The organism is Sideroxyarcus sp. TK5 (genome assembly GCF_054601595.1).
Genome location: NZ_BAAHSJ010000003.1, coordinates 1 through 114,686, shown reverse-complemented (window position 1 = coordinate 114,686; position 114,686 = coordinate 1). Strand labels below are relative to the sequence as shown.

Annotated in this window: 103 protein-coding genes, 3 pseudogenes and 2 riboswitches (1 of these 108 running past the window's edge); of the genes and pseudogenes, 38 read left to right on the top strand and 68 right to left on the bottom strand. The window is 60.3% G+C overall.

Going from position 1 to position 114,686, the window contains the following annotated elements:
* The 4 genes in view from ACYPYQ_RS06395 to ACYPYQ_RS06380 are tightly spaced (at most 3 nt apart) and all read right to left on the bottom strand, a layout consistent with a single transcriptional unit that may run on beyond the window.
* Positions 1-271, bottom strand: partial view of a pilus assembly protein PilP gene (locus ACYPYQ_RS06395; RefSeq protein ID WP_459721520.1) — the 5' portion only. The gene continues 242 nt to the left of window position 1, outside the view; 271 of the gene's 513 nt are visible here — the first part of the coding sequence; the start codon lies at positions 269-271; its stop codon lies off the left edge, out of view.
* A complete protein-coding gene (locus ACYPYQ_RS06390; RefSeq protein ID WP_459721516.1) occupies positions 271-906 on the bottom strand; it encodes a type IV pilus inner membrane component PilO in 636 nt (211 codons plus the stop codon). Before ACYPYQ_RS06390 ends, ACYPYQ_RS06395 begins: the two co-directional genes overlap by 1 nt.
* 3 nt (positions 907-909) lie before the next feature.
* Positions 910-1,491 (bottom strand): PilN domain-containing protein, encoded by a 582-nt coding sequence (locus ACYPYQ_RS06385; protein ID WP_459721512.1) that lies wholly within the window; start codon positions 1,489-1,491, stop codon positions 910-912.
* Positions 1,488-2,588: a pilus assembly protein PilM gene (locus tag ACYPYQ_RS06380; RefSeq protein WP_459721509.1), complete on the bottom strand. Its 1,101-nt coding sequence runs from the start codon at positions 2,586-2,588 to the stop codon at positions 1,488-1,490. The genes ACYPYQ_RS06385 and ACYPYQ_RS06380 overlap by 4 nt, the downstream gene beginning before the upstream one ends.
* Positions 2,589-2,726: 138 nt before the next feature.
* On the opposite strand from ACYPYQ_RS06380, the gene ACYPYQ_RS06375 reads away from it, so the two are divergent.
* Complete coding sequence (locus ACYPYQ_RS06375; RefSeq protein ID WP_459721506.1) at positions 2,727-5,039, top strand: penicillin-binding protein 1A; 2,313 nt, start codon at positions 2,727-2,729, stop codon at positions 5,037-5,039.
* Positions 5,039-5,632 carry a nucleotidyltransferase family protein gene (locus tag ACYPYQ_RS06370; RefSeq protein WP_459721503.1) on the top strand — a complete coding sequence of 198 codons (594 nt, stop codon included), beginning with the start codon at positions 5,039-5,041 and terminating at the stop codon, positions 5,630-5,632. The genes ACYPYQ_RS06375 and ACYPYQ_RS06370 overlap by 1 nt, the downstream gene beginning before the upstream one ends.
* Here the strand turns inward: ACYPYQ_RS06370 and hemB are convergent.
* The 9 genes from hemB to ACYPYQ_RS06325 form a co-directional block, all read right to left on the bottom strand.
* The gene (gene hemB, locus ACYPYQ_RS06365; RefSeq protein ID WP_459721500.1) at positions 5,621-6,628 is read right to left on the bottom strand and encodes a porphobilinogen synthase; all 1,008 of its coding nucleotides are present in this window, start codon (positions 6,626-6,628) and stop codon (positions 5,621-5,623) included. The two genes, ACYPYQ_RS06370 and hemB, sit on opposite strands and share 12 nt — an antisense overlap.
* A 175-nt stretch (positions 6,629-6,803) precedes the next feature.
* Positions 6,804-7,397, bottom strand: a complete 594-nt coding sequence (gene yihA, locus ACYPYQ_RS06360) for a ribosome biogenesis GTP-binding protein YihA/YsxC (protein ID WP_459721497.1) — start codon at positions 7,395-7,397, stop codon at positions 6,804-6,806.
* Positions 7,397-8,680, bottom strand: coding sequence for a glutamate-1-semialdehyde 2,1-aminomutase (gene hemL, locus ACYPYQ_RS06355; RefSeq protein WP_459721495.1), 1,284 nt, complete (start codon positions 8,678-8,680; stop codon positions 7,397-7,399). The genes yihA and hemL overlap by 1 nt, the downstream gene beginning before the upstream one ends.
* Entirely contained in the window at positions 8,677-9,291 is a 615-nt protein-coding gene (gene thiE, locus ACYPYQ_RS06350) for a thiamine phosphate synthase (RefSeq protein ID WP_459721492.1), read from the bottom strand. Before thiE ends, hemL begins: the two co-directional genes overlap by 4 nt.
* A gap of 22 nt (positions 9,292-9,313) precedes the next feature.
* Entirely contained in the window at positions 9,314-10,150 is an 837-nt protein-coding gene (thiD, locus tag ACYPYQ_RS06345) for a bifunctional hydroxymethylpyrimidine kinase/phosphomethylpyrimidine kinase (protein ID WP_459721489.1), read from the bottom strand.
* 66 nt (positions 10,151-10,216) lie between these two features.
* The gene (gene rsmA / locus ACYPYQ_RS06340; protein WP_459721486.1) at positions 10,217-11,002 is read right to left on the bottom strand and encodes a 16S rRNA (adenine(1518)-N(6)/adenine(1519)-N(6))-dimethyltransferase RsmA; all 786 of its coding nucleotides are present in this window, start codon (positions 11,000-11,002) and stop codon (positions 10,217-10,219) included.
* Between the two features lie 77 nt (positions 11,003-11,079).
* Positions 11,080-12,051: a 4-hydroxythreonine-4-phosphate dehydrogenase PdxA gene (pdxA, locus tag ACYPYQ_RS06335; protein WP_459721483.1), complete on the bottom strand. Its 972-nt coding sequence runs from the start codon at positions 12,049-12,051 to the stop codon at positions 11,080-11,082.
* Positions 12,052-12,122: 71 nt separating this feature from the next.
* Entirely contained in the window at positions 12,123-13,415 is a 1,293-nt protein-coding gene (locus ACYPYQ_RS06330) for a peptidylprolyl isomerase (RefSeq protein WP_459721480.1), read from the bottom strand.
* Positions 13,416-13,437: 22 nt separating this feature from the next.
* Positions 13,438-15,648, bottom strand: a complete 2,211-nt coding sequence (locus tag ACYPYQ_RS06325; protein WP_459721478.1) for an LPS-assembly protein LptD — start codon at positions 15,646-15,648, stop codon at positions 13,438-13,440.
* Positions 15,649-15,707: 59 nt separating this feature from the next.
* Between ACYPYQ_RS06325 and ACYPYQ_RS06320 the strand changes: the two genes are divergently transcribed.
* From ACYPYQ_RS06320 to ACYPYQ_RS06300, 5 genes are read left to right on the top strand one after another with little or no spacing between them, the layout of a single operon-like run.
* Positions 15,708-16,694, top strand: a complete 987-nt coding sequence (locus ACYPYQ_RS06320; protein ID WP_459721475.1) for an aminoglycoside phosphotransferase family protein — start codon at positions 15,708-15,710, stop codon at positions 16,692-16,694.
* A gap of 3 nt (positions 16,695-16,697) precedes the next feature.
* Entirely contained in the window at positions 16,698-17,417 is a 720-nt protein-coding gene (gene murU / locus ACYPYQ_RS06315; protein WP_459721472.1) for an N-acetylmuramate alpha-1-phosphate uridylyltransferase MurU, read from the top strand.
* Positions 17,410-18,714, top strand: a complete 1,305-nt coding sequence (locus ACYPYQ_RS06310) for an aminopeptidase P N-terminal domain-containing protein (RefSeq protein WP_459721469.1) — start codon at positions 17,410-17,412, stop codon at positions 18,712-18,714. Before murU ends, ACYPYQ_RS06310 begins: the two co-directional genes overlap by 8 nt.
* Positions 18,707-19,864 carry an FAD-dependent monooxygenase gene (locus tag ACYPYQ_RS06305; RefSeq protein WP_459721466.1) on the top strand — a complete coding sequence of 386 codons (1,158 nt, stop codon included), beginning with the start codon at positions 18,707-18,709 and terminating at the stop codon, positions 19,862-19,864. The genes ACYPYQ_RS06310 and ACYPYQ_RS06305 overlap by 8 nt, the downstream gene beginning before the upstream one ends.
* Positions 19,864-20,760 carry an adenylate/guanylate cyclase domain-containing protein gene (locus tag ACYPYQ_RS06300; protein WP_459721463.1) on the top strand — a complete coding sequence of 299 codons (897 nt, stop codon included), beginning with the start codon at positions 19,864-19,866 and terminating at the stop codon, positions 20,758-20,760. The genes ACYPYQ_RS06305 and ACYPYQ_RS06300 overlap by 1 nt, the downstream gene beginning before the upstream one ends.
* A gap of 4 nt (positions 20,761-20,764) precedes the next feature.
* Here ACYPYQ_RS06300 and mpl read toward each other — a convergent pair whose 3' ends face one another.
* From mpl to metH, 12 genes are read right to left on the bottom strand one after another with little or no spacing between them, the layout of a single operon-like run.
* Positions 20,765-22,102, bottom strand: coding sequence for a UDP-N-acetylmuramate:L-alanyl-gamma-D-glutamyl-meso-diaminopimelate ligase (mpl, locus tag ACYPYQ_RS06295; protein WP_459721461.1), 1,338 nt, complete (start codon positions 22,100-22,102; stop codon positions 20,765-20,767).
* 2 nt (positions 22,103-22,104) lie between these two features.
* Complete coding sequence (locus ACYPYQ_RS06290) at positions 22,105-22,458, bottom strand: DMT family protein (RefSeq protein WP_459721458.1); 354 nt, start codon at positions 22,456-22,458, stop codon at positions 22,105-22,107.
* Positions 22,459-22,465: 7 nt separating this feature from the next.
* Entirely contained in the window at positions 22,466-24,091 is a 1,626-nt protein-coding gene (locus tag ACYPYQ_RS06285; RefSeq protein ID WP_459721455.1) for an NAD(P)-binding protein, read from the bottom strand.
* The gene (locus ACYPYQ_RS06280) at positions 24,081-25,091 is read right to left on the bottom strand and encodes a thiamine pyrophosphate-dependent enzyme (protein ID WP_459721452.1); all 1,011 of its coding nucleotides are present in this window, start codon (positions 25,089-25,091) and stop codon (positions 24,081-24,083) included. Before ACYPYQ_RS06280 ends, ACYPYQ_RS06285 begins: the two co-directional genes overlap by 11 nt.
* A gap of 9 nt (positions 25,092-25,100) precedes the next feature.
* Positions 25,101-26,357 (bottom strand): transketolase C-terminal domain-containing protein, encoded by a 1,257-nt coding sequence (locus tag ACYPYQ_RS06275; protein WP_459721448.1) that lies wholly within the window; start codon positions 26,355-26,357, stop codon positions 25,101-25,103.
* Positions 26,350-26,931 (bottom strand): 2-oxoacid:acceptor oxidoreductase family protein, encoded by a 582-nt coding sequence (locus tag ACYPYQ_RS06270; protein WP_459721445.1) that lies wholly within the window; start codon positions 26,929-26,931, stop codon positions 26,350-26,352. Before ACYPYQ_RS06270 ends, ACYPYQ_RS06275 begins: the two co-directional genes overlap by 8 nt.
* A gap of 42 nt (positions 26,932-26,973) precedes the next feature.
* On the bottom strand, positions 26,974-27,189 hold the full coding sequence (locus ACYPYQ_RS06265) for a hypothetical protein (RefSeq protein WP_459721442.1): 216 nt from the start codon (positions 27,187-27,189) through the stop codon (positions 26,974-26,976).
* A 21-nt stretch (positions 27,190-27,210) separates the two neighbouring features.
* Positions 27,211-27,663: an FKBP-type peptidyl-prolyl cis-trans isomerase gene (locus tag ACYPYQ_RS06260; protein WP_459721440.1), complete on the bottom strand. Its 453-nt coding sequence runs from the start codon at positions 27,661-27,663 to the stop codon at positions 27,211-27,213.
* Entirely contained in the window at positions 27,664-28,350 is a 687-nt protein-coding gene (locus tag ACYPYQ_RS06255) for an FKBP-type peptidyl-prolyl cis-trans isomerase (RefSeq protein WP_459721437.1), read from the bottom strand.
* A 57-nt stretch (positions 28,351-28,407) separates the two neighbouring features.
* A complete protein-coding gene (locus ACYPYQ_RS06250) occupies positions 28,408-28,986 on the bottom strand; it encodes a hypothetical protein (RefSeq protein ID WP_459721434.1) in 579 nt (192 codons plus the stop codon).
* A gap of 16 nt (positions 28,987-29,002) precedes the next feature.
* Complete coding sequence (locus ACYPYQ_RS06245) at positions 29,003-29,467, bottom strand: hypothetical protein (RefSeq protein ID WP_459721431.1); 465 nt, start codon at positions 29,465-29,467, stop codon at positions 29,003-29,005.
* A 12-nt stretch (positions 29,468-29,479) separates the two neighbouring features.
* On the bottom strand, positions 29,480-33,163 hold the full coding sequence (metH, locus tag ACYPYQ_RS06240; protein ID WP_459721428.1) for a methionine synthase: 3,684 nt from the start codon (positions 33,161-33,163) through the stop codon (positions 29,480-29,482).
* A gap of 185 nt (positions 33,164-33,348) precedes the next feature.
* Between metH and ACYPYQ_RS06235 the strand changes: the two genes are divergently transcribed.
* The gene (locus tag ACYPYQ_RS06235) at positions 33,349-33,804 is read left to right on the top strand and encodes a bacteriohemerythrin (protein ID WP_459721425.1); all 456 of its coding nucleotides are present in this window, start codon (positions 33,349-33,351) and stop codon (positions 33,802-33,804) included.
* A gap of 25 nt (positions 33,805-33,829) precedes the next feature.
* On the opposite strand, the gene ACYPYQ_RS06230 is transcribed toward ACYPYQ_RS06235, so the two are convergent.
* Positions 33,830-35,326 (bottom strand): YifB family Mg chelatase-like AAA ATPase, encoded by a 1,497-nt coding sequence (locus ACYPYQ_RS06230; RefSeq protein ID WP_459721422.1) that lies wholly within the window; start codon positions 35,324-35,326, stop codon positions 33,830-33,832.
* Between the two features lie 6 nt (positions 35,327-35,332).
* On the bottom strand, positions 35,333-35,545 hold the full coding sequence (locus ACYPYQ_RS06225; RefSeq protein WP_459721419.1) for an accessory factor UbiK family protein: 213 nt from the start codon (positions 35,543-35,545) through the stop codon (positions 35,333-35,335).
* 232 nt (positions 35,546-35,777) lie between these two features.
* Between ACYPYQ_RS06225 and ACYPYQ_RS06220 the strand changes: the two genes are divergently transcribed.
* From ACYPYQ_RS06220 to ACYPYQ_RS06205, 4 genes are all read left to right on the top strand, one after another.
* A complete protein-coding gene (locus ACYPYQ_RS06220) occupies positions 35,778-36,524 on the top strand; it encodes a TorF family putative porin (protein ID WP_459721416.1) in 747 nt (248 codons plus the stop codon).
* Between the two features lie 44 nt (positions 36,525-36,568).
* Positions 36,569-36,907 carry a P-II family nitrogen regulator gene (glnK, locus tag ACYPYQ_RS06215; protein WP_459722455.1) on the top strand — a complete coding sequence of 113 codons (339 nt, stop codon included), beginning with the start codon at positions 36,569-36,571 and terminating at the stop codon, positions 36,905-36,907.
* 10 nt (positions 36,908-36,917) lie between these two features.
* Complete coding sequence (locus ACYPYQ_RS06210; RefSeq protein ID WP_459721413.1) at positions 36,918-38,312, top strand: ammonium transporter; 1,395 nt, start codon at positions 36,918-36,920, stop codon at positions 38,310-38,312.
* Between the two features lie 92 nt (positions 38,313-38,404).
* On the top strand, positions 38,405-38,680 hold the full coding sequence (locus ACYPYQ_RS06205; RefSeq protein WP_459721410.1) for a hypothetical protein: 276 nt from the start codon (positions 38,405-38,407) through the stop codon (positions 38,678-38,680).
* A gap of 76 nt (positions 38,681-38,756) precedes the next feature.
* On the opposite strand, the gene ACYPYQ_RS06200 is transcribed toward ACYPYQ_RS06205, so the two are convergent.
* From ACYPYQ_RS06200 to ACYPYQ_RS06150, 11 genes are all read right to left on the bottom strand, one after another.
* Complete coding sequence (locus ACYPYQ_RS06200) at positions 38,757-39,539, bottom strand: N-acyl homoserine lactonase family protein (protein ID WP_459721407.1); 783 nt, start codon at positions 39,537-39,539, stop codon at positions 38,757-38,759.
* The gene (locus ACYPYQ_RS06195; RefSeq protein ID WP_459721404.1) at positions 39,536-40,471 is read right to left on the bottom strand and encodes a DMT family transporter; all 936 of its coding nucleotides are present in this window, start codon (positions 40,469-40,471) and stop codon (positions 39,536-39,538) included. Before ACYPYQ_RS06195 ends, ACYPYQ_RS06200 begins: the two co-directional genes overlap by 4 nt.
* Positions 40,472-40,487: 16 nt before the next feature.
* Entirely contained in the window at positions 40,488-41,498 is a 1,011-nt protein-coding gene (locus ACYPYQ_RS06190) for a fatty acid desaturase family protein (RefSeq protein WP_459721401.1), read from the bottom strand.
* Positions 41,499-41,554: 56 nt separating this feature from the next.
* Positions 41,555-42,535: an ABC transporter substrate-binding protein gene (locus ACYPYQ_RS06185; protein WP_459721398.1), complete on the bottom strand. Its 981-nt coding sequence runs from the start codon at positions 42,533-42,535 to the stop codon at positions 41,555-41,557.
* A gap of 207 nt (positions 42,536-42,742) precedes the next feature.
* Positions 42,743-43,591, bottom strand: a complete 849-nt coding sequence (locus ACYPYQ_RS06180; protein ID WP_459721394.1) for a sugar phosphate isomerase/epimerase family protein — start codon at positions 43,589-43,591, stop codon at positions 42,743-42,745.
* Positions 43,592-43,593: 2 nt separating this feature from the next.
* The gene (gene atzF, locus ACYPYQ_RS06175) at positions 43,594-45,357 is read right to left on the bottom strand and encodes an allophanate hydrolase (protein ID WP_459721391.1); all 1,764 of its coding nucleotides are present in this window, start codon (positions 45,355-45,357) and stop codon (positions 43,594-43,596) included.
* A 7-nt stretch (positions 45,358-45,364) separates the two neighbouring features.
* On the bottom strand, positions 45,365-48,985 hold the full coding sequence (gene uca, locus ACYPYQ_RS06170; protein WP_459721388.1) for an urea carboxylase: 3,621 nt from the start codon (positions 48,983-48,985) through the stop codon (positions 45,365-45,367).
* Between the two features lie 68 nt (positions 48,986-49,053).
* Entirely contained in the window at positions 49,054-49,713 is a 660-nt protein-coding gene (locus ACYPYQ_RS06165; protein WP_459721384.1) for an urea amidolyase associated protein UAAP2, read from the bottom strand.
* Positions 49,714-49,727: 14 nt separating this feature from the next.
* Positions 49,728-50,456 (bottom strand): urea amidolyase associated protein UAAP1, encoded by a 729-nt coding sequence (locus ACYPYQ_RS06160; RefSeq protein ID WP_459721380.1) that lies wholly within the window; start codon positions 50,454-50,456, stop codon positions 49,728-49,730.
* 11 nt (positions 50,457-50,467) lie between these two features.
* On the bottom strand, positions 50,468-51,319 hold the full coding sequence (locus ACYPYQ_RS06155; protein ID WP_459721377.1) for an ABC transporter ATP-binding protein: 852 nt from the start codon (positions 51,317-51,319) through the stop codon (positions 50,468-50,470).
* An 8-nt stretch (positions 51,320-51,327) separates the two neighbouring features.
* Positions 51,328-52,146, bottom strand: coding sequence for an ABC transporter permease (locus ACYPYQ_RS06150; protein ID WP_459721373.1), 819 nt, complete (start codon positions 52,144-52,146; stop codon positions 51,328-51,330).
* 56 nt (positions 52,147-52,202) lie between these two features.
* Positions 52,203-52,315: riboswitch (guanidine-I (ykkC/yxkD leader) on the bottom strand.
* Positions 52,316-52,573: 258 nt separating this feature from the next.
* On the opposite strand from ACYPYQ_RS06150, the gene ACYPYQ_RS06145 reads away from it, so the two are divergent.
* Together ACYPYQ_RS06145 and ACYPYQ_RS06140 are read left to right on the top strand one after the other, a co-directional pair.
* Positions 52,574-52,762 (top strand): type II toxin-antitoxin system HicA family toxin, encoded by a 189-nt coding sequence (locus tag ACYPYQ_RS06145; RefSeq protein ID WP_459721370.1) that lies wholly within the window; start codon positions 52,574-52,576, stop codon positions 52,760-52,762.
* A gap of 3 nt (positions 52,763-52,765) precedes the next feature.
* Complete coding sequence (locus tag ACYPYQ_RS06140; protein ID WP_459721367.1) at positions 52,766-52,978, top strand: type II toxin-antitoxin system HicB family antitoxin; 213 nt, start codon at positions 52,766-52,768, stop codon at positions 52,976-52,978.
* A gap of 426 nt (positions 52,979-53,404) precedes the next feature.
* Here the strand turns inward: ACYPYQ_RS06140 and ACYPYQ_RS06135 are convergent, their stop codons facing one another.
* From ACYPYQ_RS06135 to ACYPYQ_RS06100, 8 genes and pseudogenes are all read right to left on the bottom strand, one after another.
* Positions 53,405-53,716, bottom strand: coding sequence for a helix-turn-helix domain-containing protein (locus ACYPYQ_RS06135; protein ID WP_459721364.1), 312 nt, complete (start codon positions 53,714-53,716; stop codon positions 53,405-53,407).
* Positions 53,717-54,602: 886 nt separating this feature from the next.
* Complete coding sequence (locus tag ACYPYQ_RS06130; RefSeq protein ID WP_459721362.1) at positions 54,603-55,580, bottom strand: serine/threonine protein kinase; 978 nt, start codon at positions 55,578-55,580, stop codon at positions 54,603-54,605.
* Between the two features lie 97 nt (positions 55,581-55,677).
* Complete coding sequence (locus ACYPYQ_RS06125) at positions 55,678-56,631, bottom strand: GGDEF domain-containing protein (RefSeq protein ID WP_459721359.1); 954 nt, start codon at positions 56,629-56,631, stop codon at positions 55,678-55,680.
* A gap of 20 nt (positions 56,632-56,651) precedes the next feature.
* On the bottom strand, positions 56,652-57,509 hold the full coding sequence (gene purU, locus ACYPYQ_RS06120) for a formyltetrahydrofolate deformylase (protein WP_459721355.1): 858 nt from the start codon (positions 57,507-57,509) through the stop codon (positions 56,652-56,654).
* 64 nt (positions 57,510-57,573) lie between these two features.
* Positions 57,574-57,762 (bottom strand): hypothetical protein, encoded by a 189-nt coding sequence (locus ACYPYQ_RS06115; protein WP_459721352.1) that lies wholly within the window; start codon positions 57,760-57,762, stop codon positions 57,574-57,576.
* Positions 57,755-59,593: pseudogene (locus ACYPYQ_RS06110) on the bottom strand (sensor domain-containing diguanylate cyclase). The gene ACYPYQ_RS06115 and the pseudogene ACYPYQ_RS06110 overlap by 8 nt, the downstream one beginning before the upstream one ends.
* 124 nt (positions 59,594-59,717) lie before the next feature.
* Entirely contained in the window at positions 59,718-60,521 is an 804-nt protein-coding gene (gene murI / locus ACYPYQ_RS06105; protein ID WP_459721350.1) for a glutamate racemase, read from the bottom strand.
* Positions 60,522-60,533: 12 nt separating this feature from the next.
* The gene (locus ACYPYQ_RS06100; protein ID WP_459721347.1) at positions 60,534-62,132 is read right to left on the bottom strand and encodes an ABC-F family ATPase; all 1,599 of its coding nucleotides are present in this window, start codon (positions 62,130-62,132) and stop codon (positions 60,534-60,536) included.
* A 169-nt stretch (positions 62,133-62,301) separates the two neighbouring features.
* Between ACYPYQ_RS06100 and ACYPYQ_RS06095 the strand changes: the two genes are divergently transcribed.
* The 13 genes from ACYPYQ_RS06095 to ptsP all read left to right on the top strand — a co-directional run bounded on the left by ACYPYQ_RS06095 (position 62,302) and on the right by ptsP (position 77,563).
* Positions 62,302-64,122, top strand: coding sequence for a sensor histidine kinase (locus ACYPYQ_RS06095; RefSeq protein WP_459721344.1), 1,821 nt, complete (start codon positions 62,302-62,304; stop codon positions 64,120-64,122).
* The gene (locus ACYPYQ_RS06090; RefSeq protein ID WP_459721341.1) at positions 64,106-66,253 is read left to right on the top strand and encodes a sensor histidine kinase; all 2,148 of its coding nucleotides are present in this window, start codon (positions 64,106-64,108) and stop codon (positions 66,251-66,253) included. Before ACYPYQ_RS06095 ends, ACYPYQ_RS06090 begins: the two co-directional genes overlap by 17 nt.
* A 45-nt stretch (positions 66,254-66,298) precedes the next feature.
* Positions 66,299-66,928, top strand: a complete 630-nt coding sequence (locus tag ACYPYQ_RS06085; protein WP_459721339.1) for a LuxR C-terminal-related transcriptional regulator — start codon at positions 66,299-66,301, stop codon at positions 66,926-66,928.
* Between the two features lie 165 nt (positions 66,929-67,093).
* A complete protein-coding gene (locus ACYPYQ_RS06080; RefSeq protein WP_459721336.1) occupies positions 67,094-68,188 on the top strand; it encodes a hypothetical protein in 1,095 nt (364 codons plus the stop codon).
* Between the two features lie 76 nt (positions 68,189-68,264).
* Entirely contained in the window at positions 68,265-69,959 is a 1,695-nt protein-coding gene (locus ACYPYQ_RS06075; RefSeq protein ID WP_459721333.1) for a WG repeat-containing protein, read from the top strand.
* A gap of 7 nt (positions 69,960-69,966) precedes the next feature.
* Complete coding sequence (locus ACYPYQ_RS06070) at positions 69,967-71,709, top strand: SEL1-like repeat protein (RefSeq protein ID WP_459721330.1); 1,743 nt, start codon at positions 69,967-69,969, stop codon at positions 71,707-71,709.
* Positions 71,710-71,877: 168 nt separating this feature from the next.
* Entirely contained in the window at positions 71,878-72,582 is a 705-nt protein-coding gene (locus ACYPYQ_RS06065; protein ID WP_459721327.1) for a hypothetical protein, read from the top strand.
* Positions 72,583-72,653: 71 nt separating this feature from the next.
* On the top strand, positions 72,654-73,925 hold the full coding sequence (gene gshA, locus ACYPYQ_RS06060; protein WP_459721325.1) for a glutamate--cysteine ligase: 1,272 nt from the start codon (positions 72,654-72,656) through the stop codon (positions 73,923-73,925).
* Entirely contained in the window at positions 73,922-74,974 is a 1,053-nt protein-coding gene (locus tag ACYPYQ_RS06055) for an FAD:protein FMN transferase (RefSeq protein WP_459721322.1), read from the top strand. Before gshA ends, ACYPYQ_RS06055 begins: the two co-directional genes overlap by 4 nt.
* A complete protein-coding gene (locus ACYPYQ_RS06050; RefSeq protein ID WP_459721319.1) occupies positions 74,971-75,171 on the top strand; it encodes a hypothetical protein in 201 nt (66 codons plus the stop codon). Before ACYPYQ_RS06055 ends, ACYPYQ_RS06050 begins: the two co-directional genes overlap by 4 nt.
* Positions 75,171-75,560: a PTS sugar transporter subunit IIA gene (locus ACYPYQ_RS06045; protein WP_459721316.1), complete on the top strand. Its 390-nt coding sequence runs from the start codon at positions 75,171-75,173 to the stop codon at positions 75,558-75,560. The genes ACYPYQ_RS06050 and ACYPYQ_RS06045 overlap by 1 nt, the downstream gene beginning before the upstream one ends.
* A 9-nt stretch (positions 75,561-75,569) precedes the next feature.
* Positions 75,570-75,839 (top strand): HPr family phosphocarrier protein, encoded by a 270-nt coding sequence (locus ACYPYQ_RS06040; RefSeq protein WP_459721314.1) that lies wholly within the window; start codon positions 75,570-75,572, stop codon positions 75,837-75,839.
* Positions 75,836-77,563: a phosphoenolpyruvate--protein phosphotransferase gene (ptsP, locus tag ACYPYQ_RS06035; RefSeq protein ID WP_459721311.1), complete on the top strand. Its 1,728-nt coding sequence runs from the start codon at positions 75,836-75,838 to the stop codon at positions 77,561-77,563. Before ACYPYQ_RS06040 ends, ptsP begins: the two co-directional genes overlap by 4 nt.
* Positions 77,564-77,642: 79 nt before the next feature.
* Here ptsP and ACYPYQ_RS06030 read toward each other — a convergent pair whose 3' ends face one another.
* The gene (locus ACYPYQ_RS06030; protein WP_459721308.1) at positions 77,643-78,635 is read right to left on the bottom strand and encodes a porin; all 993 of its coding nucleotides are present in this window, start codon (positions 78,633-78,635) and stop codon (positions 77,643-77,645) included.
* A gap of 185 nt (positions 78,636-78,820) precedes the next feature.
* Positions 78,821-78,899: riboswitch (SAM riboswitch) on the top strand.
* Positions 78,900-78,935: 36 nt separating this feature from the next.
* Here ACYPYQ_RS06030 and metX point away from each other — a divergent pair.
* The 3 genes from metX to ACYPYQ_RS06015 all read left to right on the top strand — a co-directional run bounded on the left by metX (position 78,936) and on the right by ACYPYQ_RS06015 (position 82,088).
* Positions 78,936-80,069: a homoserine O-succinyltransferase MetX gene (metX, locus tag ACYPYQ_RS06025; RefSeq protein WP_459721305.1), complete on the top strand. Its 1,134-nt coding sequence runs from the start codon at positions 78,936-78,938 to the stop codon at positions 80,067-80,069.
* A 169-nt stretch (positions 80,070-80,238) separates the two neighbouring features.
* Positions 80,239-80,841: a methionine biosynthesis protein MetW gene (gene metW / locus ACYPYQ_RS06020; protein WP_459721303.1), complete on the top strand. Its 603-nt coding sequence runs from the start codon at positions 80,239-80,241 to the stop codon at positions 80,839-80,841.
* Positions 80,838-82,088 (top strand): AmpG family muropeptide MFS transporter, encoded by a 1,251-nt coding sequence (locus tag ACYPYQ_RS06015; protein WP_459721300.1) that lies wholly within the window; start codon positions 80,838-80,840, stop codon positions 82,086-82,088. Before metW ends, ACYPYQ_RS06015 begins: the two co-directional genes overlap by 4 nt.
* A 1,109-nt stretch (positions 82,089-83,197) precedes the next feature.
* Here the strand turns inward: ACYPYQ_RS06015 and ACYPYQ_RS06010 are convergent.
* Complete coding sequence (locus ACYPYQ_RS06010; protein ID WP_459721297.1) at positions 83,198-83,965, bottom strand: exodeoxyribonuclease III; 768 nt, start codon at positions 83,963-83,965, stop codon at positions 83,198-83,200.
* A gap of 79 nt (positions 83,966-84,044) precedes the next feature.
* On the opposite strand from ACYPYQ_RS06010, the gene pyrE reads away from it, so the two are divergent.
* Both pyrE and ACYPYQ_RS06000 read left to right on the top strand, forming a co-directional pair.
* A complete protein-coding gene (pyrE, locus tag ACYPYQ_RS06005) occupies positions 84,045-84,686 on the top strand; it encodes an orotate phosphoribosyltransferase (protein WP_459721295.1) in 642 nt (213 codons plus the stop codon).
* Positions 84,687-84,688: 2 nt separating this feature from the next.
* The gene (locus ACYPYQ_RS06000; RefSeq protein ID WP_459721292.1) at positions 84,689-85,282 is read left to right on the top strand and encodes a DUF4124 domain-containing protein; all 594 of its coding nucleotides are present in this window, start codon (positions 84,689-84,691) and stop codon (positions 85,280-85,282) included.
* 5 nt (positions 85,283-85,287) lie between these two features.
* Here ACYPYQ_RS06000 and ACYPYQ_RS05995 read toward each other — a convergent pair whose 3' ends face one another.
* The 8 genes from ACYPYQ_RS05995 to ACYPYQ_RS05960 all read right to left on the bottom strand — a co-directional run bounded on the left by ACYPYQ_RS05995 (position 85,288) and on the right by ACYPYQ_RS05960 (position 94,173).
* Positions 85,288-85,926 (bottom strand): carbonic anhydrase, encoded by a 639-nt coding sequence (locus ACYPYQ_RS05995; protein WP_459721289.1) that lies wholly within the window; start codon positions 85,924-85,926, stop codon positions 85,288-85,290.
* A complete protein-coding gene (locus tag ACYPYQ_RS05990; protein ID WP_459721287.1) occupies positions 85,923-86,810 on the bottom strand; it encodes a phosphoribosylaminoimidazolesuccinocarboxamide synthase in 888 nt (295 codons plus the stop codon). Before ACYPYQ_RS05990 ends, ACYPYQ_RS05995 begins: the two co-directional genes overlap by 4 nt.
* Positions 86,811-86,878: 68 nt before the next feature.
* On the bottom strand, positions 86,879-87,880 hold the full coding sequence (locus tag ACYPYQ_RS05985) for a class 1 fructose-bisphosphatase (protein WP_459721284.1): 1,002 nt from the start codon (positions 87,878-87,880) through the stop codon (positions 86,879-86,881).
* Positions 87,881-87,948: 68 nt separating this feature from the next.
* Positions 87,949-88,908 (bottom strand): TerC family protein, encoded by a 960-nt coding sequence (locus ACYPYQ_RS05980; RefSeq protein ID WP_459721281.1) that lies wholly within the window; start codon positions 88,906-88,908, stop codon positions 87,949-87,951.
* 63 nt (positions 88,909-88,971) lie between these two features.
* Positions 88,972-89,490: a 5-(carboxyamino)imidazole ribonucleotide mutase gene (purE, locus tag ACYPYQ_RS05975; protein ID WP_459721278.1), complete on the bottom strand. Its 519-nt coding sequence runs from the start codon at positions 89,488-89,490 to the stop codon at positions 88,972-88,974.
* 24 nt (positions 89,491-89,514) lie between these two features.
* Positions 89,515-91,785 carry a VWA domain-containing protein gene (locus ACYPYQ_RS05970; protein WP_459721276.1) on the bottom strand — a complete coding sequence of 757 codons (2,271 nt, stop codon included), beginning with the start codon at positions 91,783-91,785 and terminating at the stop codon, positions 89,515-89,517.
* A gap of 57 nt (positions 91,786-91,842) precedes the next feature.
* Entirely contained in the window at positions 91,843-92,646 is an 804-nt protein-coding gene (locus ACYPYQ_RS05965; protein WP_459721273.1) for a CbbQ/NirQ/NorQ domain-containing protein, read from the bottom strand.
* A 114-nt stretch (positions 92,647-92,760) separates the two neighbouring features.
* Complete coding sequence (locus tag ACYPYQ_RS05960) at positions 92,761-94,173, bottom strand: ribulose-bisphosphate carboxylase (protein WP_459721270.1); 1,413 nt, start codon at positions 94,171-94,173, stop codon at positions 92,761-92,763.
* Positions 94,174-94,301: 128 nt separating this feature from the next.
* Between ACYPYQ_RS05960 and ACYPYQ_RS05955 the strand changes: the two genes are divergently transcribed.
* Positions 94,302-95,210: a LysR family transcriptional regulator gene (locus tag ACYPYQ_RS05955; protein ID WP_459721267.1), complete on the top strand. Its 909-nt coding sequence runs from the start codon at positions 94,302-94,304 to the stop codon at positions 95,208-95,210.
* A gap of 46 nt (positions 95,211-95,256) precedes the next feature.
* Here the strand turns inward: ACYPYQ_RS05955 and fba are convergent, their stop codons facing one another.
* The 12 genes and pseudogenes from fba to def all read right to left on the bottom strand — a co-directional run bounded on the left by fba (position 95,257) and on the right by def (position 108,382).
* The gene (gene fba, locus ACYPYQ_RS05950) at positions 95,257-96,321 is read right to left on the bottom strand and encodes a class II fructose-bisphosphate aldolase (RefSeq protein WP_459721265.1); all 1,065 of its coding nucleotides are present in this window, start codon (positions 96,319-96,321) and stop codon (positions 95,257-95,259) included.
* Between the two features lie 29 nt (positions 96,322-96,350).
* Complete coding sequence (gene pyk / locus ACYPYQ_RS05945; RefSeq protein WP_459721262.1) at positions 96,351-97,790, bottom strand: pyruvate kinase; 1,440 nt, start codon at positions 97,788-97,790, stop codon at positions 96,351-96,353.
* Positions 97,791-97,864: 74 nt separating this feature from the next.
* Positions 97,865-99,046, bottom strand: a complete 1,182-nt coding sequence (locus ACYPYQ_RS05940; RefSeq protein WP_459721259.1) for a phosphoglycerate kinase — start codon at positions 99,044-99,046, stop codon at positions 97,865-97,867.
* Between the two features lie 68 nt (positions 99,047-99,114).
* Positions 99,115-100,116 carry a type I glyceraldehyde-3-phosphate dehydrogenase gene (gene gap / locus ACYPYQ_RS05935; RefSeq protein WP_459721256.1) on the bottom strand — a complete coding sequence of 334 codons (1,002 nt, stop codon included), beginning with the start codon at positions 100,114-100,116 and terminating at the stop codon, positions 99,115-99,117.
* 36 nt (positions 100,117-100,152) lie between these two features.
* Positions 100,153-102,165 (bottom strand): transketolase, encoded by a 2,013-nt coding sequence (gene tkt, locus ACYPYQ_RS05930; protein ID WP_459721253.1) that lies wholly within the window; start codon positions 102,163-102,165, stop codon positions 100,153-100,155.
* A 136-nt stretch (positions 102,166-102,301) separates the two neighbouring features.
* Positions 102,302-102,556 carry a helix-turn-helix domain-containing protein gene (locus tag ACYPYQ_RS05925; protein ID WP_459722452.1) on the bottom strand — a complete coding sequence of 85 codons (255 nt, stop codon included), beginning with the start codon at positions 102,554-102,556 and terminating at the stop codon, positions 102,302-102,304.
* Between the two features lie 3 nt (positions 102,557-102,559).
* Positions 102,560-102,928, bottom strand: a pseudogene (locus ACYPYQ_RS05920) (response regulator); the annotation flags it as partial.
* A complete protein-coding gene (locus ACYPYQ_RS05915; RefSeq protein ID WP_459721250.1) occupies positions 102,925-105,057 on the bottom strand; it encodes a sensor histidine kinase in 2,133 nt (710 codons plus the stop codon). The gene ACYPYQ_RS05915 and the pseudogene ACYPYQ_RS05920, both read right to left, overlap by 4 nt.
* Positions 105,054-105,650, bottom strand: coding sequence for a DUF4390 domain-containing protein (locus ACYPYQ_RS05910; RefSeq protein WP_459721248.1), 597 nt, complete (start codon positions 105,648-105,650; stop codon positions 105,054-105,056). The genes ACYPYQ_RS05915 and ACYPYQ_RS05910 overlap by 4 nt, the downstream gene beginning before the upstream one ends.
* Positions 105,651-105,657: 7 nt before the next feature.
* Positions 105,658-106,935, bottom strand: a complete 1,278-nt coding sequence (gene rsmB / locus ACYPYQ_RS05905; RefSeq protein ID WP_459721245.1) for a 16S rRNA (cytosine(967)-C(5))-methyltransferase RsmB — start codon at positions 106,933-106,935, stop codon at positions 105,658-105,660.
* Complete coding sequence (gene fmt, locus ACYPYQ_RS05900) at positions 106,932-107,870, bottom strand: methionyl-tRNA formyltransferase (protein ID WP_459721242.1); 939 nt, start codon at positions 107,868-107,870, stop codon at positions 106,932-106,934. The genes rsmB and fmt overlap by 4 nt, the downstream gene beginning before the upstream one ends.
* Before the next feature lie 8 nt (positions 107,871-107,878).
* The gene (def, locus tag ACYPYQ_RS05895) at positions 107,879-108,382 is read right to left on the bottom strand and encodes a peptide deformylase (protein WP_459721239.1); all 504 of its coding nucleotides are present in this window, start codon (positions 108,380-108,382) and stop codon (positions 107,879-107,881) included.
* 89 nt (positions 108,383-108,471) lie between these two features.
* On the opposite strand from def, the gene ACYPYQ_RS05890 reads away from it, so the two are divergent.
* The 5 genes and pseudogenes from ACYPYQ_RS05890 to ACYPYQ_RS05870 form a co-directional block, all read left to right on the top strand.
* A complete protein-coding gene (locus ACYPYQ_RS05890) occupies positions 108,472-109,515 on the top strand; it encodes a LysM peptidoglycan-binding domain-containing protein (RefSeq protein WP_459721236.1) in 1,044 nt (347 codons plus the stop codon).
* The gene (gene dprA / locus ACYPYQ_RS05885; RefSeq protein WP_459721233.1) at positions 109,516-110,586 is read left to right on the top strand and encodes a DNA-processing protein DprA; all 1,071 of its coding nucleotides are present in this window, start codon (positions 109,516-109,518) and stop codon (positions 110,584-110,586) included.
* Between the two features lie 12 nt (positions 110,587-110,598).
* Positions 110,599-111,054, top strand: a complete 456-nt coding sequence (locus ACYPYQ_RS05880) for a Smg family protein (RefSeq protein ID WP_459721230.1) — start codon at positions 110,599-110,601, stop codon at positions 111,052-111,054.
* A gap of 9 nt (positions 111,055-111,063) precedes the next feature.
* Entirely contained in the window at positions 111,064-113,742 is a 2,679-nt protein-coding gene (gene topA, locus ACYPYQ_RS05875) for a type I DNA topoisomerase (RefSeq protein WP_459721227.1), read from the top strand.
* 148 nt (positions 113,743-113,890) lie between these two features.
* Positions 113,891-114,686: pseudogene (locus ACYPYQ_RS05870) on the top strand (IS3 family transposase); the annotation flags it as partial.

Here is a 114,686-nt window from a genome sequence, read left to right as displayed (position 1 = left end):
ATTCTTCCTTGGGACGGTCGAAATCCGGCTGGTTAAGCCCTCCACGCCCCGCCCCGCCAGTTTTTGTCTTCCGCGGCTTGAATGGATCCGGCAGTGAAGTCGCGTTGTCATAAGCGAACGGCTCGTAGGGCTTGATGTCTGGCGGAGGGTCCACCTTGCCGCGCATATCAGCACCGGCGTTATTCACAAAATCCCTTAGATCCTGGAACTCTTCACCGCCACAACCGGCCAGCATCATGGCCATAAGCACTGATAGTAGTCGCGCATTCATTATTTTTTCCTCTTGGCGGCCAGCGCTGCCCTTTTCTGCGCCTCCAACTCCGCTTCATCCAGATAGCGATAGGTTTTAGCAGTGGACTCCATGCTCAGCATGCCACCCGCAATAGGCGCAATACGGATGTCGTTCAGCGTCACGATGCGTGGCAACTGGGATATGTCACTCGCGAAATTCCCCAAGTCATCGTAACTGCCGGTCACCTTCAAGGAAATCGGCTGCTCAGTGAATACGCCCGTCGCAACTTCTGGCCCAGGACGGAACAGTTCAAACTGCAAACCGCGCCCCAGACCCGCCTGGTTGATATCGGTCAGCAGGGCGTCCATCTCCGATTTGCTTGGCAATTGCTTCAGCAACGCCCCAAACGATTGCTGCGTATCGATCAACTGCTTCTTGATGATATCCAGATTGATCGCCTCCCTCTTCTTCGCGAGGAACGTTTCCTTAAGGCTTGCTTCTTCACCTTCTATACGCTTCAGGTTCTCGTACTGGTCTTGCCAGTCGAAGAAACCACCCGCGGCCACTACCAATAAGAACATGGCAGCGAAGGACGCGAGCTTGACCAGCCAAGGCCAGTTGCCGGGCTTCTTGGGATCTATGTTTTTAAACTCTTCAATGAAATTCATCGCCATCTTTTATCTTCCCTTGCCCGTACTGTCAGCGCCCGTGGAGTCCATCTGCTTGGTAAGATTGAAGTTCAGGGAGAATTCATTCAGGCGCGATCCGCCCACATTGGCCGCGTGTATCTCTACCAGTGCGGGCGAATCCAGCCATGGAGAGTCGTCTATCGCCCTCATCAGGGTAGAGACGCGGGCATTGGATTGCGCATAACCCACAAGACTGATTCTATAGCCAGATTGCTGGAGCGATTTCAGATGGACTCCTTCTGGCAGGATCCTCAGCATCTGATCCAGCAGATGAACCACGTCCGAACGCGTGGACTGCAAATTCTCGACCACATTCTTTCTGGCGAGAAGCGATTGCGTCTGCTGACGCAACTTCTTGATCTCGGCGATCTGCCTGTCCAATACGGCAGTTTCCTGTTGCAGGTATTCGTTCCTTCTTTCCTGGTAGGAGATCTGGGTCCCGATAGCCACATGCACCAGCCCGACCAGGAAAGCACCCAGCGCGACGGATATGACACTGAGTACGATGAATTGCAGTTGTTTTGCCCGCCGCTTTTCCGCTCGGTGGGGCAACAGATTGATTCTTATCATGATGGATCGAACCTCCGCATCGCCAAGCCGCACGCGATCATCAATGCCGGCGCATCAGTTTGCAGTTGTCGCGGCTTGATCCGAGAAGAAAGCGTCATCAGTTCGAACGGGTTTGCCACAAGCGCACTGACCTGTGTGCGGGTGGCTACCGCCTCATCCAGCCCCAACAATGCGGCACAACCGCCAGACAGCACTACATAGCTCACTTCATTGTACTGGGTCGAGGTAAAGAAGAACTGTAGTGCACGCGCCACTTCCATCGCCACATTCTCGCGGAACGGTGCCAGAACGTCGCTTTCATAGTTTTCCGGCAATCCGCCATTCCGTTTTGCCGCCTCCGCCTCCTCCGCCGTCAGACCGAACGCCGCCTGTATCTGCTGTGTAAGCTGATTGCCTCCAACCTGCTGGTCGCGCGTATAGACAGATTGCCCATTCCGCAGAACGTTCACGTTCATTACGCTGGCACCGATATCGACAACGGCGATGCACTGGTCTTCTGCACCACCCGGCAGCTGGGACCTGATCTGATTGAAAGCGGCCTCAGCTGCATAAGGCTCCACGTCCATAACGACCGCCTTCAATCCCGCAGTCTGTGCGGCAGCGACCCGGTCTTCGACGTTCGCTTTGCGCGAAGCCGCCAACAGGACTTCGATCTCTTCGGGGTTGTTAGGTGAAGGGCCGAGCACCTGGAAGTCCAGGTTCACTTCATCCAGCGCAAAGGGGATATATTGGTTCGCCTCGGATTCAACCTGATATTCCAGATCGTCCTCGCGCAATCCCGCCGGCAGCATGATCTTCTTGCTGATGACTGCGGCCGCCGGTAATGCAAGACTCACATTCCTGATACGTGTTCCCATGCGCTTCCATGCGCGCTGCAACGCCTCGGATACTGCTTCCAGATTATTTATGTTGCCATCACTCACAGCGTCCGAAGGCAACGGTTCTATCGCATACCTTTCCACGACGAATCCGTTCTTTTTGGGCGCCTCGCTCAGTTCCAGCATCTTGACTGCAGACGAACTGATGTCCACGCCTATCATCGGTGGCGTGGAGGTTTGCAGAAAATCTAACGGGATGTCGAAATTTCCTTTAATCATAGGATAGTTAGCGCACTTCCGTATAAACTGGTTTAAATCCTAGCAATAACTCCCAAGAGTGTAAAGTTTTTTCTATGTGCGTCCATCGCGCTCCCTGAACGATATAATCGGGGTCTAACTTAAATATTGATGGTAGTCATGACTTCACGCTGGTGGTTCTATCCTGCGGTAGGCATCCTGATGCTCCCGCTATTGCCTTTACTGCTCCTTCTGTTCGCAGCGATCCTCACCTATCCGACACTCCCGTCGCTTGAGGCACTCACTGACTACCGCCCGAAGATGCCATTGCGCATCTACAGCGCAGAGGGCGTTCTGATCGGTGAATTCGGCGAGGAACGACGCGAGCTTGTAAAGATCGATGAAGTTCCCGAGCGCATGAAGCTGGCCATTCTTGCCGCCGAAGATGATCGCTTCTATGAACACGGGGGCGTCGATTATGTCGGCGTCCTGCGCGCCGCATATTCCAATTTTGCTTCTGGTGGCGTCAAACAGGGGGCAAGCACCATCACCATGCAGGTGGCCCGCAACTTCTTTCTTTCCAAGGAGAAGACCCTCAGCCGCAAATTCAACGAGATGTTGCTTGCCTTCAAGATCGAACACAACCTCAGCAAAAGCGAGATCCTGGAGCTTTACATCAACCACATCTATCTGGGGCAACGGGCCTACGGTTTCGGTGCCGCAGCGCAGGCGTATTATTCAAAACCCATCGCAGAATTGAACACGGCCGAGATGGCCATGTTGGCTGGCTTGCCCAAAGCCCCGGGCGCCTATAATCCTGTCGTCAACCCCTCGCGCGCAAAGCTCCGGCAGGAATACATACTGCGGCGCATGCGTGACCTGGGCTACATCAGCGAAGAAGAATACACCGTAGCTTTGGCCGAGCCGATCCAAACCAAACAATCCGCCTATCATCAGGAATTCGCTGTCAACGCGAATTTCGTTTCCGAGCTGGTTCGCCAGGAGATGTATGAACGCTTCCAGGAGGATATCTACACCCAGGGTTACAGCGTCTATACCACCATACGAGCCAGGGATCAGGCTGCCGCTTATGCTTCTTTGCGGAAAGGCGTACTGGATTACGATCATCGACATGAATATCGCGGCCCGGAAGGCTTTGTCGACTTAAAGAAGAACAACACGGATGCGCTGCTTGATATAGCGCTACAGGATGTCTCCAGCAGCGACGAACTCATTCCGGCTGTTGTACTTTCCGTGAGCCGAAAAGGGCTTTCTGTGCGAGTGAAGGGCGGACTGACAGTCGAGATCCAGGGGGCCGGACTCCGTTTCGCCCAGCAACTGGTAAATGGGCGCTGGGTATTGCATCGCCGTATCAAACAAGGCGCGCTGATACGCATCAACAGGACGAGTGGCGATTCTTGGGAAATCACCCAGATTCCAGAAGCCGAGGCTGCCTTTGTTTCTGCCGATCCGCGCACCGGTGCCGTCTATGCGCTGGTCGGAGGATTCGACTTCAACCGCAAGCAATTCAATCATGTCACCCAAGCATGGCGGCAACCCGGCTCCAGTTTCAAGCCTTTCATCTATTCTGCCGCCCTTGAGAAGGGCTTTACTCCTGCCTCCGTCATCAATGACGCCCCACTCGTTGTCAATTTGTCGGATACGGGAGGTGAGCTGTGGGAGCCCAAGAATTATGAGGGCCGTTTTGAAGGCCCGATGCGCTTGCGGCAGGGGCTCATCAAATCCAAGAACCTGGTATCGATCCGCATCCTGCAGTCCATTGGACTCGATTATGCACAGGACTATGTCACCAAATTCGGTTTCGATCGTGAGAAGGTCGGCCCATATCTGACGATGGCGCTGGGGGCGGTGTCTGCCACCCCTTGGCAAATGCTGGGTGGCTATGCAGTCTTTGCCAACGGCGGCTACCGCGTCACACCCTATCTGATCCAGCGCATCGAGGACGGTCAAGGGAACCTCATCAGCCAGACCGTCCCGGTCGAGGCCGGCAAGGATGCCGAGCAGATCCTCGATATCCGCAACACCTTCACCATGGTCAATATGATGCAGGATGTCGTCAAGCACGGCACCGCGATACGCGCCATGGAACTTGGCCGGCATGATCTGGCCGGCAAGACCGGCACGACCAGCGAATCGATGGATGCCTGGTTCTGCGGATTCCATCCCACTCTGGTTGCCGTCACCTGGCTGGGTTATGACAACCCTCACAGCCTTGGTGAGAAAGAAACCGGCGGCGGTGCCGCCCTGCCGATCTGGATGGACTACATGGGAGAGATCCTGAAGGACACCCCGGAGATCGAATACACCGTCCCTCCCCACATGGTGGCGGCCCGCATCAATGATGAAGGCTTGCGCGATCCGGACGGTGCGCATGTAGAGTATTTCTATGAGGAGAACGTGCCGGCCGAGCGCGGAGTCAGCCTGCTGGAGATATTCAAACCAGCCGAATCTGGCACTGACCAGTTGTTCTGATGCGCAAGTCGCCGATACAGCATCGTGACCTGATGCGCATCCAGCTTGCGCATGAAGCAGCCAAACTGATGGCGGATGGCAGCATCACAGACCACGCTTTCGCCAAACGCAAAGCTGCCCGCCAACTCGGTGTCGCAGATTCACACCATCTTCCAAGCAATCTGGAAGTCGACCTGGCGTTGCAACAATATCGCGCGCTCTACCAGCATGCAGACCATCCGGACATCCTGCGCAATCTGCGCGAGGAAGCGCTGCACAACATGCAACGATTGTCGCAGTTCAAGCCTTACTTGACGGGGTCGGTGCTGAGCGGCACCGCAGGCGTGAATTCAGACATCAACCTGATGCTCTTTTCGGATGATGCCAAAGCCGTGCTGCTGTTTTTACTCAAGAACAAGATCGAATTCGAGAGCGGGGAATGGCGGGTACGGTTCAGTGGACACGAGGAGGCCGTCCCCAGTTACACATTGACTGCGGAGTCCGGGGTGCAGACCCACATCGTGGTGTTACCGGAAAGCGCACGCTTCAGTGGCAGCCGCCACCCCAAGACCCATGCAGACATCGCGGCAGTCGAAGCGTTGCTAACCGCCTGATTTCAGCCAGCGCGCCGCATCCAGGGCGAAGTAGGTCAGGATACCGTCTGCACCTGCGCGCTTGAAGGACAGCAAGGCTTCCAGCACACAAGCCTCCTCATTCAGCCAACCGTTCTGTGCCGCCGCTTTCAGCATCGCATATTCGCCGCTCACCTGATAGACAAAGGTCGGGGTCTTGTATTCGTCTTTCACACGACGCACGATGTCTAGATAGGGCATGCCGGGTTTGACCATCACCATGTCCGCCCCTTCCTGCAGATCGAGGCCGACTTCCCACAGCGCCTCGTCGGAATTCGCCGGATCCATCTGATAGGTATATTTATTGCCCTTGCCCAGATTGCCACTGGAACCCACCGCATCGCGGAACGGGCCGTAGAAACTGGAGGCATATTTGGCCGAGTAGGCCATGATGCGCGTGTAGATGTGCTTGTCCGCATCCAGCGCCGCACGTACTGCACCGATACGGCCGTCCATCATGTCGGATGGCGCGACGATGTCGGCACCCGCCGCTGCATGAGACTGCGCCTGCCGCGTCAACACCGCGATCGTCTCGTCGTTGAGCACATAGCCGCCATCGTCGATCAGACCATCCTGACCGTGACTGGTGTAGGGATCCAAGGCAATGTCGGTCATCACCCCCAAATCCGGGAAATTCTTCTTCAGCTCTGCCACTACACGCGGCACCAACCCGTCCGGGTTAAAGGCCTCTTCCGCACCCAGACTTTTCTTCGCGGCCTCGATCACCGGGAAGATAGCCATCACCGGTACGCCCAGCTTCACACATTGCTCTGCATCTTTAAGCAGCAAGTCCAAAGTCTTGCGCTGCACGCCCGGCATGGACTTCACATCCTCGGTTTTATTGCTGCCTTCCAGCACGAACACGGGATAGATGAAATCGGCCGGTGTAAGCACATGCTCTCGCATCATGTTCCGTGAAAATTGATCTCTGCGCATCCTGCGCATTCTGGATTGCGGGTACTGTCCGAGTATCTGCATAGCTATTCCCAAATTTTTTAGTCATGTAATGGAACTATTTTCGCATAGCCCCGTCTGAGCAAACGAGTAGCGAGAGCTGCTTCCCGTTTCTCCTCCCTGAGCGGGCGTCTTTACCCTGTAAAGACCTTCTGCCCCTGAATCTTTCCCCTTTGGTTCAGGGGCATTTTTTTGCCTGTCAGTCTTTCAGCCATCCGGCAATCACTGCTTCCGCTTCATCTGTACCGGTTTTCTTCAGGCTGGAGAAAAGCTGCACCGTACATTGCGGAAAGTGTTCAGCCAGGAATTCCTTCACTTCGCGCAGCGTCTTGGTCGCTTCCTGACGGCTCAGTTTATCCGACTTGGTCAGCAGGATATGGATCGGCTTCCCCGTCGGTGCGAACCAGTCCAGCATCCCTTGGTCACGTTCCGTCAGCGGATGACGCGAGTCCATGATCACTACCAGCCCGGCCAGTTCCGAGCGTGTTTGCAAGTACTGACCCAGCAGGTGTTCCCAATGCGCCTGGATATCCGGCGGTACTTTGGCATAGCCGTATCCGGGCAGGTCGACCAGGAACCGGTTGTCCCCAAGGTCGAAATAATTGAGGTGCTGGGTACGCCCGGGCGTCTTGCTGGTAAAGGCCAGACGTACATGGTTGGCCAGCGTGTTGATTGCGCTGGACTTGCCCGCATTGGAACGCCCGACGAACGCGACTTCCTTGCCGCCATGCAGCGGCAGATCTTTCATGTGATTGACGGTGGTGTAAAACACCGCACGGGAGAAGAGTCCCATTATTTCCAGGCCGCAAAGACTCTGTCAGCGGCAGCGATGGTGGCCGCGATATCGGCATCGCTATGCGCTGCCGAGACGAAGCCCGCCTCGAACGCGGACGGCGCAAGGTACACGCCCTCGTCCAGCATCGCGTGGAAGAATCGGTTGAACGCCGCCTTGTCGCTGGCCATCACCTCAGCATACGAGGTCGGCGCCTTGGCGCTGAAATACAGGCCGAACATGCTGCCGATGGATTGCGCGCTGAACGGGATGCCGTGCTTCTTCGCACTCGCCGCGATGCCTTCGGTCATGTCCTTCGCGATTTTCGTCAGTCGCTCGTAGAAGCCGGGCGCCTGCACCAGCTTGAGCGTGGTCAGGCCCGCGGCCACCGCCACCGGATTGCCGGACAGTGTGCCGGCCTGGTACACCGCGCCCAGCGGAGCGAGGCATTGCATGATGTCGCGGCGACCGCCGAACGCGGCAGCGGGCAGACCGCCGCCCATCACCTTGCCCAGCGTGATCAGATCGGGCTTGATGCCGTAGTGGCCGTGCGCGCCCTGCAGGCCGACGCGGAAGCCGGACATCACCTCGTCCAGGATCAGCACCGCGCCGTGCTTGGTGCAGAGGTTGCGCATCGCGTCGAGGAACTCGCGCTTCGGCAGGATCAGGTTCATGTTGCCCGCGACCGGCTCGACGATCACGCAGGCGATCTCCTTGCCGATCTCGGCGAAGGTCTTCTCCAGACCCGCCACGTCGTTGTAATCCAGCACCGTGGTCAGGCCCGCGATCTCGGCCGGCACGCCGGAAGAGCTCGGCTGGCCGAAGGTCAGCGCGCCGGAACCGGCCTTGACCAGCAGACCGTCGGAATGACCGTGATAGCAGCCTTCGAACTTGATGATGCGCGAACGACCGGTGAAACCGCGCGCCAAGCGGATGGCGGTCATGGTCGCTTCGGTGCCGGAGCTGACCAGACGCACCATCTCCAGCGACGGCAGGATCCTGCACAGCGTCTCGGCGATCTCCAGCTCCGCCGCGGTCGGCGCGCCGAAGCCCAGCCCCTCTGCGGCTGCGGCCTGCACAGCCTTCACCACTTCGGGATGACAATGGCCGACGATCATCGGGCCCCAGGAATTCACATAGTCGATGTAGCGCTTGTCGTCCGCATCCCACACATAAGCGCCCTGGCCACGCTTGAAGAACAGCGGTGTGCCGCCGACCGACTTGAATGCGCGCACCGGCGAGTTCACGCCGCCGGGGATGAGTTTCTGAGATTGGTCGAAGAGTTCCTGATTGTGCGATGTCATGCTGTTCTGCCTTGCCTGAATAGATTGGAAAATTCTCTTGCCGCCAGTTCGATGTCCGGCGCATTCCATAACGCCGAGATCACTGCCAGCGCGTCCGCGCCTGCAGCGACCAGCTGCCTGCCGTTCACTATCGTGATGCCGCCGATCGCGACTATCGGCACTTGCAATTCGCGCCGCGCGCTCTCCAGCAGTGATAACTCGGCGACGACCGCCCCCGGTTTCACACTCGATGGAAAGAACGCACCGAACGCCACATAGTCCGCACCTTGCCGCACCGCGTCGACCGCCAACGGCGCGCGATTATAGCAAGAGGCACCGATTAGTCCGTCGCTCCCGAGGACCGCCCGTGCAGCAGCGATATCGCCATCCTCGGCCCCGAGATGCACGCCGTCGGCGGTTACCCGGGAAGCCAGCTGCACATCGTCGTTGACGATGAAGATCGCTCCGAATCCACGCGTCATATCGCGCAAAGCTGCTGCCTGTTCCCGCCGCAGAACTCCATCAGCCAGCTTGTTTCGGTATTGCAGGATGCTCGCACCACCACGTAAAGCCCGTTCCACCTGCTGCAACAACCTGGCAGTATCAGGTTCATCCGGCGTGATGGCATACAAGCCCTGGAATGCGTCCCGCCTCTTAATGTCGCGTCTCCTCGCCTGCCTCATCCTCGTCGCGCGCCCAGAACAGACGGTCCGGGATGTGCTGCCCCATGCCGGGACGGAAGCCGTATTTCAGTGCCTCCCATGTGTATTCCTGCGCCTCGCGCACGGCATCTTCCATGCTCAAACCATTGGCGAGCAAGGCGGCGATCGCCGAGGCGAGCGTGCAACCTGAACCATGGTAGATGCCTGGCAGGCGCGGCCAGTCATCGCTGCGCAATTGTCCTCGCTCGCCGTACAGGGTGTTCACCACCTTGGGCGTATGCTCGTGCGTACCGGTGATCAGCACATATTCGCAGCCCATGCCCAAGATGCGTTTTGCGCATTCGGACAGACTTGGATCATCGGATTCATTCTCCTCGTCCATCACCAGGCGGCGTGCTTCCATGCTGTTGGGCGTGAGGATGGTCGTCTGCGGCAACAGAAGTTCGCGCAGCGCATCCAGCATGTCCTCATTGGCCAGCTCGTCGCCGCGTCCTGAGGCCAGCACCGGATCGAACACCAGCGGGATGTCGGGATAATCGGAGATGACTTCGGCGATGGCCGCGATGTTGTCGACACTGCCCAGCAGACCTATCTTGAACGCCGCGACCGGCATGTCCTCCAGCAGCGTGCGTGCCTGGTCGACCACCAGATCGGCGTCCACTGGCTGGATATCCTCCACACCGCTGGTGTCCTGCACCGTGATGCCGGTGATTACCGACAAAGGATGGCAGCCCATGCTGGCGATGGTCAGGATATCGGCCTGCATCCCCGCGCCGGAGCTGGGATCGCTGGCCGCGAAGGTCAATACGATAGGTGGAATGTCGGACATGATGAAGCGACGTCTGCCGGTGATGAATGAGGTGCGATTCTACCCGAAAGCCAGCCGTTCAGCGGCTCAAGGGCAATGGACGGCGCGAGCGCTGATGGAATTGGCGATGCGCGTATATTCCGCCACCCCCAGGTTCTCGGCACGCAACTGCGGGTTGATATCCAGACGGGCGAAATCGCTTTCGGCAAGATAGTCGCGGAGCGTGTTGCGCAGCGTCTTGCGGCGCTGCCCGAAGGCGGCAGTCACGATCTTGCCATACAGCTTCTCATCCGCCACCTCTAGCTTGCCCTTCGGCAGAGGGATCATGCGCACGATGGCAGAATCGACCTTGGGCGCGGGCCGGAAGGATTGCGGCGGGACGTCGAGCAGTTTCTCCATGTAGAAGCGGTATTGCAGCATCACCGACAGGCGCCCATAGGCAGCGGTGGAGGGTTCGGCCACCATGCGCTCGACCACTTCGTTCTGCAGCATGAAGTGCATGTCGGTGATGCGCTCGGCATATTCCGCGAAGTGGAACAGCAGCGGCGAGGAGATGTTGTAGGGCAGGTTGCCGACGATGCGCAGCGGCGTGCCAAGCGTGGCGAAATCGAACTTCAGCGCGTCACCTTCGTGGATGACGATCCTGTCCTGCGGATAGTCAGTCTTGAGGCGGGCGATGATGTCGCGGTCGATCTCGACCACATGCAACTTGTCGAGCGTCTTGAGCAGCGGGCGCGTGAGTGCACCCAGGCCTGGACCGATCTCCACCATGTTGTCGTCCGGCATCGGGCGGATGCAACGGACGATGTCGGCGATGATGTTCTGGTCGACGAGGAAGTTCTGGCCGAAACGCTTTTTCGCTTCATGACTCATTTCAATAAATCCAAAAAGCGTTTCTGAGAAGACTCATACGCGCAGCGTGTGATGTCGGAACCAAAGCTTCATCAATGTTATGTCCGTTCATGCTGCACCATCTCCTCTGCCACCTTGATGGCTTCCAGCAAGCTACCGACATTGGCCTTGCCCGTGCCCGCCAGTTCCAGCGCCGTGCCGTGGTCGACCGAGGTGCGGATGATGGGCATCCCCAAAGTGACGTTCACGCCCTCGCCAAAACTGGCGTGCTTGAGCACGGGTAACCCTTGGTCGTGATACATCGCGAGCACGGCGTCACATTCCTTCAGGCGGTGCTCCGCAAACAGTGTATCGGCGGGCAGTGGCGGTGAGACGTCGAAGCCTTCCGCGCGCAGCTTGTCCAACACCGGGATCATCACCTCGATCTCCTCGCGCCCGAGATGACCGCCCTCACCCGCATGCGGGTTGAGTCCGGCGACGAGGATGCGCGGGCGGGGCAAGCCGAAGCGGCGTTGCAGGTCGCGCTGCAGGATGCGCAGTATGTCTTCCAGCAGCGGCCGCGTGATGGCGTCAGCGACTTGGCGCAACGGCAGGTGTGTGGTCGCCAGTGCGACGCGCATGCCGCCGCCCGCCAGCATCATCACCACCAGAGGGGTGTGGGTAACCTCGGCGAGGAATTCGGTGTGGCCGGTGAAGGGGATACCGGCGTCGTTGATGACGCCCTTGTGCACCGGGGCGGTCACCATGCCCGCGAATTCTCCGGACAGGCAACCCTGTGCCGCACGGCGCAACATCTCCAGCACATAGCCTGCATTGGCGACATCGAGCCGACCTGCATGCACCGGGCTGTGCAACGGCACATGCAGGATGTTCAGCCCATCCTGCCGCAAGGGCTGGCCCGGCCGATAGTCATGCAAGTGCACGGAAAGACCGAGTTGTGCAGCGCGCTGCCGTAGCAACTCCCGGTCGGCGATCACCACCAGCGACTGGGCTCCCTGTGTGAGTTGCAGACACAGGTCCGGCCCGATCCCCGCCGGCTCGCCACTGGTGACGATAAGGGGTGCGCCCACCTACCCTCTCCTCAATCCTCTCCCGCTTGCGGGAGAGGAAGCAAAAGATAGCGCTATGCGCTGAATACGCATCACTCGCGATATTCGATGAAGGCGCGGTCGCGCAACTGGCGCAGCCAATCCTGATAGGCGTCTTCGGATTTGTATGTGCGGATAGCCTGACGTGCCTGCTGTTTCTTCTGCTCGGCACTGATGTCAGTGTCCCTGCGCGCCAGCACCTGGATCAGGTGCCAGCCGAAACCGGACTGCACCAGACCGCTGACCTGCCCGATTTTGAGCGCATCCATCGCCTGTTCGAATTGCGGCACGGTCTCGCCGGGCGATATCCAGCTCAGGTCGCCGCCCTGCGCGGCGCTGCCATCCTCGGAATACAGGCGCGCCTGCTCGGCGAAATCCGCCCCCTTGTCGATGCGGCGCTTGATCTCCTGCAAGCGCGCCTTGGCTTCGCTCTCCGGCACCAGTTCGCTGGTCTTGATCAGGATATGGCGCGCATGTGTCTGGGTGATGAACACCGGCGTATCCGAACTGCGACGCTCCAGTAGCTTGATGATGTGGAAACCGGAGGGGCTGCGCAACAAGGGGCTCAGCTCGCCTGCCTTCATGTCCGCCAAAGGCTCGCTGAACAATGCCGGCAACTGGTTGGCCGGGCGCCAGCCTAGCTCGCCCCCTTGCAAGGCATCCCTGGCATCCGAATAGCCCGCAGCCACTTGCGAGAAGGGCGCACCGCCCTGAAGTTTGGCGAGCGCTTCCTCTGCCTTGCGCTGGTAGTTGCGGATGCTCGCAGCGGTCGCCTGTTCCGGCACCACGACCAGTATGTGAGCCAGCTTCAGCTCTTCCCCTTTGTTGCCCTGCGTCGCTTGCGTGGCGAGGAACGCCTCGATGTCGGCTTCACTGATCACCAGTTTGCTGTCCACCTCGCGCTCGCGCAGACGGCCGGTGAGCATCTCGCCGCGTATCTCTTCGCGGAACTTGGCGAAATCCACCCCGTCCTTTTCCAGCTTGGCGCGGAAAGCAGGTAGTGAAGGGAATTTGTTCTGCATGGCGATGCGCTGCAGCGCGCCTTCAAGCTGGACATCGTCCACCTGCACGCCCGTCTCCCTGGCGAACTGCATCTGCAACTTCTCCATGATCATGCGCTCCAGGACCTGCTTCTCGAGGATGGCCGTGTCCGGCAGTCGTGTGCCTTGTCGCTGTAACTGGCTGATGACTAACCGCATGCGCTCATCGAGCTCCAGACGCGTGATCACTTCTTCATTCACGACGACTCGAATGTCATCGATGGGTCTGGCGCTCTTGGCCACATCAGCTGCGGCTGCGGGGCCCGCAAGCAGCAGCAGTGCAAGCGCGATTCGTATCTTCAGCATATGTTTCTTTCGCAATAGGGGATCAATGCAAGCCTTGTTCCGGCTTGTCGGCGGGTAGTTCGTTCAGCTTGATGTAGCCGGGAACGCTGATGCGCAGCGCCTCCAGCGGGTCAGCACCGACGCGTATCAAGTCACTCAATTCGAGCTGCGTGAATATGCCTGTCGCACGCTCATTGGTGGCTGTCGCAAAACTCTGCACCACCACTCTTACCGACCAGCACGCAGCATTATACTCAAGCCCGCCCAGCGCCTCCAGAAGACGGTCATCGCGCAAAGAATAGTTGATTCGTCCAACGCCATGCCAGCGGCCGAACAAGGGCCACTGGCCAGAAAGGTCCATCTGGCGCAATGAATCACGGGCATAGCGATAGCCAAGGTTCAACAGTTTTCCCGTCTCGGGATTGTAGCGAGCAGCAGCACTATAGTTTTGTGTATAGCTCTGGTTCGGATTGAACTGCAACTGGCTGTCCAGATACCAGGCTCGTGTCATCGTGCCTCCGAGCATCAGCAGGATATCGGAGCGGCTATTGGTATCAGCACTGGCACCAAGATTCACTTGCGGCGTCTGAAATGTGAAGCGCTCCGCTATCGCCACGCGCAAGCGTTCAGTCCCGTCATCCCCGTCGATCACGCGCGAGGTCAGCGCCAGTGTCATCATGTCCGCGTCGCCCACACGGTCGCTGCCGAGGAAGCGGTTCTCGGTGAATATCTGACTGAAGCTGAAAGGCGCCAGCGCCGAATCGAAATTGGGCAGGAAGGACTGGTCGCGATAGGGGATGCGGACATAGTAGGCGCGCGGCTCCAGCGTCTGCATGTAATCATTGCCCAGGAACGAGTCGTTGCGCTCGAAGATCAGCCCGCCATCCACACTGAACATCGGCACAGTGCGCTGAGTGTTCGGGATACCGGATAGGTTGTTGGCATCCAGCGCATAGCTGGTGTAATGCAGCGCCAGCTTCGGTGTCAGAAAATATCCGGGTTCGTTCAATAACGGGTAGCTGATTGACGGATTTATCACCAAGCGCTGCCCACTCACCCAGGAAGGATGGCGATAGTCCACGTATTCACTGCTGAGACTCACGGTACTGTCCGCAAACTGTCGGCTCGTGCTCAGTGTCAATTGCGGCTGGCGGCGATAAGGGATCGCCACCGGCGCCAGCGGGTCCTGCAAAGTCTGGTAGCGCTGCACTCTGGCCGATGCGTTCCAGCCGTATCCTGCATATGACACGACGCCCTCGCGCAGCAGGTTGGCTTGTGACGTTCCGCTGAGGGCCCCTGCCAGATCGCGGTAATAGGCATCGTCCGAAACCACGTTCGCATCCACCGCAGCAGAGAAACCGCTGCCGAGATCGTGCCGATGTTTGATCCCGAAGTGGGATCGGTCAAGCCCACTCACACGGTCCCCGGCCAACACATCGGCATTGATCTCACCGCTGTATCGCGGCTGAAGATAGCGCATTTCATTGTTGAACTGCGTCCCGCGCTTGCTGATGTGGCGCGGCGAGAACGTCACGTCCAGATTGGGCGCGATGTCCCAAAAATAGGGCAGCGTGATCTCGCTGCCGCCGGAGTTGGTACTACCGAAGACAGGCCCCAGGAAGCCCGACCGCTTGTCGTCGTTCAGCGCGAAATCCATCCACGGCGTGTAAAGGAAGGGCACGCTCTTGAACTCGACCCTGGCGTTGTAGGCGACGCCAACCTGTCTGTCGCGGTCGAGTTCCAGCGTGCTCATGCGAATCAGCCAGTCATCATTCCCGGCCGGACAGGTCGTATAGACAGCGGAACGGAAGGTTTGACGCTGACGTCCTTCCAGATTCATCACTGCCGCAGTACCACGCGCATTATTCTCGCCGATGATGAACTCCGGCTGCGCCATCTCGCCGACATCGAGGTCCAGGTTCATCTTCAGCCGGGGGCCGTTCACCACAGTCTCGCCCTGCATGATGCTCACGTTCCCGTCCGCGTACACATCCTGCTTTTCCTGTTCGTAGAGCAAGTGGTCGGCTTTTACCACACGGCCATCCTGGCGTAGTTCCACCTTGCCGCTGGCCTCCAGCTGGTCTCCCTGTCGCGCCTCCAGACTGTCCGCGCTGATGAAAGCCACCCCCGGCTCCGACTGGGCGGGCAGACGCTTGAAAGTACGGTCCAGCTTGAGCGGCAAGGTCTCGGCGACCGCCAGACAGGGCAAGGCGAACAACAGGGAAAGTGCGTACAGGCGCGAACGGAAAAGCATGGGCGGGTCGGTCAAATTAAGGTGCTAAAATCGCACAAAACCCTCATTAAGGCAATCAAATGCAGCGTCAACAACAGCTTACCGACTGGCTTTCATCCCTTTTCCCCGACCAACCGTTCACCCTCGCGCCCGCTTCCGCCGACGCCAGCTTCCGCCGCTACTTCCGCGCCACCTTTGGCGACGGCTCGACCCGGGTGGTGATGGATGCCCCGCCGCAACACGAGAACTGCGAACCCTTCCTGCATATCGGCAAACTGTTCGAACAGGCCGGCACCCATGTCCCGCATGTGTATGCGCACGATCTGACGCAGGGTTTCCTGTTGTTGTCTGACCTCGGCAACACCACCTACCTGCAAGCTTTGCAGACTGAAAGCCCCAAGCAGCTTTACGCGGCGGCCACCGATGCGCTGATCAAGATCCAACTCGCCTCCAAACCAGACGAACTACCGCCTTATAACGAAGCCTTGCTGCGCCGCGAGCTCGACCTGTTCCCCGAGTGGTACATCGGCAAACATCTGGGCGTGACACTCAACGACAAACAGAAGGTAAAACTGGAGGAGGTGTTCCAGCGCATCCTCGCCAACAACCTCACCCAGCCCTGCGTGTATGTGCACCGCGACTACCATTCGCGCAATCTGATGTTCGTGCCGGACAACAATCCCGGCATCCTCGATTTTCAGGACGCCGTGTATGGCCCCATCACCTACGACCTCGCCTCGCTGTTCAAGGATGCCTATATCCAGTGGGAAGAGGCCGATGTCATGGACTGGCTGATCCCGTACTGGGAGAAGGCGCGCAAAGCCGGCCTGCCGGTACGCGAAGACTTCGGCGAGTTCTACCGCGATTACGAGATGATGGGCGTGCAACGTCACATCAAGGTACTGGGTATCTTCGCCCGCCTGTACCACCGCGACGGCAAGGACGGCTACCTGAAGGACATGCCGCTGGTGATGGAATACCTGCACAAGGCCTGCGAGCGCTACATCGACCTCAAGCCGCTGCTGAACATCCTGCTCGAACTCAATATGCAGATGGAAAAGGCCTGAACCATGCGCGCCATGATCCTGGCCGCCGGTCGCGGCGAGCGCATGCGCCCGCTCACCGACCACACACCCAAGCCGCTGCTGCAGGCGGGCGGCAAGCCGCTCATCGTGTGGCACATCGAGCGGCTGGTGCGCGCAGGCATTACCGACCTCGTCATCAACCACGCCCACCTCGGCAGGCAGATCGAACAGGCGCTGGGCGACGGATCGCGCTACGGCGCACGCATCAATTATTCGGATGAAGGCACGGCACTGGAGACAGCGGGGGGTATCGCCTTCGCGCTGCACTTGTTGGGCGATGCACCCTTCGCGGTGGTGAATGGCGATGTGTATTGCGATTACGATTTCGACCATCTGTCGCAGCGTGCTGCCGCACTCGCTGCAAGCAATGATGTGGCGCATCTGGTGCTGGTGGATAACCCCGAACACAACCTCAAGGGCGATTTCTGTCTCGCAGGCGACCGTATCGTGCCCACCCCCTCGATCCTCGGTCCTCGATCCTCGATCCTGACTTTCAGCGGCATCGGCCTCTATCAACCCGCCCTGTTCGCCAACATTGCGCGCGGCAGCGCCGCCCCGCTGGCACCACTGCTGCGCGAACAGATCGCGCAGGGCCGCATTAGCGGCGAGCACCATCACGGACTGTGGAGGGACATCGGCACCCCGCAACGGCTGGATGAACTCGACAAGCAACTGCGTGCGTCGCAGAATGCGGGTCATGCCTGATCTCGCACATTTCCACCAACGCCGCCGCCAGCTTTTCGAAAAGATGGGGCAGGGCATCGCCGTCATCCCCACCGCGCCCGAAGTGGCGCGCAACGCCGATGCGCACTACGACTACCGTCACGACAGTCACTTCTATTACCTGAGCGGATTCGCCGAACCGGAAGCGGTGCTGGTACTGATCGCAGGGAAGGCGCGGCAGTCCATCCTGTTCTGCCGCGAGAAAAACCCCGAGCGCGAGATCTGGGACGGCTTCCGTTACGGCCCTGATGCCGCCGCGCAGCACTTCGGCTTCGATGCCGCCTATCCCATCGCGCAACTGGATGAGAAGCTGGCCGAGCTGATGGCCGATCAGCCTACTTTGTATTATCCGATGGGTGCGAGCAGCGAGTGGGATGCGCGTCTGCTCAAAGTTCGCGAAGCGGTGAAGGCCAGATCACGTAGCGGCATCCAGGCACCGTCCCATCTGCGCGACGTGCAGGAGTTGCTGAACGAGATGCGCCTGATCAAGGATTTCCTCGAACAGGACATCATGCGCCGCGCCGCCGCCATCTCCTGCGAAGCCCATCGCCGCGCCATGCGCTTCACCCGCCCCGGCCAGCATGAATACGAGGTGGAAGCGGAGTTGCTGCACGAGTTCTGCTCTCACGGTGCACGTCATCCGGCCTACACCAGCATCGTCGCGGGCGGTGCCAATGCCTGCACCCTGCATTACGTGGGCAACGATGCGCGCTTGAACGATGGCGAACTGCTGCTAATCGACGCGGGTTGCGAGCTGGACGGTTATGCTGCCGACATCACGCGCACTTTCCCCATCAACGGCAAGTTCTCCCCCGCGCAGAAGGATGTGTACCAGATCGTACTCGCCGCGCAGGAAGCCGCCATCGCCGCCGCCCATCCCGGCAATCTGTGGGATGCGCCGCATCAGGCCGCGCTGCGCGTGCTGGCACAGGGCTTCATCGACCTCAAACTCTGTCAGGGTTCGCTGGAATCCGTGCTCGAAACCGAAAGCTACAAGCAGTTCTACATGCACCGCACCGGCCACTGGTTGGGCATGGACGTGCATGATGTCGGCGAATACAAACTCGACGGCAGTTGGCGTCCGCTGCAAAGCGGCATGACGCTGACGGTGGAGCCCGGCTGCTACATCCGCCCCGCTGACAACGTGCCGCAGGAACTGTGGAACATCGGCATCCGCATCGAGGACGATGTGTTGATCACCGCGCACGGCAACGAGGTACTGACTCGGGATGCACCCAAGACCGTCGAACAGATCGAGGAGGAGATGCGCCATGAATGAACACTATGACGTCGCCATCATCGGCGGCGGCCCGGTCGGTATCGCGCTGGCGCTGGCGCTGCGCGACAACGACCTCAAGGTGGCCTTGCTGGAAGCGCGCGAATCCGCGATCAACACCACCGACCCGCGCGCGCTGGCGTTGTCTTACGGCTCGCGCCTGCTCTTGCAGCGTCTCGGCGCATGGCAGTCATTGCAGGATGTCAGCGGCATCAAGGTGATCGAAGTCACACAGAAAGAGTCTTCCGGTCACACCACTTTGCGCGCCGATGATCTGGACGTGCCGGACATGGGTTACGTGTTGCCCTACACCGCGCTGCACGCAGCCTTGAAAAGGGCTTTACATCAGACCGATGTCGATCGCCTGTACGGCGCTACCGTCAGCGATCTGTCCAGCGACAACGAACAGTCAACCATCGTCTATCAGCAACAAGGTGCACAGCGCACCCTCACAGCCAGGCTCGCCGTGGTCGCCGACGGCGGCCAGTTACTTGAGGCCAAGCGCCCGCCGCAGATCACCGACTACGGCCAGAGCGGCATCATCGCGCACGTCAACACCGACCGGCCGGACAACGGCGTCGCCTTCGAGCGTTTCACCGCGCAGGGCCCGATGGCACTGCTGCCGTATATGGACGGCTACGAGCTGGTGCTGACCGCCGCGCACGAACAGGTGCAGACCATGCTGGGCTGGGACGACGAGACTTTCCTGCGCTTTCTGCAAGGCCACTTCGGCGACCGCGTTGGAAACTTCACTGCCATCGGCAAGCGCAGCAGCTACCCCTTGCGCCTGAAACGCGCGCCCGACATCACCTTCCCGCATACCGTGCTGATCGGCAACGCCGCGCAGACCCTGCATCCGGTCGCGGGTCAGGGTTTCAACATGGGCATCCGCGACGCCTGGGAACTGGCGCAGACCATCCTCGACCACGCGCCAGACGGCATCGGCTCCGCCGCCATGTGCAAGGCCTACCGCGACTCGCGCCGCATCGACCGCAACGCGGGCATCCGCTTCACCGACGGGCTGGTGCGTCTGTTCTCGAACGATTTGCCGCTGCTTGGCCCGTTGCGCTCGGCAGCGCTCAATCTGCTCGACCACCTCCCGCCCGCCAAGAAGTTCGTGGCCAGGCGCATGATGTTCGGTGCCAACGGCTGATGAGCAGCCAGCAGCTGCCGCTCGCCATCCTGTTCGCCGACATCAGCGGCAGTACCGCGCTGTACGACAAGCTCGGCAACGAGGTCGCGCTGCACATGGTCACCCGCACACTGTCCATCCTCACCCGCGTGGCACTCGAACATCACGGCAAACTGATCAAGACCATAGGCGACGAGGTCATGTGTTCCTTCCCGGATGCCGTGAACGCCGTCAGTGCCGCCCGCGCCATGCAACTGGAGATCGAACACCAGCGCCCCGGCGGCGACCAGCCGATCTATGTCCGCATCGGCCTGCACTACGGCGATGTGCTGCTGGACCGCAACGACGCCTTCGGCGACACGGTGAATCTGGCGGCACGCATCACCGCCATCACGCGCGCGCGGCAGATCCTCACCTCACAAGCCGTGATCGGCGAACTGCCGGACAAGCTGCTCAAATACACGCGCCCCCTGCAGCGCACGGCGTTCCGCGGCAAGCAGGAATCATTCGATGTGTTCCAGGTTTTCTGGGAACAGGAAGACACGACCAGCACGCGCATCGGCACGCAGTCGTTCCGCAAACCCGCGCTGTCCCGCAACGAATTGATGCTACGTTACGAGACCCATGTGTGCACCCTGAGCGAGCAGAACCGCAGCGCCCTGCTGGGCCGCGCGGAGGACTCGGATCTGGTGATACTCGACAACCTCGCCTCGCGCCAGCACGCCCGTATCGAGTTCAATTTCGGCAAGTTCCTGCTCACCGACCACAGTGCGAACGGCACTTTCGTGCGCTTCAGCGACGGTCAGGTGATCGAGCTGAACCACCAGCAGATCGTGTTGCACGGTGCCGGTGCCATCAGCCTGGGGCGTAATTTCGAGGAAGCAGGCGGGGATGTGATCGAGTATCTGGTGCAGTAGGCGGTCAGCCCTGCAGCCGAAGCAACAGCTTCTCGTGTATCCCGCCGAAACCGCCGTTGCTCATCACCAAAATCTGGTCGCCTGACTTCGCCGCACTAGCGATGGCTTCGATGAGTTCATTCAGGTCGTCCTTCACCACCGCCTTGTCGCCCAGCGGTGCCAGCGCGCCGCGCGCATCCCAGCCGAGATTACCCGCATAGCAGAAGGTCAGGTCGGCATCCTTCAAACTGCCGGGCAGCGCATCCTTCATCACGCCCAGCTTCATGGTGTTGGAGCGCGGTTCGAGCACGGCCAGGATGCGCGCCGATCCCACCTTGCGGCGCAGACCGGCCACAGTGGTATCGATAGCGGTCGGATGATGCGCGAAGTCATCGTAAACGGTGATGCCGTTGACCGTACCGCGCACTTCCATGCGGCGCTTCACGTTCTTGAACTCGGCCAGCGCGGCCAGGCCTTGCGCCACCGGCACCCCGGCATGGCGCGCAGCGGCCAGGGCAGCCAGCGCGTTCATGCGGTTGTGCTCGCCGAGCAAGTCCCATTGCAACTTGCCCTGTAGCTTGCCGTTGAGCGACACCACGTCATTCGCATCGATGTTCCAGCCATCATCGCAGCCGAACTTCTCGACCGGGGACCAACTGCCGCGCTTGATCACGCGGGCGAGCGATTCCTCGCGGCCGTTGCAGACGACCAGACCGTTGCCCGGCACGGTGCGCACCAGATGGTGGAACTGCGTCTCGATCGCGTTCAGGTCGGGGAAGATGTCGGCGTGGTCAAACTCAAGGTTGTTCAGGATGGCCGTGCGCGGATGGTAGTGCACGAACTTGGAGCGTTTGTCGAAGAAGGCGGTGTCGTACTCGTCCGCCTCGATCACGAAAAACGGCGCTTCGGTGATACGTGCCGAGATGCCGAAGTTCTGCGGCACGCCGCCGATGAGGAAACCGGGATTCAGCCCCGCATGTTCCAGTATCCAGGCCAGCATCGAAGTGGTGGTGGTCTTGCCGTGCGTGCCTGCCACACCCAGCACCCATTTATCCCGCAGCAGCTCATCGGCCAGCCATTGCGGGCCGGAGACATACGGCAGGTTGCGGTTGAGGATCTCTTCCATCAGCGGGTTGCCGCGCGACACCACGTTGCCGATGACGAACACATCCGGTTTCAGGTCGAGCTGCTCCACACCCCAGCCTTCGATCAGCTCGATGCCTTGTGCTTCGAGCTGCGTGCTCATCGGCGGATAGACGTTGGCGTCGCAGCCGGTGACGCGATAGCCGGATTGCTTGGCGATGGCGGCGATGCCGCCCATGAAGGTCCCGCAGATTCCGAGGATATGGATGTGTTTGCTCATGTTCAGGTTCTAAAGATGAAATATACCGCGCCCATCAGGCACAGTCCCGCCCACAGATAGTCCAGCTTCAGCGGCTGGTTCATGTAGAGCACGGCGAACGGCACGAAGATGGAAAGGGTGATGACTTCCTGCAGTATCTTCAATTGCCCCAGGCTGAGTTCGGTGTAGCCGATGCGGTTGGCCGGCACCTGGATCAGGTATTCGAACAGCGCAATTCCCCAGCTCACCAGCGCCGCCACGTACCACGGCGAAGTAGCAAGGTTCTTCAGGTGACCGTACCAGGCGAAGGTCATGAACAGGTTGGACACGGCGAGCATGAGCACCGTGACCAGCAGCGGATTGGAAAGCAGGTTCATGAACGGTTCAGATGTCTTCCGGCACCATCTTGATCGCGCCACACGGGCATTCTTCGACGCACAACCCGCAGCCCTTGCAATAGTCGTACTTGAACTCGAAGCGTTTGCCGGGGCCGAGCTTGATCACCGCATTGTCCGGACACACGCCGTAGCAGTTGTCGCACTCGAAGCAGTTGCCGCAAGACAGGCAGCGGCGCGCCTCGAACAGCGCGTTGCTCTCATCCAGCCCGCCCTGCACCTCGTCGAAGCTGGTCTGGCGACGGATGATGTCCAGCATGGGGCGCACGGTCTTGTGCGCATCCGAGTAATACCAGGTGTTCAGGTTCTTGAACTCGGCCAACTCGTGCTTGGGCGCGGGCGCGTAGGTCGTACCGCGCAGCCAGGCATCGATATGGCGCGCCGCCTTCTTGCCGTGGCCGACCGCCACCGTGACGGTGCGCTCGGAAGGCACCATGTCGCCGCCGGCGAAGATGCCCGTTGCACCGGTCATCATGTTGGGGCCGACCTGCACCACGCCGTCCTTCACCTCCAGTCCGGGTACGCCTTCCAGCAGCGACAGGTCCACATCCTGGCCCAGCGCCAGCACCACCGAATCCGCTTCCAGCTTCTCGAATTCGCCGGTCGGCTGCGGGAATCCCTTGTCGTCCAGTTCCATCCGCTCGATGGTGATCTCGCCCGCGCCCGCCTGCTTGATGGTAGACAGCCACTTCACCATCACACCTTCCTGCAAGGCTTCCTCGATCTCGAAATCGTGCGCCGGCGCCTTGTCGCGCGTGCGGCGGTAGACGATGATCGGCTCGCCGCCCATGCGCTTCACCGTGCGCGCCACGTCGATGGCCGTATTGCCGCCGCCGTAAACCACCACGCGGCGACCCAGCATGGGCTTGTCCTCGCCCTCCATCGAACGCAGCACCGACACCGCATCCACGATGTGCGCCGCATCGCCCGCCGGGATCATGGTGCGCTTGCCGATGTGTGCGCCGACCGCGAGGAAGGCCGCATCAAAGCCGCCCGCTTTCATGCTCTGGGCGATGTGCTCCACTTTGGTGTTCAGCTTCAGCGTCACACCCAGATCGACGATGCGTTGCACCTCGGCATCCAGCACCTCGCGCGGCAAACGGTATTTAGGGATACCGAAGCGGGTCATACCGCCCGCCAGCGGACCGGCTTCGTGGATCTCCACTTTGTGACCCATGCGCGCCAGATGATAGGCGGCTGACAGCCCCGACGGCCCGGCGCCCACCACCAGCACTTTCTTGCCGGTGGATGCGGCAGGCGCGTCGAACTTCCAGCCGCGCTTGATCGCCTCATCGCCGAGGAAGCGCTCCACCGAATTGATGCCCACCGCCTGATCGAGCTGCGCGCGGTTGCACGCCGTCTCGCACGGGTGATAGCACACGCGACCCATCACCGCCGGCAACGGATTGTCCTGCACCAGCACGCGCCAGGCCTGCTCGTAATCGCCGCTCTCAGCATGGAACAGCCAGCCCTGGATGTTCTCGCCCGCCGGGCAGGCGTTGTTGCACGGCGGCAGGCGGTCCAGATAGACCGGGCGCGCACTGCGCCAAGAACCGGTCAGGTTGGACAGCGAAGTACCGGGCTTCAGCGTAATAGCGAAAGGTTTATTGGGCATTTACCTTCTCCTCGTCCAGCAGCCCGTACTTGCGGATGTTGCGGTCGGCGATGGCCTGCAGGTGCGCCACCATCTCGGGGTGCGCATGCTTGCCGAACAGGTGCGCGAAACGCTTCTGCGGCTTGAGGTATTCCTCGATCGGCTGCTTGTTGCGGATCTTCAGCACGCCGGTCACTTCGCCATGCTCGGCCTCGAACACCGGGAACATGCCGGTCTCCTTGGCCAGGCGCGCCAGCTTGATGGTGTCGTGCGAAGCGGCACCCCAGCCCAGCGGGCAGGGCACGAAGATCTGGATGTAGCGCGCGCCGCGCATCTTCATCGCTTTGCGTACCTTGTATTCGAGGTCACGCAGGTCGGCCACGGTCGCGGTCGCCACGTAGGGGATGCCGTGCGCCATGGCGATCTCCGGCACGTTCTTGCCCTGGCCGAACACGTTGCCCGGCTCCTTGCCCACCGGCATGGTGGTCGCGGTGCGTGCCGTGGGTGGTGTCGCCGACGAACGCTGCACGCCGGTGTTCATATACGCTTCGTTGTCATAGCAGATGTAGAGCACATCATCGTTGCGCTCGAACATGCCGGACAGGCAGCCGAAACCGATGTCGGTGGTGCCGCCGTCGCCGCCCTGCGCCACCACGCGCACCTCGCTGCGCCCCTTCACCTTCATCGCCGCCGCCACGCCGGTCGCCACGGCCGGCGCGTTGCCGAACAGCGAATGGATCCACGGCACCTGCCAGGACGATTCGGGATAAGGCGTGGAAAACACTTCCAGACAACCGGTCGCGTTCACCGCGATCAACTGGTTGTTGCTCTCCGCCATCGCGGCGTCGATGGCATAACGCGCGCCCAGCGCCTCGCCACAGCCTTGGCAGGCGCGGTGGCCGGAGTTGATCGAATTGCTGCGCCGTTCGCCGGCCTGCACGCTGCGCTCGTCCGGCGCGAGCAGGCGGTTGCCCACGGTGTAGGTGCCGGTCTGGTAGAACTTGACGGTCTGGTATCCCATGATCGCTCCTCAACCGAATTTGGCCGACGAAGACATCCCCTTGGCATGCAGGATGTTCTCGGCGATGGGGCCGGAGTGGCGGTTCTGCTTCTCGCGCTCCAGCTGTCTGTTGACCACGTCCCAATCGAGGTCGACGAAGGTCACCGGCTCCAGTGCGCCCTGCTCCGCATCGAGGAACAGCTTGTGCAGCGAGGATTTGGGGATGGGACGTCCGCCCAGACCGGCGATCGCGGTGTAGCCGGTCAGCTTGAGGCCGGCCACCGCCATGCGCAGCGTGGTGTAGAGCACACCGCCCAAGCCCACGGCCAGGTTCTTTTCCACCACCACGAAACGCTTGCAGTGTTGCAGCGCCTCGCGCGCCTGCTGCATGGGGAACGGGCGGAAGCTGATGATGCCCAGCACGCCGATCTTGTGGCCCTGTGCGCGCATGTCGTCCACCACGTCCTTGATGGTGCCCAGCACCGAACCCATGGCCACGATGATGGTCTCCGCATCCTCGGTGCGATAGGTGCGCACCAGCCCGCCGCTGTCGCGCCCGAACTTCTCCTTGAACTCGGCCGCGTATTGCGGGATCAGTTCCAGCGCCTGCAACTGCTTGGCATGGGCCAGATATCTGACTTCCATGAACGCTTCCGGCCCCACCATCGCGCCGATGGAGATGGGGTCGGTCGGATCCAGCACCTGGCGCGGTTCATACGGCGGCAGGAAGGCGTCCACCTGCTCCTGCGTCGGGATGTCCACGCGCTCGAAGGCATGGGTGAGGATGAAACCGTCCATGCACACCATCACCGGCATGGAGAGCTCCTCGGCCAGCTTGAACGCCTGGATGTGCAGGTCCACCGCTTCCTGGTTGGTCTCGGCGAACAGCTGCATCCAGCCGGAATCGCGCTGCGAAATGGAATCGGAATGGTCGTTCCAGATGTTGATCGGCGCACCGATGGCGCGGTTGGCCACCGTCATCACGATGGGCAGCCCCAGACCGGACGCGTTGTAGACCGCCTCCACCATGAACAGCAGCCCCTGCGAGGCCGTGGCCGTATAGGAGCGCGCCCCGGCGGCGGACGAGCCGATGGCCACCGACATTGCGGCGAACTCGCTCTCCACGTTGATGAACTCGCACGGCTGCAACTCGCCCGACTTCACCATCTCGCCCAGCGCCTCGACGATGTGCGTCTGCGGCGAGATCGGATAGGCACAGATCACCTCCGGGCGGCACAACGCCACCGCTTCGGCCACGGCCTTGGAGCCTTCCATCTGCTTAAGCATTTGCGGCCTCCTTCATCTGTTGCTTCACCAATTCGTAAGCCTCGGTCGCGGCGGCGATGTTGCCTTCGGCCACCTTGCCCGAGAACTTCTCGTTGATCGCTTTCACCACGGATTCGAGCTTGAACATGCCGGACAGCGCCGCGAAACCGGCGATCAGCGGCACGTTGGGGATGGGGCGGCCGATATGCTTGAGCCCGAGTTCGGTGGCAGGCAAAGTGGCAAGTCGCGCATGACCCATGCGCTGCACCAGTTCGCCCAGACCGAGCTGGTCGAAGCTGTGCGCCGAGTTGAGCAACACATAGCCGTCCTGCTTGAGTCCGGCGAACACATCGATCTGATGCAGCAGGGTGGGGTCCTGGATGATGAGCGCGTCCGGCTGCATGATGGGTTCGCGCAGGCGGATCTCCTTGTCATCAAGGCGGCAGAACGCCACCACCGGCGCCCCCGTGCGCTCCGAACCGAAACTGGGGAAAGCCTGCGCATGGCGACCTTCCTCGAAGGCGGCGACAGACAACATCTCGGTAGCGGTCACCACGCCCTGCCCACCCCGTCCGTGTACTCGAATCTGGAACATTGGCCTCTCTCCTGTGAAGTGCGCTCGGCTACTTCTGAATGTTCATTCTATGGACGTGATGTTACCGTCAGTCGGTTCATTCTTGTCGCTTCTCGACAACTTGGCCATCCGCAAGAAGCTCGCCAGCTCTTCCACCCATCGCAGGCGCTGTTCGGGCGTCAGCGCGCGGAATGCGCGCAAACGCTCGTCGCTGACGTAGTAGGTGCGGTCACCGGGATCGAAAGCCTGCTTGGAGGTGCTATGCTCTTTATCGAACATGGCGGCAGTCTAACCCCCGGCTCAGTTCACCGCCAGCAACTCCACATCGAACACCAGCGTTGCGTTGGGTGGGATCACGCCGCCCGCACCACGGGCGCCGTAGCCGAATTCCGGGGGAATGACCAAGGTGCGCGATCCGCCCACTTTCATGCCTTGCACACCGACATCCCAGCCCTTGATGACTTGACCGGCGCCGAGCGCGAATTCGAACGGCCGGTTGCGATCTCGCGAACTGTCGAACTTGCTGCCTTTGTGTTCGGGCGCTGCTTCGTCATACAGCCAGCCGGTGTAATGCACCGAGACTGTCTGTCCGGCGCTAGCGGCCGCACCCGTACCGGCTTTGACATCGATCTGCATCAGCTCGGTCACATTGCTCGGTTTGGCCGCGGGCAGCTCGGCTTGGGAACAGGCACTGAACAACAGACTGCTCGCGCCGATCAGCGCGGCGAGCGGAATGAAAGTGAGCCGCTTCATTTAATTCACACCCAAAAGTTCGACTTCGAACACCAGCGTCGCATTGCCGGGGATCACACCGCCCGCACCGCGCTTGCCGTAACCCATCTCCGGCGGGATCACCAACGTGCGTTGACCGCCCACCTTCATGCCCTGCACGCCCATGTCCCAACCCTGGATCACATGACCCATGCCCAGCGGGAATTCGAATGGCTCGTCGCGATCGACGGAGCTGTCGAACTTGGTGCCCTTGTTGCCTTCCGCGTTCTTGTCATACAGCCAGCCGGTGTAATGCACCGTCACATGCTGCCCGGCCTGCGCTTCCTCGCCCTCGCCCACCTTGGTGTCGATGCACTCGGTGCGAATCACCTTCAGCAGCTTCACCTCGAACACCAGCGTCGCATTCGGCGGGATCACACCGCCCGCACCACGCGGGCCATAACCCATCTCGGGCGGGATCACCAAGGTGCGCGATCCGCCTTCCCTCATACCTGCCACGCCCTCGTCCCAACCCTTGATGACGCGCCCGCCACCGAGCGGGAAATCGAACGGCTCGTTACGGTCAAGCGAGCTGTCGAATTTCGTGCCCTTGTTGTCTGCTGCGTTCTCGTCGAACAACCAGCCGGTGTAATGCACGATGACGGTTTGTCCGGCTTGTGCTTCCGCGCCTTCGCCCAGTTTGGTGTCGGTTTTGATGAGGGTGGTCATATTGCATATTCCTTTGTCATTGAGTAATTGAAAAGCTTAGGGTTCCTCAGTAATTCATTATCTAGGCGGGCCTCTCCACTCACCTTTTATTTCACTAATACCCCAATCTAATTGCGCTCCTTCGGCATTAACTACTTCTATTTGGAAGCTACCTGTAGCTAGCGGTTTGATAAACACATCATCTGAAAATTGTCTCGACCAGCGTATCTTTCCGTTCTTCTCTTGAGCTGTGATTTTTATTACAACGCTGCGAAGATAGTAATTTGTTCCGTTGTATAAATTTCCTTGGAACAAGGTGCCATATGACAAGCCTGCTGTTCCTGTAACGTTAGCCTTATCAGCCATCGCAAGAACTTCAACACCGCGCACCTTATTAATTTCCTTGTAAGCTACCAAGGCGCCCAGACCAACAAGCAGTAAAGCCGGAATGCTCATCCACTTAAAGAACAATTTCTTGTCGAATTGAAGCCCGGCTCTTTGTGTGAATATCACTAAACCGCCCAATAAAATTGCGGCCAATGCAAATGCAGCTGAGTCATTTCGCCGAAGCCACGCAATTCCCAACCCATCACCAAGGAGTAGTAGCAAAACTATAAAACCAACATACCATAGCGTTATCAACTGTTTCGTGTTCATCGAGCGCACCTCATATCTAAAGCAACTTCTCACCAAATTCTGCTAATACTGCAAGAGTCGCGAAAAATATTCCCACAGCAAAGCTTCCGATTTGCCACCAGAACAGTACCCATGTTGCCTCTCCACGCTCCCTACTCTTAATTCGATATGGCCCAAGCACACTATCAATTTCGTCCCTATCTTTCTTTTCACGAAGCATTTCTTCTTTTTTGCGAGCCGTTCTAGCGGTCAGGCGAAAATCCCTTAGTCGATTAATAACAACCCAAACACCAAAAGCCGTTGAAAAAAATAGGCTTGTCAGAGAAATGAGATAAGCGCACTTGCCCAATGAGGAGAGGTAGAAGTCGCTATTTTGTAGAAGTGATAGTTGAAACCCTAATGCAGCAACTGAAAAACCGAGAATAAGATTTATGGCATAAGAAAGCTGGCTAATAGTTATGGCCTGCCAGCGAACGAAACTTCCCGATGGTTCATCCGACATAAAAATCCTCCATTAATAACTCAACACCGGCGCCAACCACCGCTCCGCCTCTTCCACCGTCCAACCCTTGCGCTGGGCATAGTCCGCGACCTGATCCTTGTCCACCTTGCCGGTGGCGAAGTATTTCGCTTCGGGGTGCGAGAAGTAGAAGCCGCTGACAGCGGCAGTGGGCAGCATGGCGAAGCTCTCGGTGAGCGTGATGCCTGCGTTCTTCGGCGCTTGCAGCAATTCGAACAATGGACCTTTCTCGCTGTGCTCGGGGCAGGCGGGGTAGCCGGGGGCGGGACGGATGCCGCGATATTTTTCGGCGATGATGTCTTCGTTGCTCATGGCTTCATCCGCCGCATAGCCCCAAAACTCGCGGCGCACACGCAGGTGCAGGTGTTCGGCGAAGGCTTCGGCCAAACGATCGGCCAATGCCTGCAGCATGATGGCGCTGTAGTCGTCGTTGGCTTTCTCGAACTCCTTCATCTTCTGCTCGATGCCGAGGCCGGTGGTGACGGCGAAGCCGCCAATGTAGTCCTTCACGCCGCTTGCCTTGGGCGCGATGTAATCGGCCAGGCAGTAGTTGGGGATATCGGCGGGCTTCTTGGTCTGCTGGCGCAGGTTGTGCCAGGTCATCGCCACTTTCTTGCGCTTGTCGTCGGTGTATATCTCGATGTCGTCGCTGTTCACGGTGTTGGCCGGGAACAGGCCGAACACGGCGTTGGCGGTGAGCCATTTCTCCTTGACGATCTTCTTCAGCATGGCCTGCGCGTCGGCGAACAGCTTGCGCGCCTCTTCACCCACCACCTCATCGTCGAGAATCTTCGGATAGCGTCCGGCGAGTTCCCAGGCCTGGAAGAACGGCGACCAGTCGATGAAGTCGACGAGGATGTCGAGCGGATAATTCTCCAGCTTCTGTACGCCGAGCAGACTGGGCTTGGGCGGCGAGTATTTCTTCCAGTCGGTCTTGAGGCCATGCGCACGCGCTTCGGCCAGCGGGATGTAGCTGGCCTTGCCCTGCTTGCCTTCATGCTGCTCGCGCGCCGCCTGCTGGTCGGCCTTGATCTCGGCGATGTAGTTGGCGCTCAATGTTCCAGACAGCAGGTTGCTGCACACGCCCACCGCGCGCGAGGCATCGGTGACGTACACCACGGTGCCGCTCGGGTAGTTGGGCGCGATCTTCACCGCGGTATGCACGCGCGAGGTGGTGGCGCCGCCGATCAACAGCGGCACCTTGAAGCCCTGGCGTTCCATCTCCTTCGCCACATGCGCCATCTCTTCCAGCGAGGGGGTGATGAGGCCGGAGAGGCCGATGATGTCGACCTTGTGTTCGCGCGCGGTGTCGAGGATCTGCTGGGCGGGCACCATCACGCCCATGTTGATGACCTCGAAGTTGTTGCACTGCAACACCACGGTGACGATGTTCTTGCCGATGTCGTGCACGTCGCCCTTCACCGTTGCCATCAGGATCTTGCCCTTGGGCTTGGTGTCGCCGGAGCGCAGCTTCTCGGCTTCGATGTAAGGCACCAGATGCGCCACGGCCTGCTTCATCACGCGCGCCGACTTCACCACCTGCGGCAGGAACATCTTGCCCGCGCCGAACAGGTCGCCGACGACGTTCATGCCGGTCATCAGCGGGCCTTCGATCACGTCCACCGGCTGTGCCGCCTGCTGCCTTGCCTCTTCCGTGTCCTCAACAATAAACGTAGTGATGCCGCGCACCAGCGCATGAGTGAGGCGCTCCTGCACCGTACCCTTGCGCCACTCCAGGTCTTCGACCTGCGCCTTGCCGCCGCCCTTGAAGTTCTCGGCCAGCGCGACCAGTTTTTCGCCCGCGTCTTTGCTGCGGTTCAGCACCACGTCTTCCACCGCGTCACGCAGGTCCTTGGGCAGTTCTTCGTACACGCCGAGCTGGCCGGCGTTGACGATGCCCATGTTCATGCCGGCCTTGATCGCGTGATACAGGAACACGGTGTGGATCGCCTCGCGCACCGGCTCGTTGCCGCGGAAGGAGAACGACACGTTGGATACGCCCCCGCTGATCTTGGCGTAGGGTAGGTTCTTGCGTATCCAGGCGGTGGCCTCGATGAAGTCCACGGCGTAGTTGTCGTGTTCCTCGATGCCCGTGGCGATGGCGAAGATGTTGGGGTCGAAGATGATGTCCTCGGGCGGGAAGCCGACCTTGTGCACTAGGATGTCGTAGCTGCGTTTGCAGATCTCGGTCTTGCGCGCATAGGTGTCGGCCTGCCCGGCGTCGTCGAAGGCCATCACCACGGCAGCCGCACCGTACTTCTTCACCAGCGTGGCGTACTTGATGAAGTTCTCCTCTCCTTCCTTCAGCGAGATGGAGTTGACGATGGACTTGCCCTGTACGCACTTCAAGCCCGCCTCGATGATCTCCCACTTGGAGGAGTCGATCATCACCGGCACTTTGCTGATGTCCGGCTCGGAAGCGATGAGGTTGAGGAACTTCACCATCGCGGCTTGGCCGTCCAGCATGGCGTCGTCCATGTTGATGTCGATGACCTGCGCACCGGCCTCGACCTGCTGCTTGCAGATCTCCAGCGCTTCCTCGTACTGGCCTTCCATGATCAGTCGCTTGAACTTGGCCGAACCGGCTACGTTGCAGCGCTCACCCACGTTGACGAACAGCGAGTCGTCACCGATGTTGAACGGCTCCAGCCCGGACAGGCGGCATTCCACCGGATTCTTGGGAATCTGGCGCGGCGCGATGTCTTTCACCGTTTCGGCGATGGCCTTGATGAAATCGGGCGAGGTGCCGCAGCAGCCGCCGATGATGTTGAGGAAGCCGCTCTCGGCCCATTCCTTGATGTGGCCGGCCATGTTCTCCGGCGTATCGTCGTAGCCAGTCGGCGCGAGCGGGTTGGGCAGGCCGGCGTTGGGGTGCGCCGACACATAGCAGTTGGCGACGCGCGACAGCTCCTCAACGTATTGGCGCAACTCCTCCGCGCCCAGTGCGCAGTTGAGACCGATGGACAGCGGCTTGGCGTGCGCCAGCGAGTTGTAGAAGGCTTCGGTCACCTGGCCGGTCAGCGTGCGGCCGGAGGCATCGGTGATGGTGCCGGAGATCATGATCGGCAGCGACGTGCCGCGCTGCTCGAACACCTGCTGCACCGCGAAGACAGCGGCCTTGGCATTCAGCGTGTCGAAGATGGTCTCGATCAGCAGCAGGTCGGCGCCGCCATCCATCAGGCCGCGCGTGGCTTCGGCATAGTCGTCCACTAGTTCGTCGAAGGTGATGTTGCGTGCCGCTGGGTCGTTCACGTCGGGCGAGATGGTCGCGGTCTTGTCGGTCGGGCCGAGCACGCCGGCGACGAAGCGTGGCTTGTCGGGCGTGGCGTACTCGTCGCAGGCTTCGCGCGCCAGCTTCGCCCCGGCCTTGTTCAGTTCGTAGTTCAGCACCTCCATGCCGTAGGCTTTCAGCGTGGTCGCGTTCGCGCCGAAGGTATCGGTCTCGATGATGTCCGCGCCCGCCGCCAGGTATTCGCAATGGATGCCCTTGATGACCTCGGGCTTGGTGATGACCAGCAGGTCGTTGTTGCCCTTGAGGTCGCGGTGCCAGTCCGCAAAGCGCTCACCGCGATAGTCGGCCTCAGTCAGCTTGTGGCGCTGCACCATGGTGCCCATGGCACCGTCGAGGATGAGGATACGTTGCTGGAGGAGTTCTTCTATGCGGTGGACCATGGTCATTAGGCTCTGGAAACGAGGGCGGATTCTATCATGCGCCCTGTATGCACGGGCCTTCCGGGCTGGACGCCGTCTGTCGCTTCAGGCTTGCCGCATGTCGTTTCTGGAGGGTTCTCGTCTTGCCGCCCCTGATGAATGCCACTACTATCAGTGTGACTTTATTCGCCCCACGGCTCACAGGAGGACCCATGGCCAAATTCATCTGGACCGATCAGCTCAATGTCGGGATCGATGTCATCGACCAGCAGCACCGCCGTATCGTCGAGTACATCAACCAGCTGGATGACGCCCGCTCGAACGGGATGTCCAATGAAGAGATCTCCTGGTTACTCAATGACCTGGTCGATTACACCATCTCCCACTTCGGCTTCGAGGAGAGTCTGCAGGAAGAGGCCCAATACCCTTTTTTGGCCTCCCACAGGAAAGTGCACGATCTGTTCGCCCAGCGTGTCGCCGAGTTCCAGCGGCGTGCCGAGCAGGGCGAGGATATCGTCAAGGCGTTGAACAGCCTGCTGGTGACCTGGCTGTTCAACCACATCAAACGCGATGACAACGACTACGTGGAATCCGTTAAAGCCTACTTGGCGCAGAAGCAGGATTTCGTAGCGCAGAAACGCGGCCTGTTCGCGAGATTGTTCGGGTAGGCACCGCAGCACCCGAGTCGTCACACTACCCGGCCTTGTCCATCCTCCGGTACTGCACAGCCTCGGCGATGTGTGCGGTCTGGATGTCTGTGCTCGCGGCCAGATCGGCGATGCTGCGCGCCACTTTGAGGATGCGATGGTAGGCACGCGCGGACAGGTTCAATCTGGTGATGGCCTGACGCAACAATGCTTCGCCTTGCGCATCCGGCGTACAGTGTGCGTCGATCTCGGTCACGGAGAGGTGGGCGTTGGGCTTGCCCTGCCGCGCCAACTGTCGCTGGCGTGCCGCCTCGACACGCTGCTGTATCAATGCACTGTCTTCGCCGTCCGCCTGCTTCAACAGATCTTCCTGCGGCACGGCAGGCACTTCGATCTGGATGTCGATGCGGTCCAACAGGGGGCCGGAGATCTTGCCGCGATAGCGCGCCACCTGATCCGGCGTGCAGCGACACTTGCCGTTGTAATGGCCGAGATAGCCGCAGGGGCAAGGGTTCATCGCCGCGATGAGCTGGAACTGCGCCTTGAAGTCGGCGCGGCGTGCGGCGCGTGAGATGGTGATACGTCCACTCTCCAGCGGCTCGCGCAGCACTTCCAGCACGCTGCGGTCGAACTCCGGCAACTCATCGAGGAACAGCACGCCGTGCATCGCCACCGAGATCTCGCCCGGACGCGGATTGCTGCCGCCGCCCACCAGGGCCACCGCGCTGGCGGTGTGATGCGGCGAACGATATGGCCGTGTCTTCCAGCGGCTCAACTCGAAAGCCCCGCCCAGCGATTGCATGGCCGCACTCTCCAGAGCCTCTTCCTGTGTCATCGCCGGCAGGATGCCGGGGAAGCGCGCAGCCAGCATGCTCTTGCCCGTGCCCGGCGGACCGTTCATCAATAGCGAATGTCCGCCGGCCGCAGCGATCTCCAGTGCGCGCTTGGCGGCGGACTGGCCTTTCACCTCGCGCATGTCCGGGTAGTGCGGTGCGACGCCTTCCGTCTGCGGGATGAAACGGTCCAGCGGTTCGCGACCGGCCAGATGCGCGGCGACCTGTAACAGGGAACGCGCCGGGTACACCACCGCATCGTCCACCAGTGCCGCTTCGGCGGCATTGGCTTCCGGCAACACAAAGGCGCGCCCGCTGTCCGCCGCACGATAGGTCATCGCCAGCGCGCCGCGTATCGGACGCAGCTCTCCGGTCAGCGCCAGCTCGCCGGCGAATTCGTATTCATCCAGCCTGTCGGCGGGGATCTGTCCCGAGGCGGCGAGGATGCCCAGGGCGATGGGCAGATCGAACCGGCCGCTCTCCTTGGGCAGGTCGGCAGGCGCAAGATTGACGGTGATGCGGCGCGCGGGGAATTCGAACTGGCAGTTCTGCAGGGCGGCGCGCACGCGATCCTTGCTCTCTTTCACTTCCGCCTCGGGCAGGCCGACGATGGTGAATTGCGGCAACCCGTTGGCAAGGTGCACTTCGACCGTGACCAACGCGGCCTCCATGCCCGACAGACCTCTGCTGTATAGAACAGCAAGGCTCATGGCGAGTTACTTGTTGGACTCCAGTGCAGCCAAGCGCGCTTCCAGCTTGTCCAAGCGCTGTGCCAGCACCTCGTATTCCTCGCGCGTCACCAGATCGAGCTTGGAGAAACCCTGTGCCAGCAAGGCCCGGGCGTTCTTCTCGAAATCCTTGGCCGGGCTGTTGGCCACGGCTTCATTCAGTTTGGCCGACATGTCTTCAAAGAACTTCGCGTTCAGCATGATGTATCTCCCTGTCATTGGTGTGGCCGCAGTGTACCAAAAACCTCCGCACCAACACTGTGCGCCGCCGCCGATATCCGCGCTTACTCGGTGCACCATACGCGTGCGCCGTTTTTCACATGATTGTCACAAAGCCCGCCGTTACAGGGTTTTCAAAGGTTGGCACGGTTGCTGCTGTATGGAAGGCGTGGATACTCTTGTCCCGCTTTGAAACTTAATGAAAGGAAATACCATGTTGAAGAAAAAACTGCTCGTTGCTGCTCTGGCTGCTTCCTTTACCCTGCCGGCTGCTGCCGAATCCACCCTCTCTTCCAACGTCGGCTTTGTCAGCGACTACGTTTTCCGCGGCATCACCCAGAACTCTCACAATCCTGCAGTGCAAGGCGGTATCGATTACGCCCACGAGAGCGGCGTGTATGTCGGCGCATGGGGTTCCAACGTGAGCTGGATCGCCGACAGCGGCGCAGTGGCATCGGGTAGCGTGACCATGGAACTGGATACCTATGTCGGTTATCGCGGCACAGCCTCCGATGTCGGTTACGACGTTGGTTTCGTCCGCTACAACTATCTGGGCGACTACACTGCTGCCAGCGGCTTTGCCAAGGCTGACACCCAGGAGATCTATGGTTCCGTCAGCTATCAGTTCCTGAGCGCCAAGTATTCCTACAGCCTCGGCGACTTCCTGACGGTCGTGAACGGCAAGGGTTCCAGCTACTTCGAATTGAATGCGAGCTACACCCTGGAAGATGCAGGCGTCACACTGTCCGCCCATGCCGGCAAGCAGACCTTCAAGCCTTCGTCTGCTGACATCTACTCCTACACCGACTACAAGCTGGGCGCTTCCAAGGATCTGTCCGGCTACGTGGTAGGCGTGGCATACACCAGCACGAACGCCGGTTCTGCATGGACCTATGCCAACGCAGTTGGCGGCAAATGGGGCAAGGGCGTCCTGGCCGTATCCGTATCGCACGCGATGTAATCACCCCGGGGCGGCTTGCCGCCCCGTTCTCAAGGAGAGACATGATGAAAATGGTCACTGCAATCATCAAGCCGTTCAAGCTGGACGAAGTGCGTGAAGCACTGTCCGCCATGGACGTGCAAGGCATCACCGTCACTGAAGTAAAAGGTTTCGGTCGCCAGAAGGGCCACACCGAGCTGTATCGCGGTGCGGAATATGTGGTGGATTTCCTGCCCAAGATCAAACTGGAAGCCGCTATCAAGGACGACCAGTTGGACCGCGTGCTGGAAGCCATCGAGAAGGCCGCCCAGACCGGCAAGATCGGCGACGGCAAGATCTTCGTATCCGACCTCGAGCAAGTGATCCGCATCCGCACCGGCGAAGTCGGTCCGGAAGCCCTTTAAGGAGAGCATGATGAAAAAAGTACTCGCATCTTTCATGCTGCTGGCCGTGTTGTTCGGCGCAGTCAGCCCCTCGTTCGCCGAGGAAGCGGCACCTGCTGCCGAAGCTGTGATGGCGACGACCGAGGCACCTGCTGAAGCACCTGCCGCCGAAGCGGCCCCCGCTCCGGTTCCCGATAAAGGCGACACCACCTGGATGATGCTGTCCACGCTGCTGGTGATCCTGATGATCGTTCCGGGCCTGTCCCTGTTCTACGGTGGCCTGGTGCGCGCCAAGAACATGCTGTCCGTTCTGAGCCAAGTGTTCGGCATCTTTGCCTTGATCTCCATCCTCTGGGTGGTCTACGGCTACTCGCTGGCATTCGGCGACGGCGGCTCGATGAACTGGTTGATCGGCGACACCTCGAAGTTCTTCCTGGCCGGCATGACCGGTGACAGCACCGCTGCCACCTTCAGCGACGGCGTGGTGATCCCCGAGTTCACCTTCGTGGCCTTCCAGCTGACCTTCGCGGCGATCACCACCGCGCTGATCATCGGCGGCTTCGCAGAGCGCATCAAGTTCGGTTCGCTGATGGTGTTCTCCGCACTGTGGTTCACCTTCGCCTACCTGCCGATCGCACACATGGTGTGGGCAACCGGCGGCTACCTGTTCGAGAAGGGCGCGCTGGACTTCGCCGGCGGCACTGTGGTGCACATCAACGCCGGTATCGCGGCTCTGGTGGGCGCGATCGTGATCGGCAAGCGTATCGGTTACGGTAAAGAGCCGATGGCTCCGCACAACCTGCCGATGACCATGATCGGTGCATCCCTGCTGTGGGTGGGCTGGTTCGGTTTCAACGCCGGTTCCAACCTGGAAGCCACTGGCGGTGCAGCACTGGCCTTCCTGAACACCATCGTCGCCACCGCCGCTGCGGCACTGAGCTGGATGGCTGCCGAGAAGATGTTGCGCGGCAAGGCTTCCATGCTGGGTATCGCTTCCGGTGCAGTGGCCGGTCTGGTCGCCGTCACACCGGCTGCCGGTCTGGTCGGCCCGATGGGCGCCATCATCCTCGGCCTGATCGTCGGTCCGGTCTGCTTGTGGGCTGTGTCCGGCCTGAAGAAGTCGCTGGGCTATGACGACTCGCTCGACGTGTTCGGCATCCACGCAGTCGGCGGCATCGTCGGCGCGATCGGCACCGGTATCTTCGTATCGCCGGCACTGGGCGGCGTGGGCATCGACGGCTACGAGATGGGCGCACAAGTGATCACGCAAGCCACCGGCGTGCTGATCACCATCGTCTGGTCTGGTGTGGTCGCCTTCGTATGCTTCAAGTTGGTCGACATGGTCATGGGTCTGCGTGTCTCGGAAGAAGACGAGCGCGAAGGTCTGGACACAGCGACACACGGCGAGCGCGCATACAACGTGTAACCTCTCCTCCCTGGAGCCTCCCGGCTCCATTTCAAGGGCACCTGCGAAGGTGCCCTTTTTTTCGGGGACGACAACATAACAAGGAGCAAGGAATGGCAGGAGAGATGGAAAGATTGTTCGCCCTCGCCGGACGCATCCACGTTCTGTTGCGGCGCGAACACAACCGCATCATCGACGTGGAATGGATGTGCGCCGATGAAGGTTACGCAAAAGAAGTGATCAAGCTGGCACGCTCGGCAGGATCGGAAGAACTGCTAGCGCTGGCTGAACGCGTAGAAGCCGTGCATCCGCTGTTGCCCAAGCCTCAGCGTATCGAAGTACCGATACCCGTGAAGGCCGAGGCGAAATACGTCGCCAGCCTGCGCTGAGCCTCAGCAACTCATCAACAAACACGAAGGGCACCTCACGGTGCCCTTCGTGTTTTCCACCTGCATTGAACGCCAGTTACTCGTGGAACTTCGGGAACTGCTGCAAAGTACGGAAGAATTCGATGTCGTGATTCGGCCACAGCTGGGCATGTTCTGCCTGCTGCAAACCTTTCAATTTGCGGATACTGTCCAGCGCAAGGTCTTCGCGATCCTGCCAGCACAACCCCGGCGCGATCTCCTTGACCAGATTCTCGGACAGGTCAGCCGCATCGCCGCACAGCACGACCGGCGAGCCTTTTGGCAGCTCGATCCATAACGACATATGGCCGGCGGTATGGCCGGGTGTAGAGACCGCCCGCACCCCCGGCACCAGCTCGTACTCACCCTGCTGCACCTTCCAGGGATAGTCGCCGGCGAAGTCGTCACTGAAGTAGGCCGGATCAAGGTCGGTGCGTGCCGCTTGCAGCTCGTCGTGTTGCACGTGCACTTCCTTGCCGCATACGTCGCATAACCCGCCCGCATGGTCGAAATGCAGATGGCTGAGGAACACCACATCCACATCGGCCGGCGTCAGCCCCATCCTGGCCAGATGGTTGGGCAAGCGCTGTTCCGCTTTCATGTCCGGTGCGCCGAAGGCGAAGGTCTCCTCGTCATAGTATTTTGCGCGCTGCCTGGGTTCGGCGATCTTGCCGTAGTCGCAGCCGACATCGAACAGGATGCGGCCGTTCGTGGTCTCGATCAGGTAGGCGAGGATAGGTGCTTCGATGATCTGCCCCTGTCCGCGATGGCGCGTGGAGAGCGATTTGTCGTAATGATGCGTGGCAGTCAGCAAGGGCCACAGCCGCAGTACCTGACTCATTTTGATTCCTCCAGTTCGGTGAGTCGGTCTGCGTCTCGGTGATCCGACACTTGCCCATGCTCTGTTGCTACGGATTCAGTGCGTGCCTCGATGACAGCGGCGGAGAGGATCAGCGTGCCGCCGACCGCTTCCCGCCAGGACAGATGTTCCCCGCCGATCAGCACCGCCGAGATCACCGCCACCACCAGTTCGCCCAGCAACAGGATGCCGGCGCGGCCGGCATCCAGCCGCGCGACGCCGTAGAAGGTAACCAGCGTGCCGGGCAATATCCATAGCAGACCCAGCGCCAGCATCGAGCCGACCTGCTGACCATCGAGCGCCTGCAACGGCTGGCCACTGAATGTCAGGAAGCCCAATGCGATCAATGCACACCCGCCTATCATCGCTGTCGCGCGCACCGAGTCGGTCAGATGATGCCCGACCCGCACTGCCACGTTGTTGAGCGCGAACGCCACGCCGGACGAAAGTGCCAGCAGGTCGATCACCGACAGCGGTGCCGAGAACAGTTCCGGGCCGCCCAGCGTCGCGGCCAGACCGGCCAGCGCCAGCAACAGCGAGATGAGCCGCAAACGGGTGAACGCCTCGCCGAGGAAGATGCGCGCGGCCAGGATGGTCCACACCGGCGCGAGAAAGAACAGCAGCATCACGCGCACCACGCTGCCTTCGGTGAGCGCGGTCACCAGCGAGGCGTTGGCCCAGCCGCCCATCAGCATGATGATCGCCAGCAGCCCGGGCTGGTCGCGCCACTGGGCGAAGCTGCGCAAGGCGAACGGCAACAACAGCAAGGCGGCAAGCCCGTAGGCGTACACCTGCACGATGCTGCCGGCGACGCCTATCCCGTCCAGCGCCTTCAGCGGCCACCACAACATGCCCCAGAACAACGCGCCCACCAATAGCGAGCTGATCGCCATGCCCTCGCGGCGCTGAGCCAATACCCCCCTCGTCATCTCACACCGCAGTCAGGAAGGAGACCGACACTGCGCCGATGAAGCCATCGGCCTTGGCGGTTCCGGTATCGACCACACCGTAATCGTCGGACAGTACGCGCGTCACCCGATGCCGATGGAACGGCAGCAGCAGCTTCGCCATCGGAATGACTTGTCCGTTACTGTCGCCGTACAGCTTGCGATGCAGGGCGGGCAGGCGATACCAAGGTACCGCGAGCTGCTCGTGGTGTGCGTTGTGATAGGGGAAATTGAGGATCAGCAGGTTCAGCCACGGCCAGCGCACGCTGACCAGATTGGAATAGGTGTTGGCTTGTTCGTAAGCCTTGTCGCGCAGCTTGTCATCCGGCACCTTGTCGCTCTCCAGGATCTCATACGCATCATAGGTGTGCTGGAACGCATCGGCGAAGCGCAGCACGGTGACCATGATCAGGTATGCCGCGACATACAGCAGCAGTGCCTGCATCGAGTAGTAAGCCAGCGCAGCGAATACGCTGCCGCGCACCAGCAGGATGAGCGCGACACGCCGGCGATCCGCATGCCTTTCCTTCCGCAGGAAAGGCAGCGCGATGACGAATGCGTGCATCAACAACTCTATGGCGGGGACATAACACCATTCCAGCAGCAGCACGGCGCGGCGCAGGAAGGGCGGAAGCGACTGCACCAGTGCTTTGGTATCCAGGCTGATGACATCAGCGCGATCGACATGATGGCGCACGTGCTTGTGACGCAGATGCTCATAGCGCGCATAGCAGCTGCCGGTGAGCCAGGTCATAAGCACGCCGCCCCATGAATTCATTTCATGGCGGGCGAATATCGTGTCGTGGGCGAATTCATGGAACAGATAAGCGGCGATGATGAGCGCGTGGGCGAACCACAGCGTGGCCAACAATGCCACTGCCAGATCGCTGCTCGTCATCAACCACAAGCCGACCCCGTAGCCGCTCAGGGCGTACGTGATGGCGAGGGAATTCGGAAGGATGCCGTCTGCATGGCGAAAGATGCGCGTGCGCATGGTGACTCCTCAATAACGCTCCAGCCTGCGACTGCGCAGGCTGGAGCGGCACTTCATTACTTGGCTACAGCCTTGACGAAGCTGTCATCCAGAGTGGTTGCGATCGCGACCGGCTTCTTGATCTGGCCGCTCTTGATCAGGATCTCGTTGATCACTTCGCCGCTGACGAAGTAGGACTTGGTGTCCTTGCCCGGCTTGAACGGCTGGCCCATCTCTTTCAGCGGGATGTTGTACACGCCTTGCAACTGTTCCAGCACTTCCTTGCCCGACACGCCGATGGCCTTGCCGATGATCTCGGAAGCTTCCTTCGGATGCGACTTCATATAGGCAAGACCTTCCAGATAAGCCTTGATCAGCGCAGTGACTTCCTTGCCGTTCTTCTTGATATACGCCTCGTCGAACACCAGCACGTCGGCGATCAGACCGGGCGCTTCTTTCGAGGAGTAGATCACGTGGAACTGCTTGCCACCACTCATCGCCAGGATCTGCGACACGTTGGGTTCATAGGTCGCACCGGCGGGTACAGCCTTGGATGCCATGGCGGACGGGATCGCTTCCGGCGTCATGTTGATCGGGCTGATGTCCTTGTCGCTCATGCCGTTGATCTTCAACGCATAAGAGATCAGGAAATCGGATGGAGACAGCGGTGCGTAGGCGACCTTCTTGCCCTTCAGGTCGGCGATCTTGTTGATCGACATGTCCGCCAGCACGGCGTCGCCGCCGTTGGAGTAGTCGATGGGCATCACCACCTTGAACACCTGACCCTGCGCGGCCGCACCGATCACCTGGTCAAAGGTCATCAACGCGCCGTCCACTGCCTTGCCCGCAACAGCGGAAGGCAGCATGGCCGGATCGGCGAAGGTCTGCAGGGTGACTTTCAGGCCCTGCTTCTTGTACATGTCCATACCGTCTGCCACGTAGAACGGCGAGTAGCCGATCCAGGTGGTCAGCGCGATCTTGACCGGTGTCGCTGCGCCTGCCGAGAACGAAGCCGCCAGCAATGCCACGGCCGCCATAAGTTTCTTGATATCCATCATGCTATCTCCTGTTTAAGTTGACCAACCGTTACCTGAGGGTGATGCCTGCCCCCACTGACTACAAACCTTTCACAGCAGATTGCATGCCAACCCTGCTGTGCGGCGTTCTGGCCCGATGCGCCGGTACTGCCACTCCCTGAAACCGATATTCGTGCACCTGCTTCTGGCATATTTCCTCTGCATGCACGATGTTGGAGCCCGCCCTTCTCATGCCTGCGCCATCCCGCTGTACCAAGCCTGGAAATGTTCGCGCTCCGTACGTCCCATCCATGCATTCACCTCCCACAAATCTGCGACCGGTTGTTGCGTGAACGGCAGCGTGTGCAAATAGCCATCCGGTCCGAACTCGGGCGTCATGCTGCTGAACGCACGGCCTTCCGCCCGTTGCACTTTCCAGATCGCCTCCCAATAACGCTGATGCGAGGCCAACGCCGCGGCATATTCCGGCGCAGCCGGATGCGGCACTTGCGGCCCCTGGTCGTAACCGACGCGAGCGTGGATGTGATGAGCATGCTTCGCCACTTCGAGCACGGCATCCCAGTCGTCATCCAGTTGGCGTTCCAGCACCACCACCCAGTGGCTGAAATCGCAGGTGAGCTTCAGTTCCGGCAGACGTTCCAGCACGGCCAGCGTGACCCACGGGTTGAACAGCGAGCGACTGCGATGCGTCTCGAAGCTGCACGCGATGCCCATACGCGCCGCGATCTCCTGCGACTCGCCGAAGAAACGCACGGACTGCTCCAGCGTCCAGGCATCGCAACCGCCAATCACCGTCACCCATTGCGGATCGAGTGAGCGCCCCAGTTGCAACTGGCGTTCGACATCGGCGATGTGCTCAAGCACCGTGTCATGGCGGCGCGGCACATAGTTGCCGCCGGTCACGATCTCCTGGATGTAGGCCAGACCATGCTTCTGCAGCACCTCGCGCAATTCGTCGCGCGGCAGGTTATCGGCATTGCCTTCCAGGCCGGCGAAGCCTGCGTCCAGCGCCTGTGTGGCCGCGGCATCCAGTGCGCCCTGATGCCCCCACAAGGTCTTGAACAGTTGCAGTTCCATGCTCAGGCCCCGCGCTGTGCCAGATACGCGCGCCAGCCGCCGAAGCGCGTGATGTCTTCGGCATCCGCTACCGCGTACTGCTCGCACACGAAACCCGCTACCGATGTCCCGTCCGCCAGCTTCAGCGTGCCGATGCCCAGCGGAGCAGGGATGCCCGCCACGAAAGAACCGAACTCGCGCGCCGCCATCTCCCACACTTCCACTTCGATGGCATCGCCGCCCTGTGCCACGCGCACCATGCCGGGCCGATGCGGCGGGCCGCCGGGCAGGGCGTACAGTTTGTAATCCGGGCTGCTGTGCGTGCGTGCGACCAGATGCGCGCCGCGGCTGGTGAGCTGGTGATTGAGCGGCAGGCCTTCCAGATGCGCGCCGCACACCGCGACACGCACCCGACCGCCCTGCGCCTGTGGCATCGGCAGATCTGAATCTGCGTTGCGGTTCAGACGTTCCGCCAGATGCAGCAGCGGCACATCCTGGTGCGCCGGTGCTACCAGCGTGATGCCGAACGGCAGGCCGTTGCCTTGGAAGCCGGCAGGCACCGCGACCGCGGCGCAATCCAGCAGGTTCATGAAGTTGGTGTAGTAGCCCAGATTCGCATTCAGCCTGATCGGATCGGCTTCCATCTCGGCGATGCGGTAGATGGTGCCGGCGGTCGGCGTCACCAGGCAGTCGATGTTGTCCCACGTCGATGCAGTTTCTGCGCGCAAGGCTTCCAGCTTGTAGATGGCCTCGAACGTGTCGGCAGCAGAGAACTTCTTCGCCCCCGCGATGATTTCGCGCACCACGGGATTGATCGCAGCGGAATGTGCATCGAAGAATTCGCGGATGGCGGCATAGCGTTCCGCCACCCAGGGACCTTCGTATAGCAGACGCGCCGATTCGAGGAAGGGCAGGAAATCGATCTCCACTTTCTGTCCGCCGATGGTTTCCAGTTCCTCGCAGCTTCTCTGGAACAGCGCCACCGCGTCCTGATTGCCAAAGAACTGCAACTGGTCTGCGCGCGGTACGCCGAAGCGGAAACGCTCGGCACGGCCGAAATCGAAACCGTGCGTGAGCGCCTGCCGTGAATAAGGCTCTTCTTGATCGTATGCAGTGGCGACCGACAACACCGTGGCGGCGTCAGCCGTATCCAGCGCGAAGATGGACACGCAATCCAGCGAGCGGCAGGCCGGCACCACACCGCGCGTGGAGAGCCAGCCGCGCGTGGGCTTCACGCCGACCAGATTGTTGAATGCGGCCGGTACGCGACCCGACCCAGCAGTATCCGTTCCCAGACTGAAACTCACTTGGCCCAGCGCGACCGCCACCGCCGAGCCGGAACTGGAGCCGCCCGAGATGTAATCCGGGTCATAGGCGTTGCGGCATGCGCCATAGGGTGAGCGCGTACCGTTCAGGCCGGTGGCGAACTGGTCTAGATTGGTCTTGCCGACGGGGATCGCGCCCACCTCGATGAGCAGACGCACCACCGTGGCATGCCGTTGCGGATGGTAGGCATACTCGGCGCAACCGGCCGTGGTCGGCGCGCCCGCCAGATCGATGTTGTCCTTGATCGCGAACGGGATGCCGTACAGCGGCAGTGCTGCGGGGTCCTTGTCCTCCAAAGCGGACACATACTTTTCCATCTCTTCCAGCGACAGGCGATGTATCCACACATGGTGCGGATCGTCGCCTATGCGCGCAACGATGTCCTGCATCACCTGGCGCGGATGGGTCTCGCCCGCCAGATAGCGGCGGCGCAGGGCAGCGATGCTCAGGTCGGGTCTCATCGCGTCCTCATTCCTCGCCCTGGATCACCAGCAGGTCTTGTCCGGCGGCGACCTGGCCGCCGATGCGGCAGTTCATCTGGATGACTTCGCCGTCGCACGGCGCGACCACGGCGATCTCCATCTTCATCGACTCGATCACCACCAGTGTGTCGCCCGCTTTCACCTTGCTGCCGACCCCGGCCGGGATCGCCCACACGTTGCCCGCCACATGCGCGGCGACCGCACGGCTGCCGGGCGGCAAATCGAGTTCGCTGTCCGCACCGGCTTCCGCCACGCTACTGTCGCTGGCGTATTCGGCCTGGCCGTTGGCTTTCCACATCTCGCGCTCGGCGGCGAAAGCGGCGCGCTGCGTGTCGCGGAACGCGCTGATCTCGCGGTCGTTATCCTGCAGATACCGGTTGTAGTCCTTCAGGCTGAAGGTGCTCTCTTCGACCTTGAGCTGGAAGCGACCGGCAACGAAGTCCTCGCGCATCTTCAGCAGTTCCTGTTCTGATACCGGATAGAAGCGGATCTGGTCGAAGAAGCGCAGCAGCCAAGGCTTGCCTTCCTTGAAGTCGGCCGTCTGCTTGTAGCGGTTCCACATCTGCACGGTGCGGCCAACGAATTGGTAGCCGCCGGGGCCTTCCATGCCGTACACGCACATGTAGGCGCCGCCGATGCCGACCGCGTTCTCCGGCGTCCAGGTGCGCGCCGGGTTGTATTTGGTGGTGACCAGCCTATGGCGCGGATCGAGCGGTGTGGCCACCGGCGCACCAAGATAGACGTCGCCCAGACCCATCACCAGATAGCTGGCCTCGAACACGATGTTCTTCACCGTCTCGATATCGGCGATGCCGTTGATGCGGCGGATGAACTCGATGTTGCTCGGACACCATGGCGCATCCTTGCGCACCGACTGCATGTATTTCTCGATCGCCAGCTTGGTGGAAGGATCGTCCCAGGACAGCGGCAGATGCACGATGCGGGTCGGCACCTGCATGTCGGCTATGGGCGGCAGTTTCTTTTCGGCCTTGATCAGCATCTGCACCAGCGCGTCGCGCGCCAGCACGCGGCTGTCGAAATGGATCTGCAGGGAACGGATGCCCGGCGTCAGGTCGAGGATGCCGGGCAGCTTGCCTTTCGCCACCGCAGACTGCACCCACTCCATCAGGGCGTGTACGCGGAAGCGCAGGTTGAGATCGAGCACCAGCGGGCCGTATTCGATCAGCAGGTTGCGGTCGCCGGACTGGCGATACACCACCTGCACCTGTTCGCCTTTGGCCGGGATGGTGTGCACGATGGGGCTGCCCATCTTCTTGTCGGCCGGGTAATCGTCCATCTGTTGCGGCAGACACAGTTGCGCGATGGCCGCGTCCTGCAAGCGCTCCAGATGGTTGGCCTGTTCCAGCGACATGAAGCGAAAGCGCACGGTATCGCCCGGGCGCAGCTGGCCCATCTTCCACAGTTCGGCCTGTACGATGGTGACCGGGCACACGAAGCCGCCCAGGCTGGGGCCGTCCGGGCCGAGGATGACCGGCATGTCGCCGGTGAAATCCACCGCACCGATGGCATAGGCATTGTCGTGGATGTTGGACGGATGCAGTCCGGCTTCTCCGCCGTCCTGCCGCGCCCATTCCGGTTTGGGGCCGATCAGGCGCACGCCGGTGCGGCTGGAGTTGTAGTGCACTTCCCAGTCGGTGGCGAAGAAGGTTTCGATGTCGGCAGGCGTAAAGAAGTCCGGCGCACCGTGCGGGCCGTACAGCACGCCGATCTCCCATTGCTTGCTGTAACTCGGCAACAGATCGGACGGCAATGCACGCGACACATACGCTGCAGACGCCTCACCCAGATGCAGCACATCGCCGGTGCGCAAGGTGCGCCCGCCATGCCCGCCGAACTGACCCAGCGTGAAGGTGGATTTGCTGCCCAGATAGTCGGGCACGTCGAAACCGCCCGCGACCGCCAGATAGCTGCGGCAGCCGCCACCTTCGACTGCACCCATGCGCAGCACGCTGCCCGCTTTCACCACATGGCTGCGCCAGAACTTCAGCGGCTTACCATCCAGTTCGGCTTTCATCGCCGCGCCGGCCAGCGCGATGACCGTGTCCTGGTTGAACTTCAGCGTCGGCCCCGACACGGTCAGTTCCAGTCCCGCGGCTTCTGCGGCATTGCCCACCAGCTGGTTGCTGAGGCGGAACGCCAAGGCATCCATCGGCCCGGAAGGCGGGACGCCGATGTTCCAGTAACCGAGGCGGCCGGGATAGTCCTGGATGCTGCTCTGTACGCCGGGTTCCAGCACGTCGATGGTGCACGGCTGGTAGTGGAAACCATTCAGGTAACGCGTAGTCTGGCGACCTTCGCTGAACACCGCGTCGGCCACGATCTGGCGCAGGTAGTCCAGATTGGTCTCGATACCATCCACGCGCGTCTCGGCCAGCACCTCGCGCATCTTCTCCAGCGCGGATTCGCGGTTCATGCCTTTGACGATGATCTTGGCGATCATCGGGTCGTAGTAGGGCGGCACTTCGCTGCCGCGTTCCACCCAGGTCTCGTTGCGCGCTGCGGCGGAGAATTCCACACCGCTCAATACGCCACTGGACGGCTGGAAATTCTTGTTCGGATCTTCCGCATACAAGCGCACCTGTATCGACGAACCCTTGGGTTTGATCTCGATGTTCTCCAGCGCAGGCAATTCGCCTGCCGCCTGCAACACCATCCACTCCACCAGGTCGACGCCGGTCACTTCCTCGGTCACGCCGTGTTCGACCTGCAAACGCGTATTCACTTCGAGGAAGTAGAACTCACCACTCAAGGCATCGAACACGAACTCCACCGTGCCTGCCGACTGGTAACCCACAGCCTTGCCCAAACGCACGGCGGTATCCAGCAGATGCTTTCTGACTTCTGGGGTGATGTTGGGTGCGGGTGTCTCTTCGATCACCTTCTGGTTGCGGCGCTGCACCGAGCAGTCGCGTTCGCCCAGTGCGATCACGCCGCCCTTGCCGTCGCCGAACAACTGCACCTCGATGTGGCGCGCATGCTCGACGTATTTCTCCAGATAGATGCCGGCATCCTTGAAGTTGGCGCGCGCCAGACGTTCCACCGACTGGAACGCCTCGCTCAGTTCGTCAGCGCTCCAGCACAGACGCATGCCGATACCGCCGCCGCCCGCCGTGCTCTTGAGCATCACCGGATAACCGATACGCGAGGCTTCGGCATGCGCATGGCCGACATCGTTCAGCAGTCCGCTGCCCGGCAGCAAAGGCACGCCGTTCTGTTCGGCAATCTCACGTGCCGTGTGCTTGAGGCCGAAGCGGCGCATCTGCTCGGGCGTCGGGCCGATGAAGACCACGCCTGCCTCAGCGCATTGCTCGGCGAAGCCCGCGTTCTCGGACAGGAAACCGTAACCGGGGTGGATGGCCTGTGCGCCGGTGCTGCGCGCGACTTCGAGGATGTGCTCGCCGCGCAAATAACTGTCGGCAGCGGCAGCGCTGCCGATGCACACGGCTTCGTCCGCCATCTGCACATGCAGCGAACGCGCATCGGCTTCGGAGTACACCGCGACCGAGCGCACCCCCATCTTGTTCAGGGTGCGGATGATGCGGCAGGCGATTGCGCCGCGATTGGCTATCAAGACTTTATCGAACATGGTTCTTCACCTGTGTCGCAGGTCGTCCTGCGTGTTGGTCATGCACCCGGCCGTCCGGATGCGCGGTTTTATTGGGCATCCCAGATCAGCAACCGCACCGGCGTCGGGTTGTAGGCATTGCACGGGTTGTTCAGTTGCGGGCAGTTGGAGATCAGCACGAACACATCCATCTCGGCGCGCATCTCGACATACTTGCCGGGTGCGGAGATGCCGTCGGCAAAGGTCAGCTCGCCCTCGGGCGTTACCGGTACGTTCATGAAGAAGTTCACGTTGGCGGTGAGGTCGCGCTTGTCCATATGACTTTTTCCCGGGCCGCAATCGCAATGACCGAGTGCGTGCAGGAAACTGTCGCGGCAGCTGTGCATGTATTTCTTGTCGATGGCGTAACGCACGGAGTTGCTCTCGGCGGCACAGGCACCGCCCAGCGTGTCGTGCCGACCGCAGGTGTCCGCGACGATGGTCATCAGCACATTGCCTTCGGTGGACATCAATTTCGTACCGGCAGTGAGGTAGATGTTGCCCTGTTCGCGGATGGTATCGACCGCGCTGTAGCGCTCTTCCTGATCGTGCGCGCTGTAGAACAGGGTATCCACAGCCTGATTTCCTTCCAGGTCGAGGATGCGGAACACCTGTCCGCGCTTCACTTCATGCAGCCAGGATTCGCCGGCGGGCAACACCAGCTCATAGCTGGCTTGTTGCGGGTTCAGTTTGCTTTCAACGATGCTCATGTTCTCTCCTGCGCTCAACGGAACAGCAGTTCGGTGTTGTAGAAGCCGCGTACGTTCTCGGGACGGAAGTTTCGGCAGTGGTCGCTTTCATCGGGTGTGCCGCAGCGCCATGCTTGCAACAACACCGGCTTGGGTGCGTATTCCGAATTCGGGTCGAGCGGATGCTGGGTCGCACTCAGCACCACCAGCACGTCCATCTCGAAACGCAACTCGACGTAGCCGCCTGCTGGGGAGTGGTTAGCTGCGTAGTGCATGCCGCCGGCATCGTCGGCGCTCACCTTGCTGAAGAAGTTCACGTTGGGCACGATGTCGCGCTTGCCCAGTCCCCATTTGCCCAGTTCGATCAGCATGCTGTCGCATGCATTGCGGTGCATGGCGTTGCGCGCCTGCTGATAATCTGCCTTGCCGTATTTCTGCTCCACCAGCGCGGCGTTGCTCATGCCGCTGATGGTGTCGTGCCAGCCGACGCTGTCGCCGATGACCGAGGCCAGCACGCGCCCCATGTCGGAATACAGCACGAAGCCGGTGGTGAGATGCGCGGTGTGCTGCGCCTTCAGGGTGTCCGGCATGTTGTAGCGCTCCAGTTTCTCTTCCTGGTTGTAGAACAGCGCGCTCAGGTTGGCGCCGCCTTCCACATCGGTGAGGCGCAAGGCGGTGCCGCGCTTCATCACGAAGGACCAGTGCGCACCGCCGGGAAGCGTCTCTTCCCACAGCAGATTGGTTTTGGATAATGGCTCGGTCATCTCGTCGTTCCTCATTGCATGTCGTTCTGTTGTGCGGCCTGCTGCGTCATGCGTTCCAGCAGTTCGTAATCGGTGTGCATGCCGGCGGTCTCGCGGATGCGGGTCAGGATGGCTTTCTTCTGCTGCAGGAAACCGGAGTCCAGCTTCATGTCCTGATCGCGCTGCTCGGGCAGGTCGACCTGATAGATGCTGTCGACACGTCCCGGACGCGGTGCCATCACCACCACGCGCTGCCCCAGATAGATGGCCTCTTCCACGTCGTGGGTGACGAACACGATGGTGGTCTTCTCCAGTTTGGAGACATGCAGGATCATGTCGTGCATCACTTCGCGCGTCTGCGCGTCGAGTGCGCCGAACGGCTCGTCCATCAGCAGGATCTGCGGACGCGGCAACAGGGCGCGCGCGATGGCGACGCGCTGCTGCATGCCGCCGGAGAGCTGGTTGGGATAGGCTTCGCGCACATGGTTCAGACCCATCAGGTTGATCAGGGCATCGGCACGACCCGAGGCGGCTTCGACATCCGACGAGGTCAGGTCTTCACGCCCGGCACGCAACTGTCGGCTGAACTTGATGTTCTCCGTCACCGTCAGCCACGGGTACAGGCTGTAGTGCTGGAACACCATGGCGCGGTCCACGCCGGGGCCGTTGATGTCCACGCCATCCACCTTGATGCTGCCGGAAGACAGGCTCTCCAATCCGCCGATGCAGCGCAGCAGCGTGGACTTGCCGCAGCCCGATGCGCCGACGAAGGTGACGAACTCGTTGCTGCCGATCTCCAGATTCACCTCCTGCAGGGCAACGATGGCCTTCTCGCCGCTGCCGAAGGTCTTGTGTGCTGCCTGTATGCTGATCTTGGTCGTCATCATTCGCCTTATTTCTTGTACATCCAGGGGAAGTTCCTGCGATGCAGCCAACGGAACAACTGATCGATGGTCAGACCGATGAGGCCGATCAGGATGATCCCGGCGAAGATCTTGTCGGTCTGCATGAAGCGTTGCGCGCGCAGGATGGAATAGCCGAGGCCGGAATTTGCGGCGACCAGTTCGGCCACCACCAGATAGGTCCACGCCCAGCCCATGGTCACGCGCAAGGTGTCGAGCAGGGCGGGCTTGGCCGACGGCACGATCACCAGCGACACGATCTCGCCACGGCTAGCACCCATGGTCTGTGCGGCCTCGATCTGGGTGATGGGCACGCGGCGCACATCCTCGGCCACCATCAGCACCATCTGGAAGAAGGTGCCGATGAAAATGATGGCGATCTTGGAACTCTCGTCGATACCGACCCACAGCATCACCAGCGGGATGAAGGCGACGGCGGGCATGTAGCGAATGAAATCGGTGAGCGGTTCCAGCATGGCTTGCACCGGGCGGTAGGTGCCGATCATCAAGCCGATGGGGATGGCCAGCACGGCGGACAGGGCAAAACCGGCCATGACGCGATAGGTGCTGATCCAGATGTCGTGCGACAGCTCGTCTTCCATGAACCAGGTGTAAGCACGGGACACCACTTCCATCGGCCCCGGCATGAACACCTTGTCCATCCAGCCGCTGACGGAAAGGCCCCACCACGCAGCCAGCGGAACCAGCATGCCGAACAGCGCGAACAGCAGATAAGTGCGGCGGCTCAACTCCCCGCGTATCACCCAGAGACTGTCCCACCTGGCGAGAATCTTGTTACGTGACGACATCACACACTCCTGAAAATAACAAAGCCCGGGAGGGTGCAGACCGAAACGCGGTCACATCCTCCCGGGCTTTTATCCCTCCGTGGAGTCTTGCCTTCGACAAGACCGAGCACTCTCGGACCAGACATCACCATTACAGAACACGGTGACCGGAACCCTAGTGCTCACAAGTGACTGATCGACGTGATCAGCACCCTCGCTAGCTATACAGCAGGATGTGTGCCAACTGCTTCATTCTTGTAGATACAGAGGGTTACGGCAGTGCGGGATTGGGGTTCGCCTGATAGCAGTGCATGGGGAGGGGCGGCGCACCAGAAGTGGGCGTGGCATGTTCCATATGTGGGAGGGCTGTCGGAGATTGCGCTGAGGGAGAAGAGCGGCTGGCTAGGTACTTGGAGCCGCCCCATAAACAATCTGCTATTCTTGCCGCATGAAAGTAAGCGAAATCCTGATGATGCTTAAAGGGGATGGCTGGTATCTCGCAGCAACGCGCGGCAGCCATCGGCAGTTCAAGCATCCCGTCAAGACTGGCCGCGTCACGGTACCCGGAAAACCAAGCGACGATTTGGCACCTGGCACGTTGAATAGCATACTTAAGCAAGCTCAGTTAAAGGACTAACCCATGCGCTACGCAATCGTTCTCGAAAAAGGCACAAACAATTATTCGGCCTACGTCCCAGACTTGCCCGGATGCGTTGCCACAGGCTTCACCGTCGAAGAAACCGAACGTGAGATTCGTGAAGCGATCGAGTTCCACATCGAGGGACTTATCGAAGATGGTTTGCCCATCCCGCAACCGGCAAGCATCGTCGAGTACCTCGAAATCGCTGCTTGATTCCATACTCTAGCGTAGTTGAGCATCAGCTCCGCATCTCAACAATTATTGAGGGCACCGCGAGGTGCCCTTTTTTCATCTGAGAATATAGTCAAAGTCAAAACTGTCGGGGGTTGCCCGACAGCAAGTCACTTTTCTTGTCTTGCCAAGAAAAGTAACCAAAAGAAGTCGCCCCCGGTTTGCCGCCCCTTCGGGGTTCCCTGCGTTGCTCGAACGGCCGGGCCTCCTCATAAACTCGCACGATCCGCTACGCGGCCACCTGCTCAAACATATTCGTCGGACTACCCCCGTCCGTCCTGCGCTACTCGGCGGCGCACAGGGGATGGAAAAGCGAAGGTCAAAATCACATGGTGGGCAGCAAGCTGCCCACCATAGTCATAGCAATTCGACTCCGATACGGTGTGGCTCAATATATTTGAAAGACATCTACTTACTGGTTCGCTTTTTTGCAGCTATAGCCACTTGCGTGATTCTTTCGACGATGCTGACTCTTTGCTGAAGGTGTGATGATGGTAGGAGTAGCTTGATAGCCGCAAGCCTGTCTAGTGTGCGCAAAATCACTATCAAATTCACGATGCTGCCATTCCCGCCTAACTCGATACGTTTGTAGGTTCGAAGTGCAATGCCCGTCTTGGCTGCCATATCACTTTGACTAAATTTGCGCTGCAGTCTTGCAGCGCGAATCTGCGATGCAAGGAATTTGCACACCGCGTCGTCTGATATCAGATGCAGATCCATACAATATTTATTAGCACTTTGAATTGATTGGCCAAATATAGCACAAGTGCCAAATTTGGCACTAAGTTGCCTTTTAGGATTTATATTGTGGATAACTTTGCTTTCAGGCCCTATACTTCATCGCAAAGTTAGTTTGAGCAGTAAATTATTGCTTTAACTATAGTGTGTTACATAAATTTTGAGTCAATTAGCGCTCGCGATGGTAGAGTGCCAATAGTGCTCAAATGATGAGCGTGAGAAGTTTCGACATCTACCGGTAAAGGATTGGGTATTGGAGAAGTCTGTAGCTTGACTGAGAAAAACAATGGCCTTAACGCAGCAACGTTAAGGCCATTGAGACAACTGGTTACCCAGTTGTTGTTGGTAGTTCGACCGCCAGCAACGTATTGAAAGCAGTGTCCCTCCCGTTAGAGCGGCGCGGACTTTAACACTGAACTCTTGATGCGTCTATACACCTAAAGTGTCGATAAACTCGATATGAAAGGGGTAATCATGGGACCGAAAATCGTCCGTGTTACGTCTTATCCTCGGTATAGATTTGGCAAATGGGAGCACGTATGCACTCATTTGCGCAGTCTGCCTAGATAAGTAGGTGAAGAATAAACCGGGGGAGACCCCGGTTTATTCATTTGTAAGATGCCGTTGCTGTAACTTCCCCTGTGCGCCGCCGAGTAGCACAGGCTGGTCAGGGGATGTCGGCGAGGACTGTCTGAGCGCGTAGCGCGAGTTCCGCAGCCGCCTGACCAGGCGAGCAACGCAGGGTACCCACGAAGTGGGCGGCAAACCGGGGGCGACTTCTTTTGGTTACTTTTCTTGGCAAGACAAGAAAAGTAACTTGCTGTCGGGCAACCCCCGACGGTTTTGAAGTTAAAAAATACAAAGCGCCCTACCCGCCCCCATAAGTATCCGGCACCGTACTCCTAGAAAACCCGCTCCTGGAAAACACACTACGCGAGAACTCTCTTGATTGGGACATGTAGTTCGACAGCTCGGCCTGCGTGTTCATACTGAAGCCGCGGTACAAGTCCATGTCGTAGTCGCTGACTTCGATCAGTTGGATCGCCTTGGCCAGATCGGCGATGAACTCGTCCCAGTTCGAATAGCGGTTCGCCGGATCTTTCTGCATGGCGCGTTCGACCACATCAGTGAGCACTTTTGGCAGTGCTTTGCGGTAGGTGTCGATAGGGATGATGGGGAAGTTCAGGATCGCGATGCGGGCGTCGAACTGGTTGTCCGCTTCGAAGGTGTAGTGGCCGGTAAGCAGGCGATACAGCACTGCACCCAGCGAGTAGATGTCCGAGCGCTGGTCGAGCGCTTCGCCCTCGATCTGTTCCGGTGACATATAGGCCAGACTGCCGGCAACCACTGCACCCATCTCGCTGACCGGGATGGCGCAGCCGAAGTCGGCCAGTTTGGCGACACCGTTGGGCATGAGGATGATGTTGCCGGGTTTGACGTCGCGGTGCACCACGCCCATTTCGGCGGCGTATTTCAGCGCTTCGGCCACTTGCGCGGTGACGGAGAGCACCTTGTCCAGCGGCAACAGGTTCTCGACCTTGTCGTGCCGGTCCAGCGGTTTGCCGTTGATGTATTCCATCACGAGGTAGGCACCGGTCGGCTCGTTCAGGTCGGCGTCTATGACGCGCACGATGTTGCGGTGCTGCATCTTGTGGCCGAGTTCGACCTCGGCGGTGAACATGGCTTTGTGCAGCGGAGTTTGGCTGGCACGGCGCAACTGCTTGAGCGCGACCGAGGCATAGGAGCCGTCGCGCAGCGCGAGATAGACATTGGAGGTGGCGCCTTCGCCCAGTTCGCGCACGATGGAGTAGGGTCCGATGCGGAGGATGGGCGGGGTCACTGACATGCGTTCGCGATAAGCATCGAGCTGGAGATGGTTTTCAACGACGCCATAGAGTAGGCATCGGCCGATTTAGTTTCCGGACGGCCGAAATCGGACAAGGTCAGGCAGCGACCTCGACCCGGTTGCGTCCGCCTTCCTTGGCGCGGTACAGCGCTTCATCTGCCTGGGCGAAACTGGATTCCAGTTCGCTCACCTCGTCGATGGGGGCGATGCCGCTGGAGACAGTGATCTTGAATGCCACACCGTGGCTCACCACTTCGTTGGCGGCGACCATCTTGCGCAGGCGTTCGGCGATGGATTTGGCTTCTCCCAGCGCGGTATCCGGCAGCAGGATGGCGAACTCTTCGCCGCCGTAGCGCACCAGCAGGTCGTGCGGGCGCAAGTTGTGCTGCATGATGTCCGCCAGCGATTTCAGCGCGGCATCGCCCACCAGATGGCCGTAGCTGTCGTTCACTTTCTTGAAGTGGTCGATGTCCAGCACCATCACGGCACTGTGCTGTTTGTTCAGTGCGCAGCGGTGCAGCACGCGCGGGAAGGCGTCGTTCATCCAGCGCCGGTTGTGCACGCCGGTGAGCGCGTCGACGGTGGCCTGATGTTCGTATTGCGCGCGCTGGTTGTGCGAGGTGATGAGTGCGGAATTGTCGTGGCGCATGCGCCCGGCGATGATGGCGAGCAGGTTGCGCGCCACGTCGTGCGACTGGTCGACCAGCGACCACACCGTGTCGTGCGGCACGGCCAGCACGCGCGTGGGTTTGGCGGCGACCACCAGTGCGGAAGGGTTCTTGCCGTCCACCAGCGAGATCTCGCCGGTGCATTCGCCAGCCACCAGCGTGGCATGTTCCACCGTCTGCTGGGCGGCCAGATGCACGCGCAGCTCGCCTTCGAGGATGAGATAAAGGTGTTCGTTGGGAAGTTCGGGTTGCAGCAACTTGTCACCGGCCGCCAGTGTCCTCACATGGCTGCGTTCCAGCATGTATTCGACGCTAGTGAAGTCCACGTTGCGGAACAGCAGGTTCTGCGCGGTCAGCGCGCGATCACTTTCCAGCTCTTGCATAGGCCCCCCGGCTTATCGGATCAACGGAACACGATGGTCTTGTTGCCGCACACCAGCACGCGGTCCTCCACATGGTAGCGCAGTCCGCGCGCCAGCACGGTCTTCTCGATGTCGCGCCCGTAACGCACCAGATCGTCCGGCGTGTCGCCGTGGTCGATGCGCACCGTGTCCTGCTCGATGATGGGGCCGGCATCCAGCTCGTCGGTGACGTAGTGGCAGGTGGCGCCTATCAGTTTCACGCCGCGCTGGTAGGCCTGATGGTAGGGCTTGGCACCGACGAAGGAGGGCAGGAAGCTATGGTGGATGTTGATGACGCGGCCGGGATAGCGCTGGCACAGCCAGGGCGGCAGGATCTGCATGAAGCGCGCCAGCACCATGGCGTCGCCGCGATGCTGGTCGAACAGTGCGGCGATATGCTGGAACGCCTCTTCCTTGTCTGCGCTCATGTCGACATGGATGAACGGGATGCCGTGCCATTCGACGAAGCTGCGCAAATCCTCGTGGTTGGAGATCACACAGGGGATGTCCACCTGCAACTCACCGCTGCGCCAGCGGTGCAGCAGATCGTCCAGACAATGGTCCTGTTTGCTCACCAGTACCACCAGCCGTTTCTTGTTGGCGGAGTCGGTCAGCTGCCAGGTCATGTTGAAGCTGTCCGCCAGCGGTTTGAACTTCTCGCGGAAGGTCGCCGCATCGAACGGCAAGGAATCGGCGCGCATCTCCTGGCGCATGAAGAAACGCTGCGCCTCCTGCTCGGTGTGATAGCTCGCCTCGGTGATGAAGCCGCCGTGTTCGGCGATGAATCCGGTGACGGCGGCGATGATGCCGGAACGGTCGGGGCAGGAGATGGTGAGGGTGTAGCGATGCGCATTGCTCATGCAGGGACTCCGTTTGTCAGTGCATGGATTCTAACGGATATCCCCCGCGGCAAGGCGTTCCCCGCTATGTCTGGCGCGGCTTGCTCTGAAAGTAGTGGCAGGGCTGGCCGGAAGCCTCCAGCACGTCGAGCATGGGCAGGCGCTGGCTCTTGAAGTCCATAGCGCGGCAACCGTAGCGGAAGTGTGCGTCCCATGTGATATGGAAATGCCGGCAGACCTTGCAGTCCGGTGCGGCGGCCTTGGCATCAGGCATCAACAACCGCCCCATCGGTCGTCGCGTCCACCCGGTTGCGGCCCGCTTCCTTGGCACGGTACAGGGCGCGGTCCGCCTCGCTGAGCAGGATATCGAGATTGGTTTCCATCTTCCGTTGCGTGGTGACACCGATAGACACCGTGAAATGCTGCGGCAGGCCGGCCTCGAACACCACGGCCGTCTGCTCCACCGCCAGTCGCAGACGCTCGGCGACTTACACCGCCTCGGCCAGCTCCGTCTCGGGCAGCAACACCGCGAACTCCTCACCGCCGACACGCCCGAGGATATCCACGGTACGCAACGTGCCGCGCATCACTTCTGCCAGTTTCTGCAGCACCTGGTCACCCGCCTTGTGACCATAGGTGTCGTTGAACTGCTTGAAGTGGTCGATATCCAGCATGAAGATGGACAGCGCGCGGCCATGCCGCTGCGCGCGTGACAGTTCTGTCTCGCCCTGTTCCATGAAATGGCGGCGGTTGTACAGCCCGGTCAGATAGTCCAGATGCGCCTGCTGTTCGAAACGCTCTTCCAGTGCCTTGCGCTCGGTGATGTCGGTGGAGATGCCGCACAGGCCCCAGATGCGGGAACGATCGCCGCCCTCGTAGATCGGCGTCTTGATCTCCCAGTACACGCGCCGCTTGCCGTCCGGTGTATCCACCACCACTTCTTCCGCCGAGTCCGCCCCCTGATCCAGCACTCGCGAGTCGATCTCATGCAGCCTGGCTGCCGCCTCCGGCGGGAAGAAACGCGTATCGGGACTACCGACCAGTTCCTCGGCCGTGCAGCCGAACAGTTCCAGCGTCGGCTTGTTGGCATACACATAGCGCCGCTCGCGGTCCTTCATGTAGATGTAGGTGGGGATGCGATCCAGCGCCACGTTGAAACGCTCGACCTGCTCGCGCGCTTGCGCTGCCAACCGCTCCAGACGGCTGCGGTGGCGCTGGTAGGCCCGCATGCCGAGGAGCGATACGGTCGAGAAGATGACGAGCACCGAGAGCTGGAACAGCGCATTCTGCCGCCAGGGCCGATACAGCGCCTCCAGATCACGGCTCACCGCGATCACCAGCGGCTGGTCCATCTTCAATACGGCTGGCTGCACCGTGCGCTGCGCCATCATCCGCATCTCGCCTGTGCTGTATATCTTGCCGCTGGTCACCGTGGCCGTCAGCCCGCTCTGCCGGTGCTGCGTGAAGAACGAGCCCGGTTGTGCCAGATTGCTGCCGCGCAACTGTTCGCGTTCCGGTTGCATCAGGAACAGCGTGCCGTCGCCATGCGCCACCGCATCCCACATGTCCGGCGTGTAGAGCACCGACGACATCAAGCTGCGGAAATAGTCCGGGTTCAGGGTCGCCGTGACGAGACCGGCGAATTCGCCGCGCGGTCCGACGATAGCGCGCGAGACATTGATCGCGTAGACACCGAGCAGGGTCTCGAACGGTCTTGATACATAGAGCGTCTCACGGTCGGGGCGCGCTTTCGCCTGCTGGAAATATTCTCGATGGCTCAGATCCGTGCCGATCAGCTCGCTCCGGTTCGATGCCCTGAGTCGCCCTTGTGCATCGATGATGTTGAGGGTGCGCAGGCCGGGCATGACGCGCACCAGCAACCGGAGATGGCTCTCCAATTCTGCTGTGGGCGCGCCACCCCGGACGCCGAGATACTGGTCGCGGATGCTCTCCAGCGCCAGATTGGTGCTGGCCAGGCGCGACTCCATGTTCTCGGCGATGACGCGTGTCTGGACCAGCAACCTGTCCTGCTCACGCGCTTCCAGACGGTCATGCTCGAGATAGATGTCAAAAAGGATCAGACCGGACAGGCAGAGCAGCACCATCCACAGGATCAGCCATCTTGCGGCCGACGAATGCAGCTTGTTCTTGGGCAACACCATGTTCGGGGTCCGGATCAGGGGGCGACAGGATTGTACCCAGCCGGGGCAGGTTCAGATAGCCTGCTACTCAGCAGAATGTCGCAGGCAGCGGTGCAACGGTGATAGGCCCTTTCCACAACAAGGACATGATGCGCCCAGCTTGCTCCGCATCACCGCTGGAATAAAAACGCTCGCCGCCGGCCACGCCCAGCTGCGGGTTTGGCGGCAGTTCCGTCTCCACCCTGCGCTTCAGTTCGCGTGCGACGGCGGCACCGGTATCGATCAGGGATATGCCCTCGCCGACGACTTCGCGGATCAGCGGTGCAAGGAAAGGATAGTGGGTGCAGCCGAGGATGAAAGTGTCCGCGCCAGCCTGCAGCAGTGGCGCGGTATAGCGCTCCACCAGCCGCCGCGCTTCCACGCTGTGCAGGTCGCCGCGCTCGACCAGTTCGACCAGACCGGGACAACCCTGGGTGACGATCTTCACGTTGCCCGCATACTTCTCCAGCAACGCGGCGAAGCGCGCGCTCTCCAGCGTACCCACCGTCGCCAGCACGCCCACCACACCGCTCTTCGTGGCCGCCACGGCGGGTTTCACGGCGGGTTCCATGGCGACGATGGGGATCTTGCTGAACCGATTGCGCAACGGCAGGGCGGCAGCGGCAGTGGCGGTGTTGCAAGCGATGACGATGGCTTCCGCGCCCTGACTGAGCAGGAAACGCGTCAGCGCCAAGGCACGGGCTTCGATGAAGGCGGCCGAACGGCCGCCGTAAGGGACATGGCCGGAATCGGCGACATAGATCAGGTCGGCCTCGGGCAGTGCTTCGCGGATGTGGAGCAGGACAGACAGTCCGCCTACGCCCGAATCGAATACGCCGATGGTCCTGACCACGCCGGGCCCTCGTTACTCTTCAGCGCCCTGGCTGCGCAGATACTCTTCGTAGGTGCCGTGATAATCGGTCACGCCCTTGTCGGAGATCTCGATGATGCGCGTGGCCAGCGATGACACGAACTCACGGTCATGGGACACGAAGATCAAAGTGCCCTTGTACAGGTCGAGCGCGGTGTTCAGCGATTCGATGGCTTCCATGTCCATGTGGTTGGTCGGTTCGTCCATCAGCAACACGTTGGGGCGCTGCAGCATCAATTTGCCGAACAGCATGCGGCCCTTCTCGCCGCCGGACAGCACCTTCACCCGCTTCTTCACGTCGTCGCCGGAGAACAGCAGGCGGCCCAGCGTGCCGCGCACCACCTGGTCATCGTCCGACGGGCCGCGCCAGTCGGTCATCCATTCCATCATCAGCTTGTCTTCGGCGAAGTCGTGCGCATGGTCCTGCGCGTAGTAACCGAGCTTGGCTTTCTCCGCCCACTTGATGGTGCCGGTATCCGGTTCCAGATCGCCTGCCAGACAACGCAGCAGCGTGGTCTTACCGATACCGTTGGGACCGATGATGGCGACTTTCTCGCCCGCATCGATGCGGAAGTTGACGTTGGAGAACAGCATGCGGTCGAAGCCCTTGGCCATCTTCTGCACCTCGACAGCGGTGCGGTGCAGCTTGTCGCGCTCGTCGTATTCGAAGCGGATGAACGGGTACTGGCGACTGGACGGCTTGATGTCCTCGATCTTGATCTTGTCGATCTGGCGCGCACGCGAAGTGGCCTGCTTGGCCTTGGAGGCGTTGGCCGAGAAACGGGCCACGAAGGCCTTGAGTTCGGCGACCTTTTCCTTGGCCTTGGCATTGTCCGCCTGCTGCTGCTCGCGCGCCTGCGTGGAGGCCAGCATGTAGTCGTTGTAGTTGCCCGGATAGACGGTGATCTTGCCGAAATCCAGGTCGGCCATGTGCGTGCACACGCTGTTCAGGAAGTGGCGGTCATGGGAGATGATGACCATCGTGCTGTTGCGCGCATTGAGGATGTTCTCCAGCCAGCGGATGGTGTTGATGTCCAGGTTGTTGGTCGGCTCGTCCAGCAGCAGGATGTCGGGATTCGAGAACAGCGCCTGCGCCAGCAGCACGCGCAGTTTGAAGCCCGGCGCGACCTCACGCATCGGCCCGTTGTGCAGCTCGATGGCGATGCCCAGCCCCAGCAACAACTCGCCCGCGCGCGCTTCGGCGGTGTAGCCGTCGAATTCGGCGAAGGTCGCCTCCAGATCGGCGGCGCGCATGTAGTCTTCCTCGCTCGCGTCCGGGTTGGCATAGATCGCGTCGCGCTCGCTCATCGCCTGCCACATCTCGTCGTGACCCATCATCACCACGTCCAGCACGCGATTGTCCTCATAGGCGAACTGGTCCTGGCGCAGCTTGCCGAGACGCTCGCCCTTGTCCAGCATCACCTCGCCGGAAGTCTGCTCCAGATCGCGGCCGAGGATCTTCATGAAGGTGGACTTGCCGCAGCCGTTCGCGCCGATCAGGCCGTAACGGTTGCCATCGCCGAATTTGACGGAGACGTTCTCGAACAGGGGCTTGGCCCCGAACTGCATGGTGATGTTTGCTGTAGATAACATGGGACTGCCTTATTTTCGAAGGCGCGCATTCTAGCATCCCCCGCTTATGACTTCCCCGTGTTCAGGGGGTTGGTGCTCCCACGGCCATCCGCTATGCTGTCGCCACCTTGTTCGCCGTGTAGGTCCCATCATCGTCACCAGCCTGTATCACCGCTTCGTTCGCTGTTCAGTGGGCTGGCTATTGGTCGGCTTGGCCTCCTTCCTCGCGGCACAGTCCGTTTCGGCGCTTGAGCTGGATCATGCGGAATACGCGCGCCAATCTGGCAGGACGCCGCCCGCAGAAGCCGATTGGACGCCGGTGCGTCTGCCCGACCTGTGGAGCGAGAACCATCCGGGCTACGGCGGCGACATCTGGTACCGACTGCATTTCAAGCTGGATGAAGTACCGCAGGAAGAATATGCGGTGTTCCTGCCGCGCCTGTGCATGAACGCCTCGGTCAGGTTGAATGGTGTCCATCTCGGTAGCGGCGGGCGTTTCGAGGATCCTGTCTCGCGTAACTGGAACCGCCCGCTGCTGTTCCTGGCCCCGCCCGCTTTGCTGCGGGCGGGCGACAACCTGCTGGAGGTGCGCCTCCACTCGCCGGCCTACTCGCTCGGCAGCCTGTCGCCGGTATCGGTCGGCCCGGACAGAGAACTTCGCCCGCGCTACGAGGCGCTGTTTTTCACGCGCATCACGCTCAACCAGACCGCCACGCTGATCATCACGGCGATGGGGCTGTTCATGCTGGCCCTGTGGTGGCAACGGCGGCAGGACACGATGTATGGCCTGTTCGGCCTGTCCTCGCTGGTGTGGGCATTCAACTCGAGCAACATGTTCATCCAGAACATCCCTGTCCCCGCCCCGCTGTGGGAGACCCTGATCCAGGGCAGCTTCCAGGTGTTCATCTCCCTGCTGATGATCTCGCTGCTGCGCTTCCTTGGTTTGCGCCGGCCATGGCTGGAACGTCTGCTCTGGGCCGTGCTGGCGGCATCGCCGCTCAGTCTGCTGCTCCTGCCGGACGACTGGCTGGCCTCCGCGTCGCTGCTATGGCATCTGGTCACCCTGCTCAGCAGCGTCTGGGTGGGAGCGCTGTTGCTCCGCCAAAATTTCCGCACCGCCGATCTCGACATCACCCTGCTTACCGGCGCGCTCGGCCTCAACATCATCTTCGGCTTCCATGACTGGCTGATGTACGCCTCTATCGTCGAGCATGGCGGGACCTACTGGATACATTACGGCGGTCCGGTGTTCTTTCTGGTGGTCGGCGGGATCCTGACACGCCGCTTCGTGCAGGCGCTCAACCAGTACGAGCATCTGAACACCGATCTGGAGCAACGCGTGCGCGCCAAACATGCAGAGCTGGAATCCCAGTTCGCCACCACTCAAAGCATCGTGAAACAGCGCGCCATGCTGGAGGAACGCAACCGCATCTACCGCGACCTGCACGACGACATGGGTGCCAAACTGCTGGGGCTGGCCATCTCCGCCGAACGCGCCAACCTCGGCAAGGAAGCAGACCTTGCCCGCTCCGCATTGCAGGACCTGCGCGACGTGGTGTCGCGCTCTACCCATGTCGCCACACCGCTGTCCGACCTGCTGGCCGACTGGCGCATGGAGACCGAGCAGCGCGTGCGCGCCGCCGGCTTGTTACTGGGCTGGCAATTCCCCGAACGCAACAGCGAGATCATGGTAAGCCCGGAGGCCGCGTTGAACATGAGCCGCATCCTGCGCGAGGCGGTGACCAATGTGCTGCGCCACGCCCGCGCCAGCAGCATCCGCGTCGACACCCGGCTCGACGACGACCATTTCGCGCTCGACATTGAGGACGACGGCATCGGCCTGCCGCCGCAACTTGCGCCGCATCGCGGCATGAGCAGCATGCAGGCGCGCGCGGCCGCGCTCGGTGCAACACTGGAATGGCAACCGCAGGAGCCGGGCTGCCGGGTCACGCTGCGCGTGCCGCTTGAACAACTGGCAGGGCAGGTCGTCCGTCATGAACCCGCGCTATAGACGTCCCACCTTCCTGCTGCTCCTGCTCTGGTTCGCCACCCTTGGGCTATGTGCCGCTGCGGCATGGTCCGCCATGCAGCAATCCTGGCTGGAGCTACGGCTGGTCGCCGTCGACGGCAAGGTGCAGCTCGCCCGCGACACGCAGGGACGCATCCCGCAAGGGGCTGAAGTGCTGCGCATCACGGGCGCGAACGGTGCCGCGCTCGAATTGCGCGCTTCCGACCTGCTCGACAACACCGACACCTTTCCCAGCTATGCGCACAAGGACGAGTTCTTCGCCCGGCAGGACACGTTGCACGCGATCCAGGAGTCGGGTGCGGTGCGCCTGACCTGGCGCGCAGCGGACGGGCAGGAGCAGACCAACGCCATCACGCCGCAAGCGCGCACCCTGTCCAGCCTGTCCCCGATGTTCTGGTTCACGCTGGCCGTCGCCAGCCTGTGCCTGCTCATCGCCTGCTGGGTGTTCCTGCTGCGGCCGCAGGAGCGGGCTACGCGCATCTTCGCGCTCACCGGCATCACGCTGTTTGTCGGCTGCATCACCTCGGCCTTGCTCAGCGAACGGGCGCTGGCGCTGGATGTGTGGCGGCTGGAACTGCTGGATACCGGCAATGCGCTCGCCGGCATCCTGTTCGGCTGCACACTGGTCATGTTGTTCCTCAGCTACCCGCGCCTGCTGCTCTCTCCCGCCCGACAGCGCGGGCTGCTCGCGTTCTATCTGCTGTGGTGGCTGCTGGATCAGCTCCACCTGCTGCCGAATCCGGACCTCGGCCTGATGAGCGCCATCCTCAGCCAGATCGTACTGATGATGGTCTGCGGCATCGTGCAATGGCGGCGCACTGCCGATGCACCGCTGGAGCGCGCCGCCTTGCGCTGGTTCGTGCTGTCGGTGCTGCTGGGTTGTTCACTGTTCGCTTTCACCAACATGATGCCGCGCCTGTTCGGCCAGCCCGAGCTGCTGATCCAGGGTTATGCCATCGGCTTCTTCCTCATCATGTACATCGGCATCGCACTCGGCTTGCGCCGCTACCGGTTGTTCGATATGGACGAATGGGCTTACCGCGTATTGCTGTGGGTGGGAGGTGCGACGCTGGTGATCGTGCTCGATGCCTTGCTGATCGTGGCCGGCCTGTCGCTGGGCGTCTCGTTCGGGGTCAGTCTGCTGCTGGGTGGCTGGCTGTATTTCCCGCTGCGGCAATGGTTGTGGCAACGCATGGTCATCCGGCACACGCCGAGCTTCGAGAGCCTGCTGCCGGAACTTTCCGCTGTTGCCTTCGCCGCCGGCAGCGGCGCACAACAGGGCCGCTGGGAAGCGCTGTTGCAACGCATCTACGAACCTCTGGAGCTGCACCCTGCCACCGCGGATGAGGTGCCCGGCATCGGCGAGGACGGCCTGGTCATGGTGGTGCCGGGCAGTGGCGAACTGCCACCGCTGCGCCTGCGCCATGCCGGACATGGCGCGCGCCTGTTCTCCTCGCGTGATGCCGCCTTCGCCGCTTCGCTCAGCCAAGCGCTGGAACGCATGATGGGCGGGCGCAACAGTTTCGAGGAAGGTGCCTCGCAGGAACGGCAGCGCATCTACCGCGACCTGCACGACGACATGGGCGCCAAACTGCTGGGGCTGGCGATCTCGGCGCAGCGCGCCAACCTGCCGAAGGAGGCCGACCTCGCGCGCTCCGCGTTGCAGGACCTGCGCGACGTGGTATCGCGCGACATGCATGCCCCGACACCGCTCGCCGACCTGCTGGCCGACTGGCGCATGGAAGCGCAGCAGCGCGTACAGGCCGCCGGGGTGTCGCTGGACTGGCGCTTCCCGGCACAGGAACCCGAGCTGCTGCTGACCCCGGAAGCGGCGCTCAACCTCACCCGCATCCTGCGCGAGGCGATCAGCAACGTGCTGCGCCACGCCCAGGCCGGCCGGCTGCGGGTAAAGACCGGACTGGACGAACAGACCTTCACGCTCAGCGTGGAGGATGACGGCATCGGCCTGCCAACCGTGCCCGCCGCGCATCGCGGCATGAGCAGCATGCAGGCGCGCGCGGCGGCGCTGGGCGCCGCGCTGGATTGGCAGGCGGTGCAACCGCACGGCTGCCGCGTCACGCTCAAGGTGCCGCTGGCCGCGCTCACCCCCTGAACGCGGGGGGACGCCGGCCGGGACGCTCGGCTATCATGCGCCGCCATGAAGACCGCCCTCATCCTGGATGATGTCGCCGACTCTCAGGCGTGGCTGAGCCAGGCGCTCAACACGGCTTTCCCCGGCATGACCCTGCACTGCACCGGCAGTCTGGCAGAAGCGCGCGCCTGGCTGGCGGCGCATGCCGCGCCGGACATCGCGTTGATCGACCTCGGCCTGCCGGACGGCAGCGGTGTGGAACTGATCGCCGAACTGAACCGGCGCGCGCCGCAGACGCTGTGCGTGGTGGCCAGTATCTTCGACGACAACGAGCATCTGTTCCCCGCGCTGCGCGCCGGCGCACAGGGCTACCTGCTGAAGGACCAGCCGCTGCCGCAGATCGTCAATCTGCTGCAAGGCATCGCGGCCGGCTCGCCGCCGTTGTCGCCCGCCATCGCGCGCAAATTGCTCGGCCATTTCCAGCCCGCACCGCAACCCGAGCTGGAGCAGTTGACCGAGCGCGAGACCGAGGTGTTGCGCTACATCGCCAAGGGCATGACACTGCCCGAGACTGCGCGCATCCTCGGCATCAGCGCACACACCATCTCCGGCTACGTGAAGAACATCTACCGCAAACTCAACATCTCCTCGCGTGCCGAAGCCGCCATGACGGCACGCAACCTCGGCATCATCTGACCCCCCGAACGCGGGGTTGAGACACCCGCTTGCGCTCAATAAAGTTCGGACGTGGGAAGGGTTACTCCTCGAGCGGCAGTACAGCACCTTTGCATGGACCTTCCCGCACCAACACGAGGGCGGTTCGCGCCGCCAGGGATACCAAAACAGACTAATGGAGACATCATGGGATTCAAGAAGCTTTCCACCCTCGGCACGCTGCTGATCGGTGCGTCCGTCCTGCTCAGCGGCTGTGCGTCCGGCCCGAAGTATTTCGACAACAACCAGCTCGCTTCCAACAAGGAAGCGATGGTGAAGGAATTCACCGATTCCGACGGCTCCCGTCACATCCGCAAGGTGAGCGGCAAGAAGGTCATCATCCCCACCTTCCAGGTCGAGTTCCTGGTGAAGACCGGTGGCTCCGCCGACAGCTATAACGCGATGAGCAAGAACCGCACCTCGGTCTCCACCGTCTATAACTTGAAGGGCGTAAGCGAGAAGACCATGCAAGGCATCACCGACCAGCTGTATGCCCAGTTCGTGAAGAACCTGACTGCAGCCGGCTACACTGTTATCCCGCAATCCGAACTGGCAAAGAACGAGCATTACAAGCGCCTGGCTGCCAAGTTCGACAAGAAGTCGCCGTTCAAGGACAGCAGCCTGCTGGGCGGCAGCGACGAATCGCTGTTCTTCGCGGCCAGCGGCCAGCCGATGTACTTCTCCATGGATGACGGCAAGGGCGGTATCGGCAACGTGTTCAGTCAGGCCGGCAGCTCGCTGGGCGGCGAAGGCATCCTCGATCTGGAAGGTGAGATGATGCACACCTTCGACGCCGCGCTGGTGCGCCCGCGTTTCGTGGTCGGCTTCGCGACGGTCACCGGATCCAGCAGCATCAGCTCTTCTTCCGTCAAGGCCAACATGGGCGTGGTGGTCGCCTCCAAGGAATCGAAGGCGGTGTTCTACCCCGAGACCTACAAGATCATCGGCCGCGACAAATACCAGGTGGATAGCAACCGGGGCGAGGTCTTCCTGAAGAAGCCGGTGGTCGCCGGTGACAACGTGGTGGCCGAGGTCACCGATGTGACCTCGCTCGCCAGCAAAGCAAGTACGGCAGCCGCCAATGTGCTGGGTGCCTTGTCTGCACTATCCGGTGCGGGTGGTTTCGCTGCCTCGCGCACGGAATATGATGCGACGATGAACGAAGCTGCATACAAGGACGCCGTACTCAAGCACCTCAATGCCGCCTCGGAGATGCTGGTGCTCAAAGCCAAGTCGGAGTGATCCCATCACACATTGAAAACCGCCCGTCCCGCACGGGCGGTTTTGTTTCCAGCGTTAGCTTTTCAGGGAGAAAACGATGCGAACCGCAAGACCATTGATCGCAGCACTGTTGCTGCTGTCCCTCTGCCTGCCGCAGGCCCAGGCGGCCACCTTCAATGTTGTCGGCGCGCTCAACGCCGACGGGCTGGCCATCCCCTTCCGCGAAGAGATGACGCCGCCACAGGCCGGATTGCGCCCGACGTTGACCAACGAGCGGGTCGGTATCACCGATGATCAAGGCAACTGGGTGCTGCAACCCAACTACCAGTTCGTGATGGTGCTGGACGAGAACCGTTTCATGGTCTGGCAAAACATGCAATATATGCTGCCCTTGCCGGGCGCAACGGCCTACCCGACAAATGGTTTTGTTCTCAAGAATCCTCTGTACATCGTCGATCGCAGCGGCAACAAGGTCGCCGATGCGCCGCCCTTCGCGCTGGAACTGAATGCCATCTACACCACCCACATCCCCTATCTCTATGAGTTCCGCGCCGTGCGTGAAGGCAAAGCCCACTATGGCGTGATGACGCATGACCTGCGCGTGATCGCGCAGGATGCAGAGATCTCCAATCCCATGATCACCGACCGCCACATCATCTATGGAAAAAAGGTCGAAAACAGGCTGACCTGGAGCAAGAAGAAGGAAGAGACTTGGGGACAGGAGTATCTTTCTGTGTCCCGGGTCTTTGACCATGAGGGCAACTTGATCTCAGGTGTGCCGCACATCGGCAATTTTTCCGATGCGGACAGCGGTTTCCATAACGGTCTCGCGGTCAGCTACGACCCCGAGAAGAATCGCATGGGGTATATCGACACCGAAGGAAACTGGGTGATCCCCCCCAAATACTATGGTGCTGACCCTTTCTACGACGAAGTGGCTGTGGTCATCACTTCGCAGGACGATCCGTACGAAAAGGAAGCGATACTGATCGATCGCAATGGCAATAAGGTCGCCTCCCTGCCTGATGCGCGCTGCTACAGCCAGGCCGAGAACGGGCGCGTCTATGCGCAGGTGAAATCGGGAGATAAGGCGTACGGCTATCTGCTGGATTACAAGGGCAAGAAGATCTCCAAGTTCTCCGGCAACTATTGCAGCAACCTGACATGGATAGACGACAAACACTTCGTACTGAGCGGGAAGGTGTTCAACGCCGACGGGCAGAAAGTGCGCTTCGGCAATTACCCGTTCGCCTACAACAGGGTGTTGCGCGCCGACCGCGAGAAAGGACTGCTCTATGTCCTCGGCAATGATGGCTCGCCACGCAGTCTGGCGCAATTGAAGCAGATGGAGCAGGAGTTCTATGACAACGTCGGTTTGCGCCCTGTCGGAAATGCCGACTGGAAGGAGCTGAAAGAGCCGGATTTCCATGTCTATCAGGTGACGCGGCTGTATGCCGACGAATCCTGGCAATCCGGCAACCGGCTCGATTACCACCTGGTCTCACTGGGCGTGGAGGTCAAGATGCGCGACGGACGCAGCATGCGCGATCCGCAGTTCGTGCTGGCGACCGCAGGCTGCATGCCTCCGCCCGGCATGCGCTTCATCGCCGAAGGCGTCCTCACCCCCGATGAACCGGACGAGAACGACTTCATCGAATACGACACCTTCAAGGAGTTCCTCGAAGACAAGACCGGCGAGGAATACATCATCGAATCTCAGCGCGGGATCCCATGCAAGACCACGCGCCTGATCGACGGCCAGATCCCGCGTCCGGCCGCCGCCAAACAGTGAGGTGAACATGAAAAACAGAACGCTACGGCCGCTGTTGTTCCTGCTGCTGTCGGCCTGGGCCGCATCCGCCCAGGCCGACTGGCGCAGCCAGTTCGATGCCGACCGTTTCAGTTCGCGCATGAACGAGCTGCTGCGCGCCGAACAGCGCAGCACCGACGGCATCATCGCCGGCGCGCAGGCCGACATGGCGCGGCAGACCGCCGGTTATTACGAACGCCGCGCGCGCGAACGCGATGCGCGCTTCGCCGCCTTCCAGCGCGCGATGGCCGATGCCGAGGCGGCGGAGCGCGCCGAACGGCAGGCGGCAAGGGCGGCAGCCGCCTCGGCCGCGTCACGGCCGCGCGAACCGAGCGGCTACGAGATCCTGCAGCGCATGGAAGCCGCCGCGCGCAATGGCGACGCCACGGTGGCGCGCACGCTGGGCGATGCGTATCGCGCCGGGGTCGGTGCAGCACAGCAGAACGCCGCCACCGCGGCGCAGTGGTATGAGCTGGCCGCCCGGGGCGGTGATGTGCTGGCCGCCAGTGCGCTCGGCGCGATGTATGCCAACGGCATCGGCGTGGCCAGGGACGACGCAGCCGCCTTCCGCTATACCCTGCAGGCGGCACAGGGCGGCGAGGAGACCGCGCTCGGCAACGCCGGCACGATGTACGAGTTCGGCCTCGGCACGACGAAGAACGATGCCGAAGCGGTGCGCTGGTACAAGCTGGCCGCGGACAAGGGCAGCGCGCGCGGACAGAGCGGCTACGGCCGCGCGCTGTTGCTGGGCCGTGGCGGCCTCGCCGCCGATGCGCGCGCCGCGATGGAATATCTGCGCCCGGCCGCCATGGCCGGGGACAGCGCGGCGCAGATGTTCGCCGCGCAGACGCTGATGACTGGCAACGGCGTGCCGCGCGACACGGCACAGGCGCTGCAATGGTATGAATCGGCCGCACGCGATTTCCCGCAGCTCTACGGCGACCTCGCTTCGCTCCATGTGAACGGTGCGCAATACGGCATCGCGCAGGACCGCGAGAAAGCCATTGAGTATGCGAAGCGCGGCGCCGAGGCAGGCGATGGCATGGCGATGTACCTGCTGGCCGACGCTTATTTCAACGGCAGGACTATCGCCAAAGACGATGTCGCGGGACGGCAATGGATCGCGAAGTCGGCCGCCGCCGGGTATGCGCCGGGCATGTATTCCTATTCGCTCTGCCTGTCGCAGGGGGTAGGCGGCGCGGTGGACCACGCCGAAGCGGAACGCTGGCTGCTGCGTGCGGCGGACGCCGGCGTGGTCAAGGCGCAGTTCGACGCGTCCATACTGCTGTTCTCCAGCAGCCCCAATACGGCAAAAGACATCCCGCGTGCGGTGCGCATGATGCGGGCTGCCGCAGAAGGCGGCCATGCTGATGCGCAGGCCAACTACGCCAACTTCCTGGAAGTCGGGGAACTGGTGCCTGCCGACCCCGTCGCGGCACGCGAATGGGCGCGGCGCAGCGCTGACCAGGGCAATGTCGTGGGTCTCATCAATTACGGCGATTTGCTGCTGCGCGGTGTCGGTGGCCCGCGCGACCAAGCCGGTGCCAGACTGCTGGAGAAAGCCTCCGCCATGGACAGCCAATTCAGCCCGCATGCTGCGCTGACTCTTGGGCAGTATTACCGCGACGGTCAGTATCTCCCGCGCGACGTGGCGCTGGCCCGCCAGTGGCTGGAGAAAGCCTGCGCACTGGGTCATCCGGAGGCGGAGAAGGAATTGCAAACGCTGCGCTGAAACCATCCATCACTTTGAGGAGACACCCATGACACACCGCAATGGCTTGCTTCACGCCGCATCCTGAATACCGGGGGTTGATGCAGGGACTTTGATCGGCACGGGGCGGTTCGTGACTTGCGGCATGGTTTACACTGCCACACTCACTGAACGCCCAACGAAACGATCATGCAAGAGAAGACCATCGATATCACCAGGCTGGCGCGCGACCGCAATGACGGGATGAGCGACGAGGAACGCGCTGCACTGAAAAGGAAGCTGGCCGAGGCACTGCAAGCGCTGTCCACTTCGGATGAGACCGCCCCCTTGCCACGCGCCAGACTGCAACTCGATGTCGCCGAGATGCTGAACGCCTTGGAGCGTCGCAAGGAAGCGTGGGACATCGCGCGCGAAGCTTTCTTCACCTGCATGCAGCATGAGTCCTGGGCGGATGCGGTCGAGGCTTGCGATGTGCTGTTCCAGGCACAACAGCCGGATTCGCTCTCCGCACTGGGCATGGGCATCTGGTTGTCGGTGACGTTCCCGGTCGATCCGGAGCTGACGGTCGCCATGCTGATCCACATCGTGGACGAGACACCGAACGACTCGGACGGCGCGGCAGTGGCGGCCATCACCGCGCGGTATGTGGCCGACCTGCGCGCCGACGATGACAAGCACGAGAGCATGAGCTTCCTGGTGAACAACCTGATCGGCATGGTCGCCCAGCGCCACAGCAACGTGCAGGATCAGGATGGGCTGGACCGTTGGCTCAACCACCTGCAACTGCGCGACCCGCAGATCTTCCTGCCGCGCCTGGCGCAAGTGGTGGACGCCATCGTGGGCGACAAATGGTGGTTCGACCGCGACGTGTTGCGCAGCCGAATCCCCGATTGATTCGGGCTTCAACCTCATTTGTCTGATGCCAAATCGGCTAGAATGCCTGCATCGTCTTCCGCAGGTTCAACATGGTTCCCCATCTCACCACCGCACTCAAAGGCCCGCTGCTCGATCTGGAGCGGCGTTTCCTGGCCAAGCAGTCCGATATCGAGCGCTGGTTCCGCACCCAGTGGCTGGAACACACGGTGCCGTTCTACGCCTCGGTCGACCTGCGCAACTGCGGCTTCAAGCTGGCGCCGGTGGATACCAATCTGTTCCCCGGCGGCTTCAACAACCTGAACCCGGATTTCCTGCCGCTGTGCATCCATGCGGCGCAGAGCGCGATCGAGAAGATCTGCCCCGAGGCGCGCGGCGTACTGCTGATCCCCGAGAACCACACGCGCAACCAGTTCTATCTGCAAAACGTGGCGATGCTGGTGCGCGTGCTGCGCCAGTCCGGTTTGAACGTGCGTATCGGCAGTCTGCTGCCGGAGATCACCTCGCCCACCGAGCTGCAGCTGGCGGATGGCAATACGCTCACGCTGGAGCCGATAACGCGCAAGGGGAACCGCCTGTCGATCGGCGATTTCGACCCCTGTGTGGTGCTGCTCAACAACGACCTGTCGGCGGGCGTACCCGAGTTGCTGCGCAATCTGGAGCAGAACGTGCTGCCGCCGCTGGAGGGCGGCTGGACCACGCGACGCAAGTCGCGCCACTTCGCGGCCTATTCGCGCGTCGCAGCAGATTTCGCGCAGTTGCTGGGCATAGACCCGTGGTTGATCGACCCCTATTTCGAGTCGTGCGGCGAGGTGGATTTCCACGCGCGCACCGGCGAGGACTGTCTGGCCGCCAAGGTGGATGTGGTGCTGCAGAAGATGCGCACCAAGTACGCGGAATACGGCGTGAAGGACGACCCGTTCGTGATCGTGAAGGCGGATGCCGGCACCTACGGCATGGGCATCATGACGGTGAAGGATGCCAGCGAGGTGCGCGACCTCAACCGCAAGCAGCGCAACAAGATGGCGGTGGTGAAGGAGGGGCTGTCGGTGTCGGATGTGCTTGTACAGGAGGGCGTCTACACCTTCGAGCAGATCAACGAGGCGGTGGCCGAGCCGGTGGTGTACATGGTCGACCATTTCGTGGTCGGCGGCTTCTACCGTGTGCACACCGGTCGCGGGGTGGACGAGAACCTGAACGCGCCGGGCATGCATTTCGTGCCGCTGGCATTCGAGAGCAGCTGCACCTTGCCCAACCCGGACCGCGCACCGGACGACACGCCGAACCGCTTCTACGCTTACGGCGTGGTGGCCCGCCTTGCGCTGTTGGCGGCCTCCATCGAGCTTGAGGAACTGACGGCATGATAGTCAGATTCGCTGCCCTGCTCGCTACGCTTCTGGTGCTGACCGGCTGTGGCAAGGAACCGCTCTACCAGGAGCAAGCCTATGTGTTCGGCACCATCGTCGAAGTGAGTGTCTACGGCGAGGAAGAAGCCAAAGCGCGCCAGGGTGCGGCGGCCGTGATGACCGAGTTCCAGCGCCTGCATGACCTGCTGCATGCCTGGCAACCCTCCGCCTTGTCGGCACTGAACGAGGCGTTCGCCCAAGGCAAGCCGCATGCAGCGACACCCGAACTGGTGGCCTTGTTGCAGGATGCCGAGCAGTTCTCGGTGCGATCGGGCGGCACGTTCAACCCGGCCATCGGCGGGCTTATCAAGGCCTGGGGCTTCCAGTCGGACACCTTCCAGCCGGTGCTGCCCGATGCGCAAAGGATCACGGCGCTGCTCAAGGCGAACCCGCAGATGACGGACTTGAGCTATCTGCCGCCCGCTCCCGGCACCACGGAAGCGCAAGTCCGCAGCAAGAACCCCTCCGTCATGGTCGACCTGGGTGGCTATGCGAAAGGTTATGCGCTGGATCGCGCGGTCGAGTTGCTGCAGCAGCAGGGCATCGCCAACGCGCTGGTCAACATCGGCGGCAACGTGATCGCGCTTGGCACGCACGGCAATCGCCCGTGGCATATCGGCATCCAGCATCCGCGCAAGCCGGGCGCGATCGCCACGCTCGAACTGCGCGACGGCGAGGCCGTTGGCACGTCCGGCGATTACCAGCGTTATTTCGAGCTGGACGGCAAACGCTATTGCCATCTGCTCGATCCCCGCACCGGCCAGCCCGTGCGGGGGGTACAGGCGGTGACCGTGCTGGCGCGCGGCGAACGCGCCGGGCTGCTGTCGGATGTGACCTCCAAGCCCATCTTCATCGCCGGCCTGTCCGGCTGGCGCGCGGCGGTGCGCGACATGAATCAGACCGACGCGCTGCTGATCGATGCAGAGGGCAAGGTGCATCTCACCGAAGCCCTGCAGAAGCGCCTAAAATTCAGCGACAGCAAGACAGTCGTCATGCCCGTGCCATGAGCGAAGACGACCGTTTGCAACAGAACATCGAGCGCAGCGTCGCGCACCATGCGCTCAGGCAGATCCGCGATATCGTGGACGAGGAGAATGCCGACGACGCATTCAAGTCGCGTACTTTGGGCTGGCTGTTGCGCTACGGCTGGTTGGTGCTGCTGGTCTTGGCATTGTTGTTCGCACGTTATTTGGGAGTCATCTGATGGCCGGCATATTGGTGGTGGCGCATAACGCGCTGGGAGAGAGTCTGGTGGATTGCGTGCGGCATGTGCTGGGCAGGCCACCGGAGAACGTGAAAGTGCTGTCGGTATATGCCGACGATGACCCGCAACAGAAACTGGCCGAGGGGCATGAACTCATCCGGCAACTGGACAAAGGCAACGGCGTACTGATCCTTGCCGACATCTTCGGTGCCACGCCCAGCAACGTGGCTCGACAACTGTGTCGCAAGGAACACATCATGGGCGTCGCGGGGGTGAACCTGCCGATGCTGTTGCGTGTGGTGTGCCACCCCAACAAGAACATGCCGGAGCTGGCGCGGATCGCGCTGGAAGGCGGTCGCGAATGCATCGTGACCATGGGCGACGAATAAGGTTATCCAATGCAGAATCAGGACGCACAGATCATCAACAAGCTCGGTTTGCATGCACGGGCATCGGCCAAGCTGACACAGACCGCCTCGCAGTTCCCTTGCGAGGTGTGGCTGTCGCGCAACGGCAAGCGCATCAACGCCAAGAGCATCATGGGTGTGATGATGCTGGCCGCAGCCAAAGGCTCGACCATCACCATAGAGACCAACGGCGAGCGCGAGGAAGAAGCGATGGCGGCCTTGCTGGCATTGATCAACGATTACTTTGGAGAAGGCGAATGACTTTCGCTATACATGGTTTGCCCGTCTCCAGCGGCATCGCCATCGGCCGCGCCCATCTGGTGTCGCATACCTCGCTCGAGGTCTCGCACTATGTCTTGCCCAAACACATGGTGGATGAGGAAGTCGCTCGTCTGGACGCGGCTTTGCACGCGACGCGGGAAGAGCTGACCGACCTGCGCACCCATCGCCCGCAGTTGGCGGCGGCGGAGTTCGACGCTTTCCTCGACCTGCACCTGATGATCCTCGGCGACGAGCACATCAGCCATGCCGCGCGCGAGATGGTGAAGGCCGAACATTGCAATGCCGAATGGGCGCTGAAGACGCAGATGGACGAGCTGGTCGCACAGTTCGAGGCCTTTGACGATGCCTACCTGCGCGAACGCAAGACCGACGTGATCCAGGTGGTGGAGCGCATCCTCAAGGTGCTGGGCGGCCATCCCGGCCATGTACCGCCGACCCCGCAACATGACACCGAGATGGTGCTGGTGGCGCACGACGTCAGCCCGGCTGACCTGATACAGCTCAAGCCGCACCAGTTCTGCGCCATCCTTACCGACCTCGGCGGCGCGACCTCGCACACCGCCATCGTGGCGCGCGGCCTGAACACCCCATGTATCGTCGGTCTGCACCATGCGCGCGAGCTGATCAAGGACCGCGACATGCTGATCGTGGACGGTGGCCAGGGCGTGGTCATCGTCAATCCCGACAAGAACCTGCTGGCCGAATACAAGCTGCGCCAGAGCGAGTGGCAACTGGAACGCCAGAAACTGAAGCGCCTGAAGACGGCGCGCGCCAACACGCTGGACGGCACCGTCATCGACCTGATGGCGAACATCGAGATGCCGACCGACGTGCAGCAGGTGAAGGACAACGGTGCCAACGGCGTCGGCCTGTTCCGCAGCGAGTTCCTGTTCCTCAACCGCGACGACCTGCCCGACGAGGAAGAGCAGTACGAGGCTTACAAAGCCGTTTTGCAGGGTCTGAAGGACAAGCCGGTCACCATCCGCACCTATGACCTCGGCGCGGACAAGCAGCTCAAGGGCGTGACCCGCGTCGCCAGCAACCCGGCGCTCGGCCTGCGCGCCATCCGCCTGTGCCTGGCCGAGCCGCAGTTGTTCCGCACCCAGCTACGCGCGCTGTTGCGCGCATCGGTGTATGGCAACCTCAAGATACTGGTACCCATGTTGTCCGGTGCATCGGAGATCAACCAGACCCTGCAGTTGATCGACTCGGTCAAACAGGAGCTGGCGGCACAGAACATCCCGTTCCGCGAGGACGTGCCCATCGGCGGCATGATCGAGATCCCGGCGGCCGCGCTGGCGCTGGGTGCATTCATCAAGAAGCTTGATTTCCTTTCCATCGGTACCAACGACCTGATCCAGTACACGCTGGCCATCGACCGTACAGACGAGGAGGTCGCACATCTCTATGACCCGCTGCATCCGGCGATCCTGGAGTTGCTGTCGCACGTGATCACGACTGCCAACAAGGCCGACATCCCGGTCTCGGTGTGCGGCGAGATGGCGGGTGAATTGATCTATACGCGTTTGCTGCTGGGTCTGGGCCTGCGCCAGTTCTCCATGCATCCGGCCCAATTGCTGGGCACGAAACAGCGCGTGCTCACCACCAGCCTGTCCGAAGTCACGCCGCTGGTGCAGCGCATCCTGCGCGCGGATGACCCGCTCAAGATCCGCGAACTGCTGGACAAACTGAACGCGCTCTAATCAGTTTCCTGCAGCACAAATGCAGAACGGGCACCTTGCGGTGCCCGTTCTGTTTCTTACAGCTCAGACCGGATCTGGCTTAGAACGAGTGGACGATGCCGCCGCCGATGGTGGTAGCAGTCACGCTGGTCGCGCCGTTGGTCTTCTTCGAAGCGTAAGCAGCGAAAGCTTCGGTACGCTTGCTGAACTTGTATGCATACTTCAGAGACAGCTGGTTCACATCGTTGGCTGCTGCGCCTGTCGCGGCAGTGGAGCCTGCCTTGGCGAAGCTGGCTGCGAAGCTGGATGCGCCCATCTTGACACCGCCGACCAGTTCCACGTTCTTGCCGGTCACGCTGGCTGTCGCGTTGGTATTGGTCTTGATGTTCTCGAACATCGCGCCCAACCATGCATCGGCCAGATCGAACTTGCCGACCAGACGGAAGGCGCTGTCGGTCGTGCCGACGACCACATCCGCACGGCTCTCATACGCTGCCGCTGCGTAGATCTCGTCCTGTGCGAAAGTTGCGGACATGGACAGGATGCTTGCGTTCTTGGTTGCTGTTTTTGCTTCGTCCGGAGAATACATCACCGCTGCTGTCAGAGCGCCCATCTTGGGAGACCAGTATTGCACCATGTTCTTCTGGCGGGTGTTGTAGTCCTTGCCAGCAGACTTGCCGATGGTGTTGATCGCGCTCCAGGAAGTGGTGTTGTCGAACAGTTCGATCGCGTTGTGAGCGACCTTGAACGGGGAGTCGTGGATACCCAGAACGACCTTACCGAACCCGCCCTGCAGACCAGCAAAGCTGTTGCGTGTCTTGCCCAGGCCGGCACCAGTGCTGCCATCAGCATCCATCTCGACTTCGTACTGGTAAACAGCCTTCAGACCGTCGCCCAGGTCTTCGTCACCCTTCACGCCGAAACGGGAAGCGTTGGTGTTCACGCGCATCGCGCTGGAAGCGCCTGCCACGCCGGTGTCATGCTGGTCAAAAGTCAGGAACGCCTTGCCGTAAACGTTGATGTTTGCATTGTCAGCGAAAGCGGGGGCAGAGAGGGCAGAGGCGATTGCCAGTGCGATCAGTTTTTGCTTCATGGTCACTCCTTGTCGTTGAATAGATAACTGCACTTGGCTCTTAGCGGCCAAGCGCCGAAAGAACTGGGAACGCATCATGCCGTCGCTTTGTTACCGCCTCGTTAAGCCTGCATGACAGTTTTGTTTCAGCGCACGCGATCTCCCCGCTCACTATGTGAATTGACAGCCTGTAACAAAACACGGACACTTCGCCCCGTGCCGATTTGAGCTCAGCTTGCGGGGCACGTTAAACATTCCAGCTAAAGCGAAACGACCCGCTCTAGCTCCAAGCTGTGCGGGTTTTGTTTTTGGGAGTGTCACTTGTCTGGATCGGTAGGCATCGTCAGCGCGCAACGCGCCAGCTTCGAGGAACCGCTGCATTTCGCCTGTGGCAAGGTTCTGCCGCGCTACGAATTGATGTATGAGACCTATGGCACGCTGAATGCCGCCAAGTCCAACGCCATCCTTATCTGCCACGCGCTGTCAGGCCACCACCATGTCGCCGGTACCTATGCCGACCAGCCCAAGAACCTGGGCTGGTGGGACAACATGGTCGGCCCCGGCAAACCCATCGACACTGACCACTTCTTCGTCATCGGCCTTAACAACCTCGGCGGTTGTCATGGGTCCTCCGGCCCCTCCTCGATCAATCCGGAGACCGGCAAACCCTATGGTTCGCATTTCCCCATGGTAACGGTGGAAGACTGGGTACAGGCGCAGGCGCGCCTGGCCGACCGGCTCGGCATCCAGCAGTTCGCTGCCATCATCGGCGGTAGCCTGGGCGGCATGCAGGCGATGCAGTGGTCGATCACTTATCCCGAACGCGTGCGCAACGTGCTGGCCATCGCCACTGCTCCGCACCTGACCACCGAGAACATCGCGTTCAACGACGTGGCACGCAACGCCATCCTGACCGACCCGGATTTCCATGGCGGCGATTTCTACCAGCACGGCGTGGTGCCGACGCGTGGCCTGCGCCTGGCGCGCATGCTGGGACACATCACCTATCTTTCCGACGATGCGATGGCGGGCAAGTTCGGTCGCGGCCTGCGCTCCGGTGAATACAAGTACGGCTACGACATCGAGTTCGAGGTCGAATCCTATCTGCGCTACCAGGGCGACAAGTTCGCCGCGTATTTCGACGCCAACACCTACCTGCTGATGACCAAGGCGCTGGATTACTTCGACCCGGCACGCCATACCGAACACAATCTTGCGCGCGCCTTCGCCAACGTGCAGGCCAACTATCTGGTGGTGTCTTTCTCCAGCGACTGGCGCTTCTCGCCCGACCGTTCGCGCGAGATCGTGAAAGCACTGCTGCACAACAAGCGCGACGTGAGCTATGCGGAAATCACTTCGCAACACGGTCACGATTCCTTCCTGATGCAGGACAAACAGTATTTTGCGGTGATGCGGAATTATCTTGAGCGCGTGGCGGAGGGGGTAGCAGCATGACAACACGACGCGTAGCGACTTGTTGCGGCGTAGGCTTACCTTCAGGTTATGCCGGAGCCAACAGGAAGCAGGGGCCCCGCGCAGTGGGGATGCGACCGTCCGCGATTGCTTGCGGACACCGACAACACCAAGTGATGGATTTTACAGTTGCCCTTTTGGAGGTGGCCCGATGAACGCCTCCATCATCCAGTCCCGCCCGGACTTCGCCGCCATCGCGGCATGGATCCCGCAAGGCTCTTCCGTGCTCGACCTGGGTTGCGGCGACGGCAGTCTGTTGCGTTATCTGCGCGAGACACGCGAGGTGCGCGGTTACGGTGTGGAGATCAGCGACGCCAACATCGCAGCCTGTATCGCCAACGGCGTGAACGTGATCCAGAACGACCTCGATGCCGGTCTGGCAGATTTCGAGAGCGACTCCTTCGACTTCGTCATCCTGTCGCAGACACTGCAGGCCACGCGCCATACCGAAGCCCTGATGAACGAGATCGTCCGGGTCGGGCGTGAGGGCATCATCAGCTTCCCCAACTTCGGCTACTGGAAGAACCGTTTGCAGATCATGCAGGGTCATATGCCGGTGTCGAAGCAATTGCCCTACCAGTGGTACGACACGCCCAACGTGCACCTGTGCACGCTGAACGACTTCGAGCTGTTGTGCGACCACCTCGGCATCCGCATCCTCGGCCGTCACGTGATGAACGAGGGCGGCGACGTGAACCTGCTGCCCAACCTGCGCGGCAGCGTCGCGGTGTATCGCTTCAAGCGCGAGGCATGAGCGTCTGGGAGCAACTGTTCACGAGACGCATGTTGATATGCGTTTTCACCGGTTTTGCCTCGGGCCTGCCGCTGTTCCTGCTGTTCAACCTCGTGCCCGCCTGGTTGCGCAGCGAGCAGGTCGACCTCAAGACCATCGGCCTGTTCGCGCTGATCCAGTTCCCCTACACCTGGAAGTTCATCTGGTCGCCGTTCCTCGACCGCTACGTGCTGCCCATCCTCGGCCGCCGCCGCGGCTGGATGCTGCTCACGCAGATCGGTTTGCTCGCGGTCATCGCCGCACTGGGCGGCTTCTCGCCGCAGACCGACATGACCGCCATCGTGCTGTTCTGCACGCTGCTCGCCTTCCTCTCCGCCACGCAGGACATCGCGCTCGACGCCTATCGCCGCGAGCTGCTGTCTGACGCCGAGCTGGGACTGGGCAATGCCATCCACGTCAACGCTTACCGCATCGCCGGTCTGGTGCCCGGTTCACTCTCGCTCATACTCGCCGACCACATGGCGTGGGACTGGGTGTTCATCATCACCGCATTGTTCATGCTGCCCGGCGTCGCGATGACGCTGATGGTGAGCGAACCGCACCGCGCCTCACCTCCCAAGACGCTGCGCGAAGCAGTGGTGGAACCCTTCCATGAGTTCATCACACGCAAGGGCTGGAACAGCGCGCTGCTGGTGCTGGCCTTCCTGCTGTTCTACAAACTCGGCGACAGCATGTGCACCGCGCTGGCCACGCCGTTCTATCTGGACATGGGCTACAGCAAGACCGACATCGGTCTCATTGCCAAGAACGCCGGCCTGTGGCCCTCCATCATCGGCGGCATGCTCGGCGGACTGTGGATGGTCAAGATCGGCATCAACCGCGCACTGTGGCTGTTCGGCGTGGTGCAGGTGGTGTCCATCTTCGGCTTCGCCTGGCTCGCCTCGCACGGCCCCTTCACCGAGATCGGCGTCGCCGAGCGCACCCAGCTCGCCATCGTCATCGGCCTCGAAGCGCTGGGCGTAGGTTTAGGCACCGTCGCCTTCGTCGCCTTCATCGCGCGCACCACCCATCCCGCCTACACCGCCACCCAGTTCGCCCTGTTCACCAGCCTGATGGCCATCCCGCGCACCTTCGCCAATGCGGCGACGGGATGGCTGGTGGAAGGGATGGGGTGGACGATGTTCTTCTTGCTGTGTGTGCTGCTGGCGATACCGGGGATGGTGTTGCTGTTGAAGGTTGCGCCGTGGGCTGAGGAGCAAAAAAATTAGTTTGCTTAATCTGAAGGAGCTAACGTGAAAAGTCTATTTACGATACTTCTATTGTTGGTTTTTGTCGGGTGCAGCCATGAAAAATCAGATGGTGTTAAGTCCGCAAAGGGTGACACCCCCGTTAAATACGTAATCTGTGGGCAGGGCGAATCTAATTGTTTTGTGGCAGCTAGGTTCAAGGATCTAGGCGGATGCCAGAGCCATAAAGATTGGGCTGACATGTTGTGTGATAGCAAGTCCGTTGCTGGAACGATGTTATGCAAAGTAGATAGTCGCCCACAAATTGCTGTCGCATATTGCACGCTATAGCAACAAGCCCGCGTAGGGCGCAATAACCGAAGGGCATTGCGCCGGATGGATTCAATTCAAAACCGTCGGGGGTTGCCCGACAGCAAGTCACTTTTGGCTCCGACTAACCTAAAGGTAAGTCTTCGCCGCGACTTCGTTGTCTTGTCTTGCCAAGAAAAGTAACCAAAAGAAGGCGCCCCCGGTGCGCCGCCCCTTCGGGGTTCCCTGCGTTGTTGGCTACGACATAACCTGAAGGTTAGTCTTCGCCGCAACAATCCGCGTTGCGGCTTGTTGTCGACTGGTCAGGCGGCTGCGGAACTCGCGCTACGCGCTCAGACAGTCCTCGCCGAAATCCCCTGACCAGCCTGCGCTACTCGGCGGCGCACAGGGGAGGAAATTCGAAACCCCCAAACCAAAAGTCCAAAGCCAACCCGCGATGCGGGCTAGCCAGCATCGCCAACCAAAAAAGAACCGTGCGCAAAGCGCACACAAAACCGCCTTGGATTTTCTATCCCTTGAGCGCCGCCGAGTAGCGCAGGACGGGCGGGGGTAGTCCGACGAATATGTTTGAGCACGTGGCCGCGCAGCGGATCGTGCGAGTTTATAAGGAGGCCCGACCGTTCGAGCAACGCAGGGGACCCACGAAGTGGGCGGCAAATCAGGGTCGCCTTTTCTTTGGTTACTTTCTTTTGGCGAAGCAAAAGAAAGTAACTTGCTGTCGGGCAACCCCCGACGGTTTTGGGTTTAACTTGAAAGATGCGCGCTGAACCTGTTCTTCCTTCGATACGGCTATCGCCTACTCAGGACGAACGGGAGCGCCATCAATCCTTGTAGTCCACCAACAACGGCGCATGATCACTGAACCGTTGTTCCTTATAGATACCCGTTGATACCGCCTTCTCCGCGATGCCCGGCGTGGCGATCTGGTAGTCGATGCGCCAGCCCACATCCTTCGCCCATGCCTGCCCGCGATTCGACCACCATGTGTAGGCTTCCAGCTCGGGATGCAGTTTGCGGAATACGTCGACGAAGCCGACCTCGCTGAACAACACCGTCATCCAGGCGCGCTCCTCGGGCAGGAAGCCGGAGTTCTTCTTGTTGCCTTTCCAGTTCTTCAAGTCCTTCTCGGTATGCGCGATGTTCCAGTCGCCGCAGACGATGACGTCGCGGCCGCTCTGCTTGAGCGCAACCATGTGCGGCATGAAGGCTTCGAGGAACTTGAATTTCACGGCCTGGCGCTCTTCGCCGCTGGAGCCGGAGGGCAGGTAGAGCGAAACCACGCTGAGGTTGCCGTACTGGGCTTCGATATAGCGGCCTTCCATGTCGAACTCGGGGATGCCGAGGCCGACGATTACGTTATCCGGTTTCTTTTTGCTGTAGATGCCGACGCCGCTGTAGCCTTTTTTCTCCGCGTAGTGGAAATAGCCGTGGTAGCCGAGCGGGGCGACCATGTCGGGCGTCATGTCCGGCTCCTGTGCCTTGAGTTCCTGCACGCACAGGATGTCGGCGTCTTGCTTGCCGAACCATTCGAGCAGACCTTTGTTATAGGCGGAGCGGATGCCGTTGAGGTTCAGGCTGATTATTCGCATATCGGTGGTGCGTCTTCTGTAATCTGGGGTGGCGGGCATTATAATGGCCGCATTCTTCAATTCGTTCCCCATTCTTCCCATGCACGCATATCGCCAGGATTTCATCCGCTTCGCCGTTGCCCAGAAGGTCCTTCGCTTCGGCGAGTTCCAGACCAAGGCCGGCCGGCTGTCGCCGTACTTCTTCAACTCGGGGTTGTTCCAGGACGGTGCTGCGTTGCGTGAGCTGTGTCAGTTCTATGCGCAGGCCATCCTCGCTTCCGGCCTTGACTTCAACATGCTGTTCGGCCCTGCCTACAAGGGTATCCCGCTGGTAGCGGGTACTTCCATCGCGCTGGCGGAGCAGGGTCGCAATGTGCCGTATTGCTTCAACCGCAAGGAGGCCAAGGATCACGGCGAAGGCGGCAATACGGTGGGTGCGAAGCTGGTTGGGAAAGTGCTGATCATCGACGATGTGATCTCGGCCGGTACCTCGGTACGCGAGTCCATCGACCTGATCAAGGCGGCCGGTGCCACGCCGTGCGGCGTGGTGATCGCTCTGGATCGCAAGGAGCGGGGCCAGGGGGAGTTGTCGGCAGTGCAGGAGGTGCAACGCGACTACGGTATCCCGGTGGTGTCGATCGCCTCGCTGGACGACCTGCTCGGCTATTTGCAGGGAACTCCGGATATGGTGCAGAATCTGACCGCCGTTCAGGCTTATCGTGACCGTTACGGGGTGAAATGATGATGAATCCGAAAACAATGCTGGGTGCAGCAGCCTTGCTCGCTGCTGTATCACTGAGTGCCGAAGCCAAACTGTACAAGTGGGTGGACGAGAACGGCACCACGCACTATGGCGAGACCATCCCGCCCAAGTATGCGAACCGCAACGCACAATCCTTCGAGAAAGGCCGTGTGCAGGAACGCGATACGGCACGCAGCAGCAAGACCACGCGCGTGCAGACACCCGAGGAAGAACAGGCCGAGCGCCGCGACAATGCACTGATCAACACCTACAGTTCGCCCGAGGAGATCGATCTGGCGCGCGACCGCAACCTGCAACAGGTCGAGGCCCGTATCAGCAGCTACAACACCTTGCTCAAGTCAGCGAACGAGAACCTGGCCAGCCTGCAACAGGAACGGGAGCGGATCGTCAAACAGAACCGCAAGATCCCGAAGTCGCTGGAAGACGATCTGGCAGAGGCGCAGCAGCGCATCGACAAGTTCCAGGCCGATCTGGATACCAACAACGAAGAACTGGCTGCCGTGAAGGCGAAGTATGCGGCCGACAAGGCGCGCTATCGTGAATTGAAAGGCCTGTCGCCCGTGGAAGGGCAGTGATCAGATCACTTTGCGATGAACCGGCAGTCGTCTGCATCGTATTGCAGCAACTGTCCGTGTTCGATGTCGAAGTACCAGCCGTGAAGCTGTAGCCGTCCTTCTCTGACGCGCTCGCGTATCCAGTCGAAACTCATCAGATTGTCCAGTGAACTGAGGATGGCCTGCTGCTCGCAGGCGCGTTCGAGTTCGTGTTCCGGCGCACCCGGCATGTCTTGCAGCACTTTGTCGCGCGCCTGCTCCGCGAGACGCATCCAGCTGTTGATGAAGGATTCCTGACCGTCCGCCATGCCCGACCCGCTCATCAGCGCGCGGATGCCGCCGCATTGCGCATGGCCGAACACGATGACATGCTCCACCCCCAAAGTCTTCACGCCGTATTCCAGCGCGGCGCTGGTGCCGTGACGTCCGCCGATGCGGTTCTCGTCTGGCGGGACCAGATTGGCCACGTTGCGGATGACGAACAGGTCGCCCGGCGCGCAATCGAGCACCAGCGCCGGGTCGACACGCGAATCGCAGCAGGCGACCACCAGGATCTTCGGCGTTTGGCCTTGCTGCACCAGTTGCCGGTACAAGGCATCGTCGTCCGTGAAATGCTGTTCACGGAAACGATGGAACCCTTCGATCAGGTCTGCCGGATTGGTCATTCGCCGGTCAGCAGCCGCTGTGCCTCACGGTATTTGTCGGAGGTCTTCTGCAGGATGTCGGCCGGGACCGCTGGCGCCGGTGGCTGCTTGTTCCAGCCCGAGGATTCCAGCCAGTCGCGGATGAACTGCTTGTCAAAACTGGGCGGGTTGCTGCCGACACGGTACTGGTCGGCCGGCCAGAAGCGCGAGGAATCGGGAGTCAGCGCTTCATCGATCAGATACAGCTTGCCCGTTTCATCGGTCCCGAATTCGAACTTGGTGTCGGCGATGATGATGCCACGCGTCAGCGCGTAATCCGCCGCTTCGGTGTACAGGGCCAGCGTGGCCTTCTTCACCTGTTCCGCCATATCGTCGCCCAGCAGCTTTTTTGCCTCTTCGAACGAGATGTTCTCATCGTGGTCGCCTACGGCGGCTTTGGTGGAGGGTGTGAACAGTGCCTGCGGCAGCTTCTGCGCTTCCTGCAGACCGGCAGGCAGCTGGATGCCGCACACGGCACCGGTCTTCTTGTAGTCCTTCCAGCCGGACCCGACCAGATAGCCGCGGACGATGGCTTCGATCGGCAGCGGCTTCAGCTTCTTGGTGACGAACGCACGGCCGCGCACCTGTGTTTTTTCGGCTTCGGTCTTCACCACGGATTCGGGATCGATGCCGGACAGGTGGTTGGGGATGACATGGCCCAGCTTCTTGAACCAGAAATTCGACACTGCGGTCAGCACCTCGCCTTTGCCGGGGATGGGCGTGGGCAGGATGAAGTCGAACGCGGACAGTCGGTCGGTCTGCACGATCAGCAGATGGTCGGCATCCACTTCGTACAGGTCGCGGACTTTGCCACGGTGCAGGAATTTCAGGCTGGGCAGATCGGATTCATGCAAGGCTGAAGACATCATGACCTCGATAGTTTGTTGTTACGGACGTGACAACGCCCCCGTTGCCGGGGGCGTCTTTCGCGGTATTACGCGCCTTTGTGGTAACCGACCACGCGCTCGACTTCGTTCTTCGAGCCGAGGATGACCGGCACGCGCTGGTGCAGACCTTCCGGCTGGATCTCCATGATGCGCTGACGACCGGTGGAGCTGGCACCGCCAGCCTGTTCCACGATGAAGGACATCGGGTTGGCTTCGTACATCAGGCGCAGCTTGCCCGGCTTGGTCGGGTCCTTGGTGTCGAACGGATACATGAAGATGCCGCCACGGGTCAGGATGCGGTGCACTTCGGCCACCATGGAAGCGACCCAGCGCATGTTGAAGTTCTTCTCGCGGCCGCCGTCCTTGCCCTTGACGCACTCTTCGACGTAGCGCTGCACCGGCTTCTCCCAGAAGCGCTGGTTGGACATGTTGATGGCGAACTCCGCGGTGTCGGCCGGGATCTGCATGTTCGGGTGTGTCAGGAAGAAGTCACCGACGTCGCGGTCCAGTGTGAAGCCGTTCACGCCGTGGCCGGTGGTGATCACGATCATGGTGTTCGGGCCGTACAGTGCATAGCCTGCGCACACTTGCTTGGTGCCGGGCTGCATGAAGTCCTTGGCGGTCGGGTTGGTCACGCCTTCCGGGCAACGCAGGATGGAGAAGATGGTGCCGACGGAGATGTTCACGTCGATGTTGGAGGAGCCGTCCAGCGGATCGAAGGTGATCAGGTACTTGCCGCGCGGGTACTGCTTGGGGATCTCATAGATGTCGTCCATCTCTTCGGAAGCCATCGCCGCCAGGTGGCCGCCCCACTCGTTGGCCTTGATGAACACTTCGTTGGTGATGATGTCGAGCTTCTTCTGTGTCTCGCCCTGCACGTTCTCGCTGCCGGCGGAACCCAGCACGCCGATCAGCGCGCCCTTGTTCACGTCATGCGCGATCTGCTTGCAGGCGGATACGATGTCGCTGATCAGGCCGGTGAAGTCGCCGGTCGCGCCGGGGATCTGACGTTGTTCTTCGATGATGAACTGGATCAAACTTTTGCTCATGCTGCTCTCCTCTTTTAGAAATTTTTCAACTGCCGGATTTTACAGGTTTTACGGTCCTTACTCCACGGCTATTTGCCTGCTGCTTTGCCGCGTGTGGCGATCAGGCTGGCAGCGACGCTGCCGCCGATCAGCACGGTGACAATGGCCAGCGAGGCCTGTACCGGGACGTGATACCACGGCGCGATCAGCATCTTGCTGCCGATGAAGGCCAGCACCATGGCCAGACCGTATTTCAGCAGGTGGAAGCGGTCGGCCACATCCGCCAGCAGGAAGTACAGCGCGCGCAAGCCCATGATGGCGAAGATGTTGGAGGTGAATACGATGAACGGGTCGGTGGTGATGGCGAAGATGGCCGGGATGGAATCCACAGCGAACACCAGATCCGACACCTCTATCAGCAGCAGCACCAGGAACAGCGGTGTGAAGTAGCGCACGCCATCTTTGGTCACGCTGAACCGCTCACCGTGGTCGCCCTCCGCGATACGCAGGTGTCGGCGGGCAAAACGCAGTACGGGATTGTTCTCGAGATCAGGCTGTTTCTCTGCGGCCACCAGCATGCGCACACCCGTGAACAGCAGGAAAGCCCCGAACAGGTACAGCACCCAGCTGAATTCCTTCACCACCCAGGCTCCAGCCAGGATCATCACGGCGCGCATCACGATCGCACCGAGTACGCCGTATATCAACACGCGGCGCTGGTATTCGGGCGGTACATGGAAGGCACCGAAGATCAGCAGGAACACGAACACGTTGTCCACCGACAGCGACTTCTCGATCAGGTAACCTGTCAGGAACTCCAGCGCCTTGGCATCCGCCACGGCTTCGCCGGCCGTCCCTTTCAGATGCCACCACAGCAGGCCGTTGAAGATCAAGGCCAGCGATACCCAGACCAGCGACCACAGCGCCGCTTCCCGGACGCTGACCTTGTGTGCCTTGCGGCCCCCGAGGGCGAACAGGTCCAGTGCAAGCATCAGCAGGACGAAGAGGATGAATGCGCCCCACATCCAGGGTTGGCCGATATCGTTCATGTAAGTAGCTCTGTAAAGATCGCGCGTTCTATGTGGTCCCGGGCAGGGGCTGTTTTTTGTGGCTTACTTCGCAGTCAGCTTGGCCAGCGCCTGGTCGGCTGTCTCGTCGTAGCGGGCACGTTCCTTCTTCGCCGCTTCTTCCAGTGCCTGGTTGATCTCGGGATATTTCAGCGCGAGGATGCGCGCGGCCAGCATGGCGGCGTTCTTGGCACCATCCACCGCCACGGTGGCGACCGGGACGCCGGGTGGCATCTGCACGGTGGACAATAGTGCATCGAGGCCGGACACCACACCGCCCGATAGCGGCAGGCCGATCACCGGGAGACGGGTATGACCGGCGATCACGCCTGCCAGATGGGCGGCCATGCCGGCGCAACCGACCAGCACTTGCACACCTTCCTGATGGGCGCGGTCGATGTAGGCGACCACCTTGTCCGGCGTGCGGTGGGCCGAAGCCACCACGATCTCGCTGGCGATGCCGAGGTCCGACAACGTGTCGCGCACTTTGACCACGGTGGGCAGGTCGTTGGGACTGCCGGTGAGGATACCTACCAGTACTTTGCCATTGGAAGCTTGTTGCATGCTTGCTCTCCTTGATTGCAGTTGCTATTTGGTCAGGGCGATGAACAGCTCCGGCAATTTGACCGGCAACTGTTCGATCTTGTCCACGATAGTGTATTGCCTGCCGAAGATGTCGGACACATATTCGTCGGCCTTGGGATCCAGGTTGATGCAATAGGTGTAGATGCCATCGCGATCCAGTTCCTTGACGGCCTGGCGCGCATCCTGGATCAGCGATTGCGGATCGCGCGTATCGATGTCGGCCGGCTCGCCGTCGGTAAGGATCAGCAACAGCTTCTTGTCGGCCGGCTGCGCCTTCAGATAATGTCCGGCATGGCGCATGGCTGCGCCCATGCGCGTGGACCAGGCGGCCTGCATCGCACCGATACGCCCCTTCACACTGTCGTCCCACGGCTCGTTATAGCCCTTGATGTGGTAGTAGCGCACATCGTGGCGAGTGTTGGAGTGGAAACCGGAGATGGCGAACGGATCACCCAGATGCTCCACCGACCAGGCCAGCAGCGATACCGCTTCCTGCGACAGCTCAAGGATGGTCTGTCCGCTGCCCTGCACTTTTTCGTTCAGCGATTCGGACAGGTCCAGTACCAGCGACACAGCGATGTTACGGCCATCGGTGCGGTGGCTCATGTTGATGCGCGGGTCTGGCTGCGAGCCGGCCTTGTAGTCGATCAGCGAGCGGATAGCGATATCCAGGTCGAGCTCCGAACCTTCTTCCTGATAGCGGATACGCACCTTGTCCTGTGGTTTGATCAGATCGAGGATGCGCTTCATGCGTTTGGCCAGGCCGGCATGCTTCTCCAGCAGGGCGTCGACCTTGGCCGGGCTGCCGCCGGGATGCTTCATCTCATACACGCTGGCCCAGTCCGGACGGTAACTCTGGTTGCTGTAATCCCATTCATCGTAGTGGCGCGGGGGCAGGGCGTGCAGTTCCTCTTCCTCTTTCTTCTTGATGTCGAGGTGCTCGAACAGGGTGTCCTCGTCGTCGCCCTTTTCCAGGTAGATCCACAGATGGCGGTTGTCGTCGCGATAGTCCACCTCGGTATCCTGAAAATAGACGTTGGGCGACAGGTCGGACTGGCGGCGCATGCGCGCGATGAAGGACAGACCCAGACGCGACATCTCGGGGCTACTGCTCTCGCCGGCCGCCATCGCTTCATGGAAACGGTTGGCGAACTCCCGGATGTCGGTGTTCTTGTATTCATAGTCCGGATCGAGCATGGCGCGCGACACCATGGCCAGCTTGACGCGGATAGCCGACGCTTCGGGATTGTCCAGCAGGCGCTCGTCCGGGATCGGGTGCAGGGCCAGGAACAATCTCCGCAGGCCGGGGAAACGTTGCATGGTCAGAAAATCGACACGGCAATCCTCGAACACCTCCACGCCCAGACGCTGGAACGGACTCCAGTTATCCACCACCATCTTCGTGCTCCAGCGACGGTGTGCGGCCATGTGCGCAAGCGCTGCGCGGTAACGTTCTATGCCACGGATGTCGCCGAGATCGTCGAACACGTCGGGGACGCGGATACCGTCGTCATCGTAATACGGTGTCGGCTTGGTCAGACTGTCGAACACCTGGGAGTAGGGCACCAGCTGTTCGGGATCCTGCCACAGGCCCCTCAGGTACAGGTCCAGCTTGCGCTCGTTATCGATGAACAGGGTACCGTGGCGTTCGCGTTGCAACACCGCCTTGGAATCCGCCGATTGCAGCGAGAAATACTCTATCTGTCGCTCGGGATGGTCGTTGTAGTATCGGATGCCGTAGTCGATCCAGTTCTTGAATCCTCCCAGCGGCACCAGCGACAGGATGCTCGGGACCTGTTTCAGCATCTCCGGCAAGCCGGGACTGGCGAAGGTGGTGTGATGGCCATGCACCGAGCCGGTGGTGCGATCCATCATGTCCCGCACCAGCTCGACATACTGCTTGAACAGTTCTTGTGTCGGCAGGCATTCCGCCGCCGCCGCGCACGTCTGCAGGAACGGCACGATGGCCTTGAAGTTGGTGTGCGTGGACATGTAGTAGGCGAACTCGCGCAGGTCGGTCAGCGACTGTTCGCCCACCAGCACAGCGACGCGCGGCGCGTCCTCGAGATAGACCAGCAACGGTTCCGCTCCGCGCCCCATCTTGCCGATGAAACGCGCGTTGTCGAGATATGCGTCCAGACCGGCCGGCGACAGACTGGCCAGCGCTTCCTTCATGCACTCGTCGAACACGGCATCCACCAGGGCGAATCTGCACCCGAGTCTCTGCCAGTAACCCTCCAGCTCTTCGCTTCTTGCTGTCGCCTCAACCGCCATCGCACCCACCTGTTCGCTTGTCCATCAACACACGGTGTGTCGCACCATCACGCGCTGTCAGCCGAACGCCGCGTCGATCGCGTGATCGAGCGTGTCGCGGATATCCGCATCATCGGTGATCGGCCGCACCATCGCCATACGGCAAGCCGCTTTGGTTTCGACGCCGTTCTTGATCAGGGTCGCCGCGTAGACCAGCAGTCGCGTGGAGATGCCTTCATCCAGACCGTGACCCTTGAGGTTGCGGGCCGCCTGGCCGATCTGCACCAGCTTGCCACACACCTCGATCGCCAGCCCCGTCTCTTTGGCCAGGATCTCCGATTCTAGGGCGGCATCGGGATAATCAAAGTCGAACCCGGTGAAGCGCTGCTTGGTGGATTGCTTCAGGTCCTTCATCAGGCTCTGGTAACCCGGGTTGTAGGAGATCACCAACTGGAAGTCGGGATGTGCCTCGATCAGTTCGCCCTTCTTGTCCAGCGGCAGGGTACGGCGGTGGTCGGTCAACGGGTGGATGACGACGGTGGTGTCCTGACGCGCTTCCACTATCTCGTCCAGATAGCAGATGGCACCGATACGTGCCGCTATGGTCAGCGGGCCATCCAGCCAGCGTGTTCCATTGGCATCCAGCAGATAACGTCCCACCAGGTCCGAGGCGGTCATGTCTTCGTTACAGGCCACGGTTATCAGCGGCTTGTTCAGCTTCCATGCCATATATTCGATGAAGCGCGACTTGCCGCAACCGGTAGGCCCTTTCACCATCACCGGCAGGCGAGCGTTGTAGGCCGCTTCGTACAGCGCGACCTCGTCGCCTTGCGCCTGATAGAACGGCTCAGAGCGGACCTTGTATTGTTCCTTGTTTTCCATAACGAGCTCCTTGCTACGACGCATGTCCGCAAATGTCTTGCGGTTTTCGGCGTCTGGAAAAAAACGCCCCCAACGTGTGGGGGCGCGTTTATTGCTTCGATAGACCGGGCGATCTTACTTGTGTACGCCCAGCTTCTCGCGCCATCCCGGGAAGAACTTGTCGCCGTCTTTCGGGAAGGACTCGAACGCGCGGGCGAATTCCTTGTGGGTCTTCGCGTATTCGATCGGGTCCGCACCGGTCTTCCAGCACTCGTAAGCCTGGCCGAGGGAGATGCCGCCGGCTGCCGGGCTGTCGATGTGGCCGAAGGAGCCGCCGCCGCAGGTGTTGATCACGTTGCCGTGGCCCAGGTTCTTGAAGAACCCTGGCAGGCGCAGCGCGTTCATGCCGCCGGAGATGATCGGTGCTGTCGGCTTCATGCCGTACCACTTCTGGTAGAAGTAAGGTCCCTGGCACTCGTCACGCTCCAGCATGTAGGCCAGCACGGTCTCCTTGGCATGCCCTTCCATCTTGCCGTAGCCCATGGTGCCGGTGTGGATACCGGAAGCGCCGGACAGACGAGCGATCTTCATGTAGCACAGCGGATCCATACCCATCGGCGACTTGTAGGAAGTCACGGCACCGTGACCCGCACGGTGGAAGTGCAGGAAGGTATCCGGGAAGTGGCGACGGCAGGTGGTCACACCAGCCGGGCCGGTCACGAAACCGTCCACCAGGAAGGCGACATGCTTCTCGGAGCCGATCTTGGCGAACTCGCTGAGGATGTACTCGCCGCGTTTGATCATCTCGCCGTGGAAGTCTGCAGTCACGTTGGCCGAGAACAGCTTGGCCTGACCGGTCTCCTGCTGGGCCTTGTCCATCGCTTGCACGACCTTGGGGATGACCACTTCCATCGGGCAGAACGGCTGGTTGGCTTGCGGCTCGTCGTTCTTGATGAAGTCGCCGCCCAGCCAGAAGTCGTAACAGGCTTTGGCGAAGGGATCCGGACGCAGGCCCAGTTTCGGCTTGATGATGGTACCGGCGATGTAGCCGCCGTCCACTTCCGGACGGCCCAGCACTTTCCACAGGTCCTTGATGCCGGCGCTTGGGCCGTCGAACTTCTTGATCATGCACTCCGGAACCAGGAAGTCCAGCATGCGCAGGCCGACATGGTCGCCCATGCCCTGGTTGTTACCCAGGATCAGGGACCACATGTGGGAAACGTTGAAGTGGCCGTCGATCAGGTTCGGGTCGAACAGTTCGACCGGGTATGCGATCTTCATCAGACCGCCGCCCTTGACGGGATCGTCACCGAATGCGGTCTCGTCCACTTCGTACACCAGCGCGTCGACACCGCGTGTGAAGTCATCGGTGGTGGACACTTCCACGTTGGTACCGGTGGAGGACTCTGCCGCAACGTGAGCAGCCACTTCCAGGAAGCCGTAACCCTTGGCCGGGATCAGCTTGTAAGCAACCAGCAGGTGACGACCGCCGGCGATCAAATCTGCCTCTTTCAGGTTCAGATTTGCATAACGATTCGATTGATCCATTGTTTTCTCCTCTTGTCGTTTAAGTGTTCTTGCAACGAAACGCACTGTACGCATTCGTTATCATAAATAACAGTCAAATATTTTTATCGGTAGCATAAGAAATGCTTATGGACTAAACTTTGACGATCATGCTGCCACTCACCTTGCGCCAACTTCAGGTCTTTGAAAGTGTCTCGCGCCACCTGAGCCATTCGCGCGCTGCGGAAGAACTCTTCCTGTCGCAGCCTGCCGTATCCATGCAGATAAAGCAGGCTGAGCAGACTATCGGAATCCCCTTGTTCGAGCAAGCAGGCAAACGCCTGTTCCTGACCGAGGCCGGGCGTGAGTTGATGCATTACGCGCGCACCATTTTGCAGTTGATGCAGGAGCTGGAGTCCAGCTTCGATGCGATGAAAGGCATGGAGCGCGGGAAGCTGAATATCGCCGTGGTAAGCACTGCCAACTATTTCATGCCGCAGCTGCTGGCGAGCTTCATCCAGCTTCATCCCGGCATTCAAGTCGCTCTTTCTGTCGCCAACCGTGATGCGGTCGTCAAACAACTCTCCGAGAATATCGCCGACCTTGCCATCATGGGCCAGCCGCCTGCCGGAACTGAGATGGTCGCCAAGCCGTTTTTGCAAAATCCTATGGTCGTGATCGCTGCACCCACTCATGCACTGGCTGGCATTACGCATGTCCAGGCGCATCAGTTGGCCAAAGAGACTTTCCTGTTGCGCGAACTGGGCTCCGGTACGCGCGGTGTGGTTGAGCGCTACTTCGACAGCAACAAACTTCCTCTGCCCGCGCACATGGAAATGGACACCAACGAGGCGATCAAGCAATCGGTTCAGGCGGGCATGGGGGTCGGCATCATCTCCCGCCACGGCATCGAGCTTGAACTGGAGACCGGCCGGCTCGTCATTCTGGATGTAGACAGCTTTCCCATCGTACGGCACTGGTACATCGTGCAACGCAAGGACAAGCGGTCATCGACTGCGGTCATGGAATTCGAAAAATACCTGATCGCCCAGTCACAGATCCAATCGGCTGACAAATAAAAAGCGACCCGAAGGTCGCTTTTTATTTGCTAGCTGAGGCGTTCGATCACTTCACGATCGCGTTCAGTTCGCCCTTGATGTAACGCATTGCCATGGCATCCAGCGCGATCGGCTTGATCTTGCCGGCTTGTCCAGCTGAACCGAAGGCTTCGTAACGTGCCTTGCAGATCGCCTTCATCGCCTTGGTTGTCTCGGCCAGGAACTTGCGCGGGTCGAAGTCCTTGGGGTTGTTGGCCAGATAGCGACGGGTAGCGCCGGTGGAAGCCATGCGCAGATCGGTGTCGATATTCACCTTGCGTACGCCGTGCTTGATTCCTTCGACGATCTCTTCGACCGGCACGCCGTAGGTCTGGGGCATCGCGCCGCCGAACTGGTTGATGATCTCCAGCCACTCTTGAGGAACGGAAGAAGAACCGTGCATCACCAGGTGGGTGTTGGGGATGCGGGCATGGATCTCCTTGATACGGCTGATCGCCAGCGTGTCGCCTGTGGGCGGCTTGGTGAACTTGTACGCACCGTGGGAGGTACCGATAGCAATGGCCAGTGCATCGACCTGGGTCGCCTTCACGAACTCGGCGGCTTCGTTCGGGTCGGTCAGCAACTGGTCGTGGCTCAGCACGCCCTCGGCGCCGTGGCCGTCTTCCTTCTCACCGTGGCCGGACTCCAGGGAGCCCAGGCAGCCCAGTTCGCCTTCGACGGAAACGCCGACTGCGTGGGACATCTCGACGACCTGACGGGTCACGTTGACGTTGTATTCGAAGCTGGAGGGTGTCTTGCCGTCAGTCATCAGCGAACCGTCCATCATCACGGAAGAGAAGCCGGACTTGATGGCGTTGATACAGACTGCCGGGGATGCGCCGTGGTCCTGGTGCATCACGACGGGGATGTGCGGGTACATCTCGACTGCGGCTTCGATCAGGTGACGCAGGAACGGCTCGCCCGCGTATTTACGCGCACCGGCGGAACCCTGCATGATGACCGGGCTGTTGGTCTCATCAGCCGCTTCCATGATGGCCTTGACCTGCTCCAGATTGTTGACGTTGAACGCAGGCAGGCCGTAGCTGTGCTCGGCTGCATGGTCCAGAAGTTGACGTAGGGATACGAGTGCCATTATTTCCTCCTGAGATAAATTACGAAACGTTAACTCTTGCGATGATCGCCGACGCGCACGATCTTCATGGTGTTGGTGTGACCCGCTTTACCGATGGCTTCGCCGACCGTCATCACGATGAGGTCGCCCTCCTGCACCATCTTCTGGCGCAGCAACTCGTCCTCTGCCTGGCGCAGGGTGACCGAGTGGTCGTCCGAGGTCGATTCGAAAGCGATCGGGTGCACGCCGCTGAACAACGTCACTTTGCTCAAAGTCGCTTCCATCGGCGTCATCGCAAAGATGGGCGTCGTGTCGCTGCTGCGGGACATCCACAACGCCGTCGAGCCCGACTGGGTCAGGGCGACGATGGCCTTTACCTTGAAGTGCGAGGCGGCATATAGAGCGGACATGGCGATGGACTGGTCGATACGGCTGAACTTGCTGGTCACCAGTCTGCGATCCGCCGCGCTTTCCTCGCTCTCACCTTCGGCATTGATACAGATGCGTGCCATGGACTCGATCGTCTCGACCGGATAGTCACCGACCGCGGTTTCGGCTGACAGCATCACCGCATCCGTCCCGTCCAGCACGGCGTTCGCCACATCGGATACCTCCGCGCGGGTCGGGATTGGATTCGTGATCATCGATTCCATCATCTGGGTGGCAGTGATGACCAGACGGTTCTTGGCACGCGCCAGCTTGATCATCTTCTTCTGCAGACCCGGTACTGCTGCATCGCCTACCTCGACCGCCAGATCACCGCGCGCCACCATGATGCCGTCGGAAGCTTCGATGATCTCGCCCAGCACTGGGATCGCCTCTGCACGCTCGATCTTGGCGATCAGCAGGCTCTTGCCCCCCGCCGCGTGCATCAGCTCGCGTGCCAGCTTCATGTCGTCGGCCGAACGCGGGAAGGAGACCGCCAGGAAATCCGCCTTGATCAGTGCAGCGGTCTTGATGTCTTCCTTGTCCTTGTCGGTCAGCGCTGGGGCGGTGAGTCCGCCGCCCTTGCGGTTGATGCCCTTGTTGTTGGACAGAACCCCGCCACGTACCACGTTGCAGTGAACTTCTGCACCTTTAACGCCGGTGACGTGGAATTCCAGCATGCCGTCGTTCAGCAACAGGACCGTGCCGATCTCCACATCCTGCGGCAGTTCCTTGTAATCCAGACCCACGCGTTCCTGATTGCCCAAACCATCCAGTGCGGCATCGAGAATGAACGAGTCGCCCGGCTTCAGCACGATCTTGTCGTTCTCGAACTTGCGCACACGGATCTTCGGACCCTGCAGGTCGGCGAGGATACCGACCTTGCGGCCCGCCGTGGCAGCTGCGGCACGCACGATCTCGGCGCGTTTCTGATGGTCTTCGGCAGTGCCGTGCGAAAAGTTCATGCGCACGACGTCGACGCCGGCACGTATGATCGCGGTCAACGACTTCAAGTCATTGGTCGCCGGCCCCAGGGTTGCTACTATTTTTGTTCTGCGCAGCATGATTTCCTTGATCGATTCTCTCGTACTACCCTGCATCCCTCTCTCTCCTTCGGGGATGCAGGTGACGTTACGTTTTACTGCTTTGCACGTTCTTCCAGGATGGCCACGGCAGGCAAAGTCTTGCCTTCGAGGAATTCCAGGAACGCACCGCCTGCAGTGGATATGTACGACACCTTGTCGAAGATGTCGTACTTCTGGATCGCAGCGATGGTGTCGCCACCGCCAGCCAGCGTGAATGCACTGGTGTTGGCGATCGCTTCGGCGATCTTCTTGGTGCCTGCGCCGAACTGGTCGAACTCGAACACGCCTACCGGACCGTTCCACACCACGGTGCCCGCCTTCATGATGATGTCGGCCAATTCCTGTGCGGATTTGGGGCCGATATCGAAGATCATGTCGTCATCGGCCACTTCACCCACATCCTTCAGCACAGCCGGCTCGTTGGCATCGAATTTCTTGCCGCATACCACGTCCACCGCGATGGGGATATTGGCACCGCGTTGTTTCATTTTTTCGATGAGTGCCTGTGCGGTCGGGATCAGATCATCCTCGCACAGGGACTTGCCGACATTGCCCCCGGTCGCCTTGATGAAGGTATTGGCGATACCTCCACCGACCACCAGTTGTTCGCATTTCTCGGACAGGGATTCCAGCACGGTCAGCTTGGTGGAGACCTTGGAACCGCCAACGATAGCGACCATCGGACGGGCCGGGTTGAGCAATGCCTTGGTCAGCGCTTCCAGCTCTTCGGTCAGCAGGATGCCGGCCGCAGCGACCGGCGCGAACTTGGCCACGCCATGGGTGGAAGCTTCGGCACGGTGAGCAGTACCGAACGCGTCCATCACGAACACGTCACACAGGGCGGCGTATTTTTTTGCCAGCTCTTCAGTGCTCTTCTTTTCGCCCTTGTTGAAACGGCAGTTCTCCAGCAGCACCAGTTCGCCTTCTGCGACATCGAAACCGCCATCGATCCAGTCACGGATCAGGCGCACTGGCTTGCCCAGTTTGTTTGCGATGTCATCGGCCACCGGCTTCAGCGAGTTCTCTTCGGAGAAGACGCCTTCTTCTGGACGGCCCAGGTGAGATGTCACCATCACTTTGGCACCGGCCTTCAAGGCGGCATTGATGGTTGCCATGGATGCGCTGATACGCGCATCGGAAGTCACCTTGCCATCCTTGACGGGCACGTTGAGGTCGGAACGGATCAGGACGCGTTTGCCCTTCAGATCCAGGTCGGTCATTTTGATCACAGACATGATTTTTCCTTCTTGCAGACTTTGAATGCAGAAAGGGCCGGCACCAGCCAGCCCTTGTTCGGTACGGATTACTTGGCGACGTGCAGCGCGAAGCGCAGCATGTTGCAGGTGTAGCCATACTCATTGTCATACCATGCCACGACCTTGACGAAGGTACCGTCCAGCGCGATGCCGGCTTCCGCGTCAAAGATCGAGGAATAGCCGCAACCGCGGAAGTCGGTGGAAACCACCTTCTCGTCGGTATAGCCCAAGGTCTTGCTGATGTCACCGTTCTGCGAAGCGGCTTTCATCGCGGCGCAGATGTCGGCGTACTTGGCTTCCTTGTTCAGCTCGACGGTCAGGTCGACCACGGAAACGTCAGAGGTCGGCACCCGGAACGCCATGCCGGTCAGCTTGCCGTTCAGTTCCGGCAGCACCACGCCGACTGCCTTGGCCGCGCCGGTGGAGGAGGGGATGATGTTCTCCAGGATACCGCGGCCACCACGCCAGTCCTTCTTGGACGGGCCGTCGACGGTCTTCTGCGTCGCAGTGGCAGCATGCACGGTAGTCATCAGGCCACGCTTGATGCCCCAGTTGTCATTCAGCACCTTGGCGACCGGTGCCAGGCAGTTGGTGGTGCAAGAGGCGGCAGACACGATGGCCTGGCCGGCGTAGCTTGTGTGGTTCACGCCGTACACGAACATCGGGGTCTTGTCCTTGGACGGGGCGGAGATCACCACCTTCTTGGCGCCTGCGGCGATGTGCTTCTTGCAGCCTTCTTCGTCCAGGAAGAAACCGGTGCACTCCAGCACCAGGTCGGCACCGACTTCGCTCCACTTCAGGTTGGAAGGATCGGTCTCGGCGGTCAGGCGGATCTTCTTGCCGTTCACCACCATGTTGTTGCCGTCGACCTTGATGTCGCCCTTGAAATTGCCGTGCACGGAATCGTACTTCAGCATGTAGGCCAGATAGTCAGCGTCCAGCAGGTCGTTGATGGCGACCACTTCCAGCTCGGGGAAGTCCTTCGCGATCGCGCGGAACGCCATGCGGCCGATACGTCCGAAACCATTGATACCAACTTTGATTGCCATTTTTTCTCTCCCGTATAGTAATTGATAACTTGTGCCTTACAGTACCGACTTCACGGCCTTGACCACGTTCTCGGTAGTGAAGCCGAAGTGCTTGAACAGTTCCGGTGCCGGAGCGGATTCACCGAAGGTGTCCATACCGACCACTGCGCCGTCCAGTACATACTTGTACCAGCCGCCGGTGACGCCGGCTTCCACCGCCACGCGCTTGATGCCCTTGGGCAACACGCTGTCCTTGTAGGCCTGATCCTGCTTGTCGAACACGTTGGTCGACGGCATCGACACCACGCGCACGTTGATACCTTCAGCGGCCAGCGCTGTTTGTGCGCTCAATGCCAGTGACACTTCGGAGCCGGTGGCGATGATCACCGCTTGCGGCTTGCCACCAGCTGCTTCGGACAGCACATATGCACCCTTGCGGATAGCAGCGATCTGCGCCGCATCGCGCTTCTGGAACGCCAGGTTCTGGCGGCTGAAGATCAGGCTGGACGGGCCGTCGCGACGCTCGACCGCACAAGCCCAAGCCACCATGGATTCCACGGTGTCGCACGGACGCCAGACTTCCATGTTGGGAATATAGCGCAGTGTGGCGGTCTGCTCGACCGGCTGGTGCGTCGGGCCGTCTTCGCCCAGACCGATGGAGTCATGGGTGAACACATAGATCACGCGCTGCTTCATCAGCGCGGACATGCGCAACGCGTTGCGCGCATATTCCGAGAACATCAGGAAGGTGCCACCGAACGGCAGGAAACCGCCGTGCAGGGCCATGCCGTTCATGATGTGCGCCATACCGAATTCGCGCACGCCGTAGCTGATGTAGTTGCCGGGCTTCTTGCCGGAAACGTGGTGCGCACCCGTCCAGTTGGTCAGGTTGGAACCGGTCAGGTCGGCGGAACCGCCGAGGAACTCGGGCAGTGCCGGTTGCAGCGCATTGATCGCGTTCTGCGAAGCCTTGCGGGTAGCGATGGTCTCGCCCTTGGCATTCACCGCCTCGATGGCCTTGGCCACATGCTCGGCCCAGTTGGCCGGCAGGTCGCCCTTGATGCGGCGCTCGAACTCGGCTGCTTCCTTGGGGAACGCTTTCTTGTATTCAGCGAACTTGTTGTTCCACAACTTCTCCAGCCCTTCGCCCTTGGTACGGGCATCCCATGCCTCGTACACGTGAGCAGGAATCTCGAACGGGGGATACTTCCAGCCGATGTGCTCGCGGGTCGCTTGAACTTCCGCATCGCCCAGTGCCGCGCCGTGCACATCGTGGGTACCTTGCTTGTTAGGGGAACCAGCGCCGATGACGGTCTTGCAGCAGATCAAGGTCGGCTTGTCGGTCACAGCATGCGCGGCCTTGATGGCAGCGTCGATCGCTTCGGAATCGTGACCCTGCACGTCGGCGATGACGTGCCAGCCATAGGCTTCGAAGCGCTTGGCAGTGTCGTCGGTATACCAGCCGTCGATGTGGCCGTCGATGGAGATGTTGTTGTCGTCCCAGAACGCGGTCAGCTTGCCCAGGCCCCAAGTACCGGCCAGCGCACAGGCTTCATGGGAGATGCCTTCCATCATGCATCCGTCACCGAGGAACACATAGGTGCGGTGATCGACGATCTCGTGACCCGGCTTGTTGAATTCGGCTGCCAGCAGCTTTTCGGCCATCGCCATACCCACGGCATTGGTGATGCCCTGGCCCAGCGGACCGCCGGTGGTCTCGACGCCGGGGGTGTAACCGTACTCGGGGTGACCCGGGGTCCTGGAGTGCATCTGGCGGAAGCGCTTCAGTTCTTCGATCGGCAGGTCGTAACCGGACAGGTGCAGCAATGCATAGATGAGCATGGAGCCGTGACCGTTGGACAGTATGAAGCGGTCACGATTCGGCCATTTCGGATTTGCGGGGTTGTGACGAAGATGGTGGTTCCACAATACGTCGGCGATCTCTGCCATGCCCATCGGCGCGCCCGGGTGGCCAGAATTTGCCTTCTGCACTGCATCCACCGCCAGCATGCGGATCGCACCTGTGATGTCGTTATATTTTGGTGGCGTTACACTGCGTGTTGCTGACATTTCCGTTCTCCTCCGAAAAGACTTTGTGGCGATTAAGCACGAGACACTACATTAAAGAAGGGCGATTATGCCTCAGCGCCCATTGCCTGAGCAACTCGACAATGCCCCTGGCTGTTGATTGGGAATAGCTTTTGCTTCAGCCCCCGTTCTTTTTGGGCGGTTTTATGCCCAATTGCTTGAGTTTTCGGTACAAATGCGTACGCTCCAGGCCGATTTTATCCGCAAGACTGGCAATATTCCCCTTGGCCATTTCAAGATGATAGTTGAGATAGGCCGTATCGAAATGTTCGCGCGCCTCCCGGAACGGCAGATCCAGTGGTAATTCCAGTTTCACGTTGCCATCTCGTTTGCCGTCTTGTGATTCCAGCTTGCTCCCGGATTTGTCGGCCATGGCTTGTTGCGGCTTCAAAGTCTGTGCGATCGTCGCCAGCAGCTTTTTCAGGGCGATGGGTTTTTCCAGGAAATCCACCGCACCGATGCGGGTCGCTTCCAGGGCGGTCTCTATGGTGCCGTGCCCCGACATCATGATGACCGGCATCGTCAGTCGTTCCTGTGCCACCCATTCCTTGAGCAGAGTGAGGCCGTCCGTGTCGGGCATCCAGATATCCAGCAGCACGACATCGGGCCCCTGTTCGATCAGCTTGCGCGCTTCTTGCGCGTTCTCGGCCAATAGCACCCCATAGCCCTCGTCGTAAAGGATTTCGGATAGCAGCTCGCGTATGCCTGCCTCGTCGTCCACGATCATGATGGTCTTGCTTGTCATACCACTCTCCCAGTCTTTTTTTCCAGCACCGGCAACAAGATGTTTACGCACGTTCCGCCCTGTGGCCTGTTCTGAATGTTGATGCTGCCGCCGTGTTCTTCCACGATCTTCTTTACTATGGGCAACCCCAGCCCCGTCCCCCTGGCTTTGGTCGTTGTGTAAGGTTCGAATGCCTTCGCGAGGAACTGCTCCGGAAAACCGCTTCCGTTGTCTTCCACTGACAATCTGAGCATGCCGTTCTTCTCGTCTGCGGTGGACAGGGTGATCAGCCTGTCTTGCACCTGCTGCAATGCATCGTGCGCATTCTGCAACAGGTTGTGTACCACCTGTCGCAAGCGCGTCGCGTCGCCATTGATCATGGTTTGACGGGCCTCCAGTTTGACTTGGATAGGGCTGCTGTTCGCTTCATACAAACCCAGTATCTCGTTCAGCAACTGGTGCAGGTCCAGCGGTGTCAGACGCGCGGCCGGTGCGCGAGCGTAATCGGCAAAGTCTGAGACCATGTTCTTCATCGCGGCTACCTGGCTGACTATGGTCTGCGTTGCACGCAGGAGCAGTTGTGCATCTTTCTCATCGAGTCGATCTGCAAGTTTATGTTGCAGGCGTTCTGCCGAGAGCTGGATCGGTGTCAGCGGGTTCTTGATCTCATGTGCGAGGCGTCGGGCGACCTCGCCCCATGCAGCTTGACGCTCGGCCTGCCGCAGATGGGTGATGTCGTCGAACACCATGACATAGCCCCTGTTTGCGTCTCCTGCCAACCGCGTTCCGCGCAACAGCAGCACCTGATCGCCATCCTTGCTCATACGCTCGATCTGGCGCTGCCACACTTGCTGCGGACTCGACGCGATGCCTTGTTCGATAGCAAGCAAGAACGGTTTTAGCAGGCCATGCTCTTCGGCCAGACTCAGGATGTTCTTCCCATGCATCTCTGCAGCCGGCAAGCCGAGTATCTGCCCAGCGCTGGCATTGGCCGAGCGCAGCATCAAATGTTCATCCAGAACCAGCACGCCGGACGACAAGTGACCCAGGACGCTTTCCAAGTGTGCCTTTGCATCGGCAACTTGCTGCTGTTGCTGTTCACCCAGGGTCTTCGCCGCCGACAGTTGCGAAGTCATCTGGTTGAACAGCGCTGTCAATCCGCCTAGCTCATCGTTGCTCTGCACCGGATAACTGCTGCTGAAATCCCCTTTCGCCACGGCTCTTGTCCCCTCGGCCAAAGCCGCCAGCGGCGCGCTCAGTTTTGCGCTCAAGTAGAACGCTGCCGAAATCGCACTCAGCAGAACGATCAACAGTGAAAGTGTCAGTGTGATGCCATACAGTCGTTTGAGCCCTACCCTGGACAGGCTCAACTGCTGATAATCGCCATAGACACCCTGAACCGTCTCCGCATCTGCGGCCAGCCGTTCTGCCACAGGTTGCGCGAATTGCAATACACGCCGCGCGTTATCCATCGAACGGATAGGTACGATGACCCTCAAAACCAATCGGCCATCCGGCAAGGCATCCGCCTGGCTATATCGGCCTGCTTTCCACACTTCACGCAGCATGTCGGGGGTGGGAGACTCTATGCGTTCGACATTCCTGCTGCTGGCATATGCGGAAAGCCTTCCGCCATTGTCGAATACTGCCGCCTCCTGGGTACCGCCTTCGGATACGAAGCGGGCCAGGGTTTCACCATGCCGCTCCGGAGATTGGTCCGCAAGGATCAATGCCACGAACTGGCCTTTCCTTCCCAATTCATCCAGCCCGTTCTGCAAGGTACTGCGTGCGAGATTCAGGCCGCCCTCCAATGCCTTCTCGACGCGCACATCGAACCATGATTCGATGCTCTTGCCCAGGAACTGTACTGATACCGCATAGACCAGCATGCCCGGCAATACGGCTATCAACGAAAAGAACATCGCCAGACGCAAAGTAAGCCTGGCACCGTACACTTGGTCGCGCAGCTTGTTCTTCAGTTGCCAGAACTGATAGACCACCTGCACAAGGAGTCCGAACGCCAGTGTTCCCGTCAATAGCAGCAGGGTGAAGTAGTTGGCTGCATACAGATCCGTGTTCCCGCTCGCAGTGGACAACAAATAGAGCAGGATGACCCCGATGATGCTGGAGAACAGGACCAGGTACTTCATTGCGCACCTTCTTCTGCTGGGGGCTCAGGGCTGATATCCCAGTGAAAGCGTTCCGATTCGACTTTCCATTGGTCGCTGGTCAGCGCGTTCAACTGCATCGGTTTCGGCAATTGCGTGATATCCAGACTCATCCAGGCGGTTGCGCCAACCTGACTGCCTTTCTTTACCAGCCTGGAAAAATAACCGCCACCGGACATATCAAGACGAGAAACTTCTATCGGCGGCGCGACTTGCCTCCCCAGGATACGCAAGGCATCCGGCAGGGACAGGAAGCTCTGATACAAACCGCCGCGGGTCAGGCGATATTGCTGGGTCAGTGTGTTGAACGAAAGTTTGCTGGTCTGTGTGTGGGTGGCGATCTCGCTGTCCATCCAGTACCAGCGCGAACGGTGTACCGACAGTTCGCTTTCAAAATACAGCGTCACCCCCCGCTTCAGAGCCTCCTCTACCGGCGGAGGCAACCGGATCTCGAAATCTGCGGAGACCAAATAACCCTCGCTGGTCAGCCGCGCTTCTGCTTTTTTTACCTCGATGCCGTCCGCAATAGCGTTCGCTGCGCCAAGGATCAGTCCCAAGGCGCAGAGGCTTCGCATCAGTGCTCTAGTCATCTTTGCGCAGCAAGGCATAGAAGAATCCATCGTGCTGGTCGCAGGGTAACAATTGTCCGGGCGGTTCGTTTGCAAAAGGCAGCTCGATAGTCTCCTGATGCGCATCCACATGTGTAGCCAGGAACCGTTCGACAACCTCCTGGTTCTCCTGCCTGAATACCGAACAGGTGGCGTAAAGCAATTTACCACCCGAATCCAGTAACGGCCAAACAGCTTGAAGTATGCCGAGCTGTTGTCTGGCGAACTCTGCAATGTCAGCAGGTCTTCTCAACCACTTGATATCGGGATGCCGACGCACGACCCCAGAGGCCGAACAAGGCACGTCCGCGAGTATGCGCTGGAACGGCTTGCCGTCCCACCATGCGCCTGGTTGCGCGGCATCTCCGCAAATGACTTCCGCGTTCAGCTTTTCCCTGCGCAGGTTCTGCCTGACCCTGTCCAGCCGCTGATCATCCTTGTCCATAGCCACAAGTTCGATGTCCGCGCGCTCCAGCATATGCATCGCTTTGCCGCCCGGTGCAGAACAGACGTCGAGTACGCGCATGCCATCCTCGACTCCGATTATCGACGCCGCGCACTGCGCCCCCGCATCCTGCACCGACACCCAACCTTCGGCGAACTTGGGTATACGGTCCACCGGTGTCGGTCGGGCGAGCAGCAGCGCTTCTGCTGTCACACTCTGCACTTTGATCCCCGCCGTATCCAGCAATGCCATATAGTTCTGGGTTGTCGCGAGTCGTCGATTGACTCTCAGCGTCATCGGCGGGTGCGTGTTGCCAGCCTGCAGGATGCTGGTCGAGCGTTCGCCGTACTGTTGTTCTATCTCTTGTATCCACCAGTCCTGATAAGCATAGCGGCTCGCTTTCTCCGCCTCGGCTGCCTTGCGAAGACTCTCGCGCTGACGCAGGAAATTGCGAAGAACGGCATTTACCATACCGCTGACCGGTGACTTGAATCTCTTCGCCGCGCGCACAGCTTGGTCGACGATCACATGCGATCCGGCTTTGCTGTATTCCAGTTGGTACAAGGCTACCAGCAACAGGTACGACACCAGCTTATCGCGGGGAGGCCGCTCGAGTAGTTTTCCCAACATGAACGCCAAGCGCGAGTGGTAGCGGACCGTGCCGTAACTCAAATCCTGAAGCGCCCCTCTTTGCTGCGGTGTGTAATCGGGGTTCTCCGCCAGCCTGTCGGCGAGTGCCCGATCCAGATTTCCCCCGCCCATCACACGCTGAACGATGCCGGCCGCCTCGGTCTGGATGACATTCACGGCTGGCCGCCACCGAATCTGTCGCCGATCTTGAGCGGGAACCCCTGCACGAATTGTGCCGCCGCCAATGGCTTCCCTCCCGGCTTTTGCAGCACCTCCAGCGCCAATGTGCCGTGACCGCATGCCACCACGACTTCATTCTTGTTCACGGCCAACACCGTTCCGGGACTTGCTGTTTCATTCAACCCTGTTCGGGCGCGCAGTATTTTTATTGGCGTTCCATTGAACTCGCTTTGTGCGACGGGGAATGGATAGTAGCCTCGCACCGCCCTTTCCAGGACAGCAGCATCCTCGGACCAGTCGATAAGTGCCTCCTGCTTGCTCAACTTTGCCGCGTAGCAAGCTTTGCTTTCGTCCTGCTTCTCCGGTTGCACACCGCCATCCTCCAGCCGTTGCAAAGCCTCGACGATACCGGAGGCACCCAAGTCCGCCAGCTTGTCATGCAAGGTCCGAGCATCATCCGTATTCAGGATGGGGCAGGGATACTTGAATAGCATATCTCCCGTATCCAACCCCACATCCATTTGCATGATGGTGATGCCGGTCTCTGTGTCGCCGGCCAGGATGGCGCGTTGTATCGGTGCTGCGCCACGCCATTTAGGGAGCAATGAAGCGTGGATGTTCAGACAGCCCAGACGCGGGATGTCCAGTACTGCGGCAGGAAGGATCAGTCCATAGGCTGCCACCACCATGACGTCAGCCTGAAACTCCCGCAAGGTTTGCTGTATGGCATCCGACTTCAGGGACGCGGGCTGCAGTACGGGGAGGTCATGTTCTAGCGCGAGTTCTTTCACCGGGCTTGCGGTCATTTGCATGCCCCGGCCGGCCGGCCGGTCTGGCTGTGTAAGCACGGCCAGTACCTTGTGCCTGGTTTTCAGCAAGGCGGCCAGCGCGCTTGCCGCGAAATGTGGCGTTCCTGCAAAGATGATATCCACGTTGCGTTCTACAACGTCTCGCGCCGCTGTTTCTTCAACTTCGCGCGGATGCGGGTTTGTTTAAGATGGGAAAGATGCTCGACGAACACCTTGCCTTGTAGATGGTCGATCTCATGCTGGATGCAGACCGCCAGCAGACCATCTGCTTCCAGCTGGAACGTTTCGCCGTTCTCGTTCAGCGCCTGGACCTTGACCCGGTTAGCCCGTTTCACGGTCTCATAGATGCCCGGGACCGACAGGCAACCCTCTTCGCTCTCCTCGACACCATCAAGCTCCAGGATGACTGGATTGATGAAGACTCTCAGTTCGTCGTGGGTTTCAGACACGTCGATCACGACGATCTGCTCATGCACATCAATCTGGGTCGCAGCGAGTCCGATACCTGGTGCGGCATACATCGTTTCACTCATATCCTTGATCAACTTCCGAGTCTGCTGGGTCACCGTAGCAACCGGCTTGGCCACCTTATGCAGCCGTGGATCTGGATATTTGATAATGGGTAGTAACGCCATAAATGCTTGCCAACTTAAGAGACTAGATGCAGAATTTAAACAGGTGCACAAACTTTGCACCGCATTTCATTACTTTGCTGGGGTTTTCCATGCGCAAGATTATATCGCTGATTTGCTTTCTGTTGCCCATCGTTGCCTCCGCAGACATATTGCAGATCCGCGAAGATGCGCCGGATCGCTATGTCGTCGTCAATGGCGATACTTTGTGGGACATCTCGGCGATGTTTTTCAAAGACCCGTGGAAATGGCCCGAGATATGGGCTTTGAATAAACAAGCCATCAAGGATCCGCATTGGATTTATCCCGGCGACCTGGTGTATCTGGATCGCACCACGGGGACATTGACCACAACCCCGCCTGCGGTTGCACCTGAGCCCGTTACCCCGTCGAATATCGTCAAGCTCGAGCCTAAAGTGCGTGTTGTGGCCCAGAACACCGAGGCGATCCCAGCTATCCCGCTAGATGTGATTGCCTCGTTTTTGCAACGCCCACTGGTGGTCGACGAGGAAGAGCTGGATGAGGCTCCCAAGTTGGTTGGAACCTATGAACAACGCACGCTGCTGTCCGTCAATGATTTGGCATACGCGCAGAACTTGCCTTCGGACAAAGGTTCACAGTGGCAAATCTATCGCCCGAATGTGAAGTTCGTCGATCCCGATACGGATGAAGAACTTGGACAAGAGGTTCTTTATCTCGGTGACGCAAACGTTGAAAAGTTCGGTGATCCCAGCACCTTGCGCATCACCAATGCGATCCTGGAGATCAACAAAGGCGATTATTTTGCCCAGGCGGCCACCGGTTTCAGCCCCAATTATCTGCCGCATGCTCCTGAGGATCAGATATCCGCCAAGGTCATCTCGATCTACGGTGGCGTGCAACAAGCCGGTCAACATGCGGTTATCACGCTGAACAAAGGCCGACGTGACGGTCTCGAAGTCGGCCACATCCTCGGGCTGTATCAAAAGGGCGAGGTTATAAGAACGAAAGGCTGGTTCACACCCAATATCAATCTCCCGGATATGCGCTATGGTTTGGTCATGGTATTCCGTGTATTCAACAAGGTCTCATATGCCTTGGTCATGGAAACCAAACTACCGGTGCAGCTCCTGGATAGCGCCCGCAACCCGGAATAGATGGCCGTTGACTCTGGTCTCGTTGCTTGGCTCCGGCTCTGCACGGTTCCGGGGCTGGGCCTCGAAAGCCAGCGCAGGCTGTTATCGGTATTCGGTTCACCAACGGCCGTCTTCGATCAACCGCTTGCCGCGCTTTCCCCTTATGTAAAACCTGCTGTCGCACGATCGATCTCTGCAGACTTCGATCCCTCTCTTGTCGATACTGTCTCTGCTTGGCTGGATGACGGGCTTAACCATGTCGTCACTATCGCCGACGAGGAGTACCCAAAATCTCTTTTGAACATTTCAGACCCGCCTTTGTTGCTGTTTGTTAAAGGCAGGCTCGATTTGTTGAATGCACCTGCTTTGTCCATCGTTGGAAGCCGCAATGCTTCATCGCAGGGAGTACGCAACGCAGAAGCGTTCGCTCGCGCTGCTTCGGAAGCGGGCCTGTGTGTTGTCAGTGGCTTGGCACAGGGCATAGACACAGCAGCGCATATCGGCGGTCTCAAAGGACGTGCCGCGAGTATTGCTGTGGTCGGCACCGGGCTTGATAAGGTCTATCCCGCTTCAAACCGGGATCTGGCACACACGCTCGCCCAGTCCGGAACCATCGTTTCCGAGTTCCCTCTTGGCACGCCGCCTTTGGCGGCAAACTTTCCCCGCCGTAACCGTATCATCAGTGGACTTGGCCTTGGTTGTCTGGTCGTTGAGGCCTCTATCCAGAGCGGCTCTCTGATAACTGCCCGTCTGGCGGCGGAGCAAGGTAAGGATGTATTCGCCATCCCGGGGTCCATCCATTCCCCCCATGCACGGGGTTGCCACGCGCTGATCAAACAAGGTGCAAAACTGGTGGAGGGGATTAATGACATCTTGGATGAGCTCGGTATTTCCATTCATGACGGTCCTTCGAACGACTCCTCCGTTGAGCATCCTCTGTTCGATCACCTTGGCTACGACCCCATAGATGCTGAAGCGCTCGCGCTGCGTAGCGGCTTGACGATAAGCGAGCTATCAGCCATCCTGTTGCAACTTGAACTTGACGGGCATATCGCTTGTCTGCCCGGCGGGTTGTATCAACGCATCTCCTAATATCCATATTTCATGTTCGATATCCTTCTATTCCTGTTCGAGAGTTATTTCGATCTCGGCAGCTATCCCGATCACGACAAACTTTCGCTGAAGCTCACTGCTGCCGGGTTTGAGGAAGAGGATATCAATCAAGCCTTGCTCTGGCTGTCCGGCTTGCAGCAGCTTACCCAGGCAAAGTATCCCGACAGCATCAATCACAGTGGCTTTCGGCTATATTCCGATTACGAACAGAAGCGCATCAGCTCTGAAGCCCTTCAATTCCTGAGGTTCTGGGAGCACAACAAGTTCATATCCCCCATCGAGCGGGAAATGATCATCGACCGGGCTGTCGCACTCGATCGGGAAGGCCTTCAGTTGGACAAAGTCAAACTCATCATGCTCATGGTGTTATGGAGCCAGCATGAGGAGCTGGACCCCATGTTGATCGAAGACCTGCTTACGCCTTCCGGCACAACACCACTACACTAGAATCCGCCTATGGCAACCAATCTGCTAATAGTTGAGTCTCCCGCCAAGGCTAAGACACTCAAAAAATATCTTGGCAAGGACTTTGAGGTGTTGGCCTCGTATGGTCATGTGCGCGACCTCGTACCGAAGAATGGTGCTGTTGACGTAGATAACGGTTATGCCATGGATTACGAAACAATCGCTCGAAATTCCAAGCATGTCGACGCCATTGCGAAAGCTGCTGCTGTAGCGGACAACATCTACCTGGCTCCCGACCCGGATCGCGAGGGTGAGGCGATAGCTTGGCATATTGCGGAATTACTTAAAAGTAAGCGCGCACTCAGAAGCAAGAACATGCAGCGCGTCGTCTTTTACGAGATCACCCAAAGTGCCGTCCGAGAAGCCATCACAAAACCCAGGGAAATCTCCATGCCGCTGGTCAACGCCCAGCAGGCGCGCCGCGCGCTTGATTACCTGGTCGGCTTCAACCTGTCGCCGCTGCTGTGGCGCAAGATCCGCCCCGGTCTTTCCGCCGGTCGCGTGCAGAGCCCCGCGCTGCGTCTCATCGTCGAGCGCGAACTGGAGATAGAGAAATTCAAGTGCCAGGAATACTGGTCGGTGCATCTGGATAGCCAAAAGAACAGCATCCCGTTCAAGGCCAAGCTGTTCCAGTTCCAAGGCAAGAAGCTGGAACAACTCAGTATAGGCAGCCAAGCCGAATACGACGCCATCCACGCCAAGCTGGCCGATGCCAAATTGCCGCCCAAGGTCGTGCGCGTGGAGAAGAAAGGCAAGCAGCGCAGCCCGGCCGCACCGTTCACCACCTCGACCCTGCAACAGGAAGCCGTGCGCAAGCTGGGCATGACCTCGGAACGCACCATGCGCACCGCACAATCGCTGTACGAAGGTGTTGACATCGGCGGCCAAACCATCGGTCTCATCACCTACATGCGTACCGACTCGGTGAATCTCGCCAACGAAGCCGTCGCCGAGATCCGCCAGTACATCGGCGACAACTTCAGCGCCGAGTACCTGCCCGCCAAACAGCCCGTTTACAAGAGCAAGGCCAAGAACGCGCAGGAAGCGCACGAAGCCATCCGCCCCACCTCCATCCTGCGCACACCAGACAGCCTGCGCGACCACCTGAACATCGACCAGTTGCGTCTGTACGAGATGATCTGGAAGCGCACGCTGGCCTGCCAGATGTCGCCCGCGCGTTTCGACACCGTGAGCGTTGATATCCGTTTGAGCAGCGACGACACCCTGTTCCGCGCCAGCGGACAGACACTGGTGTTCCCCGGCTTCATCGGCGTGTACATGGAAGACGTGGACGATGCCGAGGAAGAGGACAGCGCCAAGCTGCCGCCGCTCGCAGAAGGCGATGTGCTGCCCATCGACAAGCTCTACGGCGAACAACACTTCACCCAGCCGCCGCCGCGCTACTCCGAAGCCAGCCTGGTGAAAGCGCTGGAAGAATACGGCATCGGCCGTCCTTCCACTTACGCCACCATCATCTCCACCTTGCAGGCGCGCGAATACGCCACGCTCGACAAGAAACGCTTCATGCCTACCGACGTGGGCCGCGTGGTGATCAAGTTCCTCAACGAGCACTTCACGCGCTACGTCGATTACGGTTTCACCGCCAACCTCGAAGACGAGCTGGATGACATCTCGGAAGGCAAGCGCGACTGGATTCCCGTGCTGGATGAGTTCTGGAAGGGCTTCAACAAACTCATAGTCTCGAAGAAAGACGTCGATCGCCCCGGCACTGAAGTGCTGGAAGAAGCCTGTCCCAAGTGCGGCAAGCCGCTCTCCAAGCGTCTCGGTAAGCGCGGCAGCTTCATCGGTTGCACCGGCTATCCTGAGTGCGACTACACCCGCAGCCTGGTCGAAGAGGATGCAGGCGAAGCACGCCGTGAGCTCGGTCACCATCCCGAGACCAACCAGATCGTGCTGTTGTTGCGCGGCCCCTATGGTCCTTACGTGCAACTCGGCGAGATGGAAGAGGGCGCAAAAACCAAACCCAAGCGCGTCTCCTGGCCCAAAGAACTGCCGCTGGAGAACGCCGACCTTGGCTCCGCGCTAAAGCTGCTCTCGCTTCCAAGAGAAGTCGGCGCTCACCCCGAGACCGGCAAGAAGGTCATCGTCAACATCGGTCGCTTCGGTCCTTACATCGGCCACGACGGCAAATTCAAATCCATCCCCAAGACCGACAGCATCTTCGACATCGGCCTCGAGCGCTGCGTGGAACTGCTGGCGCAAGCCAAGACCGGCGGCGCCGCCGTGCTGCGCACCTTGGGCGAACACCCGGACGACAAGGCTCCCATCGAAGTGTGCAGCGGACGCTATGGTCCTTACGTGCGCCATGGCAAGATCAACGCCACCCTGCCCAAGGACGTGACGCCGGAAGCGGTGACGCTGGAAGAAGCGCTGGAGATGATCGCCGCCAAAGCAGCGAAGGGCGGCTCGGGCAAGACGGTGAAAAAGGCAGCGACAAAGAAAGCCGCGACTAACAAGAAGACCAAGGAAACGGCGGAAGAAAAACCCGCCGCCAAACCCAAGAGCACGGCCAAGAAGGCCACAGCCAAAACTGCTGCCGAGAAACCTGCGGTGAAAAAGGCCAGCACCGCCAAGTCCACGACCGCGAAAACCACCGCAAAGAAGCCAACTGCCAAAAAACCGGCAGCCAAGAAGACCAGCAAGAAATAAGGCCCGGGACTTTCGTCCCAGGCCTACCCCTTGCCGACATCCTGAAAATCGTTTGTAGCGCGCTTTGAGCGGTCTGCGCTGGTGACCTGCTCCCTATAGACCGTACCATCTAGAAGTTAGTAAAGTCCGCTTTTGAAGAGAGGCGGAAATGAAGAAGAGTCGATTTAGCGAAGAACAGATCATTGGGTTCATCAAAGAAGTAGAAGCAGGCATGCCTGTAGCGGATCTATGCCGTAAGCATGGATTCAGCGATGCCAGCTTTTACAAATGGCGATCCAAGTTTGGCGGAATGGATGTAAGCGAGGCGCGGCGGTTGCGCGACCTGGAAGGCGAGAACAACAAGCTGAAGAAGCTACTGGCTGAAGCCCATCTGGATATTGAAGCGCTCAAGACGGCATTCGGCGTAAAGCGCTAGCCCCACAAGTCAAACGGAAGGCGATTGGCGTAATGATCGAACAATGCCAACTGTCAGAACGGCGCGCATGCCGACTTGTGGGGCTATCCAGAACAAGCTGGCGAGAACCGCCAACGAAGGATGCAGAGACACAGGAGTTGTCTGCACGCATCGTTGAACTAGCCTATCAGCGGCGACGTTTTGGGTATCGGCGCATCCACGACTTGCTACGTGCCGAAGGTCGTCACGAGAACCACAAGCGCGTGTGGCGCTTGTATAGCGAAGCCAAGCTGTCCGTGAAGCGACGCAAGAAGGCTAAACGGCCAATGGGCGAGCGCACGAAGCTATCACAAGCATCACGACCGAATGAAGTGTGGAGTATCGATTTCGTGATGGACAGTTTGGCGAATGCCAGACGCCTGAAGTGTTTGACTGTGGCGGACGACTATACCCATGAGAGCGTGGATATAACTGTTGATCACGGCATCTCGGGAAACTACGTCGTGCGTGTGCTTGAACAGGCTGCTCGATTCAGAGGCTACCCCCGGGC

Coding starts and splice junctions, on each gene's coding strand:
- ACYPYQ_RS06390 (WP_459721516.1), bottom strand. CDS start 906: ATGGCGATGAATTTCATTGAAGAGTTTAAAAACATAGATCCCAAGAAG.
- ACYPYQ_RS06385 (WP_459721512.1), bottom strand. CDS start 1,491: ATGATAAGAATCAATCTGTTGCCCCACCGAGCGGAAAAGCGGCGGGCA.
- ACYPYQ_RS06380 (WP_459721509.1), bottom strand. CDS start 2,588: ATGATTAAAGGAAATTTCGACATCCCGTTAGATTTTCTGCAAACCTCC.
- ACYPYQ_RS06375 (WP_459721506.1), top strand. CDS start 2,727: ATGACTTCACGCTGGTGGTTCTATCCTGCGGTAGGCATCCTGATGCTC.
- ACYPYQ_RS06370 (WP_459721503.1), top strand. CDS start 5,039: ATGCGCAAGTCGCCGATACAGCATCGTGACCTGATGCGCATCCAGCTT.
- hemB (WP_459721500.1), bottom strand. CDS start 6,628: ATGCAGATACTCGGACAGTACCCGCAATCCAGAATGCGCAGGATGCGC.
- yihA (WP_459721497.1), bottom strand. CDS start 7,397: ATGGGACTCTTCTCCCGTGCGGTGTTTTACACCACCGTCAATCACATG.
- hemL (WP_459721495.1), bottom strand. CDS start 8,680: ATGACATCGCACAATCAGGAACTCTTCGACCAATCTCAGAAACTCATC.
- thiD (WP_459721489.1), bottom strand. CDS start 10,150: ATGTCCGACATTCCACCTATCGTATTGACCTTCGCGGCCAGCGATCCC.
- rsmA (WP_459721486.1), bottom strand. CDS start 11,002: ATGAGTCATGAAGCGAAAAAGCGTTTCGGCCAGAACTTCCTCGTCGAC.
- ACYPYQ_RS06330 (WP_459721480.1), bottom strand. CDS start 13,415: ATGCTGAAGATACGAATCGCGCTTGCACTGCTGCTGCTTGCGGGCCCC.
- ACYPYQ_RS06325 (WP_459721478.1), bottom strand. CDS start 15,648: ATGCTTTTCCGTTCGCGCCTGTACGCACTTTCCCTGTTGTTCGCCTTG.
- ACYPYQ_RS06320 (WP_459721475.1), top strand. CDS start 15,708: ATGCAGCGTCAACAACAGCTTACCGACTGGCTTTCATCCCTTTTCCCC.
- murU (WP_459721472.1), top strand. CDS start 16,698: ATGCGCGCCATGATCCTGGCCGCCGGTCGCGGCGAGCGCATGCGCCCG.
- ACYPYQ_RS06310 (WP_459721469.1), top strand. CDS start 17,410: ATGCCTGATCTCGCACATTTCCACCAACGCCGCCGCCAGCTTTTCGAA.
- ACYPYQ_RS06305 (WP_459721466.1), top strand. CDS start 18,707: ATGAATGAACACTATGACGTCGCCATCATCGGCGGCGGCCCGGTCGGT.
- ACYPYQ_RS06300 (WP_459721463.1), top strand. CDS start 19,864: ATGAGCAGCCAGCAGCTGCCGCTCGCCATCCTGTTCGCCGACATCAGC.
- mpl (WP_459721461.1), bottom strand. CDS start 22,102: ATGAGCAAACACATCCATATCCTCGGAATCTGCGGGACCTTCATGGGC.
- ACYPYQ_RS06290 (WP_459721458.1), bottom strand. CDS start 22,458: ATGAACCTGCTTTCCAATCCGCTGCTGGTCACGGTGCTCATGCTCGCC.
- ACYPYQ_RS06285 (WP_459721455.1), bottom strand. CDS start 24,091: ATGCCCAATAAACCTTTCGCTATTACGCTGAAGCCCGGTACTTCGCTG.
- ACYPYQ_RS06280 (WP_459721452.1), bottom strand. CDS start 25,091: ATGGGATACCAGACCGTCAAGTTCTACCAGACCGGCACCTACACCGTG.
- ACYPYQ_RS06275 (WP_459721448.1), bottom strand. CDS start 26,357: ATGCTTAAGCAGATGGAAGGCTCCAAGGCCGTGGCCGAAGCGGTGGCG.
- ACYPYQ_RS06270 (WP_459721445.1), bottom strand. CDS start 26,931: ATGTTCCAGATTCGAGTACACGGACGGGGTGGGCAGGGCGTGGTGACC.
- ACYPYQ_RS06265 (WP_459721442.1), bottom strand. CDS start 27,189: ATGTTCGATAAAGAGCATAGCACCTCCAAGCAGGCTTTCGATCCCGGT.
- ACYPYQ_RS06260 (WP_459721440.1), bottom strand. CDS start 27,663: ATGAAGCGGCTCACTTTCATTCCGCTCGCCGCGCTGATCGGCGCGAGC.
- ACYPYQ_RS06255 (WP_459721437.1), bottom strand. CDS start 28,350: ATGACCACCCTCATCAAAACCGACACCAAACTGGGCGAAGGCGCGGAA.
- ACYPYQ_RS06250 (WP_459721434.1), bottom strand. CDS start 28,986: ATGAACACGAAACAGTTGATAACGCTATGGTATGTTGGTTTTATAGTT.
- ACYPYQ_RS06245 (WP_459721431.1), bottom strand. CDS start 29,467: ATGTCGGATGAACCATCGGGAAGTTTCGTTCGCTGGCAGGCCATAACT.
- metH (WP_459721428.1), bottom strand. CDS start 33,163: ATGACCATGGTCCACCGCATAGAAGAACTCCTCCAGCAACGTATCCTC.
- ACYPYQ_RS06235 (WP_459721425.1), top strand. CDS start 33,349: ATGGCCAAATTCATCTGGACCGATCAGCTCAATGTCGGGATCGATGTC.
- ACYPYQ_RS06230 (WP_459721422.1), bottom strand. CDS start 35,326: ATGAGCCTTGCTGTTCTATACAGCAGAGGTCTGTCGGGCATGGAGGCC.
- ACYPYQ_RS06225 (WP_459721419.1), bottom strand. CDS start 35,545: ATGCTGAACGCGAAGTTCTTTGAAGACATGTCGGCCAAACTGAATGAA.
- ACYPYQ_RS06220 (WP_459721416.1), top strand. CDS start 35,778: ATGTTGAAGAAAAAACTGCTCGTTGCTGCTCTGGCTGCTTCCTTTACC.
- glnK (WP_459722455.1), top strand. CDS start 36,569: ATGAAAATGGTCACTGCAATCATCAAGCCGTTCAAGCTGGACGAAGTG.
- ACYPYQ_RS06210 (WP_459721413.1), top strand. CDS start 36,918: ATGAAAAAAGTACTCGCATCTTTCATGCTGCTGGCCGTGTTGTTCGGC.
- ACYPYQ_RS06205 (WP_459721410.1), top strand. CDS start 38,405: ATGGCAGGAGAGATGGAAAGATTGTTCGCCCTCGCCGGACGCATCCAC.
- ACYPYQ_RS06200 (WP_459721407.1), bottom strand. CDS start 39,539: ATGAGTCAGGTACTGCGGCTGTGGCCCTTGCTGACTGCCACGCATCAT.
- ACYPYQ_RS06190 (WP_459721401.1), bottom strand. CDS start 41,498: ATGCGCACGCGCATCTTTCGCCATGCAGACGGCATCCTTCCGAATTCC.
- ACYPYQ_RS06185 (WP_459721398.1), bottom strand. CDS start 42,535: ATGATGGATATCAAGAAACTTATGGCGGCCGTGGCATTGCTGGCGGCT.
- ACYPYQ_RS06180 (WP_459721394.1), bottom strand. CDS start 43,591: ATGGAACTGCAACTGTTCAAGACCTTGTGGGGGCATCAGGGCGCACTG.
- atzF (WP_459721391.1), bottom strand. CDS start 45,357: ATGAGACCCGACCTGAGCATCGCTGCCCTGCGCCGCCGCTATCTGGCG.
- uca (WP_459721388.1), bottom strand. CDS start 48,985: ATGTTCGATAAAGTCTTGATAGCCAATCGCGGCGCAATCGCCTGCCGC.
- ACYPYQ_RS06165 (WP_459721384.1), bottom strand. CDS start 49,713: ATGAGCATCGTTGAAAGCAAACTGAACCCGCAACAAGCCAGCTATGAG.
- ACYPYQ_RS06160 (WP_459721380.1), bottom strand. CDS start 50,456: ATGACCGAGCCATTATCCAAAACCAATCTGCTGTGGGAAGAGACGCTT.
- ACYPYQ_RS06155 (WP_459721377.1), bottom strand. CDS start 51,319: ATGACGACCAAGATCAGCATACAGGCAGCACACAAGACCTTCGGCAGC.
- ACYPYQ_RS06150 (WP_459721373.1), bottom strand. CDS start 52,146: ATGTCGTCACGTAACAAGATTCTCGCCAGGTGGGACAGTCTCTGGGTG.
- ACYPYQ_RS06145 (WP_459721370.1), top strand. CDS start 52,574: ATGAAAGTAAGCGAAATCCTGATGATGCTTAAAGGGGATGGCTGGTAT.
- ACYPYQ_RS06140 (WP_459721367.1), top strand. CDS start 52,766: ATGCGCTACGCAATCGTTCTCGAAAAAGGCACAAACAATTATTCGGCC.
- ACYPYQ_RS06135 (WP_459721364.1), bottom strand. CDS start 53,716: ATGGATCTGCATCTGATATCAGACGACGCGGTGTGCAAATTCCTTGCA.
- ACYPYQ_RS06130 (WP_459721362.1), bottom strand. CDS start 55,580: ATGTCAGTGACCCCGCCCATCCTCCGCATCGGACCCTACTCCATCGTG.
- ACYPYQ_RS06125 (WP_459721359.1), bottom strand. CDS start 56,631: ATGCAAGAGCTGGAAAGTGATCGCGCGCTGACCGCGCAGAACCTGCTG.
- purU (WP_459721355.1), bottom strand. CDS start 57,509: ATGAGCAATGCGCATCGCTACACCCTCACCATCTCCTGCCCCGACCGT.
- ACYPYQ_RS06115 (WP_459721352.1), bottom strand. CDS start 57,762: ATGCCTGATGCCAAGGCCGCCGCACCGGACTGCAAGGTCTGCCGGCAT.
- ACYPYQ_RS06100 (WP_459721347.1), bottom strand. CDS start 62,132: ATGTTATCTACAGCAAACATCACCATGCAGTTCGGGGCCAAGCCCCTG.
- ACYPYQ_RS06090 (WP_459721341.1), top strand. CDS start 64,106: ATGAACCCGCGCTATAGACGTCCCACCTTCCTGCTGCTCCTGCTCTGG.
- ACYPYQ_RS06085 (WP_459721339.1), top strand. CDS start 66,299: ATGAAGACCGCCCTCATCCTGGATGATGTCGCCGACTCTCAGGCGTGG.
- ACYPYQ_RS06080 (WP_459721336.1), top strand. CDS start 67,094: ATGGGATTCAAGAAGCTTTCCACCCTCGGCACGCTGCTGATCGGTGCG.
- ACYPYQ_RS06075 (WP_459721333.1), top strand. CDS start 68,265: ATGCGAACCGCAAGACCATTGATCGCAGCACTGTTGCTGCTGTCCCTC.
- ACYPYQ_RS06070 (WP_459721330.1), top strand. CDS start 69,967: ATGAAAAACAGAACGCTACGGCCGCTGTTGTTCCTGCTGCTGTCGGCC.
- ACYPYQ_RS06065 (WP_459721327.1), top strand. CDS start 71,878: ATGCAAGAGAAGACCATCGATATCACCAGGCTGGCGCGCGACCGCAAT.
- gshA (WP_459721325.1), top strand. CDS start 72,654: ATGGTTCCCCATCTCACCACCGCACTCAAAGGCCCGCTGCTCGATCTG.
- ACYPYQ_RS06055 (WP_459721322.1), top strand. CDS start 73,922: ATGATAGTCAGATTCGCTGCCCTGCTCGCTACGCTTCTGGTGCTGACC.
- ACYPYQ_RS06050 (WP_459721319.1), top strand. CDS start 74,971: ATGAGCGAAGACGACCGTTTGCAACAGAACATCGAGCGCAGCGTCGCG.
- ACYPYQ_RS06045 (WP_459721316.1), top strand. CDS start 75,171: ATGGCCGGCATATTGGTGGTGGCGCATAACGCGCTGGGAGAGAGTCTG.
- ACYPYQ_RS06040 (WP_459721314.1), top strand. CDS start 75,570: ATGCAGAATCAGGACGCACAGATCATCAACAAGCTCGGTTTGCATGCA.
- ptsP (WP_459721311.1), top strand. CDS start 75,836: ATGACTTTCGCTATACATGGTTTGCCCGTCTCCAGCGGCATCGCCATC.
- ACYPYQ_RS06030 (WP_459721308.1), bottom strand. CDS start 78,635: ATGAAGCAAAAACTGATCGCACTGGCAATCGCCTCTGCCCTCTCTGCC.
- metW (WP_459721303.1), top strand. CDS start 80,239: ATGAACGCCTCCATCATCCAGTCCCGCCCGGACTTCGCCGCCATCGCG.
- ACYPYQ_RS06015 (WP_459721300.1), top strand. CDS start 80,838: ATGAGCGTCTGGGAGCAACTGTTCACGAGACGCATGTTGATATGCGTT.
- ACYPYQ_RS06010 (WP_459721297.1), bottom strand. CDS start 83,965: ATGCGAATAATCAGCCTGAACCTCAACGGCATCCGCTCCGCCTATAAC.
- pyrE (WP_459721295.1), top strand. CDS start 84,045: ATGCACGCATATCGCCAGGATTTCATCCGCTTCGCCGTTGCCCAGAAG.
- ACYPYQ_RS06000 (WP_459721292.1), top strand. CDS start 84,689: ATGAATCCGAAAACAATGCTGGGTGCAGCAGCCTTGCTCGCTGCTGTA.
- ACYPYQ_RS05995 (WP_459721289.1), bottom strand. CDS start 85,926: ATGACCAATCCGGCAGACCTGATCGAAGGGTTCCATCGTTTCCGTGAA.
- ACYPYQ_RS05990 (WP_459721287.1), bottom strand. CDS start 86,810: ATGTCTTCAGCCTTGCATGAATCCGATCTGCCCAGCCTGAAATTCCTG.
- ACYPYQ_RS05985 (WP_459721284.1), bottom strand. CDS start 87,880: ATGAGCAAAAGTTTGATCCAGTTCATCATCGAAGAACAACGTCAGATC.
- ACYPYQ_RS05980 (WP_459721281.1), bottom strand. CDS start 88,908: ATGAACGATATCGGCCAACCCTGGATGTGGGGCGCATTCATCCTCTTC.
- purE (WP_459721278.1), bottom strand. CDS start 89,490: ATGCAACAAGCTTCCAATGGCAAAGTACTGGTAGGTATCCTCACCGGC.
- ACYPYQ_RS05970 (WP_459721276.1), bottom strand. CDS start 91,785: ATGGCGGTTGAGGCGACAGCAAGAAGCGAAGAGCTGGAGGGTTACTGG.
- ACYPYQ_RS05965 (WP_459721273.1), bottom strand. CDS start 92,646: ATGGAAAACAAGGAACAATACAAGGTCCGCTCTGAGCCGTTCTATCAG.
- ACYPYQ_RS05960 (WP_459721270.1), bottom strand. CDS start 94,173: ATGGATCAATCGAATCGTTATGCAAATCTGAACCTGAAAGAGGCAGAT.
- ACYPYQ_RS05955 (WP_459721267.1), top strand. CDS start 94,302: ATGCTGCCACTCACCTTGCGCCAACTTCAGGTCTTTGAAAGTGTCTCG.
- fba (WP_459721265.1), bottom strand. CDS start 96,321: ATGGCACTCGTATCCCTACGTCAACTTCTGGACCATGCAGCCGAGCAC.
- pyk (WP_459721262.1), bottom strand. CDS start 97,790: ATGCTGCGCAGAACAAAAATAGTAGCAACCCTGGGGCCGGCGACCAAT.
- ACYPYQ_RS05940 (WP_459721259.1), bottom strand. CDS start 99,046: ATGTCTGTGATCAAAATGACCGACCTGGATCTGAAGGGCAAACGCGTC.
- gap (WP_459721256.1), bottom strand. CDS start 100,116: ATGGCAATCAAAGTTGGTATCAATGGTTTCGGACGTATCGGCCGCATG.
- tkt (WP_459721253.1), bottom strand. CDS start 102,165: ATGTCAGCAACACGCAGTGTAACGCCACCAAAATATAACGACATCACA.
- ACYPYQ_RS05925 (WP_459722452.1), bottom strand. CDS start 102,556: ATGGCCGACAAATCCGGGAGCAAGCTGGAATCACAAGACGGCAAACGA.
- ACYPYQ_RS05915 (WP_459721250.1), bottom strand. CDS start 105,057: ATGAAGTACCTGGTCCTGTTCTCCAGCATCATCGGGGTCATCCTGCTC.
- ACYPYQ_RS05910 (WP_459721248.1), bottom strand. CDS start 105,650: ATGCGAAGCCTCTGCGCCTTGGGACTGATCCTTGGCGCAGCGAACGCT.
- def (WP_459721239.1), bottom strand. CDS start 108,382: ATGGCGTTACTACCCATTATCAAATATCCAGATCCACGGCTGCATAAG.
- ACYPYQ_RS05890 (WP_459721236.1), top strand. CDS start 108,472: ATGCGCAAGATTATATCGCTGATTTGCTTTCTGTTGCCCATCGTTGCC.
- dprA (WP_459721233.1), top strand. CDS start 109,516: ATGGCCGTTGACTCTGGTCTCGTTGCTTGGCTCCGGCTCTGCACGGTT.
- ACYPYQ_RS05880 (WP_459721230.1), top strand. CDS start 110,599: ATGTTCGATATCCTTCTATTCCTGTTCGAGAGTTATTTCGATCTCGGC.
- topA (WP_459721227.1), top strand. CDS start 111,064: ATGGCAACCAATCTGCTAATAGTTGAGTCTCCCGCCAAGGCTAAGACA.